This is a genomic window from Pseudomonas sp. EA_65y_Pfl2_P78 (assembly GCF_963970495.1).
In the GTDB taxonomy this organism is placed as follows: domain Bacteria; phylum Pseudomonadota; class Gammaproteobacteria; order Pseudomonadales; family Pseudomonadaceae; genus Aquipseudomonas; species Aquipseudomonas baetica_A.
The window spans coordinates 1-88,237 of sequence record NZ_CAXAON010000028.1; the positions used below are offsets into that span (position 1 = coordinate 1).

General features: G+C 59.3%; 71 protein-coding genes, 9 tRNA genes and 2 pseudogenes. 24 read left to right on the forward strand and 58 right to left on the reverse strand.

Annotation, left to right across the window (positions count from 1 at the left end):
- Both AACY02_RS19715 and AACY02_RS19720 read right to left on the reverse strand, forming a co-directional pair.
- Window positions 1-199 (reverse strand): helix-turn-helix domain-containing protein (locus AACY02_RS19715; RefSeq protein ID WP_339431018.1); only part of this gene is annotated, 199 nt, incomplete at its 3' end.
- A 192-nt stretch (window positions 200-391) separates the two neighbouring features.
- A complete protein-coding gene (locus AACY02_RS19720; protein ID WP_339433407.1) occupies window positions 392-760 on the reverse strand; it encodes an SPOR domain-containing protein in 369 nt (122 codons plus the stop codon).
- 250 nt (window positions 761-1,010) lie between these two features.
- Here AACY02_RS19720 and csrA point away from each other — a divergent pair, with 250 nt between their 5' ends.
- Complete coding sequence (gene csrA / locus AACY02_RS19725; RefSeq protein ID WP_003179932.1) at window positions 1,011-1,205, forward strand: carbon storage regulator CsrA; 195 nt, start codon at window positions 1,011-1,013, stop codon at window positions 1,203-1,205.
- Window positions 1,206-1,431: 226 nt separating this feature from the next.
- On the opposite strand, the gene AACY02_RS19730 is transcribed toward csrA, so the two are convergent.
- Together AACY02_RS19730 and AACY02_RS19735 are read right to left on the reverse strand one after the other, a co-directional pair.
- Window positions 1,432-1,887 carry a DUF2214 family protein gene (locus tag AACY02_RS19730; protein ID WP_339433408.1) on the reverse strand — a complete coding sequence of 152 codons (456 nt, stop codon included), beginning with the start codon at window positions 1,885-1,887 and terminating at the stop codon, window positions 1,432-1,434.
- A gap of 546 nt (window positions 1,888-2,433) precedes the next feature.
- Window positions 2,434-2,510: transfer RNA gene (locus AACY02_RS19735), tRNA-Val, on the reverse strand.
- Window positions 2,511-2,693: 183 nt separating this feature from the next.
- Here AACY02_RS19735 and AACY02_RS19740 point away from each other — a divergent pair.
- A complete protein-coding gene (locus tag AACY02_RS19740) occupies window positions 2,694-3,977 on the forward strand; it encodes an NAD(P)/FAD-dependent oxidoreductase (protein ID WP_339433409.1) in 1,284 nt (427 codons plus the stop codon).
- 46 nt (window positions 3,978-4,023) lie between these two features.
- Here AACY02_RS19740 and AACY02_RS19745 read toward each other — a convergent pair whose 3' ends face one another.
- From AACY02_RS19745 to leuC, 25 genes are all read right to left on the reverse strand, one after another.
- Window positions 4,024-4,995, reverse strand: coding sequence for an XdhC family protein (locus AACY02_RS19745; protein WP_339433410.1), 972 nt, complete (start codon window positions 4,993-4,995; stop codon window positions 4,024-4,026).
- Window position 4,996: 1 nt separating this feature from the next.
- Window positions 4,997-6,232 (reverse strand): c-type cytochrome, encoded by a 1,236-nt coding sequence (locus tag AACY02_RS19750; protein WP_339433411.1) that lies wholly within the window; start codon window positions 6,230-6,232, stop codon window positions 4,997-4,999.
- 2 nt (window positions 6,233-6,234) lie between these two features.
- Window positions 6,235-6,774, reverse strand: coding sequence for a (2Fe-2S)-binding protein (locus AACY02_RS19755; protein WP_339433412.1), 540 nt, complete (start codon window positions 6,772-6,774; stop codon window positions 6,235-6,237).
- Window positions 6,767-9,598, reverse strand: coding sequence for a xanthine dehydrogenase family protein molybdopterin-binding subunit (locus tag AACY02_RS19760; protein WP_339433413.1), 2,832 nt, complete (start codon window positions 9,596-9,598; stop codon window positions 6,767-6,769). Before AACY02_RS19760 ends, AACY02_RS19755 begins: the two co-directional genes overlap by 8 nt.
- 334 nt (window positions 9,599-9,932) lie before the next feature.
- A complete protein-coding gene (locus AACY02_RS19765; RefSeq protein WP_339433414.1) occupies window positions 9,933-10,901 on the reverse strand; it encodes a DMT family transporter in 969 nt (322 codons plus the stop codon).
- Window positions 10,898-11,470: a TetR/AcrR family transcriptional regulator gene (locus AACY02_RS19770; protein WP_339433415.1), complete on the reverse strand. Its 573-nt coding sequence runs from the start codon at window positions 11,468-11,470 to the stop codon at window positions 10,898-10,900. Before AACY02_RS19770 ends, AACY02_RS19765 begins: the two co-directional genes overlap by 4 nt.
- 521 nt (window positions 11,471-11,991) lie before the next feature.
- Window positions 11,992-12,068: transfer RNA gene (locus AACY02_RS19775), tRNA-Asp, on the reverse strand.
- Window positions 12,069-12,162: 94 nt separating this feature from the next.
- Window positions 12,163-12,239, reverse strand: a tRNA-Asp gene (locus tag AACY02_RS19780).
- A 56-nt stretch (window positions 12,240-12,295) separates the two neighbouring features.
- Window positions 12,296-12,371 (reverse strand) — tRNA-Val (locus tag AACY02_RS19785).
- Between the two features lie 176 nt (window positions 12,372-12,547).
- Window positions 12,548-13,324, reverse strand: a complete 777-nt coding sequence (locus AACY02_RS19790; RefSeq protein WP_339433416.1) for an SDR family oxidoreductase — start codon at window positions 13,322-13,324, stop codon at window positions 12,548-12,550.
- The gene (locus AACY02_RS19795; protein WP_339433417.1) at window positions 13,321-14,532 is read right to left on the reverse strand and encodes an O-succinylhomoserine sulfhydrylase; all 1,212 of its coding nucleotides are present in this window, start codon (window positions 14,530-14,532) and stop codon (window positions 13,321-13,323) included. The genes AACY02_RS19790 and AACY02_RS19795 overlap by 4 nt, the downstream gene beginning before the upstream one ends.
- Window positions 14,533-14,612: 80 nt before the next feature.
- On the reverse strand, window positions 14,613-16,118 hold the full coding sequence (purF, locus tag AACY02_RS19800; RefSeq protein WP_339433418.1) for an amidophosphoribosyltransferase: 1,506 nt from the start codon (window positions 16,116-16,118) through the stop codon (window positions 14,613-14,615).
- 41 nt (window positions 16,119-16,159) lie between these two features.
- A complete protein-coding gene (locus AACY02_RS19805; protein WP_039771589.1) occupies window positions 16,160-16,720 on the reverse strand; it encodes a CvpA family protein in 561 nt (186 codons plus the stop codon).
- 98 nt (window positions 16,721-16,818) lie between these two features.
- Complete coding sequence (locus AACY02_RS19810; protein ID WP_339433419.1) at window positions 16,819-17,466, reverse strand: SPOR domain-containing protein; 648 nt, start codon at window positions 17,464-17,466, stop codon at window positions 16,819-16,821.
- The gene (gene folC / locus AACY02_RS19815; RefSeq protein WP_339433420.1) at window positions 17,450-18,757 is read right to left on the reverse strand and encodes a bifunctional tetrahydrofolate synthase/dihydrofolate synthase; all 1,308 of its coding nucleotides are present in this window, start codon (window positions 18,755-18,757) and stop codon (window positions 17,450-17,452) included. Before folC ends, AACY02_RS19810 begins: the two co-directional genes overlap by 17 nt.
- Window positions 18,754-19,674: an acetyl-CoA carboxylase, carboxyltransferase subunit beta gene (gene accD / locus AACY02_RS19820; protein ID WP_339433421.1), complete on the reverse strand. Its 921-nt coding sequence runs from the start codon at window positions 19,672-19,674 to the stop codon at window positions 18,754-18,756. The genes folC and accD overlap by 4 nt, the downstream gene beginning before the upstream one ends.
- Before the next feature lie 200 nt (window positions 19,675-19,874).
- Entirely contained in the window at window positions 19,875-20,501 is a 627-nt protein-coding gene (locus tag AACY02_RS19825; RefSeq protein WP_339433422.1) for a phosphoribosylanthranilate isomerase, read from the reverse strand.
- A gap of 64 nt (window positions 20,502-20,565) precedes the next feature.
- Entirely contained in the window at window positions 20,566-21,390 is an 825-nt protein-coding gene (truA, locus tag AACY02_RS19830) for a tRNA pseudouridine(38-40) synthase TruA (protein WP_339433468.1), read from the reverse strand.
- A 272-nt stretch (window positions 21,391-21,662) separates the two neighbouring features.
- Complete coding sequence (locus AACY02_RS19835; protein ID WP_339433423.1) at window positions 21,663-24,302, reverse strand: FimV/HubP family polar landmark protein; 2,640 nt, start codon at window positions 24,300-24,302, stop codon at window positions 21,663-21,665.
- A 208-nt stretch (window positions 24,303-24,510) separates the two neighbouring features.
- On the reverse strand, window positions 24,511-25,521 hold the full coding sequence (locus AACY02_RS19840; protein WP_339433424.1) for an aspartate-semialdehyde dehydrogenase: 1,011 nt from the start codon (window positions 25,519-25,521) through the stop codon (window positions 24,511-24,513).
- A gap of 239 nt (window positions 25,522-25,760) precedes the next feature.
- Window positions 25,761-26,873, reverse strand: coding sequence for an aspartate-semialdehyde dehydrogenase (gene asd, locus AACY02_RS19845; protein WP_339433425.1), 1,113 nt, complete (start codon window positions 26,871-26,873; stop codon window positions 25,761-25,763).
- Between the two features lie 66 nt (window positions 26,874-26,939).
- Window positions 26,940-28,022: a 3-isopropylmalate dehydrogenase gene (leuB, locus tag AACY02_RS19850; RefSeq protein ID WP_064588354.1), complete on the reverse strand. Its 1,083-nt coding sequence runs from the start codon at window positions 28,020-28,022 to the stop codon at window positions 26,940-26,942.
- A gap of 54 nt (window positions 28,023-28,076) precedes the next feature.
- Complete coding sequence (locus tag AACY02_RS19855) at window positions 28,077-28,844, reverse strand: class I SAM-dependent methyltransferase (protein WP_339433426.1); 768 nt, start codon at window positions 28,842-28,844, stop codon at window positions 28,077-28,079.
- A gap of 155 nt (window positions 28,845-28,999) precedes the next feature.
- Window positions 29,000-29,644, reverse strand: a complete 645-nt coding sequence (gene leuD, locus AACY02_RS19860) for a 3-isopropylmalate dehydratase small subunit (RefSeq protein WP_339433427.1) — start codon at window positions 29,642-29,644, stop codon at window positions 29,000-29,002.
- Window positions 29,645-29,654: 10 nt separating this feature from the next.
- Window positions 29,655-31,073 (reverse strand): 3-isopropylmalate dehydratase large subunit, encoded by a 1,419-nt coding sequence (gene leuC / locus AACY02_RS19865; protein WP_339433428.1) that lies wholly within the window; start codon window positions 31,071-31,073, stop codon window positions 29,655-29,657.
- A 141-nt stretch (window positions 31,074-31,214) separates the two neighbouring features.
- On the opposite strand from leuC, the gene AACY02_RS19870 reads away from it, so the two are divergent.
- The 3 genes and pseudogenes from AACY02_RS19870 to AACY02_RS19880 form a co-directional block, all read left to right on the forward strand.
- A complete protein-coding gene (locus AACY02_RS19870; protein WP_339433429.1) occupies window positions 31,215-32,105 on the forward strand; it encodes a LysR family transcriptional regulator in 891 nt (296 codons plus the stop codon).
- A 68-nt stretch (window positions 32,106-32,173) separates the two neighbouring features.
- Complete coding sequence (locus AACY02_RS19875) at window positions 32,174-35,452, forward strand: PAS domain S-box protein (protein ID WP_339433430.1); 3,279 nt, start codon at window positions 32,174-32,176, stop codon at window positions 35,450-35,452.
- Between the two features lie 94 nt (window positions 35,453-35,546).
- Window positions 35,547-35,873: pseudogene (locus AACY02_RS19880) on the forward strand (Hsp70 family protein); the annotation flags it as partial.
- A gap of 86 nt (window positions 35,874-35,959) precedes the next feature.
- Here the strand turns inward: AACY02_RS19880 and AACY02_RS19885 are convergent.
- The 10 genes from AACY02_RS19885 to gltX form a co-directional block, all read right to left on the reverse strand.
- Window positions 35,960-36,406 (reverse strand): Hsp20 family protein, encoded by a 447-nt coding sequence (locus tag AACY02_RS19885; RefSeq protein ID WP_339433431.1) that lies wholly within the window; start codon window positions 36,404-36,406, stop codon window positions 35,960-35,962.
- 121 nt (window positions 36,407-36,527) lie between these two features.
- Window positions 36,528-37,487 carry a tRNA dihydrouridine synthase gene (locus tag AACY02_RS19890; protein ID WP_339433432.1) on the reverse strand — a complete coding sequence of 320 codons (960 nt, stop codon included), beginning with the start codon at window positions 37,485-37,487 and terminating at the stop codon, window positions 36,528-36,530.
- Window positions 37,488-37,641: 154 nt separating this feature from the next.
- Window positions 37,642-38,091: an acyl-CoA thioesterase gene (locus AACY02_RS19895; protein WP_339433433.1), complete on the reverse strand. Its 450-nt coding sequence runs from the start codon at window positions 38,089-38,091 to the stop codon at window positions 37,642-37,644.
- A 47-nt stretch (window positions 38,092-38,138) separates the two neighbouring features.
- Complete coding sequence (locus tag AACY02_RS19900; protein ID WP_339433434.1) at window positions 38,139-38,972, reverse strand: alpha/beta fold hydrolase; 834 nt, start codon at window positions 38,970-38,972, stop codon at window positions 38,139-38,141.
- Window positions 38,973-39,002: 30 nt separating this feature from the next.
- Complete coding sequence (locus AACY02_RS19905; protein ID WP_339433435.1) at window positions 39,003-39,542, reverse strand: TetR/AcrR family transcriptional regulator; 540 nt, start codon at window positions 39,540-39,542, stop codon at window positions 39,003-39,005.
- A 181-nt stretch (window positions 39,543-39,723) separates the two neighbouring features.
- Window positions 39,724-39,799 (reverse strand) — tRNA-Glu (locus AACY02_RS19910).
- An 80-nt stretch (window positions 39,800-39,879) separates the two neighbouring features.
- Window positions 39,880-39,955: transfer RNA gene (locus AACY02_RS19915), tRNA-Ala, on the reverse strand.
- Window positions 39,956-40,008: 53 nt separating this feature from the next.
- Window positions 40,009-40,084: transfer RNA gene (locus AACY02_RS19920), tRNA-Glu, on the reverse strand.
- A 79-nt stretch (window positions 40,085-40,163) separates the two neighbouring features.
- Window positions 40,164-40,239, reverse strand: a tRNA-Ala gene (locus tag AACY02_RS19925).
- A gap of 201 nt (window positions 40,240-40,440) precedes the next feature.
- Window positions 40,441-41,922, reverse strand: coding sequence for a glutamate--tRNA ligase (gene gltX, locus AACY02_RS19930; RefSeq protein ID WP_339433436.1), 1,482 nt, complete (start codon window positions 41,920-41,922; stop codon window positions 40,441-40,443).
- 230 nt (window positions 41,923-42,152) lie between these two features.
- Here gltX and AACY02_RS19935 point away from each other — a divergent pair, with 230 nt between their 5' ends.
- On the forward strand, window positions 42,153-43,202 hold the full coding sequence (locus AACY02_RS19935; protein ID WP_339433437.1) for an HlyD family secretion protein: 1,050 nt from the start codon (window positions 42,153-42,155) through the stop codon (window positions 43,200-43,202).
- Window positions 43,203-43,251: 49 nt separating this feature from the next.
- Window positions 43,252-44,742: an MDR family MFS transporter gene (locus tag AACY02_RS19940; RefSeq protein ID WP_339433469.1), complete on the forward strand. Its 1,491-nt coding sequence runs from the start codon at window positions 43,252-43,254 to the stop codon at window positions 44,740-44,742.
- Between the two features lie 119 nt (window positions 44,743-44,861).
- Here the strand turns inward: AACY02_RS19940 and uvrB are convergent, their stop codons facing one another.
- Window positions 44,862-46,877 (reverse strand): excinuclease ABC subunit UvrB, encoded by a 2,016-nt coding sequence (gene uvrB, locus AACY02_RS19945; RefSeq protein WP_339433438.1) that lies wholly within the window; start codon window positions 46,875-46,877, stop codon window positions 44,862-44,864.
- 337 nt (window positions 46,878-47,214) lie between these two features.
- On the opposite strand from uvrB, the gene AACY02_RS19950 reads away from it, so the two are divergent.
- Together AACY02_RS19950 and AACY02_RS19955 are read left to right on the forward strand one after the other, a co-directional pair.
- A complete protein-coding gene (locus tag AACY02_RS19950) occupies window positions 47,215-48,411 on the forward strand; it encodes an amino acid aminotransferase (RefSeq protein ID WP_339433439.1) in 1,197 nt (398 codons plus the stop codon).
- A gap of 131 nt (window positions 48,412-48,542) precedes the next feature.
- On the forward strand, window positions 48,543-48,743 hold the full coding sequence (locus AACY02_RS19955; RefSeq protein WP_339433440.1) for a hypothetical protein: 201 nt from the start codon (window positions 48,543-48,545) through the stop codon (window positions 48,741-48,743).
- On the opposite strand, the gene AACY02_RS19960 is transcribed toward AACY02_RS19955, so the two are convergent.
- Window positions 48,740-48,970, reverse strand: a complete 231-nt coding sequence (locus tag AACY02_RS19960; protein ID WP_339433441.1) for a hypothetical protein — start codon at window positions 48,968-48,970, stop codon at window positions 48,740-48,742. The genes AACY02_RS19955 and AACY02_RS19960 overlap by 4 nt on opposite strands.
- A 228-nt stretch (window positions 48,971-49,198) precedes the next feature.
- Here AACY02_RS19960 and AACY02_RS19965 point away from each other — a divergent pair.
- Window positions 49,199-49,274: transfer RNA gene (locus AACY02_RS19965), tRNA-Asn, on the forward strand.
- A 123-nt stretch (window positions 49,275-49,397) separates the two neighbouring features.
- Here AACY02_RS19965 and AACY02_RS19970 read toward each other — a convergent pair.
- Complete coding sequence (locus AACY02_RS19970) at window positions 49,398-50,924, reverse strand: nucleobase:cation symporter-2 family protein (RefSeq protein WP_339433442.1); 1,527 nt, start codon at window positions 50,922-50,924, stop codon at window positions 49,398-49,400.
- A gap of 255 nt (window positions 50,925-51,179) precedes the next feature.
- Here AACY02_RS19970 and AACY02_RS19975 point away from each other — a divergent pair, with 255 nt between their 5' ends.
- The gene (locus AACY02_RS19975; RefSeq protein WP_221732919.1) at window positions 51,180-51,464 is read left to right on the forward strand and encodes a BrnT family toxin; all 285 of its coding nucleotides are present in this window, start codon (window positions 51,180-51,182) and stop codon (window positions 51,462-51,464) included.
- 3 nt (window positions 51,465-51,467) lie between these two features.
- The gene (locus AACY02_RS19980) at window positions 51,468-51,800 is read left to right on the forward strand and encodes a BrnA antitoxin family protein (protein WP_221732920.1); all 333 of its coding nucleotides are present in this window, start codon (window positions 51,468-51,470) and stop codon (window positions 51,798-51,800) included.
- Window positions 51,801-51,803: 3 nt separating this feature from the next.
- Here the strand turns inward: AACY02_RS19980 and AACY02_RS19985 are convergent, their stop codons facing one another.
- From AACY02_RS19985 to AACY02_RS19995, 3 genes are all read right to left on the reverse strand, one after another.
- The gene (locus AACY02_RS19985; protein ID WP_339433443.1) at window positions 51,804-52,631 is read right to left on the reverse strand and encodes an arylamine N-acetyltransferase family protein; all 828 of its coding nucleotides are present in this window, start codon (window positions 52,629-52,631) and stop codon (window positions 51,804-51,806) included.
- A gap of 124 nt (window positions 52,632-52,755) precedes the next feature.
- Entirely contained in the window at window positions 52,756-54,198 is a 1,443-nt protein-coding gene (locus AACY02_RS19990) for a mechanosensitive ion channel family protein (RefSeq protein ID WP_339433444.1), read from the reverse strand.
- Between the two features lie 155 nt (window positions 54,199-54,353).
- Window positions 54,354-55,220, reverse strand: coding sequence for a pirin family protein (locus AACY02_RS19995; RefSeq protein WP_339433445.1), 867 nt, complete (start codon window positions 55,218-55,220; stop codon window positions 54,354-54,356).
- Between the two features lie 250 nt (window positions 55,221-55,470).
- On the opposite strand from AACY02_RS19995, the gene dkgB reads away from it, so the two are divergent.
- A complete protein-coding gene (gene dkgB / locus AACY02_RS20000; protein WP_339433446.1) occupies window positions 55,471-56,274 on the forward strand; it encodes a 2,5-didehydrogluconate reductase DkgB in 804 nt (267 codons plus the stop codon).
- Between the two features lie 5 nt (window positions 56,275-56,279).
- Here dkgB and AACY02_RS20005 read toward each other — a convergent pair whose 3' ends face one another.
- From AACY02_RS20005 to AACY02_RS20035, 7 genes are all read right to left on the reverse strand, one after another.
- Entirely contained in the window at window positions 56,280-59,498 is a 3,219-nt protein-coding gene (locus AACY02_RS20005; protein WP_339433447.1) for a transporter substrate-binding domain-containing protein, read from the reverse strand.
- A gap of 10 nt (window positions 59,499-59,508) precedes the next feature.
- Window positions 59,509-60,135, reverse strand: a complete 627-nt coding sequence (locus AACY02_RS20010; protein WP_339433448.1) for a response regulator transcription factor — start codon at window positions 60,133-60,135, stop codon at window positions 59,509-59,511.
- Window positions 60,136-60,270: 135 nt separating this feature from the next.
- On the reverse strand, window positions 60,271-60,711 hold the full coding sequence (locus AACY02_RS20015; RefSeq protein WP_339433449.1) for a chemotaxis protein CheY: 441 nt from the start codon (window positions 60,709-60,711) through the stop codon (window positions 60,271-60,273).
- 191 nt (window positions 60,712-60,902) lie between these two features.
- On the reverse strand, window positions 60,903-61,619 hold the full coding sequence (locus AACY02_RS20020; protein ID WP_123533034.1) for an MgtC/SapB family protein: 717 nt from the start codon (window positions 61,617-61,619) through the stop codon (window positions 60,903-60,905).
- 67 nt (window positions 61,620-61,686) lie between these two features.
- Window positions 61,687-64,386 carry a magnesium-translocating P-type ATPase gene (mgtA, locus tag AACY02_RS20025; RefSeq protein ID WP_339433450.1) on the reverse strand — a complete coding sequence of 900 codons (2,700 nt, stop codon included), beginning with the start codon at window positions 64,384-64,386 and terminating at the stop codon, window positions 61,687-61,689.
- Window positions 64,387-64,959: 573 nt separating this feature from the next.
- Entirely contained in the window at window positions 64,960-66,294 is a 1,335-nt protein-coding gene (locus AACY02_RS20030) for a lysine N(6)-hydroxylase/L-ornithine N(5)-oxygenase family protein (RefSeq protein ID WP_339433451.1), read from the reverse strand.
- A 135-nt stretch (window positions 66,295-66,429) separates the two neighbouring features.
- Entirely contained in the window at window positions 66,430-66,912 is a 483-nt protein-coding gene (locus tag AACY02_RS20035) for a sigma-70 family RNA polymerase sigma factor (protein ID WP_339433452.1), read from the reverse strand.
- Between the two features lie 323 nt (window positions 66,913-67,235).
- Between AACY02_RS20035 and AACY02_RS20040 the strand changes: the two genes are divergently transcribed.
- The 3 genes from AACY02_RS20040 to AACY02_RS20050 are packed head-to-tail and all read left to right on the forward strand — an operon-like array spanning window position 67,236 to window position 71,778.
- On the forward strand, window positions 67,236-68,405 hold the full coding sequence (locus AACY02_RS20040; RefSeq protein WP_339433453.1) for an efflux RND transporter periplasmic adaptor subunit: 1,170 nt from the start codon (window positions 67,236-67,238) through the stop codon (window positions 68,403-68,405).
- The gene (locus tag AACY02_RS20045) at window positions 68,406-70,379 is read left to right on the forward strand and encodes a MacB family efflux pump subunit (protein WP_339433454.1); all 1,974 of its coding nucleotides are present in this window, start codon (window positions 68,406-68,408) and stop codon (window positions 70,377-70,379) included. It begins immediately after the preceding gene.
- 7 nt (window positions 70,380-70,386) lie between these two features.
- Entirely contained in the window at window positions 70,387-71,778 is a 1,392-nt protein-coding gene (locus AACY02_RS20050; RefSeq protein WP_339433455.1) for an efflux transporter outer membrane subunit, read from the forward strand.
- A gap of 42 nt (window positions 71,779-71,820) precedes the next feature.
- On the opposite strand, the gene pvdP is transcribed toward AACY02_RS20050, so the two are convergent.
- Window positions 71,821-73,440, reverse strand: coding sequence for a pyoverdine maturation tyrosinase PvdP (gene pvdP, locus AACY02_RS20055; RefSeq protein ID WP_339433456.1), 1,620 nt, complete (start codon window positions 73,438-73,440; stop codon window positions 71,821-71,823).
- 186 nt (window positions 73,441-73,626) lie between these two features.
- Between pvdP and pvdM the strand changes: the two genes are divergently transcribed.
- The 5 genes from pvdM (at window position 73,627) to AACY02_RS20080 (ending at window position 81,602) form a co-directional block, all read left to right on the forward strand.
- On the forward strand, window positions 73,627-74,997 hold the full coding sequence (pvdM, locus tag AACY02_RS20060) for a pyoverdine-tailoring dipeptidase-like protein PvdM (protein ID WP_339433457.1): 1,371 nt from the start codon (window positions 73,627-73,629) through the stop codon (window positions 74,995-74,997).
- The gene (pvdN, locus tag AACY02_RS20065) at window positions 74,994-76,274 is read left to right on the forward strand and encodes a pyoverdine-tailoring periplasmic protein PvdN (protein WP_339433458.1); all 1,281 of its coding nucleotides are present in this window, start codon (window positions 74,994-74,996) and stop codon (window positions 76,272-76,274) included. The genes pvdM and pvdN overlap by 4 nt, the downstream gene beginning before the upstream one ends.
- A gap of 42 nt (window positions 76,275-76,316) precedes the next feature.
- On the forward strand, window positions 76,317-77,225 hold the full coding sequence (gene pvdO / locus AACY02_RS20070; RefSeq protein ID WP_339433459.1) for a dihydropyoverdine dehydrogenase: 909 nt from the start codon (window positions 76,317-76,319) through the stop codon (window positions 77,223-77,225).
- Between the two features lie 147 nt (window positions 77,226-77,372).
- Complete coding sequence (locus AACY02_RS20075; RefSeq protein ID WP_339433460.1) at window positions 77,373-79,022, forward strand: cyclic peptide export ABC transporter; 1,650 nt, start codon at window positions 77,373-77,375, stop codon at window positions 79,020-79,022.
- A 117-nt stretch (window positions 79,023-79,139) separates the two neighbouring features.
- Window positions 79,140-81,602, forward strand: a complete 2,463-nt coding sequence (locus AACY02_RS20080; RefSeq protein WP_339433461.1) for a TonB-dependent siderophore receptor — start codon at window positions 79,140-79,142, stop codon at window positions 81,600-81,602.
- A 568-nt stretch (window positions 81,603-82,170) separates the two neighbouring features.
- On the opposite strand, the gene AACY02_RS20085 is transcribed toward AACY02_RS20080, so the two are convergent.
- Entirely contained in the window at window positions 82,171-82,836 is a 666-nt protein-coding gene (locus AACY02_RS20085; protein ID WP_339433462.1) for a ribonuclease T2, read from the reverse strand.
- Between the two features lie 165 nt (window positions 82,837-83,001).
- Here AACY02_RS20085 and AACY02_RS20090 point away from each other — a divergent pair, with 165 nt between their 5' ends.
- Together AACY02_RS20090 and AACY02_RS20095 are read left to right on the forward strand one after the other, a co-directional pair.
- Complete coding sequence (locus tag AACY02_RS20090) at window positions 83,002-83,484, forward strand: hypothetical protein (protein WP_339433463.1); 483 nt, start codon at window positions 83,002-83,004, stop codon at window positions 83,482-83,484.
- A gap of 76 nt (window positions 83,485-83,560) precedes the next feature.
- Complete coding sequence (locus AACY02_RS20095) at window positions 83,561-84,352, forward strand: transporter substrate-binding domain-containing protein (RefSeq protein WP_339433464.1); 792 nt, start codon at window positions 83,561-83,563, stop codon at window positions 84,350-84,352.
- 3 nt (window positions 84,353-84,355) lie between these two features.
- On the opposite strand, the gene AACY02_RS20100 is transcribed toward AACY02_RS20095, so the two are convergent.
- Window positions 84,356-84,565: a hypothetical protein gene (locus tag AACY02_RS20100; RefSeq protein ID WP_339433465.1), complete on the reverse strand. Its 210-nt coding sequence runs from the start codon at window positions 84,563-84,565 to the stop codon at window positions 84,356-84,358.
- Between the two features lie 133 nt (window positions 84,566-84,698).
- On the opposite strand from AACY02_RS20100, the gene pseH reads away from it, so the two are divergent.
- Window positions 84,699-85,250: a UDP-4-amino-4,6-dideoxy-N-acetyl-beta-L-altrosamine N-acetyltransferase gene (pseH, locus tag AACY02_RS20105; protein ID WP_339433466.1), complete on the forward strand. Its 552-nt coding sequence runs from the start codon at window positions 84,699-84,701 to the stop codon at window positions 85,248-85,250.
- A gap of 6 nt (window positions 85,251-85,256) precedes the next feature.
- On the opposite strand, the gene rimA is transcribed toward pseH, so the two are convergent.
- From rimA to AACY02_RS26090, 3 genes and pseudogenes are all read right to left on the reverse strand, one after another.
- On the reverse strand, window positions 85,257-86,036 hold the full coding sequence (rimA, locus tag AACY02_RS20110) for a S6 modification regulatory phosphodiesterase RimA (protein ID WP_339433467.1): 780 nt from the start codon (window positions 86,034-86,036) through the stop codon (window positions 85,257-85,259).
- Between the two features lie 145 nt (window positions 86,037-86,181).
- Window positions 86,182-87,054: a methyl-accepting chemotaxis protein gene (locus AACY02_RS26085; RefSeq protein WP_409339157.1), complete on the reverse strand. Its 873-nt coding sequence runs from the start codon at window positions 87,052-87,054 to the stop codon at window positions 86,182-86,184.
- A pseudogene (locus AACY02_RS26090) lies at window positions 87,040-87,996 on the reverse strand (methyl-accepting chemotaxis protein); the annotation flags it as partial. The pseudogene AACY02_RS26090 and the gene AACY02_RS26085, both read right to left, overlap by 15 nt.
- Window positions 87,997-88,237: the final 241 nt, after the last annotated feature.

An 88,237-nucleotide genomic window follows, 5' to 3' on the forward strand; every position in this document is an offset into this window, starting at 1 on the left:
GGGTACGGATGGAGGCGCCTTGGCTCCAATCTTGTCGACCATGCTTGCGTAACCAAACCAACACCGTCGACCGGCCCTGGATCCCGTAGCGCCGTTGAGCCTCTTTATAACTCAACTCGCCTTTTTCGACTTGGTCGACAACCGACAATTTAAAAGTCAGCGTGTAATCGCGTTGACTACGTTTTGCGCCCGTATCCATTGCCCCCTCCTGATAAGAAGCCAGAAGGTGTAAACCTTATTCAGGACGAGACAATCACCACTGAAGAGCCCGAGGCAACTCAGCCGCAAAACCCGTCAGTGCAGGCACCGACGATTTCCCCAAGGTTGTCCTCTTACATGTCGACATCAGCCAGCTCGATCGCCCGCCAAGCAGCTCCGTCGAATGAATCGCTTAAGGCGTCAGAGGATGCTCAACCAACACTGACTCAACATTCTGCTTTTTGGCCTTCACCAAGGCAGCATCCACCAGCACCTTTCGCGCCTCTGCCTCGGCCTGGGAGTTGAAAGGGCCAATCAGAATTCGCGTTTTGCCGCTACCGTCCTTGATGACCGTCGGAACGAACGCGTGCTCGATCAACCAGCCGCTCAAATCGCTGACGGCCTGAGGCGTTTCACCGCGCACCTCAAGATCCCACTGCGGGGCAGAGGACACCGCAGGCGCTGTTGCGACTGCCACTTTGGGCTTCTGTGTGTCCACACTTTTGCCTTCACCACATCCAGCCAATGCCAGTGCCGCGACCATCCAGACCCATTTGCGCACAACGCTTTCCTCGAAAATCTCAAAGCGGTGATCTTAACACTCATAAATACTTCGCGAGCCCCGCAAAATGGGCACAAAACAACGAGATTGATGATTGCAGCCTCTGTATAGTTACGCCCTGGGAATTAATGCCACATCTGCGCGTCAGAAAGATGCACCCAAACCGTGAGACTTCGCACTAATCTATACGTACCACCGACCTCTGCACTGTCTGAATCAGGTGCCCTACAAAGCAATCAAGGAGAAGACCATGCTGATACTCACCCGCAAAGTCGGTGAAAGCATAAACATTGGTGATGACATTACGATCACCATCCTCGGCGTTAGCGGCCAACAGGTCCGCATCGGCATCAACGCCCCGAAAAACGTTGCGGTGCACCGTGAAGAAATTTACCAGCGCATCCAGGCTGGCCTGACCGCCCCGGACAAGCCACAAACGCCCTGAGCCGCTTTCGCAGTCAGTAGCCAGTTCGTTTGCCCCGTGTAATGACTGGCTAAAGATTCACGCGCCGTACTGCTATCCGCTCCCCACTCGCTGGGCACGGCGCCTGACACATAACTCCTCACTCCAGCTCCTTGCCGCCCCTATCCTCTGTTGCCGAGCGATACTACCTGCCATTCCCAAGGCTGGCTGTCGGACGTTTCCGATAGAGCGCAGAGAATTCGCCCGCCTAATCCAACGTCACGCCACGCGCCATACCTGCGGCCGCCACCACCATCAGCACCAACAACAACGCCTCGACATGACTGATTCGTGCGTACAGCTTTGCACGGCCAGTATCGAGCGCCGCACCTCGCACTAACGAGATCCGCCACTTGACCAACGTGATCATCGGCGAGAGCTCTATCAGCAAAATCAGCACAAACAGTGTCATTTTCAAATGGAAGAGCGGCTGATGCAGGTAGTAGTCAGTGCCCTTTTCATAGCCACCAAAGGCGCGCATCCCACCCGTCACCAGCAGAACCAAAGCAGAAATACCCCATAGATTGTCGGCGAGCAAAACGCGCCTGGCATCCCCTAAGCCTGCAACCAAGCGGCTAAACGCCGCTCCACGAGTCAGAACCGCCCAAAAACCCAACGCAAAAGCCAGTAAGTGAACAGCCGCTAGAAACCATTGAACCAGCATCGCCAGACTCCTTCTGTAAAGAGATGGAAATCGCCAGTCAGTAGTAGTCGAAAAATAAAGGACATGCTCGCGCAACATCGCCGGTCATGTATCGAGCGATTGAAACAAGGAGAGAGAACCCGAAAAAGCCAAATTACAGGCAAAAAAAATCCCAAGCAGCTGATGGAAGCTCGGGATTTAAAAATGCATAAACCGTGGTGGTGAACGCGGGACAAATGTTACTGAAACTCCCACCCTGCTACAAGGTATTTTTCATAACCGGTTGGTTAAATAAAATCGTAAGCTATTAAATATCCACACATTTTAAAAGACTGCTGGCGACAAAAGGCGATCCACTCAGCCAATCTCAAACTCGACATCACAAAAATCAGCCTGACCGGACACCCCTTCAGCACACTCCCCATGTGCGCCCGAGAAGGATTAAAGCCCCCCCTCTGGATGCGCCGAATTGGCGACTCAAGGCTGGGCCTTGCAAACCCCAGACAACAAAAAAGGGCCCACCTTTCGGTGAGCCCTTCTAGACCGCCCAGCAGAGCGGATTTTGTTTGGTAGGCGCGATTGGACTCGAACCAACGACCCCCACCATGTCAAGGTGGTGCTCTAACCAACTGAGCTACGTGCCTGCTGTGAGGCGGCATTCTACGGAATTCCGAAGGGGTGTCAACACCTTTTTTTCACCTAACCCTATGAATATGCAAAATATTTAATTTGCGGCCAATGAAGAAGATTTTCCGGTGGCTGGCGGAGGTTTTTCAACTCCGGTAGGATCGACGCACTCGTAAAATATATTAAACAGAGGCGACAGAATGGCGAACACCCTTTACCCAGAGTCTTATTACGCTGCGTCGGCCAATGCCGTACCGCCACGTCCAGCCTTGCAGGATGATGTGGAGACGGATGTCTGTGTAATCGGTGCCGGGTATACCGGGCTGTCCTCGGCCCTGTTCCTTCTGGAGAACGGTTTTCGCGTGACAGTGCTGGAGGCCGCCAAAGTCGGCTTCGGCGCTTCAGGACGCAATGGCGGGCAAATCGTTAACAGCTATAGCCGCGACATTGATGTGATCGAGCGTACTGTTGGCCCGAAACAGGCGCAGTTGCTCGGCGAGATGGCCTTCGAAGGCGGCCGGATCATTCGCGAGCGCGTGGCCAGGTACAACATCCAGTGCGACCTGAAGGACGGCGGCGTATTCGCCGCCCTTACGGCCAAGCAGATGGGTCATCTTGAATCGCAGAAGCGTCTATGGGAGCGCTTCGGGCACTCACAACTCGAACTACTCGATCAACGCCGCATCCACGAAGTCGTCGCGTGTGATCAGTACATTGGCGGCATGCTCGACATGAGCGGCGGCCACATTCATCCGTTGAACCTTGCGCTGGGCGAAGCGGCTGCCGTGGAGTCCCTTGGCGGCGTCATCTATGAACAGTCGCCAGCCGTGCGCATCGAACGCGGCGCCAATCCGGTCGTGCACACGCCGCAAGGCAAGGTCAGGGCCAAATTCATCATCGTTGCCGGCAATGCCTACCTCGGCAATCTGGTGCCGGAACTGGCAGCCAAATCGATGCCGTGCGGCACGCAAGTGATCACCACAGAACCGCTGGGTGAAGAACTGGCGAAAGCGCTATTGCCGCAGGACTACTGCGTCGAAGACTGTAACTACCTGCTCGATTACTACCGCCTGACTGGCGACAAACGCCTGATTTTCGGCGGCGGCGTGGTGTACGGCGCGCGGGATCCGTCGAACATCGAAGCAATCATCCGCCCGAAAATGCTCAAGGCTTTCCCGCAGCTCAAGGACGTGAAGATCGACTACGCCTGGACCGGCAACTTTCTGCTGACGCTGTCGCGTTTGCCGCAAGTTGGACGTCTGGGCGACAACATCTATTACTCGCAAGGTTGCAGCGGCCATGGCGTGACCTACACACATCTGGCAGGCAAGGTATTGGCAGAGGCACTGCGTGGTCAGGCTGAGCGTTTTGATGCGTTTGCCGACTTGCCGCACTACCCGTTCCCGGGTGGGCAAATGCTGCGTACGCCGTTTGCTGCGCTGGGTGCCTGGTATTACGGCTTGCGTGACAAATTCGGAATGTAAAAAAAGGGCCGCTGAACAGCGGCCCTTTTTATTGAACGCAAGGCGTTTAGAGGTGATCCCGAGCAATCCCGCTACGGATCCGCAAGATATCCGCCAACACCGCCAAAGCGATTTCCGCAGGTGTCTTGCTGCCCAGGTTCAGGCCGATCGGCGCGTGAATCCGCGCCAACTCGCCCTCCCCCAATCCGCCAATCCTGCGAAGGCGCTCAAAGCGTTTCTGCGACGTCTGCTGTGAACCCATCACGCCAATGTAAAAGGCCTCGGTGCGCACCGCCTCCATCATTGCCAGATCATCGATACGCGGATCATGCGTCAGCGCCACCACCGCCGTGTCGCGATGGCAGCCACCGTCGGCAATGAACACCGACGGCAATTGCCGACGAATCTCTACGCCACTGAGTACCACGCCTTCGAGCACCTCATCACGCGGATCGCAGAGAATCACTTCGAAACCCAAGCCAACCGCAAACTCGGCACACGCCTGCGCCACGCTGGAATACCCGGCAAGCAAAAGACGCTGAGCCGCACCAACGCGGATTCGTACCCGATCGATCTCACGCTCGATCCGCGCACCCTGTTCGCGATCTGCAAAAAGGCTGCGCGCACCACTGGCCAGATCGACTTCACGAATCAGCCGACGCTGACCAAGCAGCGCCGATTCCAGTTCACGCAGATGCGCCTGCACGTCACAGCCAGCGTCAAATTTCTCTACCAGCACATCGAGAATACCGCCACAGGGCAGACTGACCCGCGAACGCGGATCGTCGCCTTCGCCGTAACGCACGACGTTGACCGCATCGAAAAACGCACCCTCGGCGAGGCGCTCGAGAAAATCCTCCTCGACACAGCCGCCGGACAGCGACCCGATCCACTGCCCGCCGTCATTCACTGCCAGCAGCGAACCCGGCGCACGCGGCGCCGAGCCGTAGGTGGTCAACACGGTACAGAGCCAGATGCACTGCCCCGCTACCGACCACTCCAATGCACGCCGCACCACTTGCAGATCGAGATGCTGCATGTCAGTGCGCCTTGTGCTCGATGGGCGGCGGGTCAGCTTGCAGCTTCTGAACCTCGCTTACCGCCAACTCTCCGGACTGGCCGCCCCACCCTTGACGCAGGTAGTTGAGAAGATCGGTCAGTTGCTCAGGACTGAGCTTGTCGGCAAAACCCGGCATTGGCTGCATGTGTTCGAACCCGGAGAATTTCTGCTCGCCGATACCGTCCTCGATGACCCGCAACAGATTGCGTGGATCTTCCAGACGCAGCGTGGTGTTGCCGCGCATGGCAACAGCGATGTGCGGCTTGCCTTCACCACCCGCCGCGTGACAACCGGCGCAGACATTCAAATATTCCTGACGGCCCCGTTGGGCACTCGCGCCGAGCTTGTCGACCGGCACGGCGACGAGCTCTTTGGCTGCCGGCGGTTGATCGCCGAGCAGGAAGGTCGCCATGGCAGCCAGATCGGTATCGTTCAAGCCCTGAGTGCTGTTGTGGAACACCGGGAACATCTCGTTGAACATCGTGCCCTGCGCGCTCATGCCATGCTTGAGGAATGTGCTCAGGTCCTGATGATTCCAGCCGCGAGCGGCCAGATCAGTGGCCAGCAGGCTCGGCGCCAGATAGCCATTGAGGATGCCACCAGTGAGACGCTTGTCCATTTGCATTGCGCCCGACAGCCCGCGTGGCGTATGGCACTCGCCGCAGTGGCCGAGGACGTCGACCATGTACTGGCCACGCTTCCAGGCGTCGCTTTTGCCGTCGGCAGATTCCAGCTTCACGTCTTTGCCGTACATCATGTTCCAGCCCATCAGGCCCAGACGCACGTTGAACGGAAAGCTCAGGCTGGTGACCGGCGCTGCCCGCTCGATCGGCTCAACGGTTTTGAGGTACGCATGAATCGCATCCGAATCTTCGCGCGGCATCAGGTGATACGAGGTGTACGGCATCGCCGGATACAGGTTTGCGCCGTCACGACGCTTGCCCTCGGTCAACGCAGCGTAGAACTCGTCATCACTGTACAAACCGATGCCATGCTCTTTGCTCGGGGTGATGTTGGTGCCGTAGATCGTGCCGAACGGCGAGACGATTGGCAGCCCGCCGGCAAATGGCGCGCCACCCGGTGCAGTGTGGCAAGCCATGCAGTCGGCGGCGCGGGCGAGGTATTGGCCGCGCTTGACCTGATCATCGGCGTGGACAAACAACACTGGCGCAGCCAGCCCGACCGCCAGGGTCAGGCGGGTCAGTAATAGCTTCATGCTTAACCCTCCTTGACCAGGCCGAGATCGGTCAGCACGTTGCGGGTCGCGTTGTAATAACGCACGTACCCGGTGCAACGGCATATGTGATGACCGAGGCTGTCCTCGATGACTTGTTCGAGTTTGCTTTGGACGATTGGCTGGCGTTGCAGCTTTTCCACCAACACGGTCGCGGCGTTGACGAAGCCCGGCGCGCAGTAGCTGCACTGGAAGGCGAACTCATCAACAAAGCGCTGCTGGATCGGATTCAGCTCGGTGACCTGCCCGCTCTCGTCACGCTTGGCGTGCGATTCGATGGTGCGGACTTTCTTGCCTTCGAAGTAATGCGCGCCGGTAATGCAGGTGCGCACTTCTTCGCTGGTGCCGTCCGGGTTATCGACGATCACCACGCAAGCGTGGCAAATACCCTGGCCGCAGCCCAGACGCGAGCCAGTCAGGTTTTTGTATTCGTGCAGGTAGTCGATCATCGGCAGGTCATCAGGGATGTCCACCGGGCCGACGGATTGACCATTGAGGGTCAGTTGAAGCGGACGGTTAGCCATTGAGGGCCTCCTTGATGCGCGCAGCAGTGATAGGCAGATCGCGAACACGTTTACCGATGGCGTGCGCCACGGCATTGCCAATGGCGCCGACCACCGGAATCATCACCACTTCAGCGATACCTTTGGACGGATCGCTGGGTGACAGCGGTGGCAGAATCTCTGCCGTCTGCTTCCACACCGCGACATGCCGGGCCATTGGCAGGCGATAACGGTTGAAGTTCCAGTCACCCTCCCCCGGCCCGCCCTCGTACAGCGGCATCTCTTCCATCAGCGCATGACCAATACCCATGGCGACCCCACCTTCGAGCTGCCCCTTGACCAGTTCTTCAACCAACACCCGACCGCATTCGACCCAAGAATGATGGTTGAGCACTTCGACTTGCGCCGAGCCTTTGTTGACCTTCAACTCGACCAGGGTGGCGACCGGGCTGTAGTAAGTCACCGCCGCGTTGTTCAACTGAACAACCGGGTAGTTGATGTTCTGGCGATCCAACAGGTGGAAACCCGCCGTGTTCATCAGCGCTTTCTTCGCCTTCGGCGCACCATCGCCGTACTTCACCGCCAGACCGTCAAGCGGCAAACGCTCGCGCACGCCGTCGATGCTGTATTCGGCCTCGGCCCAACTCCAGCGGTTGAACGCATGAACAGTGGCGCCGGTCACCAGACCGCGCTCATGAGCGTGCTTGGCCAACTCTTCGAAACTCAACGGCTGCATGCCGTTGGCCGTGAGTTTGCCGTCGACCCAATGCGCGTCTTCACGACGCACGACGTAAGGGTTGGCTTGACCGCCGTAAGGCCCCTGACGCCAGATTTCCATGGCCGCCGGCCACAAACCGTTGTTGAACAGCACGCGCGCTGCCTCACGGGTTGCGTGGCTGAAGTAGTAAGCCGAGTTGGTCGCCGAGGAAGCCGAAGCCAGCTTGCCGACCCAACGCGGGTTGCGCAGCAGATTGTCCTGCTCGGCCTGGCTCATGATGTAAGGGTTGCCGCTGGTAATCAGCTGCATTTCCTTCCATTCGGTTTCGCCGGTCTTCACTTCATGGGCAGGGCTACCGAGGAAATCAGCGACGACCAGGGCTTGCGAAGTCGACATGCCGGTGCCGATTTCAATGCCGATATGACGCAGGGTGATGCGCCCCTCGGCAGTGAATTCGATACTGGCCATCGGTGCTTCGGAGCCGGTGCCGAAGTCTTTCTGACAAATGGCGAAACCGACGCCGTACCAGTTGTCCGGATCATCTGCTTCGCGCTGCTTCTTGATGGCGTCGCGGTTTTTCCAGACTTCGTGCACTGCGGCCTTGTCGAGAATCTCGTGCAGGCGCAGAGCACCGGCCGGGATCGCGCCCTGAGTGTTCTTCATACCCGAACGCAACGCGTTCTTGCGGCGCAAATCGATCGCATCGACGCCGAGCCGATTGGCAATTTCGTCAACCATCATTTCGGTCGACGCCATGCTTTGCAGCGTGCCGTAACCGCGCATCGAGCCCGCCTCAACAGCGCGTGAGTGATAAGCGGTGACCTGCAGATCGTTCTGCGGCATGTAATAGATCGACTGCGCCGCCGTGGCGCCAACTGCCGCAACCGAGGGGCTGTAGTTGACCCGCCCGCCACCGTCGACACTCATTTCGGCGCGGAAAATCTTGAAGGTGTAATCGTTCTTGTCCACGGCCAATTGGTAGCGGATGTCGAACGGGTGGCGCTTGATGCCGCTCTGGAATTGCTCGTAGCGATCGTTGGCCAGGCGCACCGGCACACCGGCACCGTAAAGCGCAGCGAGTGCTGCGTAGTAAACGAAGATGTTGTGGTCTTTGGAACCGTAACCGACGGTGTAACCGGGGTGCATGTTCAGGTTCGCCAGACCGAAGCGCGAGGGCGCGATCATTTTCGCGGTCTCGGTCGCAGCTTCCAGTGGGCACTGGGTCGCCACCACGAAGTGCAGCGTCTTGGTGGCCGGGTCGTACCAACCGTTCCCGTTGTCCGGCTCCATGGCGGCAGGTTCGATCGATGGGGTCTTGTAACGCTCGTCGAACACCAGCCAGTTATCCGGCGGCGTATCGATCTCTTTCTTCATGCGGTCGGCGTAGAACAAACCGCGCTCGGTCAGGTTGCCGTGCAGGTTCGGCTGGGAATTCCACACCGGACGACGGTTTTTCAGCATCGGGAACAGGATCGAGTCCTTGAGGCTGGCGAATTCATCTTCATCTGCCGACGTCGGGCCACCCACACGTACGTAGCGGAAGCTGCCGTAGGGGTCGCCTTCGTAGTAAGGCACCTTGGCGCCGTAACGAATCGCTTTGTCATTGAATTTGAGCTTGTTCTTGGCCTGACGAAAACGCTCGAAGTCGTTCCAGATCAGGATAGCGACCGGGTGGCCGATGAACATCGGCACCTTGCCCTCAGGCAAAAGTGGATCTGGCGCGTGCTCTTCCGGGAAAACGATACCGTCCTTGTCCAGATCGGCAGCGGTGACGATGCGGTCAGGCTGCAAATCGGCGCCCAGCCACGACAGGTCGTAACCGTTATAGATATGGTCAGCCTTGATGGTTTTGAGCAGCATGGCGTGGCCTTGCTGCTCAGGCCAACCCGGCATGTCCCTGGAGCGGATGTCGCGAGCAAACACCTTGCTGCCGCAGACCTTGGACAGGGCGTCGTTACGCTGGCGCGCCTTGCCGTTGTTGCCGAGCCACTTTTCGGACGGCACGGTGACGCTGTTTTCCATCAAGGCAGCCAGCGCCTGACTGCTGAGCGGCGTGAGCGTAACGCTCACTCCCGCCACCAGCCCACCCTGAAGGAACGAGCGCCGGGATATTTCACGGTTGGACATGGATCATCCTCTGGGCGGTTATGAGTCCACCCTTCTGGTTATCTACTGGGAATCTCGAGTCTTGCAGAAGCCCTTTCTGGCGAGGCCAAGAGCCGTGTTGACAGTGCAAAGCTGACCGAAAGGTTAACTTTAAAGGTTTCTGCGGCTGCGGCAAACAAGCAGTTACAAAAATCTGACTAAAGAATCAGAATTACTGCAACCTTGCGCCGCAGCAAGTCACTGGACAAAACGCTGTCCAGCTTCTGCAGGAGTGAGCCTGCTGTCTGCGTCCGCCCAGTACAAATCAATCCAAAGCAGGTACCTGAAATGCCCCGTACCGACACATTCACATTAGTCAAAGGCCAGTTTTTAAACGATGCATCTCGCTATGTGCTCTTCTGCGATAAAAGGCGTGAATAGCCCACACCACCCCAACGAATAGCAACCCTGTCCCAAGCGCTTCCATAGGAGAGGGCCAGCGCTGGTTGATGAGCAAACCCATCGCAGTTGCATAAATAGTCCCACTGGCGATCAATTGCCCGCTCAGCGCCAGAGGTAGGCGCCGGGTTGCGATTGACCATGCCCAGGCACCTGCAAGGGTGGCTCCCACGCCCTGAATTAATCCACAGACTATTAGCGCCTGAGTACCTGCCAACCCGCCCGAATGGCTAGCGAAGTGGGACAACTTCAAGTAAAGCCCAGCCGGGATGAAAGCCAGCATTTCGACGCTGCACATGAAGATCAGCATGGCGGACCACAACATGGGCGACATACTTGGGCGTCGAGCCAAAGCACTTTCATTTATCAGGCCAAAACCCGTCCAGAATCCGATTGCAAGCAACGATGCCAGGAGTCCAAACATTATCGAGGTTGTCGGTAGCACCACCGTGGCGCTACCAAAATCAAACACGCTCAAGTTGACCAGACTGATGCCTAAAGCCGCCACCAACAACGGCCCGGAAATGGCGCGCCAAGGCACGCTGGAGCTGCGCATGTTGCCGGCAATCGCAAGTACGATAGGCACTGACCCCATCATCACCGGAGGGATCACCGGCCCGGCTGCCAAGACCGCAGTAGTAATCAGAAAGAAGTAACCGATGTATCCCAGGAAGCCCAACAGTGCGGCGCAAGCCCAGTCGCCCAGCCTCAACTGCCGCACTTCGTCACGGTAAACAAACAGCACTAACAGACTACCCAATCCGGCAAAGGCATAGCTCACCACAGCCAGATCAAAAAGACTGTAATCGCCGACAAGCCCTGGAAAGATGTAAAGCAGCGACCAAGAAAAAGTGGCAGCAATGGCCGCTAACAAGCCAAGGGTCATACGCTTTGCTCCTGCCCAGCCTGCTTGCGGATCCAGCAATGAGCCATTTGCCGCGCAGTGTCGAATACCTGCGCGTCCTGGCCCATGGCGCCGGTGACAAAACTACCCTCCAGCAAGATAAACAACCCCTCAGCAACTACGTGAGGGTCGCTCAGACCGGCACTCACGGCCAATGCAGTAAGGTTTTCGCGCACCCCTTGCTTATGCCTGCTTACAGCCAAATGCACTGGGTGGCTAAATTGTGGGAATTCAGCCGCACTGTTGACGAACAGACATCCGCGCCCGCTATCTTTCAAAAGAAAGCGTTGATACAGATCGAAAAAAGCGAGCATTCCACTGACAGGGTCAGGTTGTCTTGCCAAAGTGCGCGCGACCTCTTCGCGCCAGCGCAGATCACGCTTCTCGAGGCAAGCCACGATCAGCGCATCCTTTGAGGGGAAATGGCTGTAGAGCGTCATCTTGGTAACACCCGCCATCGCGGCGATGGCCATCACACCAGTAATGTATATACCTTCCGACAGAAACAGCTTCAGCGCTGAGTCAATCAATCGCTCACGGGTATTGTCCAATTTCAGGCACTCCGGCATCGGGACGGAGTTGACTATACTGACCGGTAAGCTGGAGACACATCCAGATACGACCTTAATCATGGCCGTCACGACACAGACCGCAGCATGCCAACGCAGCAGTAAATCGCAAGATTTGGTCTGTCCTGAATTTCGCTACGCTGTATAAGCGCTCAAAGGCCTCGCGTGGTTATACGGACGCCCACTTTGCGGCAGCGACTCAGTGATTTCATTTGCACGCTGCGAATACTGGAGTTCGGAAGGTGAGCTGGCCGCGCGCTTACAGCCTGCTCACGATGGTAATGTGCATCTTCCGAAGATATTGGCTGCACTGGCGCTATCGCCAGCAGGCTCCCACAGGGATTTGTGCTCAATATCGGTCGACTGAAAGAAGTCAAACGGGAAAGGTCAAATTTCAGACACAAAAAACCCCGGTCTTTCGACCAGGGTTTTTGCTATCGCTTCCGAATCAGCCAACGGCTTTTTCGGTGCTTCAAGGCGTTCAGTGGTCCTTGAAACAGATATGGCGCAGCGGACGGGACTCGAACCCGCGACCCCCGGCGTGACAGGCCGGTATTCTAACCGACTGAACTACCGCTGCGTATCGCTTTGAGCTTGCGCTCAAGTAACTCGTTTTGACTGAAAGCTTCGGTGCTTTGCAATCGCGAACCAGACAATGCCTGACTCGTAAAATATGGCGCAGCGGACGGGACTCGAACCCGCGACCCCCGGCGTGACAGGCCGGTATTCTAACCGACTGAACTACCGCTGCGCGTCGGTGCAGGCACTTTCAGCCTACGCTCTTGCTTACGCAAGTCTCTCGGGGAGTGGTGGGTGATGACGGGATCGAACCGCCGACATTCTGCTTGTAAGGCAGACGCTCTCCCAGCTGAGCTAATCACCCGTTTGCATCTCCGAGGCCGCGAAATTTACGCAGGTAGTGAACCTAAGTCAATAGCAGGATTGAAGTTTTTTTCAAAAACAGCTTTCAGCGATAAGTGTCGAGCAACAAGCAAAAGCAAGAACACATACACCAGGCGCCTCACTGCCGTGCTTTGACTTACAGCTTGAAGCTGGCTTTCACTGCGCGTAAATCATCTTCTTGGTCATACCGCCATCGACCACGAACTCCTGCCCGGTGACAAATCCGGCATTGCGCGACAGCAGCCACGCCACCATCGCCGCCACATCCTCGACCGTCCCTACCCTGCCCGCCGGATGTTGGGCATGATCGGTATCGGCCAGCGGTTCGGCGCGACGCGCGCAAGGATCGCGCGCATCGATCCAGCCCGGACTGACTGCATTGACGCGAATCTCTGGCCCGAGGCTGATAGCCAGCGCATGCGTCAACGCCAACAGACCGCCCTTGCTCGCCGCATATGCCTCGGTATCCGGCTCGGACTGCCCGGCACGGGTCGACGCCAGATTGACGATCGAGCCGTTGTGCGCTCGCAGATAAGGAGCACAATGCTTGGCCAGCAACATCGGCCCACTGAGATTCACCGCCAGCACCCTATTCCAGTAAGCCAGATCCAGGCTTTCCAGGGTGATGTTGTGCGGATCAGCGACCGCCGCATTGCACACCAGCGCATCGAGACGCCCAAACTGCCCCAACACCTCAGCCACGCCCAGCGCGACCTGGCTTTCCTGCGCCACGTCCATGGCGATGAACCAGGCGTTCTCGCCCAGCACTTTCGCCACTTTCGACCCACGCGACCGATCAAGATCCGTCAGCACGACCTGCCAGCCTTCGCTGATCAGCCAGGCAGCGATGCCCAGGCCGATTCCTCGCGCGGCACCCGTGACCAGCGCAACACGGCCATGGGTCCCCGCTTTCAGAGTGGACAACTCGATCACAACGCCGCCAGACCGCGCGCCAGGTCGGCTTGCAGGTCGACCACGTCTTCCAGCCCTACGGCGATGCGGATGAGACTGTCGCGGATGCCTGCTGCTTCACGCTCCTGCGGCGCGAGTCGGCCGTGAGAGGTGGTGCTCGGGTGCGTGATGGTGGTTTTGCTGTCGCCGAGGTTGGCGGTAATCGAGATCAACCGGGTTGCATCAATAAAACGCCAGGCGCCCTCTTTGCCACCCTTGACCTCGAAACTCACCACGGCACCGAACCCCTTCTGCTGGCGCTGGGCCAACTCGTGCTGCGGATGGCTCTTGAGACCGGCGTAATGGACTTTTTCGATGCCCTCCTGCTGCTCCAGCCATTCAGCCAGTTGTTGCGCGTTGGCACAGTGGGCCTTCATCCGCAGGTTCAGGGTTTCCAGACCTTTGAGGAAGATCCACGCGTTGAACGGGCTCAGGGTTGGCCCGGCGGTACGCAGGAAACCGACGACCTCTTTCATCTGCTCGCTACGACCAGCCACCACGCCGCCCATGCAACGGCCCTGGCCGTCGATGAATTTGGTCGCCGAGTGCACGACGATGTCCGCACCGAGCTTCAATGGCTGCTGCAACGCAGGCGTGCAGAAGCAGTTATCGACCACCAGCATAGCGCCCTTGGCGTGAGCGATTTGCGCCAGCGCGGTGATATCCACCAACTCAGCCAGCGGATTGGAGGGCGACTCGACGAACAGTAATTTGGTATTGGGCTTGATCGCCGCCTCCCAAGCCGAAAGTTCGGCCAAGGGTACGTAATCGACTTCAACGCCGAAACGCTTGAAGTACTTCTCGAACAGGCTGATGGTCGAACCGAACACACTGCGCGATACCAGAACATGATCGCCGGCACTGCACAGACTCATCACCACCGCCATGATCGCGGCCATACCCGTGGCGGTCGCAACAGCCTGCTCGGCGCTTTCCAGCGCCGCAATGCGCTCTTCAAACGCGCGCACCGTGGGGTTGGTGTAACGCGAGTAGACGTTGCCCGGCACTTCACCAGCAAACCGCGCAGCCGCGTCGGCAGCGGTGCGGAACACGTAGCTGGACGTAAAAAACATCGGATCACCGTGCTCACCTTCCGGCGTACGGTGCTGACCGGCACGTACGGCCAGGGTATCGAACGCTACGCCTTCGAGGTCGCTATCAAGCCGACCGGCATCCCATTCCTGACTCATGCTGTCACTCCTTGCCCTGCGCTGAATAAATGGAAGTCTTTTGCCAGATACAAAACCGGCCCCTCAGGGCCGGTAGAAACTCAGTTGTTGTACAGATCGATGATCGCACTGACCGCTTGGGTCTTGACCTTCGAGGCATCGTTGCGTGCCTGTTCGATCTTGTCCAGATAAGCCTCGTCGACGTCGCCAGTGACGTACTTGCCGTCGAACACCGCGCAATCGAAGTTTTCGATCTTGATCTTGCCGCCGCCGACCGCTTCGATCAAGTCAGGCAAGTCCTGATAGATCAGCCAGTCAGCACCGATCAGATCAGCCACATCCTGAGTCGAACGGTTGTGAGCGATCAATTCATGAGCACTTGGCATGTCGATGCCGTACACGTTCGGGAATCGCACTGCTGGAGCGGCCGAGCAGAAGTAGACGTTTTTCGCGCCGGCTTCGCGGGCCATCTGGATGATCTGCTTGCAAGTGGTGCCACGAACAATCGAGTCGTCGACCAGCATCACGTTCTTGCCGCGGAATTCCAGCTCAATGGCATTGAGCTTCTGGCGTACCGACTTCTTGCGGGCAGCCTGACCCGGCATGATGAAAGTACGACCGATGTAACGGTTCTTGACGAAACCTTCGCGGAACTTCACGCCCAGATGGTTAGCCAGCTCAAGCGCTGCAGTGCGACTGGTGTCGGGGATCGGGATAACCACATCGATGTCGTGCTCTGGACGCTCGCGCAGGATCTTCTCGGCGAGCTTCTCACCCATGCGCAGACGGGCCTTGTAAACCGACACACCATCAATGATCGAGTCCGGACGCGCCAGGTAGACGTGTTCGAAGATGCACGGAGTCAGGGACGGGTTGGTCGCGCACTGACGGGTGTGCAGCTTGCCGTCTTCAGTGATGTAGACCGCTTCGCCCGGTGCCAGATCGCGAATCAGAGTGAATCCGAGCACGTCCAGGGAAACGCTTTCCGAGGCGATCATGTATTCGACGCCTTCGTCGGTGTGACGCTGGCCGAATACGATCGGGCGAATACCATGCGGGTCACGGAAACCGACAATGCCGTAACCGGTCACCATCGCCACGACGGCGTAACCGCCAACGCAACGGTTGTGCACGTCGGTGACAGCGGCAAACACGTCTTCTTCGGTCGGCTGAAGCTTGCCGCGCTGGGCCAGCTCGTGAGCGAAAACGTTCAACAGCACTTCCGAGTCGGAACTGGTGTTGACGTGACGCAGATCGGATTCGTAGATCTCTTTGGCCAACTGCTCAACGTTGGTCAGGTTGCCGTTATGCGCCAAGGTGATGCCGTAAGGCGAGTTGACGTAAAACGGCTGAGCTTCGGCCGAAGTCGAGCTGCCCGCAGTCGGGTAGCGAACATGACCGATACCCATATGGCCGACCAGGCGCTGCATGTGACGCTGATGAAACACGTCACGCACCAGACCATTATCCTTGCGCAAGAACAACCGGCCATCATGGCTGGTCACGATACCGGCAGCGTCCTGGCCGCGGTGCTGGAGCACGGTTAGCGCGTCATACAGCGCCTGATTGACGTTCGACTTACCGACGATACCGACGATGCCACACATGCGACGCAACCCCTACTTTATGGATCTGAACTGAACAACACTCACTGCGGCGTTTTGGCCGACGGCAAGAGCTGCTCCTTGAACGGAATATCAGCGGGTACGCTGATTCCGCTGGCAAGCCACTGACTGCTCCACCCGAGAATCAGGTTTTTGGACCAGTCGGCGACCAATAGAAACTTTGGCACGAGCTGTGATTCTTTCCACCACCCGTCCTGCTGTACCGGCCCCAGGCTCAACAGCCCGACCGCCACGACCACCAGCAACACGCCACGCGCAGCGCCGAAGGCCATGCCGAGGAATCGATCGGTCCCGGATAACCCGGTGACGCGAACCAACTCGCCGATAAGATAATTGATCATTGCGCCCACGATGAGTGTGGCGACAAACATGATGGCACAGCCCGCGATCACGCGGGCCGATGGGGTTTCGATGTATCCGGCGAGGTACTCGGACAGTGAGCCACCGAACATCCAGGCGACAGCTCCTGCGATGATCCAGGTCACCAGCGATAATGCTTCCTTGACGAAGCCGCGGCTCAAACTGATCAAAGCGGAGATGGCGATGATTGCAACGATCGCCCAGTCAACCCAGGTAAATGGCACAGTGCAGCCTACAGACGGATAAGGCGGCGCATTTTAGCAGAGCGCATGGCTGTCGGTAAGCTGCGATTGTCAGTGCTTTTCAATCAGCGTGATAGTTTTTAACCGCGCTCAGGCTGGAAGCGCACGACAAAACCCTTGAGGTTCTGCTGGCGACTCAACAAATCACGCAGACGATCGGCTTCAGCGCGCTCGATCAGAGGCCCGACGAACACCCGATTCTTGCCATCGGCAGAACGGATGTAGGCGTTGTACCCTTGGCTGCGCAGGGTTTTCTGCAGGCTTTCGGCATTGGCACGGCTCGACAGGCTAGCCAGTTGCACCGACCAGCTCACCGACAGACCATTGGCATCGACACGACTCTGCGTGGTGTCAGGCTTGGTCGGCGCTGCAGCAATAGGCTGAGAAGGCGCAGGAATCGGCTTGGCCACGGGTGCCGGAGTCGGCTTGGCGACTGGCACCGAAGCCACAGGTGCCGGTGAAATCGGCGCAGAAGGCGCCGCTTGTTCGGCGACCTCTTCATCACTTGGCACAGGCTCTTGCGGCAAGTCTTGCGGCTCAGGCACGGCAACCGGCTCCAACTGCACTGGCGGCACGGTAGGCGCTTGCGGAGCAGCCGGCGCATCAACCGTGACCTGGCGCTGCTCATCCTGACGGGAAAACAGCATCGGCAGGAAAATCACCGCCAGCGCCACCAACACCAGAGCGCCGACCATGCGCTGTTTGTACGCTTTATCCAGCAAAGCCATTTGCCGCTTCCTCCGTGGAGCGCCGGGCCAGCCATTCAAGGGCCTCGGCGACACAATAAAATGATCCGAACAACAGAATCTCGTCGTCGCTTGTGGCCACAGCGCACTGCCCTTCCAGAGCGGCGGCGACACTATCGTATGACGTGACGGATGCGCCAAGGTTCTGCAATGCCGCATGTAATTCATTCACCGGGCGAGCACGTGGCGAATCGAGCGGCGCCACAGCCCAGTGCTCGACACTAGCATTCAATTCGCCGACAACACCCTCCAGATCCTTGTCCGCCAGCAAGCCGAATACCGCCAGACGTTTGCCAACCGGAGGCCGCGAAGCCAGGCGACGAGCCAGATACTCGGCCGCATGCGGATTGTGACCGACATCCAGCAACAGGTTCAGGCGCTTGCCGTTCCACTCGAACGGACGGCGATCCAGACGCCCAACCACACGCGTCGCCTGCAAGGCCGCCGCGATCTGCGGCGCATTCCACGGCAAACCGAGCAATAAATAAGCCTGCAACGCCAGCGCGGCGTTTTCCATCGGCAGATCGAGCAGTGGCAGATCGTGCAACTCGACAACACAGCCCTGCGCGCCAGTCCCGCGCCACTGCCAGTACCGATCAGTGATGCCCAGGTCGAAGTCACGCCCACGCAGGAAGAACGGGCACGCCAGTTCGCGAGCCTTGTCGAGTAGCGGTTGCGGAGGATTGAGGTCGCCACACAAGGCCGGCTTGCCCTGGCGGAAGATACCGGCCTTCTCGAAGGCCACAGACTCGCGTGTATCACCCAGATAGTCGGCGTGATCAACACCAATGCTGGTCACCAGTGCGATATCGGCGTCCACCACATTGACCGTATCCAGACGCCCGCCCAGACCGACTTCAAGCACCACAGCGTCAAGCCCGGCCTGCTGAAACAGCCAGAACGCCGCGAGGGTGCCCATTTCGAAGTAAGTCAGGGAAGTGTCGCCGCGCCCAGCCTCTACGGCAGCAAAAGCCTGGCACAACTGCGACTCAGTGGCTTCGACGCCATTGAGTTGCACCCGCTCGTTATAACGCAGCAGGTGCGGAGAATTGTAGACACCAACGCTCAGGCCCTGCGCCCGCAGCAAAGAAGCCACAAAAGCGCAGGTTGAACCCTTGCCGTTAGTGCCGGTAACCGTAATCACCCTGGGCGCCGGCTGGCCCAGCCCCATGCGGGACGCTACCTGTTGCGAACGCTCCAGCCCCATGTCGATGGCCGAGGGATGCAACTGCTCAAGGTAGGCGAGCCACTCGCCAAGGGTGCGCTCGGTCATAGGTTGGCAGGTACCGGCGGAACCACGATTGGCTCGATTGGCGCTGCGACGAACACCGGCGTCGGCTTGCCGGTCATTTGTGCCAGCAGGTTACCCAGACGTGGGCGCAGTTCCTGACGGTGGATGATCATGTCGATTGCACCGTGTTCCAGCAAGAACTCGCTACGCTGGAAGCCTTCCGGCAGTTTTTCGCGCACGGTCTGCTCGATAACGCGCGGGCCGGCGAAACCGATCAGGGCCTTCGGTTCGCCAACGATCACGTCGCCTAGCATGGCCAGACTGGCTGAAACGCCGCCGTAGACCGGATCGGTCAGCACGGAGATGAACGGGATGCCCTCTTCACGCAGACGCGCCAGCACAGCGGAAGTCTTGGCCATCTGCATCAGCGAGATCAGCGCTTCCTGCATACGCGCACCACCGGAGGCGGCGAAGCAGATCATCGGGCAACGATTTTCCAGCGCGTAGTTGGCAGCACGCACGAAACGCTCACCGACGATGGCGCCCATGGAACCGCCCATGAAGCTGAATTCAAACGCCGAAACCACCACCGGCATACCCAGCAGGGTGCCGCTTACGGAAATCAGTGCGTCTTTTTCACCGGTCTGCTTTTGAGCAGCGGTCAGGCGATCCTTGTACTTCTTGCCGTCGCGGAATTTAAGACGGTCAACCGGCTCCAGATCGGCGCCCAGTTCATTGCGACCTTCGGCATCGAGGAAGATGTCGATGCGCGCCCGTGCGCCGATGCGCATGTGGTGGTTGCACTTGGGGCAAACGTCCAGGGTCTTTTCCAGCTCCGGACGGTACAGCACAGCCTCGCAGGACGGGCATTTGTGCCACAGACCTTCAGGCACCGAGCTCTTCTTGACCTCCGAGCGCATGATCGAAGGGATCAGTTTGTCTACTAACCAGTTGCTCATGCTTTCTTTCTCCAGTACCGGCGGCCCGAACGCTCTGGTTCGCAGCCCCGCGTATGCCCTTCAGCTAAATTCATGTGTGTGGCGATGATTGGTGGGGCGCCGGGCCAGCAAAACTGACCTTCGTACAACCCAAAAACCCTCAGCCTCGCCTGCTTTGTGCAAGTGCATTGATGGACGGCGGCAGACTGCCAGCCGTCACATCAATATGGCGCTTTGCGTACAGCGTTGATGAACGCCCGAATCTTTGCATGATCCTTGATGCCTTTGCTCGCTTCTACCCCACCGCTGACGTCCACCGCGTAAGGCCGAACCCGCGCCACGGCGTCTGCAATGTTCTCGGGGGTCAGCCCGCCCGCCAGAATCAGCGGCTTGCTCAACCCCCGAGGAATCAATGACCAGTCGAACGCCTCGCCGGTTCCACCGGGCACCCCCTCGACATAGGTGTCGAGCAGCACGCCGCTGGCGGTCGGATAGGCGTTGCAGGCGCCAGCAATGTCGTCACCGGCCTTGACCCGCAATGCCTTGATGTAAGGACGATGCCAGCTTTCGCACTCATGCGCCGGTTCATCACCATGGAACTGCAACAGATCCAGCGGCACGGCATCGAGGATTTCCCCCAGCTCGCAGCGACTGGCGTTGACGAACAGGCCCACCGTGGTCACAAATGGCGGCAATGACTTGATGATCGCCCGCGCCTGCTGCACGGTCACCGCGCGCGGGCTCTTGGCGTAGAACACGAATCCGATCGCATCCGCCCCGGCCTCAACAGCAGCCAACGCGTCTTCCATGCGGGTAATCCCGCAAATCTTGCTGCGAACGGCTGACATGTCGATAAAAACTCCGAGGCAAATCCGGGAAAGTCCCGGATGGTAACAAAAGCGTTCGAGGGCGTCAGCCGTCAAGTTCCGAGAAACCCGTCAGGAAGTGTGGCCCGATAAAACGCTCGGGCAACGGGAACTCATCGTGGTACTCGACCTGCACCAGATACAGACCATACGGATGCGCCGTCACACCACCGGAACGACGTTCGCGGCTTTCCAGCACTTCCTTCATCCATTCAACCGGGCGCTCGCCCGCGCCGATGGTCATCAGCACGCCAGCGATGTTGCGCACCATGTGGTGCAGGAAAGCATTGGCGCGGATATCGAGCACGATCATCTTGCCGTGACGGGTCACGCGCAGGTGATGCATCTTCTTGATTGGCGACTTGGCCTGGCACTGACCGGCACGAAACGCGCTGAAATCATGGGTGCCGATCAGGTATTGCGCGGCCTCGGCCATGCGTTCGACATCCAGCGGACGGTGATTCCAGGTGATTTCTTCGTTGAGATGCGCCGGACGGATCTGATCGTTGTAGATCACATAGCGATAACGCCGGGCGATGGCTTTGAACCGCGCATGAAAGTGCGCCGGCATCACCTTGGCCCAACTGACACTGATGTCGTGGGGCAGGTTAATGTTGGCGCCCATCACCCAGGCTTTGAGCGAGCGATCGACTTGAGTGTCGAAATGCACCACCTGTCCACAGGCATGTACGCCCGCGTCGGTACGCCCGGCGCACTGTAGCGAAACCGGCGAGTTGGCGACTTTCGACAAAGCTTTTTCGAGGGCTTCCTGCACTGTAGCCACACCGGTGGACTGACGCTGCCAGCCACTGTAGCGCGAGCCTTTGTATTCAACGCCCAGCGCGATGCGGTAAAAGCCGTCGGGCGCCATTTCGGCGACCGGGTTATCTATGTTTGCCAAGGTGGGACAGCCTGCTGTTTTTGCAAAGGCGGGCATTATAAGGCTGTGAACCGGGGATGCCAGTGAGTTCTCTGCCGACCGGCCCAGCCTCTTCGCAAGCAAGCCCGCACACCATTGAAATGCATTCCAACGCTGGGAGCAGGCTCGCTCGCGAAGACGGCCAATCAAGCACCGCCGAATCCAACCCAAACAAAAACGGCAGCCTCAATGGGCTGCCGCTTTGTTTACCGCTAATGGCTGAATCAAACCAGGTTCGACAGCATTTCCCTGGCTTCGCCGCGCTGCTTCTCGTCACCCTCGGTCAACACCTCGTTGAGAATGTCACGGGCGCCGTCGCTGTCGCCCATATCGATGTAGGCCTGGGCCAGATCAAGCTTGGTCGCCGCCTCGTCGGTGCCGGCGAGGAAATCGAAATCGTCTTCGCCCAGATCCCCACCCAGCGCCGCATCAGCTTCGGTGAACGTTGGCTCGGCAATGCTCTGCGACAGACGATCCAGCTCGGCATTGACGTCATCGAGTTCGGCAGCGAACGCATCCGGTTCAGCGGCTGGATTGCTATCCATCTCGTCAGACAGCGACAGATCGAAATCGGCTGGCAGCTCCAGATCATCCTGCGGCACGTCAGCAACGACCGGCGGCTCGACCGGCGGCAGGTCCTTCACTCCTTCATCAAGATCCAGCAGGAAGTCGTCATCGGCCAATGCGGCCGTGGACGGGGCTGGCTCGGCACCAAGATCCAGATCCAGATCGAAATCCGACAGGTCATCCAGGTTCTCTTTGATGTCGGTCTGCTGTTGCAGCACCGATTCAAAACTCAGGTCGTCGTCTGACGGGAATTCGTCGAGTTCAACGGGCGCTTGCGGCTCAACGACGGGTGCAGGCTCCACCGGGGTAATGTTGTCGAGGTCATCCAGACTCAGGTCAAACGTGCTGTCCAGATCATCTTCCACAGATGCCGGTGCGGGCTCTTGCGGCTCATCCAGCAGCAAGTCCTTGACGTATTGTGCATCCAGTTCGGCGGCGACAGCGGCAGCCGCCAGACCAGCCGTAACCGCTACCGCCATGGCCGGGAAGCGACTTTTCAGTTCTTCGACCTTGGCGAAGTTGTCGCCATTGGCCACCAATTGACGCTCCTGCCCCACGAACGCATCGCGGTCGCCCTGCTGACCGTAGACTTCCATCAACTTCAGACGCAGGTCACTGCGCTGCGGCTCGAGGCTGACGCCCTCTTCCAGCAACGCAGCAGCCTGGTTCAGGCGACCGGCACTGATGTGCGACTGCGCCTTGTCCAACACATCGTCAGAACGCTCGGCTGCCGGCGCAACCAGTGGCGCGGCAATAGGTTCGGCCATCACGATAGGCGCCACTACTGGCGCTGGAGTTGGCGCTGGAGCCGGCGTATTGAGTTTGACGCTCGCAGCAGGCACTTCCAGACCTTCGAAGCTGCTTTCCGGCAGATCCTGCTCGGCGGAGAAGTCTTGTTCATCGGCCAGAGCGCGGGCCATGCGCACATGCTTATCGGCTTCTTGCTGGGCTTTGCGGCGACGGGCCAACAACAGCAGCAAGAGCAGCAGAACGACGGCACCACCACCAACCAGGCCCAGCAGGACCGGATTGGTCAGCAGTTCGTTGAATGTCTTCTCGTCATCGACAGCCGGTTTCGGCTCGACAATTGGAGTCTCAGCCGGCGTATCAACCGGCGGCGCAATAGCCGATTCCGGGGTCGGAGAGGCCGATGCAGCTTCTGCAGGCGTAGCAGCCAACTCGGCGGTGATGGCCGGCACCGGTGCAACAGCAGGATTCACGGCTGGCGCAGCGCCAGGCCCTTCGGCCTGCATTTTCGCCAGTTGATTGTTCTTCAGCTCGATCAGGCGTTGCAGCTTGTCCAGTTGGCTTTGCAGATCGGCCATGCGGCTTTTCAGTTCCTCATTGTCACGACGAGTCGTGTCGAGGCTTTCCTGAGTGACCGCAAGCTTATCGCTCAAGGCCTTGGCATCGCCTGCCGGGCCTTTACCGCGCGCCTTCGCGCTTTCGGCCGAAACCAGGCTCAGCTTGTCTTCGGCATTCGGCGCAATACCGGTATTGGCGCGACCACGCTTGGTCGCATCAAGCTGTTGCTGGCCGGTGCCAGGCTTGGCCACATAGCGACGCCCCTGACGCCAGGCTTCGTTCTGCGCTGCAACTTCAGCGATGGCCCTGGACTGCGGCAGCGCAGTGCTTTGCACCGAGTCCGGCAAGCGCAGCACCTGACCGGTTTTCAGCAGGTTGATGTTGCCGCCAATGAACGCGTCCGGGTTAAGCGCCTGAATCGCCAGCATGGTCTGCTGCACCGAACCACCGTTGCGCGCCTTTGCCGCGATTTCCCACAAGGTATCGCGTGGCGTCGTGGTGTACTGGGCAGGATGCGTTGCGCCAGTGGTCGGCGCGGTGATGGTTTGCGACGGCGCCGGTTGCGCGGCGGCGTCAGCGGTCTGCGGCGAGAACTTCGACGGATCGAGCAACACGCTGTAATCGCGCAGCAGACGGCCATTGGGCCACATCACCTGCACGAGGAATTTGACCATCGGCTCCGACAACGGCTTGCTCGACGTCACGCGCAGTACGCTTTTGCCGCTGGCGTTGAGCACCGGGGTGAAGGTCAGATCGTTTAGAAAGGCCTGACGATCGACGCCGGCCTTGGCGAAATCTTCAGGGGAAGCCAGGCTCGGCACCACTTCGGCCGCGGTGAGATCCTTGACGTCGAGCAACTCGATCTCGGCCATCAGCGGCTGGTTCAGGGTCGACTTCAGGGTCAGTTCCCCGAGCCCGAGGGCATGCGCCATACCGGAGGACAGCGCCGAGGCGGCCGCTATTGCTAACACCAGTTTGCGAACTTGAACCATAGCCTCATCCTTTGTTTGAACGTTCCTCGGCCAGCGAGAAGATGTTGATTGCCGCTGCCGTAAGGCATTGCGCGCGACGACGACAGATGCCGCGCGCGATCATTTCATTGATGCCCCGGAAGGTCCCGGAGGGTGACACGTCGTCAAGCGCTTCGGGCAAGCATAGCGCTCACCTAGAATCGGTCGACAAATTGTTGCCAAGTATCTTTTACAGCAGGTCTTTTATCAACAATTCAGCCACCTGCACAGCGTTAAGGGCTGCACCTTTGCGTACGTTATCTGACGTCAGCCACAGATTAAGTTCCGCCGGGTCGTCGACACCACTGCGCACGCGACCGACATAGACAACGTCCTGCCCTACCGCATCACCGACTGCTGTCGGGTAATCACCGGCTTCAACCAGCTCGATTCCCGGCGCATCTTCGAGTGCAGCGTTGATTTTTTCCAGGTCGACAGCCTTTGCTGACTGCAAGGTCACGCTAAGGCTATCGCCAAAAAACACCGGGGCTTGAACGCAAGTTGCGGAAATCTTTAATAAAGGCTGGGCCAGCACCTGACGCAACTCGCGCACCAGACGTTTTTCCAGCAGCGTATGGCCCGCTGCGTCAGGCGTGCCGACCTGAGCCAGCAGATTGAACGCCATCTGCCGGTCAAAGAACGTGGGCTCCAGCGGACGCATGTTCAGCAGTTCGGCAGTCTGTCGCGCCAACTCGCTGACCGCTTCGCGCCCCTGGGCGGAAACGGCCAGATTGGCGGTGACATTCACGTATTGCAGGTCGATCAGATCACGCAGCGGCGCCAGCACCACGGCGAGCGTGGTAGCCGACGGACTCGGGCTGCTGACCTGAAACGGCGCTTTCAAACCGGCAAGCACATCGGCGTTGGCTTCCGGCACCACTTGCGGCGCTTGCTCGGCCGACAAGGCGCCGGACAGGTCGATCAGCGAGCAACCGGCGGCATGGGCGCGAGCGGCGTAGCTCAGGGTGATGGCCGGGCCGGCGGCGAAGAACACCAGTTTGACCTTGCTGAAATCGAACTCATCGACTTCGCGCACGCGCACATTCTTGTTACGGAACAGCACAGAGCTGCCGGCAGACTCGCTGCTGGCCAGCAGGTGCAGGTTGCCGACCGGGAAGTCGCGCTCTTCGAGAATCTGTACGAGGGTTTCGCCGACAGTACCGGTGGCGCCGATCACGGCAATATCTAGGGTCTGGGTCATGGTGCGGCCTCTGGCGAAACGGGGGGAGCGGCACTTTACCGGGTGACCGCCATGCAGGCAATTTCTGCGGGATTTGTGGTGGCCGTCCGGACGCCTTCGCGAGCAAGCCCCCACACACTTGAAATGCATTCCCATGTGGGGCTTGCTCGCGAAAAGGCCGGCACAGTCACCCGAAAAAATTCAGGCATAAAAAACCCGCACCTCTCACAAGGGGCGGGCTCTTTCATGGCTTCAAGCGATCAACGCTCCAGCAGGATCCGCAGCATGCGACGCAGCGGTTCAGCCGCGCCCCACAGCAGTTGGTCGCCGACGGTGAAGGCGCCGAGGAACTGCGAACCCATGTTCAATTTGCGCAGACGACCGACCGGAACATTCAGGGTGCCAGTGACCTTGGTCGGGCTCAGCTCCTGCATGCTGATCTCGCGCTGGTTTGGTACCAGTTTGACCCAAGGGTTGTGCTGACTGATCAACCCTTCGATGTCGGCGATCGGCACATCTTTGTTCAGCTTGATGGTCAGTGCCTGGCTGTGGCAACGCATGGCGCCGATGCGCACGCAGATGCCATCGACCGGAATCGGGCTCTTGAAGCGACCCAGAATCTTGTTGGTCTCGGCCTGGGCCTTCCATTCTTCACGGCTCTGGCCGTTCGGCAGTTCCTTGTCGATCCACGGGATCAGGCTGCCGGCCAGCGGTACGCCGAAGTTCTCGGTCGGGTACGCGTCGCTGCGCATGGCTTCGGCCACACGACGGTCGATGTCGAGAATCGCGCTCGCCGGGTCGGCCAGTTGATCGGCGACAGCGGCGTGGGTCGCGCCCATCTGCTTGATCAGCTCACGCATGTTCTGCGCACCGGCACCAGAAGCGGCCTGATAGGTCATGGCGCTCATCCACTCGACCAGACCCGCCTCAAACAGACCGCCCAGCCCCATGAGCATCAGGCTGACGGTGCAGTTGCCGCCGACGTAGTTCTTGGTGCCTGCATCCAGTTGCTGGTCGATGACCTTGCGGTTGACCGGATCGAGAATGATGACCGCGTCATCGTTCATGCGCAGGCTGGAAGCCGCGTCGATCCAGTAGCCCTGCCAGCCGGCTTCGCGCAGCTTCGGGAACACTTCGCTGGTGTAGTCGCCGCCCTGGCAGGTCAGAATCACGTCGAGGGTCTTCAGCTCATCAATGCTGTAAGCATCCTTGAGCGGAGCAATGTCCTTGCCCACAGACGGGCCTTGGCCACCGACATTGGACGTGGTGAAAAACACCGGCTCGATTAGATCGAAATCCTGCTCTTCCAGCATCCGCTGCATGAGCACGGAACCGACCATCCCGCGCCAACCGATCAGACCTACACGTTTCATCGCAACTACACCTTTTTGAAAAGTGGGCCGCTGCTTTGTATTGAATTTCGCAGCGGGCCCGAGAGATTACAGATTCCGCAGCGCGGCGACTACTGCGTCACCCATTTCCTGCGTACCGACTTTGGTGCAACCGGCCGAATAGATGTCACCGGTGCGAAGACCTTGATCCAGCACCACGCTGACGGCTTTTTCGATGGCATCGGCCGCGTCGTGCAGATTGAAGCTGTAACGCAGCATCATCGATACCGACAGAATGGTCGCCAAGGGGTTGGCGATGCCTTTGCCTGCGATGTCCGGCGCCGAGCCGTGGCAAGGCTCGTACATGCCCTTGTTGTTGGAGTCCAGCGAAGCGGACGGCAACATGCCGATGGAGCCGGTGAGCATCGACGCTTCGTCGGACAGAATGTCGCCAAACAGGTTGTCGGTCACGATCACGTCGAACTGCTTCGGTGCGCGCACCAGTTGCATGGCGGCGTTGTCGACGTACATGTGGCTCAGCTCGACCTCTGGGTAATCCTTGGCCACCTGCTCGACCACTTCACGCCACAGTTGGCTGGACGCCAGCACGTTGGCCTTGTCCACCGAGCACAGCTTCTTGCCGCGCACCATGGCCATGTCGAAACCGACACGGGCGATGCGGCGGATTTCGCTTTCGCTGTACGGCAGGGTGTCGTAGGCCTGACGCTCGCCGTTTTCAAGCGTGCGGGTGCCACGAGGCGCGCCGAAGTAGATGCCGCCGGTCAGCTCACGGACGATCAGGATGTCCAGACCGGCAACGATTTCCGGCTTCAGGCTCGACGCGTCGGCCAACTGCGGGTAGAGAATCGCCGGACGCAGGTTGCCGAACAGGCCCAGTTGCGCACGGATTTTCAGCAGGCCGCGCTCAGGGCGGATGTCGCGCTCGATGGTGTCCCATTTCGGGCCGCCCACGGCGCCCAGCAGCACGGCGTCGGCAGCACGGGCACGGTCGAGGGTTTCGTCGGCCAGCGGCACGCCGTGTTTGTCGATGGCGGCGCCACCGATCACGTCATGGCTCAGCTCGAAACCCAGGCTGTACTTGTCGTTGGCAAGCGTAAGAACCTTGACCGCTTCGGCCATGATTTCCGGACCAATACCATCACCTGGGAGAATCAGAATCTGCTTGCTCATGCTTTCCTCGTGTCTTCAATCGGTGCGCCATTACCGGCACGCCCGGATAAATTCTTATCGCTCGGCCATCAGCACGATGACATCTGTACTGAACGAACCATCGGCCGCAATCTCGAAATAGTCGCGCACTTCGTTACCCATCGACTGCTGCAACTGACGGATCGCCGCGCGCATCACTTCGGGTGTACGCATGCGCTCCACCCAACTGCTGTACTCCAGCCGCAAACGCTGCCGCGTGGTGCTGCGGGTATGCAGCCCGGCTTCGCTGACATGCCGCAACCACTCGCCGGCGCAATAATCGCGCACATGACTGGTGTCGCGCAGCACTTCGACGCTTTGCAGGTAAGTGTCGAACAACGGGCTACCCGGCGACAACACATCAACGAACGCCGCCACGCCGCCGGGCTTGAGCACCCGACGCACTTCGCGCAGAGCCACACCCAGATCGCTCCAGTGATGCGCCGAATAACGGCTGAACACAAAGTCGAACTCGCCATCGGCAAACGGCAATCGCTCGGCGGCGCCGTTGACGGTGGCAATGTTACTCAGGCCGCGATCAACGGCAGCGGCTGCGACCACGTCGAGCATTTGCTGCGACAGATCGTAAGCGACCACGTCCTTGACCCGCGGTGCGACGTGAAAACTCACATGACCGGCGCCACACCCCAAGTCCAGTACTCGGGCTTCGCCCTGCCCGACCAGTTCAGCCTGTAGCAGCGCAAATTCGGTGCCTTGCGCGTGAACGGCGCTGCTCAGGTAGGCGGCGGCCTGCTCACCGAATTGCTTTTGTACGACCTGAGTGTGCTGGGCAGTGCTGGTCATGGGGACTTCCTTTTGGTTTTAGCCTTGTATTGCCTGGACTGCCGCCTTCGGGAGCAAGCCCCCTCCCACCCTGGATTTGTGGCCTATACAACAACCCTGTGGGAGGGGGCTTGCTCCCGAAGAGGCTGGCCCTGACTGCATCAATCTCGAATCAATCACGCGTCGCGAAACAACCACGGCTGGCTGACCCGATGCTTGGCCTCAAACGTCGCAATCGCATCGCCGTCCTGCAAGGTCAGACCGATATCGTCCAGACCGTTCAACAGGCAGTGCTTGCGGAACGCATCGATTTCAAAGTTGTAAACCTTTCCATCCGGACGGGTCACGGTTTGCGCGTGCAGATCGACCTGCAATTGATAACCCGGCTCGGCCTCGACCTGTTTGAACAGTTCGTCGACTTCAGCGTCACTCAAGATGATCGGCAGCAAACCGTTCTTGAAGCTGTTGTTGAAGAAGATGTCGGCGTAACTCGGCGCGATGATGCTGCGAAAACCGTATTCTTCCAGCGCCCACGGCGCGTGCTCACGGCTGGAGCCGCAACCGAAGTTCTCGCGGGCCAGCAACACGCTGGCGCCTTGATAACGCTCGGCGTTGAGGACGAATTCCTTGTTCAGAGGGCGCTTGGAGTTGTCCTGATACGGTTGACCCACATCCAGGTAACGCCACTCGTCGAACAGGTTAGGGCCGAAACCGGTGCGTTTGATCGATTTCAAGAACTGCTTCGGAATGATCTGGTCGGTGTCGACGTTGGCACGATCCAAAGGCGCGACAAGACCTGTGTGCTGGGTGAAGGCTTTCATGCTGCGCTCCTTAAATCAATTCACGAACGTCGATGAAACGACCGTTCACCGCCGCCGCTGCGGCCATGGCCGGGCTGACGAGGTGGGTACGGCCACCGGCGCCTTGACGGCCCTCGAAGTTACGGTTGGACGTCGAGGCGCAATGTTCGCCGGACTCCAATCGGTCCGGGTTCATTGCCAGGCACATCGAGCAACCCGGCTCACGCCATTCAAAACCGGCGTCGAGGAAAATCTTGTCCAGACCTTCGGATTCAGCTTGCGCCTTCACCAGACCCGAGCCCGGCACCACAATCGCTTGCTTGATGGTCGAAGCGACTTTACGGCCCTTGGCGATGACTGCCGCAGCGCGCAAATCCTCGATCCGCGAGTTGGTGCAGGAACCAATGAACACGCGATCCAGTTGAATGTCGGTGATCGCCTGATTGGCGGTCAAGCCCATGTATTTCAAGGCGCGGACGATCGAGTCGCGCTTGACCAGATCCATCTCTTTGGCCGGGTCAGGGACGTTCTGATCAACGGCCAGGACCATTTCCGGCGAAGTGCCCCAACTGACTTGCGGCTTGATCTGCGCAGCGTCGAGTTCAACCACAGTGTCGAACCTGGCATCGACGTCGGAAACCAGATCCTTCCAGGCCTCGACCGCCATGTCCCACTGCGCGCCTTTCGGTGCGAATGGACGACCTTTCACGTAATCGACCGTTTTTTGATCCGCGGCCACCAGACCCACGCGGGCGCCGGCTTCGATGGACATGTTGCAGATGGTCATGCGGCCTTCGACGGACAAGTCGCGGATCGCGCTGCCGGCAAATTCGATGGCATGGCCGTTACCGCCGGCGGTGCCGATCTTGCCGATCACGGCAAGGACGATGTCCTTGGCGGTCACGCCGAACGGCAATTGGCCTTCAACGCGCACCAGCATGTTTTTCATTTTCTTGGCGACCAGGCACTGGGTGGCGAGCACGTGCTCGACCTCGGAAGTGCCGATGCCGTGAGCCAATGCGCCAAATGCACCATGGGTCGAGGTGTGCGAGTCACCACACACAACCGTCATGCCCGGCAAGGTCGCGCCCTGCTCCGGGCTGATCACATGGACGATGCCCTGGCGGACGTCATTCATCTTGAACTCGACGATGCCGTACTCATCACAGTTGTCATCGAGGGTCTGAACCTGCAAACGCGAGACCTGGTCGGCGATGGCTTCGATGCCGCCCTTGCGCTCCGGAGTCGTCGGTACGTTGTGGTCCGGGGTGGCGATATTGGCATCGATACGCCATGGCTTGCGCCCGGCCAGACGCAGGCCTTCAAAGGCTTGCGGCGAGGTCACTTCGTGAATGATGTGACGATCGATGTAAATCAGCGCCGAGCCATCGTCGCGCTGCTTGACCAAATGCGAATCCCAGAGCTTGTCGTAGAGCGTTTTGCCGGCCATCAGACGGTTCCTCATCAGCTTGTTTCTATGCCTTGGGCTTATCAATAACCCTTTGGCTTGTGAGGCCGATCCTATGGGGTTACATTAAATAACTCAAATTCATATTTTTTATGCTTTGGATAACCAACTGGAATACAACCAATGGATCTGGCCAACCTCAACGCTTTTATCGCGATTGCCGAGACTGGCAGCTTCTCCGGCGCCGGTGAACGCCTGCACCTGACACAACCGGCCATCAGCAAACGCATTGCCGGGCTGGAACAGCAATTGAAGGTGCGCCTGTTCGATCGACTGGGCCGTGAAGTCGGCCTGACCGAGGCCGGTCGCGCCCTGCTGCCACGGGCTTATCAGATCCTCAACGTGCTGGACGACACCCGCCGCGCCCTGACCAACCTGACCGGCGAAGTCAGCGGCCGCCTGACCCTGGCCACCAGTCACCACATTGGCCTGCACCGCCTGCCCCCCTTATTAAGAGAGTTCACCCGCCGCTACCCACAGGTCGCGCTGGATATTCAGTTCCTCGATTCGGAAGTGGCCTACGAGGAAATTCTCCATGGACGTGCAGAACTGGCGGTCATCACCCTGGCGCCGGAGCCCCATTCGTTGGTCAAAGCCACACCTGTCTGGGACGATCCGCTGGATTTTGTCGTCGCTCCGGAACACTCGCTGATCAGTAATGGCCCCGTCAGCCTTGAGGACATCGCCCGTCATCCGGCCGTATTCCCCGGCGGAAATACCTTCACACACCATATTGTGCAGCGCTTATTCGAGGCCCAAGGGCTGGCGCCGAACATCGCCATGAGCACCAACTATCTGGAAACCATCAAGATGATGGTTTCCATCGGCCTTGCCTGGAGCGTTTTGCCGCGCACCATGCTCGATGAGCAGGTGGCAAGCATCGCATTGCCGGGCATACAGCTCAGCCGCCAGCTAGGCTATATCGTGCACACCGAACGGACGCTATCGAATGCGGCAAGAGCATTTATGGCCTTATTGGACGCACAAATCGATCTGCCAGGGACTCTGGGCTAACTTGTGCTACTCCTATAGAGCCGCTGTCCCTGTGCCTAACGCCACCATCCGCTCAAGGCCTGTTAACGATGCCGAAGTCTGTTGACCGAATTCCGCCGATGCCGCGCATTCAAGCCATTGACCCGCGTTACTCCGAGCAGAGCTGGGAGAGCGCGCCGCAATTACTGGCCGCGCTCAATGGCGCAAGGCTCGGCGCCTGGTACTGGGACATCGAACGCGGGCAGATCAGCTGGTCGCGGGGGACGCAGGCGTTGTTCGGTTTCGATCCGCGCAAGCCACTGCCGGAAGACCTCGAATACCTTGACCTGTTGCCACCGGAAGACCGGGCAAAAACCGTTCGCGCCTTCCACGCAGTGATCGCCGGAGCGCCGCTGGAACAGGCGATGCATCACCGCATCCGCTGGCCCGATGGCAGCCTGCATTGGCTGGAGGTCAGCGGAAGTCTGCTCCCGGACAAAAACGGCCGCCCCCGAATGATCGGGGTGATTCGCGAAATCACCCACCAACGGCAACGCGAACAGGCCCTGAGCAGCTCGGAAAAACGTTTCGCCACGCTGTTTCACCTGTGTCCGAACATGGTTTTACTGACCCGCCAGGAAGACGGCCTGATCAGCGAAGCCAACCAGTATTTCGAAAGCCTGTTCGGCTGGCCGGTGCAGAGCGCGATTGGCCGCACCACGCTGGAACTGGGCCTGTGGGTGCATCCGGAGGAACGGGCCGAACTGGTGAAGAAAACCAAGGCCAAGGGCGAACTGATCAGCATGGAAGTGCAGTTTCGCGCCAGCAATGGTCAGGTTCATGACGGCATTCTCAGCGCGCAGAAAGTCGAACTCGAAGGCCAGCCGTATCTGCTGAGCACCTTCCTCGACACCACCGAACGCAAAGCCGCCGAACACGCGCTGAAGGACAGCCAGGAACGCCTCGACCTGGCGCTGGACTCGGCACAACTCGGCACCTGGGACTGGCACATCCCCAGCGGCATGCTCTACGGCTCGGCACGAGCCGCGCAATTGCACGGCCTGGAGCCGAAACCGTTTCATGAATCGTTCGACGAGTTTTTCGAAGGCGTGCCCGGCGAAGAACGCGACAGCATGCGCGATGCCTACCGCAGCCTGCGCGAAGGCCCGGCGGGCAATTATCAGCTGACTTATCGCGTACAGCTCCCGGACGGGAGTTCACGCTACCTGGAAAGCCGCGCCCGCCTCTATCGCGACGAAAACGGCGCCCCGCTGCGCATGGCCGGCACGTTGCTGGACATCACCGACCAGGTCGAGCGCGAGCAACGACTGGTCGCGTCGGAAGAGAAATTCGCCACGCTGTTTCAGGTCAGCCCCGATCCGATCTGCGTTACGCGCCAGGACAGCGGCGAGTTCATCGAGATCAATTCAAGTTTCAGCCAAACATTCGGCTGGAGCGCCGTTGATATCATTGGCCACACCGCCGAAGAAATCGGCCTGTGGGATGCCTCGGCGAAAAGCCTGCAACGTATCGAACGGGTGATCCGCGAACAAGGCCTGAGCAATGTGGCGATCATCGTCCAGCACAAGGATGGCCAATCGCTGACCTGCGTGATTTCCAGTCGCCAGATCAGCGTTGGCAATCAACCGTGCATCGTCACCACGCTGCGCGACATCACCCAGCAGCAACGTTCGGAAGCGGCGCTCAAAGCCAGCGAAGAGAAGTTTGCCAAGGCATTTCACTCCAGCCCCGACGCGATCACCATTACCGAGCGCGATACCGGGCGCTATCTGGAGGTCAACGACGGTTTCTGTCGCCTCACCGGTTATCGCGCCGATGAAGTCGTGGGCAAAACCGCCTATCAGGTGGGCATCTGGGCCGAAGAAAAACAGCGCTCGGCGTTGCTTGCCGAATTACAGATAAAGGGCCGCGTGCATCACCAGGAAATGCTCGGGCGCAACAAGCGCGGGGAATTGCTGACGGTAGAAGTCTCGGTCGAACCGATCACCCTGAATGAAACAGCGTGCCTGCTGCTCACCGCTCGGGACGTCAGCCTGCTGAAAAACGCTGAAGCACAAATCCGCCACCTGGCTTACCACGATCCGCTGACCAACCTGCCCAATCGTGCCCTGCTGATGGATCGCCTGAGCCAGCAGATCGCCCTGCTCAAACGCCATAATTTGCGTGGCGCATTGCTGTTTCTCGATCTGGATCACTTCAAGCACATCAACGATTCGCTCGGCCACCCGGTCGGCGACACGGTACTGAAAATCATCACCGCCCGCCTTGAAGCGAGCGTACGCATGGAAGACACGGTCGCCCGTCTGGGCGGCGATGAGTTCGTGGTATTGCTCAGCGGTTTGGAAGGCTCGCGCAATGAAGTCAGCACGCAAGTGCGCGAACTGGCCGACACGCTCCGTGAACTGCTATCGGAGCCCATGTTTCTCGACGGTCAGCGCTTGCAGGTCACGCCAAGCATTGGCGTGGCGCTGATTCCGGACCACGGCTCGACCCCGACCGACCTGCTCAAGCGCGCCGACATTGCCCTGTACCGGGCCAAGGATTCCGGGCGCAACACCACGCAGATGTATCACCACACCATGCAGAAAGCCGCCAGCGAACGACTGCGCATGGAGACCGACTTGCGCCTGGCCTTGTCTCGCGGCGAATTCAACGTGCATTTTCAGCCGCAGATCGACGCTCGGGACAACCGCATCATCGGCGCCGAAGCACTGGTACGCTGGAATCACCCGGCTCTCGGCGCACAGTCGCCCGCCGAGTTCATCAAAGTGCTGGAGGATAGCGGCCTGATTCTGGAAGTCGGGACGTGGATCCTCGACGAAGCCTGCGAGGCATTCAAAACGTTGATCGCCCTGAAACTGGTTGATCCGCTTAACTTCAGTCTGTGCGTCAACATCAGCCCCCGGCAGTTCCGGCAGAACGACTTCGTCGAGCGCATTGAACACAGCATGACCAGCCACAGCCTGCCCTGCTCGCTGCTGAAACTGGAAATCACCGAAGGCATCGTCATCCAGAACCTGGAAGACACCATCAACAAAATGCGCCGCTTGAAAAAACTCGGCGTGAGCTTCGCCATGGACGATTTCGGCACCGGTTACTCGTCGCTGACTTACCTCAAGCGTTTACCGGTGGATACGCTGAAAATTGACCAGTCGTTCATCCGCGATGCGACCACCGACCCAAACGACGCCGAGATCATCCGCGCCATCGTCGCCATGGCCCGCAGCCTGCAATTGGAAGTGATTGCCGAAGGCGTGGAAACCCCGGAACAATTGGCCTTTCTGCAAGGCCTGGGCTGTCACTTGTATCAGGGTTATTTACACAGTCGACCATTGCCGCTGGAAGAACTGAAAAAGCTGCTGTCCTGATGTTCGCAGACGCGCAGCTTGCAACAGAATGGCAATTGCCAGTGCTGACAGCAACCTGTAGGGTCGCGGTTTTTGCGCCGTTTCGAGATCTGTCATGCAGGATGCAACCCTCCCCCGCCCGGCCCTGCTGGGCATCGACCTTGGCACCACCAACAGCTTGATCGCCGTCTGGCAGGACGGTCAGGCCCGGTTGATTCCCAACGCCTTGGGTGATGTGCTGACGCCCTCGGTGGTCAGCCTCGATGAAGACGACACGATTCTGGTGGGCAAAGCCGCCCGCGCGCGCCTGACCACGCACCCTGATCGCACCGCCGCAGCATTCAAACGTTTCATGGGCAGCGATAAACAAGTCCAGCTCGGTGTTCGTCAGTTCAGCCCGGAAGAGTTGTCGGCGCTGGTACTCGGCTCACTCAAGCAGGACGCATGCGCACAAAAAAGGCCCCGACGTATCGGGGCCTTCGTTCAACGACTCAGCGCCTGTTCAGACAATGTGTGTGCGCAAGTGAATCAGTGCTGCAGAGCCGGCTTTTGCGTCCCGTTGATCGGGATGCGCTTGGCCTTCGCCTCTTCCGGAATCACCCGCAGCAGGTCGATGCTCAGCAGACCGTTACTCAGATCGGCAGCCTTGATCTCGATGTGATCGGCCAGGCGGAAGGACAGTTTGAAAGCACGCTGGGCAATGCCCTGATGCAGAAAGGTCACGCCTTCGTTGGCGTCACGTTTGCCGCCGCTGACGGTCAGCACACCCTTCTCGACCTGCAGTTCCAGGTCTTCTTCCTGGAAACCGGCTGCCGCTACGACGATGCGGTATTGGTCATCACCGTGTTTTTCCACGTTGTAAGGTGGATAGGTGCTGCCTGGCTCGTTGCGCAGGGCGGTTTCGAACAGGTCGTTGAAACGGTCGAAGCCTACCGAGGAACGGAACAGCGGTGCGAGGGAAAATGCAGTGCTCATGGTTCAAATCTCCTGAAAACAATCAGCAAGGTTTTATGTCTGCGCGACCCGAATTCGGCATCGCGTACCCCTTAGATAGGGACCACTGATTTGATTTCAAGAGATTATTTTCAGATTTTTTTCAGGCCACTTCAGCGACCGGCAGACCCAGCAAGCGCGAGACATGATCCGGTTCCGTCTCACGGCGCAGGACGGTGAACAGCTCAGTGGCTTCGGGATAATTGCGTGTCAGCATGGCCAGCCATTGCTTCAGACGGCCTGGGGATTGGCGCGCAGTCATCTGCGCTTTGGCTTGCAGCCAGAAATCCTGAATCAATGGCATCAGCTCGGCCCAGGTCATCTCGACCACTTCCTCACCAGCACGTGCAGCGGCGATCTGCCTGGCCAGATCCGGGCGCGAAACCAGGCCGCGACCGAGCATGATGTCTTCCACGCCGCTGATTTCACGGCAACGGCGCCAGTCTTCGACGCTCCAGATATCGCCGTTGGCGAATACCGGCACCTTGACCACGTCCTGCACGCGAGGAATCCACTCCCAATGCGCCGGCGGTTTGTAGCCATCCATTTTGGTTCGGGCGTGAACCACGATGTGTTCGGCGCCGCCTTCAGCCAACGCCGTGGCGCAGACCAGCGAGCCGTCCGGGCTGTCGAAGCCCAGACGCATTTTTGCGGTGACAGGGATGTGCGCAGGCACGGCGCGACGCACGTGCTCGACGATCTGGTTGAGCAGCTCAGGCTCCTTGAGCAGCACCGCCCCACCACGGGATTTGTTGACAGTCTTGGCCGGACAACCGAAGTTGAGGTCGATCACTTCGGAGCCGAGTTCGCAGGCCAGTGCAGCGTTCTCCGCCAGGCACACCGGGTCGGAACCCAACAACTGGACGCGCAAAGGCACTCCGGACGCCGTGCGCGCACCGTTGAGCAGCTCCGGGCCGAACTTGTGGAAATAGGCCGGGGTGAGCAACTGATCGTTGACCCGAATGAATTCGGTCACGCACCAGTCGATACCGCCAACGCGGGTCAGCACGTCACGAAGGATGTCGTCGACCAACCCCTCCATGGGCGCCAGAGCAATTTGCATGGAAAAAACACTACTCAGAGGAAAAACGTGCGGCAGTTTACTGGATTACGAGAAAAACCGCAGATCCCTTGTGGGAGCGGGCTTGCTCGCGAAGGCAGTGTGTCAGTCGATAAACGTGCTGGCTGACACGACGCCTTCGCGAGCAAGCCCACATTTAGATTTTCGCTAACTCTGACGACTGGATCGCCGGGCCATACCCCTCGATGAACTCCGCCGGCATGCGCTTGGGTTTGCCGGTGGACAGTTCGATGCAGACGAACGTGGTTTGGGCGCGCAACAGAGTGGTGTTGTCGCTCGGGCGGATCAGCTGGAAATGCCGGGTCATTTTCAGGCGCTGATCCCAATCGACAATCCAGGTCGCCAATTGCAGTTCGTCGCCCTCATAGGCGGCTGCCAGATAATCGATCTCGTGACGCACCACCGCCATCGCCCGGTCGAGCCGCCGATACTCGACCAGATCCAGCCCCAGACGCTGCGAGTGGCGCCAGGCGCAGCGTTCGAGCCAAGTCACGTAGACCGCGTTGTTTGCGTGGCCCAGCCCGTCGATGTCCTCGGCGCCTACTTGCAGATCAATGGTAAACGGCGTTGCTCGATCCCAGCCCATGCCCCACTCCCGGTCAGATGATTCAACCGGGGCAGTGTAACGGATGCTCAGGCCGATTGCCGTGCCTGAAGGCTGCGGCCGGCCAACAGTGATAACACGCCATCAATCACCCGAGGGTCGGCCAGCACGCGCTGATGACCACCGCTTTCGAGGCGCAGAAGACGACTGTCAAACCAGGCTTCGTGGATCCATTGAGACTCTTTGACCGAGACAAAATTGTCATCTTCGGCATGCACGATCAGACCGGGCATATCCAACTGATAATGGGCGACATCCAGCGTGGCGGCGCGCATGCCGACATCCTGCTCGACCTGGCGGATAAATGCCGAACGCGCTCTGGGCGGCATGCCGACATAACGGGCGAACCCGCGCAGCACACCCAGGATTCGGGCGGGAGCAGCGATGCTGACAAGGGTTTCGGTGCGCAAGCCCAACTGCACGGCAAGCATCGCACTGGCGCCCCCCATGGAATGGCCAATAACGGCTTGCAGTGGCGGCAGCTCGGCAGCCGCTTCGAGCATGGCGCGAGCGAACAGCACGACATTGGCTTCACGCCCTGGCGATCTGCCGTGAGCCGGGCCATCGAGTGCGACGACCGTGTAACCGGCTTCGACCAGCGCAGTGATCAGCGCGGCGAATTGGGTTGGCCGCCCTTCCCAGCCATGCATCAGCAAAACGGTCGGGCCTTGGCCCCAGCGCAGGGCTGACAGACCGAAGCGCAACGTGATGCGTTCGGAATTGGCCAGCAGCGGCAACTCCCAATCCCGCAGGGGCAGCGACCGCGGCGTCATGAACGCCAGGCGCATTTTGCTCGCCACGCGTTTCGGTGCAATCCAGCCCAAGGTGCCATTAACGCCACGAACCCACTTCAACGTGTTCATCGCTCTCTCCTCAGGCGTGTTGCCTTCAGGTCAACGCACCGCCGACTTGGCGGCGCGCAGCAATCGATCGGATAAATCTCCCGGGCCGAGCGCTCTTGCGAGTGCCAGCCCACCCACCATCAAGGCCACGTCGGCCAGGGCTTTGTCAGTGTCCTCAGGGCTGGACGCCAACTGCGCAATCATCAATTCCAGGTGTTCGTTGAGCGCGATGCGGAACGACTCCGGCAAACGCCCCAGCTCACCGATCGAGGCCGGGATCGGACAGGCTGCATCGCTGGAGTCGCGGTGCTTGCGCGACAGGTAAAACGTAGCGACCAGTGCGCGACGTTCTTCACCGGTCAGCTCGGTGTCCATGTCGGCAATCAAGTCGCGGCGGCGACCGAGCAATTGCTTGAACGCCTCCAGCATCATCGCGTCCTTGCTTTCGAAGTGCGCATAGAAGCCGCCGACGGTCAGCCCGGCTGCGCCCATCACTTCGCCTACGCTTGGGTCCGCCGGGCCGCGCTGGATCAGCGCGGCACTGGCAGCCTTGAGGATGCGTTCGCGGGTCTGAGCTTTTTTATCGTTCATCGTTGCCTCCGAATATTACGACTAGAATATTATTCTCATAATAATATTCTGCAAGTCGAGGATATGACCGCTGGTCTGAAGCACAGTGTAAGGAAAAAGGAGAATTGGCCAAACGCCAGACAAACAAAAGGGCCATTCAATAATTGAATGACCCTTATAAATCCCGCAGAGCGGGTAATCGTGGCGTCCCCTAGGGGACTCGAACCCCTGTTACCGCCGTGAAAGGGCGGTGTCCTAGGCCACTAGACGAAGGGGACACAAACCCTTCTATACAACTGATCAGTGCTGAGAGCTGATCGACTCAAGGTCGGTGTGGCCAGACCATGAGCTGTAAAATTGGTGGAGCTAAGCGGGATCGAACCGCTGACCTCCTGCATGCCATGCAGGCGCTCTCCCAGCTGAGCTATAGCCCCGGATTTTTCGCCTCGCGGCGGAGCGATCTTTTGCAACATCGCTTCTGTAAAACTGGCGTCCCCTAGGGGACTCGAACCCCTGTTACCGCCGTGAAAGGGCGGTGTCCTAGGCCACTAGACGAAGGGGACGCAAACCCTTCTATACAACTGATCAACGCTGAGTGTTGATCGCTTCGGAGCCGGTGTGGCCAGGCTTCGAAGTGTAAATTGGTGGAGCTAGACGGGATCGAACCGTCGACCTCTTGCATGCCATGCAAGCGCTCTCCCAGCTGAGCTATAGCCCCTCATCGTTGATGTCATCGCTGAGGACGGGGCGAATCTTAATGGCGCATCGGAGGGCTGTCAAACTTATTTTTAAAATATTTCAAAGTTTTTTGCCGACATAACAACCACTTACCGCCCTCACCCCGTATATCTGGGGAAAACGCCGAAGGCCGGCATCAAACGATCCCGGCCTTCGGCGACTCCAGCAGCGTCAAACGCAATCAGGCGATAGCGCCCAACAGCTTTTCCCACTCTTTGTTTTCTTTCTTAGACACGCCGCCCAGCAGGTCAATCGCCTGACGCAGACGGAAACGGGTCAGGTCCGGCCCGAGGATTTCCATCGCGTCGAGCACCGACACCGAACTCGCTTGCCCGGTGATGGCCGCGAACATCAGCGGCATCGCGTCACGCAGTTTCAGCTCAAGGGATTCGACCACCGCCTGAATCGTCGCGGTGATGTTGTCCTTCTCCCACTGTCGCAGGCTTTCGAGCTTCCACAGGATCAACTGCATCAATTGGCGAACCTGATCGCCCGAGAGCTTTTTCGATTCGAACAGCTTGGCATCCGGATTGACGCCGCCGGCGAAGAAGAACCCGCCCAGCGGTGCAACCTGACTGAAGGTTTCAACACGGCCCTGGACGTGCGGCGCGATCTTCATCATGTATTCGGCGTTGAACGCCCACTTCTGCACGCGCGCGGCGAACTCTTCCACCGGCAGGTCACGCAACCACTGGCCGTTGAGCCACGACAGTTTCTCGATGTCGAAGATCGGTCCGCCGAGGGACACGCGCTTGAGGTCGAAGTTGTCGACCATTTCCTGCAGCGAGAACTTCTCGCGCTCGTCCGGCATCGACCAGCCCATGCGGCCCAGGTAGTTGAGCATCGCTTCCGGCATGAAGCCCATGCGCTCGTAGAACGTCACCGAGGTCGGATTCTTGCGCTTGGACAGTTTGCTCTTGTCCGGGTTACGCAGCAGCGGCATGTAGCACAACTCCGGTTGCTCCCAGCCGAAGTACTCGTACAGCAGAATCAGTTTCGGCGCCGATGGCAGCCACTCTTCGCCGCGCAATACGTGAGTGATGCCCATCAGGTGATCGTCGACTACGTTGGCAAGGAAGTACGTCGGCAGGCCGTCGGTCTTCATCAGCACTTGCATGTCCATGCGATCCCACGGGATCTCGACGTCGCCACGCAGCATGTCCGGCACCACGCAAACACCTTCGCTCGGCACTTTCATGCGGATGACGTGGGGTTCGCCAGCGGCCAGGCGGGCCGCGACTTCTTCCTTGGACAGCAGCAGTGCGCGGCCGTCGTAGCGTGGGGTTTCGCCGCGAGCCATTTGCTCGGCGCGCATCTGATCCAGCTCTTCAGCGGTACAGAAGCACGGGAACGCATGCCCCATGTCGACCAGTTGCTGGCAGTACTTTTGGTAGATGTCGCCGCGTTCGCTCTGGCGATACGGACCGTGCGGACCGCCGACGTCCGGGCCTTCGCTCCAGTCGATACCCAGCCAGCGCAGGGCGTCGAAGATCTGCTGTTCGGACTCGCGGGTCGAACGCAACTGGTCGGTGTCTTCGATGCGCAGGATGAACTCACCGCCATGCTGCTTGGCAAAGCAGTAGTTGAACAATGCGATGTAAGCGGTACCTACGTGGGGGTCCCCGGTAGGCGATGGCGCGATGCGAGTGCGGACGGTGGTCATGGCATGTCTCGAAAAGAATGAAAAGCAAAGAACAATCAAGCCGCGAATGGTAACAGGCGACACCCGCCCCGCTCCAGCGGGCAGGGCATTTAAGCCAAGTTTGCGTCTGGAATGCTCGTAAGCCGCGGTGAATGGCCGAATATCAGCCGATGGCATTTACCGTTTATCGGCTTCGTGCCAGATTCGCCTCCTGATAACTTTCCTTACAATTCCTCGACTACAGTTTGCCCATGCCTGCCCAACTCAAGCGTCGCCTGCTGATTTTACTGCTGTTGGTCCTATTGATCGCCGGGGGCTTCTTCGCCCACTGGTTTTTCAAGGGGCGCTTTTATGAAAGCACCGATAACGCCTATGTCCAGGGCGAGATAACCCGCGTGTCGAGTCAGTTGAGCGCGCGCATCGATCAAGTGCTGGTGCAGGACAACCAGCATGTGGAAAAAGGCCAATTGCTGGTGCGCCTCGAAAGAGAAGACTTCCGCCTGGCCGTGGATCGGGCCAACGCCGCCCTCGCCACCCGCGAAGCCGAGCGACTGCAAGCCCAGAGCAAGCTGACTCAGCAGGCCAGCCTGATCGCCTCGAGCGATGCACAGGTGGCAGCCTCCCAGGCAACCCTGGGCCGCTCGCAGATCGACCTGTCCCGGGCGCAAACCCTGCGCAAACCCGGCTATGTCTCCGAAGAGCGTGTGACCACCCTTTCCGCCGACACCCACATCGCCCGCTCGCAAGTGGCCAAGGCACAGGCCGATGCACAAAGCCAGCGCCAGCAAGTCAACGCACTGACCGCCGAAATCAAACGCCTCGACGCTCAGATCGCCAACGCCCGCGCCGATCTCGCTCAGGCCGAACTCAATCTGACCCGCAGCGACATTCATGCCCCGATCAGTGGCCTGGTCGGCCAGCGCGCGGCGCGTAACGGCCAGATTGTGCAGGCCGGCGCTTATCTGCTGTCGATCGTCCCGGACGAAGACATCTGGGTGCAGGCCAACTTCAAGGAGACTCAGATCGGCCACATGCAGCCCGGACAAAAAGCCGAGCTGACCTTCGACGCCTACAGCGACACGCCGATCGAGGCGCGGGTCGACAGCCTGTTCGCCGCTTCCGGTGCGCAGTTCAGCCTGCTGCCGCCGGACAATGCCACCGGCAACTTCACCAAAGTCGTGCAACGGATCCCGGTGAAACTGACCTTCAAGGCCGATAATCCGCTGCACGGCAAGATCCGTCCGGGCATGTCCGTCACCGCTACCGTGAACATCAAAGACGCCCCGGACAATGGCCGGTGATTCACTGATCCGTCCGGTCGGCGAACCGACCCGGCGGGACTGGATCGCGGTGATGAGCGTGATGCTCGGCGCCTTTATGGCGGTGCTCGACATCCAGATCACCAACTCCTCGCTCAAGGATATTCAGGGCGCACTGTCGGCGACACTGGAAGAAGGTTCGTGGATTTCCACCTCGTATCTGGTCGCGGAAATCATCATGATCCCGCTGACCGCGTGGCTGGTGCAGTTGCTCTCGGCGCGGCGCCTGGCGGTGTGGGTGTCGCTGGGTTTTCTGGCGTCTTCGTTGTTGTGCTCGATGGCCTGGAGCCTGGAGAGCATGATCGTTTTTCGCGCCATGCAAGGCTTCACCGGTGGCGCGCTGATCCCGCTGGCCTTCACCCTGACGCTGATAAAGCTTCCCGAACACCATCGCGCCAAAGGCATGGCCATGTTCGCCATGACCGCCACTTTTGCACCGTCCATAGGCCCCACGCTCGGCGGCTGGCTCACGGAAAATTGGGGTTGGGAATACATCTTCTACATCAACATTCCGCCGGGGCTGATCATGATCGCCGGGCTGATGTACGGGCTGGAGAAGAAAGAAGCGCACTGGGAACTGCTGAAAAGCACCGACTACACCGGCATTCTCACCCTGGGCGTCGGCCTCGGTTGCTTGCAGGTATTTCTTGAAGAAGGCCATCGCAAGGACTGGCTCGAATCAAACCTGATCGTGACCCTGGGCAGCATCGCGCTGCTGAGTCTGATCACCTTCGTCATCGTGCAGATTTCCAAACCCAATCCGCTGATCAACCTGGGTATCCTGCGCAACCGCAACTTTGGCCTGTCGAGCATTTCCAGCCTTGGCATGGGTGTCGGACTGTATGGCTCGATCTATCTGCTGCCCTTGTATCTGGCGCAGATCCAGAATTACAACGCCCTGCAGATCGGCGAAGTGATCATGTGGATGGGCGTGCCACAGTTGTTTCTGATTCCGCTGGTGCCGAAGCTGATGAAGTTTGTCTCGCCGAAGTGGCTGTGCACGTTGGGGTTCGGACTGTTCGGCCTAGCGAGTTTTTCTTCGGGAGTGCTCAACCCGGACTTTGCCGGGCCGCAGTTCAATCAAATCCAGATCATTCGGGCGCTGGGCCAGCCGCTGATCATGGTGACCATTTCGCTGATCGCCACGGCTTATATCCTGCCGCAGGATGCCGGTTCTGCGTCGAGCCTGTTCAACATTCTGCGCAACCTGGGTGGCGCCATTGGCATTGCCCTGCTCGCGACGCTATTGGATGCGCGAACCAAGACCTACTTCGATTACTTGCGCGAAGCGGTGGTGCCGACCAATCCACAGGTAGCGCAGCGGCTGGCATCGATGGCGGATCGGTTTGGCAGTGATACAGCGGCGCTGGGCAAGTTGAGTGAGATTGTCCATCAACAGGCAGCGATCATGGCCTATAACGATGCGTTTCATTTTGTCGGGATTGCGCTGGGGATCAGTATGCTGGCGATTTTACTGACCAAAAAATTGCCGCAAGGCCTGAAGGCTGGGGAGGCTCACTGATTGTCAGGGTGTCTGAAGCGCCCCCCCCCCCTTCGCGAGCAAGCCCACAGGACTTATGTGAACAACACAGATCCAGTGTGGGAGCGGGCTTGCTCGCGAAGGGGCCCTAAAACCACCCATCAAACAGCCAAAAGCCGCTCGCGCAGTTTGGCAATCTCATCACGCATCTGCGCCGCCGCTTCAAACTCCAGATCCCGCGCCAACTGATACATCTTCTCTTCCAGCGCACGAATACGTTTGGTGATCTCGCTTGGTGAACGCAATTGGGCTTCGTACTTGGCGTTCTCCTCGGCGGCCTTGGCCATGCCCTTGCGCTTCTTGCTGCGTGAGCCTGGCACGGTGGCGCCTTCCATGATGTCAGCAACATCCTTGAACACACCTTTCGGGGTGATACCGTTTTCCAGGTTGAACGCGATTTGCTTGTCGCGACGTCGCTCGGTTTCGCCAATCGCCCGCTCCATCGAACCGGTCATGCGATCGGCATAGAGAATCGCCCGGCCATTGAGGTTACGCGCGGCGCGGCCGATGGTCTGGATCAGCGACCGCTCGGAACGCAGGAAGCCTTCCTTGTCGGCATCAAGAATCGCCACCAGCGACACTTCCGGCATGTCCAGGCCTTCACGCAGCAGGTTGATCCCGACCAGTACATCAAAAGTGCCGAGACGCAGATCGCGGATGATCTCGACCCGTTCGACCGTGTCGATATCCGAGTGCAGATAGCGCACGCGCACGCCGTGGTCGGCGAGGTAATCAGTAAGGTCTTCGGCCATGCGCTTGGTCAGCGTGGTCACCAGCACCCGCTCCTCCACCGCCACGCGCTTGGTGATTTCCGAGAGTAGATCATCGACCTGAGTAAGTGCCGGGCGCACCTCCACTTGCGGGTCGACCAACCCGGTCGGACGCACCACTTGCTCCACTACCCGCCCCGCATGTTCGGCTTCGTAGTTACCCGGCGTGGCCGAGACGAAAATCGTCTGCGGACTGACCCCTTCCCACTCGTCGAAACGCATTGGTCGGTTGTCCAGCGCTGATGGCAAACGGAAACCGTATTCCACCAGGGTCTCTTTACGCGAACGGTCGCCCTTATACATCGCGCCGACCTGCGGCACGCTGACGTGTGATTCATCGATCACCAGCAAGGCATCGGCCGGCAAGTAATCGTAGAGGGTCGGCGGCGCCGCACCCGCCGGACGCCCGGACAAATAGCGCGAATAGTTTTCGATGCCATTGCAGTAGCCCAACTCGAGGATCATCTCCAAATCGAAACGGGTACGCTGCTCCAGACGCTGAGCCTCCACCAATTTGTTGTTACTGCGCAGGTATTCCAGACGCTCCTGCAACTCAACTTTGATGTGCTCGATGGCGTCGAGCAAAGTCTCGCGCGGCGTTACATAGTGGCTCTTCGGGTAGAAGGTGAAGCGCGGCATCTTGCGGATGACTTCGCCGGTCAGCGGGTCGAACGCGCAAATGCTCTCGACCTCGTCGTCGAACAGTTCGATGCGGATCGCTTCCAGATCCGATTCCGCCGGGTAGATGTCGATCACGTCGCCGCGCACGCGGAAGGTCGCGCGGGCAAAATCCATGTCATTGCGAGTGTATTGCAGGTCAGCCAGACGCCGTAGCAGCGCGCGCTGATCGAGTTTGTCGCCGCGATCGACGTGCAGCACCATCTTCAAATAAGTTTCCGGGCTGCCCAGACCGTAGATGCACGACACCGTGGTGACGATGATCGCGTCCTTGCGCTCCAGCAGCGCTTTGGTCGCGGACAGCCGCATCTGCTCGATGTGGTCGTTGATCGACGCATCCTTCTCGATGAAGGTATCGGACGACGGCACATAGGCTTCGGGCTGGTAGTAGTCGTAGTACGAAACGAAGTATTCGACGGCGTTGTTCGGGAAGAACGCCTTGAACTCACCGTACAACTGCGCTGCGAGGGTTTTGTTCGGCGCCAGCACCAGCGTCGGGCGCTGTATCTGCGAGATGACATTGGCGATGCTGAAGGTCTTGCCCGAGCCGGTCACACCGAGCAGCGTCTGGTGCGCCAGCCCGGCTTCGATGCCCTCCACCAATTGGCGGATGGCTTCTGGCTGATCGCCGGCGGGCTCGAAGCGGGTGACTAGCTGGAATTCGGACATAAACACCTCTGGGATCGCGGCATTCCGAACAAAGCGGAGCACCACGGGGACGAGCGCAAACGACCGATGTCGCGCAAGAAAAAACCTGGATTTTGCTCAATGTGGTGGCGATTGCCTCACCTTTCAAGGCAAACGTCCTACATCGGGTAGAGACTCTGACACGACCATTAGACTAACGGTCGAGAAATAATCGGAAAAACTTACCTCAAAAGCCAATTCGCCTGTCGCCATTGCTCGGTGATGGCCTCTATACTAGCTCCCCGTTTGTGCACCGCTCTAGTGCATTCGGCTGGAGCGCGACACGTCCCTCCACTCTCCATTCAGAGCCGCCGTAATAATGAGCCTGTTCTCTGCTGTCGAAATGGCACCCCGCGATCCAATCCTGGGCCTCAACGAAGCATTCAACGCCGATACCCGAACCACCAAGGTCAACCTGGGCGTTGGTGTTTACTGCAACGAAGAGGGGCGAATTCCACTTCTGCGCGCCGTGATCGAAGCTGAAACCGTTCGCGCAGCTCAACACGCTTCGCGCGGTTACCTGCCGATCGATGGCATCGCTGCCTACGACCAGGCCGTGCAAAAGCTGCTGTTTGGCAACGACTCGCCGCTGATCGGCGCCGGTCGCGTCATCACCACTCAAGCCGTCGGCGGGACTGGCGCACTGAAAATCGGTGCTGACTTCCTCAAGCAACTGCTGCCGAACGCAGTCGTGGCGATCAGTGACCCAAGCTGGGAAAACCACCGCGCGCTGTTCGAAACCGCCGGTTTTGCGGTGCAAAACTACCGTTACTACGACGCTGCCACCCACGATGTGAACCGTGCCGGCATGCTCGAAGACCTCAACGCCCTGCCGAACGGCTCTATCGTTGTGCTGCACGCTTGCTGCCACAACCCGACCGGTGTCGACCTGACTCCGGCGGACTGGAACAACGTGCTGGACGTGGTCAAAGCCAAAGGTCACGTGCCGTTCCTCGACATGGCTTACCAGGGTTTCGGTGACGGTATCGACGAAGACGCCGCTGCCGTGCGTCTGTTCGCTGAATCCGGTCTGACGTTCTTTGTGTCGAGCTCGTTCTCCAAGTCGTTCTCCCTGTACGGCGAGCGCGTTGGCGCCCTGTCGATCATCAGCGAGTCGAAAGAAGAAAGCGCGCGCGTGCTGTCGCAGGTCAAGCGCGTCATCCGCACCAACTACTCCAACCCGCCAACTCACGGTGCAAGCATCGTGGCTGCCGTGCTGAACAGCCCGCAGCTGCGCGCTCAGTGGGAAACCGAACTGGCTGAAATGCGTCTGCGCATTCGCGGCATGCGTGAGCAAATGGTCGACCTGCTGGCGCAAAAAGCGCCACAGCGTGACTTCAGCTTCGTCGGTCGCCAACGCGGCATGTTCTCCTACTCCGGCCTGACCACCGAACAGGTTCACCGCCTGCGCAACGAGTTTGGCATCTACGCCCTGGACACTGGCCGCATCTGCGTGGCGGCATTGAACCAGAGCAACATCAAGGCTGTAACGGATGCGATTGTTCAGGTCATCTGATTTCGCAGCGTGATGAAAAACGGGAAGCCTTAGGGCTTCCCGTTTTTTATTGCCCCGGAATAATCCCGATACCCTCTAGACTGCACACAATTAAGTTTTGTGTACATCCGAGTTTTCTGAAGAGAACCCACATGAAAAACGACAACCTGCGCGCTGACCGTGACGATCTGGATGACTTCATTCCACGCCAGCCGGCCAAACGCGGCAATAACCTGGTCCTGCAAGTCGCAGCCGGCGTATTCCTCGGTGGCCTGGCGCTATGGCTGGTGCAACTGGCGGCCACTGCGGCTTACACCACACTGATGCTCGGTACCCTGACTTTCGGCAGTTAAGCCAGTTCAGTCGCTCGCTGACTGGCAGCATCGTCATAGGCGACATACAGCGATTCGGCGATTTGGCTTTTGATCGCCTTGGTGCTTTCCAGGCCGAGGACAAAACCCTCAGCCTTACCACCGGCACGGTTCAACGCTTCAGCGTTGCTGGCTTGAGTGATCGCGTCGAAGAGTTTTTCGGCGTGTGGACCGACGCCTTTGGGCAGGCTGATTTGCGCAATGCTCATGCGAACACCTCACTTGTGCGGAATTTGAAACTCGAGTGATTCATGGCGCGTACCTTTTCGGCGAATGGCCGGCAGCGCGTGATATCACTTCCGGGCGGCCATGGTAGACCTCCGGCGCTGTTCTGGTAACCGCCAATCGCGGATAAACCACCGTCCGTCCCGGTGAATCACTTATTTTGCTAATCGATGCTTGACTTCTCTTTTTGAATCAGTAACATACGCACCAATTCCGCAATAGCTCAGTTGGTAGAGCAAATGACTGTTAATCATTGGGTCCCTGGTTCGAGTCCAGGTTGTGGAGCCAAATAGCAAAGCCCCTGAATCGAAAGATTCAGGGGCTTTTTTGTGGCCGCTCGAAAATATCTTTTTCCCTTGAAACGAAAAGGCCGATCGGTCTCCAGATCGGCCTTATGCATTCAGTCAGCGGTCAGACATGCTCACTGCTTTTCGCCTGTACCTTCGGCGCACCTTGGCCATGGTCATGCTCCGCATCAGGCTCGATCACTGGCACTTCCTTGCCATCGCAGTCATGCAGTTTGCCGTCGCTGAAGTAATCGCCTTCACGCAGCGCCGCCAGATCACGATAGCGCAGGGTGCGCTCTTCCGCCGCCGCAAACACCGATTGCTGGTCCGAGTTGCCGGTGGTGAAGTGGTTGAACGCCAGGTTGAGCACGATCGCCATGATCGCCGACGAGCTGATGCCCGAGTGGAAAATGGTCGCGAACCAGCTCGGGAAGTGATCGTAGAAGTTCGGCGCGGCAATCGGAATCATGCCGAAACCGATTGAGGTGGCCACAATGATCAGATTGACGTTGTTGCGGTAATCCACCTTCGACAGGGTGCGAATACCGCTCGCCGCGACGGTGCCGAACAGCACGATACCTGCGCCGCCGAGCACCGATGTCGGCACTGCCGCAATCACCCGCCCCATGAACGGCAACAGGCCGAGGATCACCAGGAAGACGCCGCCGGTGGCCACCACATAACGGCTTTTGATGCCTGTCACCGCCACCAGCCCGACGTTCTGGGCGAAGGCGCTTTGCGTGAAGGAGCCGAAGATCGGCGCAAACATGCTCGACAACATGTCCGCACGCAGACCGTTGCCCAGACGCTTGGAGTCGACCTTGGTGCCGATGATCTCACCGACCGCGAGGATGTCTGCCGACGTCTCTACCAGCGTCACCATGACCACGATGCACATCGACAGGATCGCGGCGAAGTGGAACGTCGGCATGCCGAAGTGGAATGGCGTCGGGAAGCCGAACATCGGGCCTTGAGTGACGCTGGAGAAGTCCGCCATGCCAAGCAATACCGCCAGTACCGTGCCAATCACCATGGCCAACAGGATCGACAGACGCGAGATCGTGGAGCTGCCCACCTTGCTCAACAGCAACACCAGCACCAGCGTAACCGCCGCCAGCCCGATGTTTTGCATGCTGCCGAAGTCCGGCGCGTGGCTGTTGCCGCCCATGGCCCAGCGTGCGGCCACCGGCATCAGCGTCAGGCCGATAGTGGTGATCACAATGCCGGTCACCAAGGGAGGAAAGAACTTGGTAATTCGCGAGAACACCGGAGTGATCAGCAGGCCGATCAAGGATGCGGCAATCACAGCGCCAAGTACCGACTGGAAGCCACCCTCCCCGCCACTGCTGACGATCGCGACCATGGTCGCAACGCCGGAGAACGACACACCTTGTACCAGCGGCAACTGACAGCCAAAGAACGGCAGACCCAGGGTTTGCAGCAGTGTTGCCAGCCCCCCCGCAAACAACGAAGCAGCGATCAGCAAACCAATGTCTGCCGGCGAAAGCCCGGCTGCCTGACCGATGATCAGTGGCACCGCAACGATACCGCCGTACATGGTCAGAACATGTTGCAGGCCGTAAGCCATATTCGCGCCGACCCCGAGATTTTCATCCTCGGGCCGTTGGTGTGAAACATGGGGCGTTTTCATGGTGGGGGGGTCCCTGGTTTTTGTTATGCGCACACTGTATTCAATAGTCGTGACAAATGTCCATAGAGTTGTATACAACTTACCAGTCACATAATGGATAGGTAGCCACCCAACCTTCTATCCCGCTGCTCGCATCCCCCCACAAATCCGGCAACACATCCCCGTCTGACCTTGCGTCATCACCCACTAGGCTGAAGTGCTCATGGCGACCGACGGTGTGGTCGCGCCCTTTTTTATACATATAAAGTATGCATAATGAAGTCATTCGACATTCAGTACGACAAAAGCAAGAACGCGGCCAACAAACTCAAGCACAAAGGTGTCAGCCTCGCCGAGACCGAACCGGTCTTTCACGACGAATGCGCACTGACGATTGAGGACAACGACCATGCAGAGCCACGCTGGATCACCCTGGGCCTCGACGGTAAGGGACGTTTGCTGGTCGTTGCGTACAGTTACCGCGAAGCCAATGTCATTCGAATTATTTCTGCGCGTGTCGCCACCCCAAGCGAGCGTCGCCAATATTCTTTAGAGGCTTGATCGATGAAAGACGAATTTGACTTCTCTCAAGGCAAACGCGGCGCCGTGGCGTCCACCAAGGGTAAAACCCGCATCACCATCATGCTCGACGACGCGGTCATCGAGGCCGCTCGCACCGTGGCGGAAAACGAGGGGTTTGGGTATCAGACGGTGATCAATAACACCCTGCGCCACGCCTTGCTCAATGGCACAGAGAGTCAGGGCCCGGCCGAGTCAGGCCACTGCGGGCAGTTCAAGAAAGGTATTACTGCCGCCGACCTCAAGAGTCTTGAGAAAAAGCTGTCGGCGGCCGTCGGGGAGATACGCCGGGTACTGGAGCCAGAGGCGAAGCCCTAGGCTTCAGGCGGGGACAATCATCCGCCCCAGCGCGTGGCTCAGGCGCGGTTGTTGAGGCAGGCGAAGATCGAATTCCTGCTGCAACAACTCGATCAACTCATCAACATCCGTCACCTCCCGCCGTTCACTGGCGGAGCCCATGCGATGGATCGCGAAACTACCGTTGTTCAGCGTCTTGCGCCAGCCGTTACCCGTGCGCGCGACCATAAGGCGTTGGCAGAACGGCGATTCCGGGTGGGTCGAGACGTACCAGTTGCCTATGGTGTAATCGATGTCTTCCTGGCGTTGCAGGTCAAACAGGTACATGGGGCGCCATTCACCTGCAACGTTGGCGCGCAGCATGTAGCCATCGGCACGGTTTTCGATGCGATACGGTTCGTGTGGCGTGGTTTGTTCGGCCTCTGTGTCGAGCATCAACGGTGCAGTTGGCACCATGCCACCGAAGCCGACATCGGTGATGTAGCGCACGCCATCCAACGTCACCAGACTCAGACGGTGCGTACGTGCGGTCCAAGTACCTTCAGGCTGATTCATCACCACTCGCCCACTGATGGCCCGGGCATCGAAGCCCAATTCAAGCAACAGGGCAAAAAACAGGTGATTGAGTTCGTAGCAGTAACCGCCACGGCCATCGTGCAGGACTTTCTGCTCTACAGAGGCAAGGTCGATCAACACCGGTTCACCGCCGATCGTCGACAGGTTCTCGAAGACAAACGCGCCCGTGTGGAGCAACTGCAATTGACGCAGGGTCTCAAGCGTCGGTGCGGGTGGAGCATCGAAGCCGAGACGTCTCAGGTAACCTTTCAGATTTGTCAGGCGTGGTTCGCTCATTGCCCAGTCCTTTTGCATATGGCTGCGGATCGCTCCGCCGATGGCTGACTAAAATAACCCAAAAGATGCCGAGGCGATCCTTGAGACACAAATACCGCAGGCAATCGCACCAGTGCCAAGCCACTCAGGCGCGATGACGCAACCATTGCAAAAAGCCTTTTTTCGGCACGATGACCGGCGCGTCCTCGGTCAGGGATTGCGCTTTGTACAGACGGTAATCGAGCAGGGTTTGCATCGCGTCGCTGATGTCGTGGCGGGCATCCAGGCACGGTTTCAGGTAAGTCTTCTCGATGCGGTACAACGCGCAAAAGGTCTTGGCGGTAAATGTGGCGGGCACCGACGAATCGGAAAGAATGCCGGCCTCGCCGATCACTTCGCCCGGCCCCATGCGTGCGGACTCGAACGGTGCGCCATGGCGGGTCAGCGCCACAGTGACCACGCCGGATTCAATGATGTACAGGTGATCGCTGACCTCCCCGGCGCCCAGAATCTGCTCGCCGGCGCGGAAGGATTGCAGGGTCATGTTCTGGCTGAAGGTGTCTTTCTCTTCCTGACGCAACGTCGAGAAAATCGGTGAGCTGTCGAGCAACGCCCGCGGCCGCGAGAGATTGCCCGGCACGACAGGCTCGGCCCTCGACAGCAGATTGACCCCGGATGCCTGCAAGTGCCGATACGCCAGGTCGAACAGTTGATTGCGCACCACACGTTTCTCGCCCATCGACGCGACGAAACCATTGATTTCGTACTCTGCCCCATCGCTGCCAGCGTTTTTGAGCGCCACACTCGGCGCTGGGGTGTCCAGAAGCTGACGACAGCCCTGCATCGCGCGCTCCAGCGCATCGATCACCGTGCTCGGTCGCGCGTGCGGGCTGACTTGCACACTGACGGCCACGCCGAACATGTTGCTCGGCCGGCTGAAGTTGATGATCTTGGCCTTGGCCGCCAGCGAGTTGGGAATCACCGCCATGTTGCCCTGGCTGGTTTGCAGGCGGGTGGCACGCCAGTCGATGTCGGTGACCCGACCTTCGGTGCCGTCGATGGAGATCCAGTCATCGAGTTGATACGGCTTGGTGGTGTTGAGGACGATCCCGGAAAACACATCGCTCAACGTGCTCTGCAAGGCCAGACCGACGATGATTGCCAAAGCGCCAGACGTCGCCAGCACACCTTTGACCGGCAGATCCAGCACGTAGGCCAACGCCGCAATGATCGCGATCAGAAAGATCACGGCACCCAACAAGTCCTGTAGCAAACGCCCAGTGTGCCCGACCCTCTGCATCATCACCGCGCCGATCAACACCGTCAGGGTGCGTGCGCCGAACAGCCACCAGGCAATCTGCAACCCGGTCGCCGACAAGTGCAGCGGCACATTGTCCGCCCAGGGTGCAGGCTCCAGCGGGTTGAGACCTTCGTTGAAGAGCAGCGCACTGAACACACTGAAAATCAGCACCCGCACCAGCAATTTCCACTCACTGCCACGGGCGCTGATCAGACGCCACAGCCCGAGGTCGAGCAGGATCAGGATCAACGCGCAAAACAAAGGGTGTTCGGTCAGCAGAGACAGCATCAAACAACTCCGACGGGGGGCCAATCGCGAGAAGATCGCACAGATTGGGGACAGTGTAGGAGTCATTGACTTCAGAAAATGAGCACGACTTCACTGACAACAAGAAAACCTGTGGGAACAAGCTTGCTCCCACAAAGTTTTTGGCGATTAAGGCGTCAAGCGTGCATTCGACCAAACCGTCCGGACTGGAAATCGGCAAAGGCCTGATGAATTTCCTGCTCGGTGTTCATCACGAACGGGCCATGGCCGACGATCGGTTCGTCGATCGGCTCGCCGCTGAGCAGCAACACCACCGCGTCCTGGCTGGCTTCGAGGGTCAGTTGATGGCCGTGGCGCTCGAACAGCACCAACTGCCCTTCGCACGCAGTTTGCAGACCGTTGACCTGCACCGAACCTTTCAACACCACCAATGCGGTGTTACGGCCCTCGTGCAGATCGAGCGTCAGCAACTTGCCGGCGTTCAGACGCAAGTCCCACACATCGATTGGCGTGAAGGTGCGCGACGGGCCTTGATGGCCTTCGAACTCACCGGCGATCAGGCGCAGGCTGCCGGCGTTGTCCTTGAGCGCGATGTTCGGGATCTCGCTATCGAGAATCGTCTGGTAACCCGGCGCGGCCATTTTGTCTTTGGCCGGCAGGTTGACCCACAACTGGACCATCTCCAGATTGCCGCCGGTTTTGGCGAAATTCTCGGAGTGGAATTCCTCATGCAAAATCCCGGAAGCAGCCGTCATCCATTGCACATCGCCGGGGCCGATGGTGCCGCCGCTGCCGGTTGAGTCGCGGTGCTGCACTTCGCCGTCGTAAACAATGGTCACGGTTTCAAAACCGCGATGAGGATGCTGGCCGACGCCGCGTCGCTCGGTGGTCGGGGTGAATTCGGCGGGACCGGCATGATCGAGCAGCAGGAACGGGCTGATGTGTTTGCCCATGCTGTCGTAGGAAAACAATGTGCGAACCGGAAAACCATCGCCGACCCAATGGCCCCGAGGGCTGGTGTAGATACCGATGATGTTTTTCATGGAGGGCTCCAATAGGGTGAGTGAGGCGATGGATTAAGCTTAAATCCATGACTATTAATGCACTAGACGGCAAAAATCGGCCTCTGCGTTCTATCTCCTGAACGATGCGCTGGCGAAAGGCCCAGACAACACAAACATCCGAAAAGATTCATGCCCTGAGGTCAAAGGTGCTTTGTCCCATCCACGGTTTTTCCTGTGGATGCAGGCGCGGATACTCCTGTCCATTCCCACTGCAACCCTGGAGTCCTTCATGTCTGTTCCCGCTTTCGGTCTTGGTACGTTTCGCCTGCAAGGCCAGGTGGTCATTGATTCGGTGAGTACCGCCCTTGAACTCGGCTACCGGGTGATCGACACCGCGCAGATCTACGAAAACGAAGCCGACGTCGGCCAAGCCATCGCTGCCAGCGGCATCGCCCGCGAAGACCTGTTCATCACCAGCAAGATCTGGGTCGCCAACTTTGCCAAGGATCGCTTGATCGACAGCCTCAAGGAAAGCCTGCAAAAACTGCAGACCGATTACCTCGACCTGACGCTGATCCACTGGCCTTCGCCGGACGATCAAGTACCGGTCGAGGTGTTCATGGGCGAACTGCTTGAAGCCAAGCGTTTGGGCCTGACCCGGCAGATCGGCATTTCCAACTTCACCATCGACCTGATGAAACAAGCGATTGCTACCGTCGGCGCCGAGAACATCGCAACCAACCAGATCGAGCTGCATCCCTACCTGCAAAACCGCAAAGTGGCCGCGTTCGCCAACAGCCAGGGCATTCACATCACGTCGTACATGACCCTCGCTTACGGCGAAGTGCTCAAGGATCCCGTGATTCAACAGATTGCCGAACGCCTGCACGCCACCCCGGCGCAAGTCACGCTAGCCTGGGCCATGCAATCGGGGTATGCGGTGATCCCGTCATCGACCAAACGCGCCAACCTGCAAAGCAACCTCGGCGCAGCCACACTGACCTTGAGCGACGCCGACATGGCGCAAATCGCCACGCTGGATCGCGGCCATCGCCTGACCAGCCCCAAAGGCCTTGCGCCCGACTGGGATTAATCGGCTCAGGCCTGAAGACGTTGCGCGAGGCCGTGCATGGCCGCGCGCAACGCATTGATCGCCACGATAATGACGACGGCTTCGGCCTCTCGACAAGCCTGCTCAAGATCAGCGCACGCCGACACTACCCGCTCCGCGCCCACCATCTGTGCTCCGCCCTTGATGTGATGGGCCAGTTCGCGCAGCCCAGCGTGGTCGTCCCTGGCGTTCAAATCGTCCAGTCGTTGCAGGTCGTGATGCAGACTGTTCAACACTTCGTCACGCAGGCGCGCGATCAACGCGAGATCATCGCCGGCCATTTGCTCCAGTGTGCTCAAGTCGATTTCTGTCAGGGCAATATGCTCGGTCGAATCGACATCGCTCGCGCATTGGCTCGCGCCATTCAGGGCCTGCTGCAGATCGTGCAAACGGATCGGTTTGAACAGACATTCGTCCATGCCGGCTTCAAGACAGCGAACCTTCTCCTCGACCTGCGCGTTGGCGGTGAAACCCAGAATCAGGCAAGGGGCACGGCCGCTCGCGGCTTCTTCGTCACGGATTGATCGTGCCAGTTCATAGCCGTTGCGCCGGGGCATGTTGCAGTCGGTGATCACCACATCGAACGGCTGTGCCCGCCAACACTCCAGCGCTTGATGGCCGTCCTTGGTGTCGACCGTGACATGCCCCAGCTCACTCAACTGCCAGCCGAGTAACAATCGGTTCACCGGATGATCGTCCACCACTAGAACGCTCAGGGCGTGTACCGGCGCGCCCAGGATTTGAGCGGTCGCCGGGTTCTGCGCGAGCGCGACCAGCAGCGGCAACTCAAGGCTGACTTCAACTTGCGTTCCGTGGCCGGGTTCGCTGTCCAGCCGTAACGCGCCGCCCATCATTTCGCAGAGGCTGCGACTGATCACCAGGCCCAGCCCGGAACCGCTGCGCACCGATTGCGCGTTATTGCTGGCCTGAACGAACGGACTGAACAGCCGTTGCCGATCCTGTGCGCGGATACCGATTCCGCTGTCTTCGATGACCACTCTCACTGCCAGTCGCTCAGCCGATGTTGCGGTCACCGCAAGCCACAGACGCACCTCGCCCTCCTCGGTGAACTTGATCGCGTTGCTCAGCAGATTCGACAGCACTTGCTTGAAGCGCGTCGGGTCAATCAACACATCGACGTCACTGCCGGCATCTAGCTCGATCTGCCACAGCAAGCGCTTCTGGCGCGCCAGCCCTTCAAAAACCCGGCATACCGACACCACCAGTTCACGCAGATTGGCCCGTTCGGGGGCCAGGGACAAATGCCCGTTTTCAATACGTGCAATGTCGAGAATGTCGCCGATCAGGGCCAGCAATTGTTGCCCGGCGTTGGAGGCCACCTGAATCGCCAAGCGATCAGTCACGCCTTCATCGGCCCTTTTCAGCGCCAGTTCGAGCATGCCGATCAACGCATTCATCGGTGTGCGGATCTCGTGGCTCATGGTCGCCAGAAAAGTGGTCTTGGCCCGATTGGCGTCGTCCGCAACGTCCTTGGCTTCCTGCAATTGCTGCAACCATTGCTGACGCTGGCGGATTTGCCTGCGCTGAAAACCGATCCAGACCAATGCCAGTAACAGCAGGCTCGCCGCCGCGACAAATCCCAGGACAATCATGCGGCGATGACGCAGCCAATAGCTATCCTCCACCACCACATCGTGCCCCCAGCGCTCGACCAGTTCGTCCATCTGCTGCGGGGCGATGCTCAGCAGTGCCTTGTTCAGGATCGAATGCAGTATTGGCGCCTGCGGCGAAGTGGCCAGCGCGATACGGGCGGGTTGATCACCCACGGTACCGGTAATGCGCAGACGCGAGCGGTACTGGCGGGCAATCAGATAACGCGCCACCAGCAACGAGCTGACCGTCGCGTCCACTTGGCCTTTGGCGATCAGCGCCATACCTTCGGCGGGACTTTTGACTTCGACCAGGTGAATCGCGGGTACGCGCCCCAGCAGATAAGCGCGCAATGGGTGACCACGATAAATCGCCATGCGCTTGCCCGCCAAGTCGTCGAGATTGCGAGGGCTCTGCGCAGTGGCCGCACTGACCAGCACAAAGGGATTGTTCAGATAGGCCCGGGTGAACTGCAGTTCGGTTTCACGCTCACTGCTGGGTGTCACCACGGGCAACACGTCAAGCGCCTCGGTCTTCAGTTGCTCGATCTGCCGGTCCAGCGAGCCCCCGCGCACGATCTCGAAATGCAGCCCGCTACGCTGGCTGATCAAGTTCAGCAATTGCGCCGAAAGCCCACTGAAACGGCCATCTGCATCAAAGAACGTCAGCGGGGCGAAATCTTCGATGCCGCCGACTCGCACCACAGGGTGTTGGCCCAGCCATTGCTGCTCTGCGGTACTGAGTTGCACCTGCGTCTGTTCGGCCATCTCGGCGAGACCCGCGCTCCAACGCTGTTCTATGCGCAGACGATGCTCCATGGGAATGCTCGCCAACGCCTTGTCGACGAGGCGTCTGAGGCGCACATCGGTTCGCAACAGCGCAAAGCCGAACGGATTGGCATCGAGCCCCGACGGCCCAGCCAATTGCAAGTCGTTGCGATAATTGGTGTTGATCAAGTAGTTGGCACTGATGAAGTCGCCCAGATAAACGTCATCTGCGCCAAACGCCACTGCACCGAGGGCATCCATCGCCGAAGGGTAGCGCTGCACGAGCGCTTCGGGATAAAACGCCTGCACGTTCGCCAGCGGCAGATAGTCTTCGACCATGGCGACACGCTTGCCGGCCAGGTTCACCGGCAAGGTTTCACCGAGCCGGGTCACCAGCATCGGCTGGTCGTCAGCATAGGCCCGAGACAGAATGATTTTCGGGTCAGCGACCTCAAAACTGTTGGAGGTGCCCAACAGATCGACATCACCGCGTTTGAGCGCATCCATCACAGCATTGCGGTTGGCATAGCGCCGGACCTCGATGCCGATGCCGAGCAGTTGCGCCAGCAGATCGGCGTAATCGGCCGTGAGTCCTTCCAGCTCATGTTGATTGCGGGTTATCTCGAACGGCGGATAATCAGGCCCGGAAACGCCCATGCGCAACACCGCGTGCTGACGCAGCCATTGCCGATCCTGCTCGTCCAGAGGAAGCTGGACCCTTTCCAGAGCGGTGCGGGTCAGCACCTCCAGCAACTGTGGCGGTTCACTCGCCCAACTGGTGGCCACAAGGCTCAGCCACAACCAGAAAATCCGTAATACCGGCCTCATGACCGGGCGCTCAGAGCAAATGATTGCGCTTGGCGAAATCGCGCAAGTGCACCGCCGAGCTGACCCCGAGCTTCTTCATCAGACGGGTTTTGTAGGTACTGACGGTCTTGTGACTCAGGTGCATGTCCTCGGCAATCGTCTTGTTGGCTCTGCCCTGCCCCAGTTGTACAAAAATGCTCAACTCCCGGTCGGAGAGTTGATCGACCATCTGCTTTTCCGTGGTTTGCACGGCGTTCAGTGCGCTGACATTGTCCGGCAGCGCGGAAAAATAGGTGTAGCCCGACATCACCGCCTGAATGGCTTTATGCAGTTGTTGCAACTGATTGGTCTTGGTCACGTAGGCCATCGCCCCCGCACGCAGACAACGTTCCTGGTAAAACAAGGGATCGTGGGAACTGAAGACCAGAATTCGGCAGTCAAGGTCGCTGGCCTTGATTCGCGCCAGTACATCCAACCCGTCAAGCACCGGCAAACGCAGGTCTAGCACGACCAGTCGGGGTTTGTGCTCACGGATCAATGGCAGCACCTCGTTGCCACTGGACGCCTCGTGGATCTGCTTGAAACCCTCGGTTTGCAGCACGATTCGGATGGCGGCGCGCACCACCGGATGATCGTCGACGATCAGCGCAGACTTCATACCCACTCCCAGTGCAAAATCTGGCGATAGGACCACCGGCATGGGCTCATCCAGACTCAGTGGTTGCGCAGCGACTGTTGCACGGAACGGAAAGCGAATCACCTGTCAGACCTGACAGTTGCGGCAAACGTATTTTTATGCGTGGGCTCGACTTCGCACAAACTGATCCTGGTTCCAGGCTGACGATTGATGCTCGGTGGATGCCTCGACCCGCGACATCAAGTGCCTGATCGCTTGCGCATTGGGTAACGCCGCGTGACTGACTTGCACGTTTTCCTGGGCGCACCCCGAAGCCAACTGCAGCGGCGCCGAAGGATCGTTGTATATCAACGCGTGACGGACCTGCGGGTTTTCCAGCAAAAAACCCGGCAGGTCCAGTGAGCCGGCCGTCAGCTCGGCATTGATGACGACCACATCAAACGGTTCACAGCCGTACTCCACAAGGGTCAGCAACTCGACAAGGCTCTGCACAGGGGCAACACGGTAGTAATCGAGGCCATTGAACAGACGTTCGACGTTCATCCGGTGAAAATGCTGCGAGTCGGCGATCAGGATGCGCAGGGTTTTATTGATCATGCTTGATCTCCTGGTGGTGACGGTTTCTGAAGGCGGCAAGCCTACGCAAGCCTTGAGACGCTATCTGTAAGAATTTTCCTAAAAAACCGCTCATTTTTCCGAGCTCTGCACCACGCTGCGCTGTTGCAGCCACCTCAAGAAATCGGCCCCGGCCATCGGCCGTGGATGCCTAGGTAGGATATTTCCCAGCGCTAATCGGTTGTACTCGGACTCCAGAACGCCTGCACCACCAGCGTCGACGTCGAGATCCGCGCCACCAGTGCGTCCAGCTCGTCACCATCGACCGAGGTGGTTGCCAGCGTCGCCTCGATCTCGATTTCATCGGCGCCAAAGGCATGCACGTCGACATCGCTGGCCGGGTAGTTACTGCGTTCAAGCTCCGCTTCGAGCAAGGCAAATACGGCTTTTTGCTGCGAGCGTCGGGCGATGACGTAGACGATGTTGGTGACTTCGGCCGAGACCACATCCAGCGGCTGACGGTTGATGTTGTTGACGATCGGCCGCAGCAAGGTGTTGGCCGCAAGGATGAACAGCGTGCCGAGCACCGCTTCGGCGAGCAGGTCGGCACCCGCGCAGGCGCCGACCGCAGCCGATGTCCACAGGGTCGCGGCGGTGTTCAGGCCACGCACGTTGCCTTCTTCGCGCATGATCACCCCGGCACCGAGAAAACCGATGCCGGAGACCACGTAGGCAACCACGCGCACCGCGCCTTCAGCGCCGGCAAGACGGTTGGCCATGTCGACGAAAATTGCCGCGCCAACGGCGACCAGCACATTGGTGCGCAGGCCGGCGGTGCGTTGCCGGTACTGGCGCTCGAAGCCGATCAGGCCTCCGAGAATGAAAGCCGCGCTGAGGCTGACGAGAGTGTCGAGCAGCGAGGTGAGATTGAGGTTGTTGATGGCTTGCATGATGAAGTCCTCCTTGAGAACGCATCCCTCCTGTGGGAGCAAGCCCGCTCCCACAGGTACGGTGGTGTTACTGCCAGCCGAACCGGCGGATGTAGAAGCCTTTGACCGCTTGGGTCAGGGCCATGTACGCCAGCAAAATCACCGGCAGGAACACGAAGTACAGCGATGGCAGCGCCTGCAGTTTGAAGTAATGCGCCAACGGCCCCATCGGCAGGAAGATGCCGACCGCCATGATGATCCCGGTCATCACCAGCAGCGGCATGGCGGCACGGCTTTGCAGGAACGGAATCTTCGGCGTGCGGATCATGTGCACGATCAGCGTCTGGGTCAGCAGCCCGACCACGAACCAGCCGGACTGGAACAGCGTCTGGTGATCGGGGGTGTTGGCATCGAACACGTACCACATCAAGGCGAACGTGGTGATGTCAAAGATCGAACTGATCGGGCCGAAGAACAGCATGAAACGCCCGACGTCGCCCGGCTGCCAGCGTTGTGGTTTTTTCAGCATTTCGTCATCGACGTTGTCGAACGGGATGGCGATCTGCGAAATGTCGTAGAGCAGGTTCTGCACCAGCAGATGCATCGGCAGCATCGGCAGAAACGGAATGAATGCACTGGCGACCAACACCGAGAAGACGTTGCCGAAGTTCGAACTGGCGGTCATTTTGATGTACTTGAGCATGTTGGCGAAGGTTCGGCGCCCTTCAAGCACGCCCTCCTCCAGCACCATCAGACTCTTTTCCAGGAGGATGATGTCCGCCGCTTCTTTGGCGATGTCCACCGCGCTGTCCACCGAGATACCGATGTCAGCGGTGCGCAGTGCCGGCGCATCGTTGATGCCATCGCCCATGAACCCGACCACATGCCCATTGCCTTTGAGGGTGCGCACGATGCGCTCCTTGTGCGATGGCGTCAGCTTGGCGAAGACATTGGTGGTTTCCACGGCCACCGCCAGTTCGGCATCGCTCATGCGCTCGACGTCGTTGCCCAGCAACAGGCCCTGTTGCGCCAGGCCGACTTCGCGGCAGATTTTTGCGGTCACCAACTCGTTGTCGCCGGTCAGCACCTTCACGGCGATGCCATGTTCGGCCAAGGCTTTGAGCGCTGGCGCGGTGCTTTCTTTCGGTGGATCGAGGAACGCCACGTAGCCGATCAGCGTCAGCTGCGCCTCATCGGCCAGGCTGTAAGTGTCGCGACCTTCAGGCATCGATCGGGCTGCCACCGCTACCACGCGCATGCCCTCAGCGTTGAATGCTGCGGTGATCTGACGAATCCGGGTCAGCAATTCATCGCTCAAGGCTTCATCGACGTCGGCGTGGCGCACACGAGTGCACACCGCCAGCACTTCTTCCACCGCGCCTTTGCAGATCAACTGATGCGCCTGACCACGCCCTTCGACCACCACTGACATGCGCCGACGGTCGAAGTCGAATGGGATCTCATCGACCTTGCGAAACGCCGTGCCGACCTTGAGTTCACGGTGGACTTCGACGTGTTCCAGCACCGCCACATCCAACAGGTTTTTCAGGCCGGTCTGGTAATAGCTGTTGAGATAAGCCATTTCCAGCACGTCGTCCGAGTCTTCACCCCAGACGTCGACGTGGCGCGCCAGAAAGATCTTGTCTTGGGTCAGGGTGCCGGTCTTGTCGGTGCACAGCACGTCCATGGCGCCGAAGTTCTGGATCGCATCGAGGCGTTTGACGATGACTTTTTTGCGCGACAGGAATACCGCGCCTTTGGCCAACGTCGAGGTGACGATCATTGGCAGCATTTCCGGGGTCAGGCCCACGGCAATCGATAGCGCGAACAGCAGCGCTTGCGTCCAGTCACCCTTGGTGAAACCGTTGATGAACAACACCAGCGGCGCCATCACGAACATGAAGCGGATCAACAGCCAACTGACTTTGTTGACGCCTTGCTGGAACGAGGTAACGGCCCGATCCGTCGCGCCCACGCGTTGCGCCAGCGCACCGAAATACGTGCTGTTACCCGTGGTGAGAATCACCGCCACCGCCGTGCCCGAGACCACGTTGGTGCCCATGAACAAAATGTTGTCCAGCTCCAGCGGGTTGCGCGTGTCGCGATCCGCCTGACGTGGGAATTTCTCCACTGGCATCGACTCGCCGGTCATCGCCGCCTGACTGACAAACAGGTCTTTGGCGCTGAGCACGCGGCAATCGGCAGGAATCATGTCACCGGCCGACAACACGATCAGATCGCCGGGCACCAGTTGTTTGATCGGCACTTCAGTGCGTGGCTCATCACGGCGCATGACGGTGGCGGTGTTGCTGACCATCGCCTTGAGCGCATCAGCCGCCTGGTTGGATTTGCTTTCCTGCCAGAAGCGCAACAGCGTCGACAGCACCACCATGGAGAAAATCACCACGGCGGCTTGCAGATCTTCGGTCAGCCACGAGATCAACGCCAGCAGTGTCAGCAGCAGGTTGAACGGGTTTTTGTAGCAGTGCCACAGATGGGTCCACCATGGCAGCGGTTGCTCGTGTTCGACTTCGTTGAAACCGTACTGCGCACGCAGCGCATCGACTTCCAAGTCGGTGAGGCCGTCGCAATGGGTGCCCAGTGAAGACAGCAATGCACCACTGTCGCAATGGGCAGCATCGACCAGCGTGTTGGCCAGAGTGGGGGGGACTTCACGGCTGACCGTGGTGTCGGTGATCGATTCCAGCAACGCCAGACGACGGAAGTGCCGGGCGAAGTGGCGGGTCCGCAGAAAGCCTGCGAAAAATTCCTTGAGCGTAAGTTTCATGGCTGTTGCCCCTATGGTCAGCCGGGAAACCGTCAAGCAGGTACGGCCGCGCCTGTGCCGCCGGAAAAACCGGCACGGCAAGGCTTGGCGCGCCGGTCAGAAAAGACAGGCGTGTCGATAGGGCTGCGATGACGACGATGAGTCGAAATCACGCTCTTTCAGTGTCGATGAGAAGGAACGTCCAGACATGACCCAGGACGGGCCATGCACGGGATGCCGCTGCTCGCTTTTACGGCGAGACAACGGCACAAAAGAGGCGCGTTATCTTGCCGAGAATCTGCCGGTTATCGAGACCGGCCGACAACTGTCACTCGAACAAGTACCCACTGTGGGTCTCCGCTATTGATGAAAACGCGCGAAGCTTACGCCCCGATATCTGGAGAGTAAACCGGCAAAAGGAGGTGTATCGGGGAATTACAGGGCTCTTCAGGAAGGGTTCAGGATTCAGAATTTGTGTTGCTTCAAATGGCCCCTTCGCGAGCAAGCCCGCTTCCACATTTTCTCCTGCGTACACAGAAAAACAGTGTGGGAGCGGGCTTGCTCGCGAAGGCGATGAATCAGTCGCAGCAGAATCTAGCTGGCAGTCGCCAACAACAGATCCGCCATCGAACGATGCCCACGATGCTTGCCATGCTCATACAACGAGCCGGCAATTTCATCGGCACGAATCGGCAGCACCGACAGCAGTGTGTCGCTCAAACCATGGCTGGCCTGGCAAAAACCCTGCATGTAGATGCCTGCCTTGCAGCGCTCATCGGTGATCACTTTGTAGTGGCGATCGACCTCGAACTCGCCCAGGTATTCTTCCAGCGGCGCCAGCAGTTTGCGGTGCATCTGCCGCTCGTAACCGGTGGCCAGCACCACGGCGTCGTAAAGGCGCACGGTTACCTCACCGGTGGCGTTGTTGCGCACGGTCAGCTCGATACCGTTTTCGGTGGCGGTGGCGTTTTCGACGGTGGTCAGGGTGCGGAAGGCATGGCGGGCAATCCCGGACACCTTCTGACGATAGAAGATGCCGTAGATGCGCTCGATCAAATCGATGTCGACCACCGAGTAGTTGGTGTTGTGGTACTCGTTGACCAGACGCTCACGCTCGGCGTTGTTTTGCTGGAACACCAGGTCAGTGAACTCCGGCGCGAACACTTCGTTGACGAACGGGCTGTCGTCGGCTGGCTTGAGGGCCGAGCCGCGCAGGATCATGTCGACCTGCACCGACGGGAACGAATCGTTCAGATCAATGAAGGCTTCCGCCGCGCTCTGCCCGCCACCGATGATCGCAATGCTCATCGGCTGATTGCTCACGCACGGCTGCCTGGCCATCTGTGACAAGTATTGCGAGTGGTGGAACACGCGGCTGTCGCCCTTGAGCGCCTTGAACGCCTCGGGAATACGCGGCGTGCCGCCGGCACTGACCACCACCGAACGGGTGGTCCGCGCATGTTGCTGACCTTGACTGTCGCGGGAAATCACGCGCAGCGCTTCGACCTGATGGTTGTGCAGTACAGGCTCAATGGTCAGCACTTCTTCGCCATAACGGCTCTGCTCGGTGAACTGCCCGGCGACCCAGCGCAGGTAGTCGTTGTACTCCATGCGGCACGGGTAGAAGGTGCCGAGGTTGATGAAGTCCACAAGGCGGCCGTGATACTTGAGGTAATTGACGAACGAGTACGGGCTGGTCGGATTGCGCAGGGTTACCAGATCCTTGAGGAAGGAAATCTGCAGCTCGCTCTGAGTCGACAGGGTATTGCCGTGCCAGCTGTAGTTGGCCTGCTTGTCGAGGAACAGCACATCCAGCTCGCCCTGGCTCGGGCCGCGCTCTTGCAGAGCGATGGCCAGCGCCAGGTTCGAAGGGCCGAAACCGACGCCGATCAGGTCGTGAACGATGGGCGATGCAATTGCCTGTGTCATTTCCAGTGTCCTCTGGATGAACCCCTCAACAGTGGGGAAAGGAAAGCCTAAGTGACCTGACCGGCCTTGAGCAGGACGGCAGGTCGTCTGTTGAGTAGGAACGAGAACAGTGAAATAAAATTTAACGACGACGGCTCAATGGGCATCCCATTGTTTGATCCGCAGACGGCAATGTTTCATCGCATTGACGATGTGCTTTTCCACCAGGGCCTTGGAAAGGCCGAGCTGTGCGGCGATTTCCGGGTGCGACAGGCCGTCGATCTTGCGCAATAGAAAACTGTCGCGGCAGGCGGGCGACAGTTCAGCCAGCGCACGCTGGAGCATTTCCAGACGCTGGCCGTGATCGAGGGTGCCATGGGGGGAAGGCGTGAAATAGCGCTCTTCGTTGTCGAGCACTTCCAGCGGCTCGACCTGGCGCAGCGCGTTGCGTCGATGATCATCGATGACCAGATTCAACGCCGTACGATAAAGGAAGGCCCGGGGTTGCTCGATGGGTGTGTCGCTGGAACGCTCCAGCACCCGCAGATAAGCGTCATGCACCACATCCTCGGCAACCTGACGGTTGCCCAGCTTGGCGTTCAGGAAACACACCAGCTCGCGATAGTAGTTTTCCAACATGACTCCCGGCCGCAAAAGGTGCGGTTTGTGTCCATGAGCACACTGATCGATCACCCCGCGATGAGCGGTAGCAAGATAGTGGCAACGTAAGGTGCGTAATTTATAGTAATTCTCATATAGATTTAAAGTAGCGTTTGTCTTTGCCCGATAAATAGTCCTGTTCTATAGCTGTTACTGGGTGTGTCCGCGCTTAAATTCCCCTGCACTTTCCTCGTTTACAGGACAGCTCCCCGTGTCTGTCGCGCCCTGCGACGGCGTTCAGCGCTGCCCGAATCCGTGTGCCAGCCGAACGACGGGCCGATTTCCACTGGCCGGAACCCTGCATGAAACGTCCCCGCCCCGCCCGACGCGCCCTGCTCGTAGTCCTTTGTCTGATCCCCGTTGTCGCTTACGCCGCGTGGCAGATCATGCCGCCAGGTCGGGATAGATTCGCCACCGTGCAAGTCACACGCGGCGACATCGAAAGCAGCGTCACCGCACTCGGCACCCTGCAACCACGCCGCTATGTGGATGTGGGCGCGCAGGCTTCGGGCCAGATACAGAAGATCCACGTAGAAGTCGGCGACGTGGTCAAGGAAGGCCAGTTGCTGGTGGAGATCGACCCGTCGACGCAGAAGGCCAAGCTCGATGCCGGGCGCTTCTCCGTCGAGAATCTAAAGGCGCAATTGCAGGAACAACGCGCCCAGCATGAACTGGCGCAACAGAAGTACCAGCGCCAGCAAAATCTTGCCGCCGGCGGTGCGACCCGCGAAGAAGACGTGCAGACCGCCCGCGCCGAGCTGAAAGCCACGCAGGCCCGCATCGACATGTTCCAGGCGCAGATCCGTCAGGCCGAAGCCAGCCTGCGCAGCGATCAGGCCGAACTCGGCTACACCCGCATTTATGCGCCAATGGCCGGTACCGTGGTCGCTCTCGATGCGCGCGAAGGCCAGACCCTCAATGCCCAGCAACAGACACCATTGATCCTGCGCATCGCCAAGCTCTCGCCAATGACAGTGTGGGCCGAGGTGTCCGAAGCCGACATCGGTCATGTCAAACCGGGCATGAGCGCGTACTTCACCACCCTCAGCGGCGGCCACCGGCGCTGGAGCAGCACTGTGCGGCAGATTCTGCCGGTGCCACCCAAACCGCTGGATCAGACCAGCCAGGGCGGCGGCAGCCCGGCCAGCAGCAAAAGCGGCAGCGCCCGCGTCGTGCTGTACACCGTGCTGCTCGACGTCGACAACACCGACAACGCCTTGATGGCCGAGATGACCACCCAAGTATTCTTCGTCGCCAATCAAGCCAAAGATGTCCTCACTGCACCGGTCGCAGCATTGCAAGGCAGCGACACGGCCAACCTGCAGACCGCTCAGGTAGTCGCCGCCAACGGCAACATTGAATCTCGCGAGGTGCGCACTGGCATCAGCGACCGGCTCAAGGTGCAGATTCTCGATGGTTTGAGCGAAGGTGATCACTTGCTGATCGGCCCCGCTGTCGGCAGCGGAGACTGAATGCAAACGCCTCTGATTGACCTGAAGGACATCCGCAAATCCTACGGCGGCGGCGACGCGCCTGAAGTCCATGTGTTGCGCGGCATCAACCTGTCGATCCAGGCCGGCGAGTTCGTGGCGATCATCGGCGCTTCCGGCTCCGGCAAATCGACGCTGATGAACATCCTCGGCTGTCTGGACAGGCCAACGTCAGGTGAGTATCGCTTCGCCGCAGAACATGTTGCCGGCCTGAACAGCGATGAGTTGGCCTGGCTGCGCCGCGAGGCCTTCGGATTCGTGTTTCAGGGCTACCATTTGATTCCGTCCGGCTCGGCTCAGGAAAACGTCGAGATGCCGGCCATCTACGCCGGCACGCCGGCCGCCGAACGCCATGCCCGCGCCGCCGCCCTGCTTGATCGTCTCGGCCTCGCTTCACACCTGGGCAACCGCCCCCATCAACTCTCCGGCGGCCAGCAGCAGCGGGTCTCGATCGCCCGCGCCTTGATGAACGGCGGCCACATCATTCTCGCCGACGAACCCACCGGGGCCCTCGACAGCCACAGCGGCAAAGAGGTCATGGCGCTGCTCGACGAGTTGGCGAGCCTGGGTCATGTGGTGATCCTCATCACTCACGATCGCGAAGTGGCGGCGCGGGCCAAACGCATCATCGAAATCCGCGACGGTCTGATCATCAGCGACAGCGCCCGAGACAATCCCGAGGCACAGACCACGGCCAACCCCGGCGCCTTGCAGGCGGTGGATTTGCGCAAGCGTCTGGCCGAGGGTGCCGAGGCCACCGGCGCCTGGAAAGGTGAGCTGGTGGACGCCTTGCACGCGGCATGGCGGGTGATGTGGATCAACCGCTTCCGCACCGCCCTGACCCTGCTCGGGATCATCATTGGCGTGGCGTCAGTGGTGGTAATGCTGGCGGTAGGCGAAGGCAGCAAGCGCCAGGTCATGGCGCAAATGGGCGCATTCGGCTCTAACATCATTTATCTGAGCGGCTCCGCGCCCAATCCGCGCACGCCGCCGGGAATCGTCACCCTCGACGACGTCCATGCACTGGCGAGCCTGCCGCAAGTGCAGCGAATCATGCCCGTCAATGGCGCCGAGGCCGGCGTACGTTACGGCAACGTCGACCATATGAGTTATGTCGGCGGTAACGACACAAACTTCCCGGCAATCTTCAACTGGCCCGTGGTGCAAGGCAGTTATTTCACCGACGCCGACGAAGCGAGCGCAGCGGCCGTTGCAGTGATCGGCCACAAGGTCCGCAGTAAATTGCTCAAGGGTGTGAGCAACCCCATCGGCCAATACATCCTGATCGAGAACGTGCCCTTCCAGGTGGTCGGCGTGCTGGCGGAAAAAGGTGCCAGCTCCGGCGACTCCGACAGCGACGACCTCATCGCCGTGCCCTATTCGGCGGCCAGCGTGCGCCTGTTCGGCACCCGCGATCCCGAATACGTGGCCATCGCTGCCACCGACGCCCGCCGGGTCAAGGAAGCCGAACAGGCCATCGAGCAACTGATGCTGCGCCTGCACAACGGCAAGAAAGATTTCGAACTGACCAACAACGCCGCGATGATCCAGGCCGAGGCGCGCACGCAGAACACACTGTCACTGATGCTCGGTTCGATTGCCGCGATCTCGCTGCTGGTGGGCGGTATCGGCGTGATGAACATCATGCTCATGACTGTGCGCGAACGCACTCGCGAGATCGGTATCCGCATGGCCACCGGCGCCAGGCAGCGTGACATCCTGCGCCAGTTCCTCACCGAGGCGGTGATGCTCTCGGTGGTCGGCGGCATCGCCGGCATCGCCTTGGCGCTGATCGTCGGCGGCGTGCTGGTGCTCAGCGAAGTCGCCGTGGCGTTTTCCTTGACCGCGGTGCTTGGCGCCTTCGCTTGCGCCCTGATCACCGGTGTTGTCTTCGGCTTCATGCCGGCCCGCAAAGCTGCCCGGCTCGACCCGGTCACAGCCCTTACCAGTGAATGATCGATCTATGAAACCGCGCCTCAGTTTGTTGACCGTGTGCCTGATCCTCTGCGCCTGCGCCAATCCCGTCCAGCGCCCGGACAGCGGCCTGCTGCCACCGGCGACGTGGCAATCGCCACAAGCCGCCAGCGCCGCCCGCAACAATGCACAGTGGTGGACGCAGTTCGGCAGCCCGGAACTCGACAGCCTGATCGAACAGGCACGCGCCGGCAGCTTCGACCTCGCGGCGGCCGTTGCCCGGGTGCGTCAGGCGCAGGCCGACACGGTGATCGCCGGTGGCTCATTGCTGCCAGAAGTCAAAGCCGGGCTCAACGCCAATCGGCAAACACTGCTGCGCGGTAACGGCTATAGCCAACTGGACGCCAACAGCAGCAACAAGGCCGTGGACTACTTCGATACAAATCTGAGTGCCACTTACGAAATCGACTTCTGGGGCGGCAAACGCGCGTCCCGCGACAGTGCGCAATTCACCCTGCAGGCCAGTGAATTCGATCGTGCGACCGTGGAGCTGACACTGCTCAGCGGCGTTGCCAATACCTATGCAAAAACCCTGTCGCTGCGCGAGCAAAGCCGCATCGCCGAGCTGAATCTGGCCAACGCGCAAAGCGTGCTGAAACGGGTGCAGACGCGCTTTGACTCAGGCTCGGCCACCGCGCTGGAACTGGCGCAGCAGAAGAGCCAGGTCGCCGCGCAACAATGGCAACTGCCGCGCGTGCAACAGGAGGCCCAGGAAGCACTGATCAGCCTGGCCGCCCTGCTCGGCCAACCGGTGCAGCAACTGTCGCCGAAAGAATCCTTCGATCACCTGCACTGGCCGGACATTGCTGCTGGGGTTCCCAGCGAGCTGCTCAGCCGTCGTCCGGACATCGCTCGCGCCGAAGCGCAACTGGCTGGCGCCGAGGCCGACGTCAAAGTCGCCCGCGCGGCCATGCTGCCGGCGCTGACCCTGACGGCTCAGCTCGGCTCAGGCGCCAACCAGTTCGACGACCTGTTCCGCAGCCCGTTCTATAACCTCACCGCCGGATTGGTCGCGCCCGTTTTCAATAACGGCCGTCTCGGCGCTGAACGCGACAAGGCCACGGCACGCCAGCAAGAACTGCTGGAGAACTATCGTGGCGCGATCATCAATGGCTTCGCTGATGTGGAGAAAGCCCTCAACAGCATTCGGCGCCTTGATGAGCAGCGGTTGTGGCAGAACGAAGAATTAAGCCAGGCGCAGACCGCCTTCAACATCGCCCAAAGCCGCTATCAGGCCGGCGCCGAAGACTTGCTGACGGTACTGGAAACCCAGCGCACGTTGTATGCGGCGCAGGATCAGAACGTACAACTGCGGCTGTCGCGGGTGCAGGCGAGCATTGCGTTATACAAGGCACTTGGGGGTGGGTGGCAGGCGCTGTAATTTCGCTGCCTGCCTGCTCGCGAAATAACCATGACGCAGCCCTCAAGCCGGGCTGGTTTTAGGCTTCAGATTGCGCGCATACCATGGTCGTTGCGGCACGCGACGGAACAGGCCGGCGAGCTTGTCCTCGTCGGTGATGAAGGTGATGCGCAGCGCCAGTTTCATGGTTTCCGGGTCCATTTCGACGGTTTTTCCCCTCTGCAATCCCGGCGTGGTGCTGCAACCATGGGTGATCGGCCCCAGCCACGGATCATCGACCTCGACCCAGCGCCCCGGTGCGAACCAGTGCACGCCGTTGACTTGCAGGCGCGTGACTTCACCCGGATGGAAACGCTCGTGAGCGCGAAACCAGTCTTCGATCCGGTCATCAATCCAGCCATGAAAATGCCAAAACACTGGATTGACGTGGGACGAGAACGGATCGCCAAGAAAGTCGTTTTCGGCGTTGTACCAGCGTGCGGCGAAGTCCGCAGGATCGCGGGCAAACGGCACCGGTTGACCATTGGACGGATCGCGCGGCACCGAAGCCCAACGCATGTGCAGCCAGTCATGCAGGCCCAACTCGACTTCCGAGCCAAACTGCCCCAGCGTGAGTGTTGCCAGATACGCCGGATCACGGTACTGCGACTCCCAGACCTGGAAATTGCTTTCGTAAGTTTCGGCGGTCTTGATGTCGCTAACCCATTGACTGAACTCGTCATCGCCTGTGGCCGTCCACGTCGGTGGCAAAGCCGTGCCGTCATGATTATCGAAGTAACGGGCAAAACCGATGCGGTCGCGGATCAACTCCGGCTGCGGCAGCGGGAAGTATTCCCAGGAGGGCAGATCCTGCATCGATCGCGCCGTCCCGAGCATGTGCCGGTGCATGAAGAAAAAGTCCACGCCCGAACCGTTGCGATCCTTGCGCGGGCCACGGGCATCACGCTCCTTGTCACGCGGGCCGGGTTGCCAGCCAATGCCGCGCAACGCCTCGCGCTTGTCTTCGGGAAGCTTGTGCCACTTGTCCCGGGTTGCATGCCACAACTGGTGGAACAGGCGATGTTCAGGAGAGATCAGCCAGGCCAGCAACGTCGCGTTCAACGGTGTGCGCTCGCGCGATTCGGGAAACAGGCGCTTGACCGCCACGAAGCGGTTGTCCTGCGCTGGCAGGCTCAACGCCCGATCAAGTCGCAGCGCTTTGCCGCTGAGGGTGCCACTGCCAGCATTGCCGAAGTCGGCCCAGACTTCATCGAGGATCATTTCCAGCTCATAGCTGATCTGGCCATCAGCGCCGATCAGCCGCCAACTCAACTTCGCGGCATCGGCCCCGACGAGATCACCAAGAATTCGGTAACAAGGCCTGTCGCCAGAGCGCAAGCGTTCGGGCGTATCGAGAAAGCCGCACACGCCTCGGCCCTTCTGGCCAATGTCCAGAAACACTTGCAGCCCCTTCAGCGGCAAGCCTTCAAGACCTGCGTCACGACCTTCGAAACGGATGTCCCAAACCCCGCGCAACGCATTCGCCAAGCGTTGCCCGGCCCTGTCGGCGACGTCGAATGATGCTTCGCCAGGCGTGATCGTCGGGTCCGGCTTCGTCCATTCACGATGCCCAAAATAAACCGCCGGCACGGCAGCGCCCGTCAGCGCCAGGCCCGCCATGAACCATCGTCGAGAAATCTTCATTGCCCTACCTGTGTCAGCCATGAAGCAGGCTTTATCCAAGCTAGAACGTTTGTTGCTGCGGCAAATTTAAGGCGCCGCTTTTGCCAGAGGTTCACGCGCCTAAATTTCCCTGCCGACTACTCGTTCTTCCCAGATAGCAAAGGCCCCCGCGCCTGCACCTCGATGGCGAACCTGACTGAGATGGCAATGACAAAACCACGTTCGAAAAAGGCTCTATTGATCGGCCTGCCACTGGCCCTGGCAATCAGCACCGGCGCAGGCTTTGCCGTTTGGCAACTCGGGTTCAAGGACGACCTCGGCTACCCGGTCAAAGTCATGAAACAGGCCGATGAGCTGCACGAACGCATGCTCTCCTTCGACAGCCATGTCAGCCTGACGCAAAATTTCGGCACCGACGGCCACGAAGCCGACAAGGACGGTGACGGCCAGTTCGATCTGGCCAAGGCCAACCGTGGACGTCTGTCGGGCGCTGCGCTGACCATCTTCGGCTGGCCGGAAATGTGGAACGGTCCGAATGCGCCTCACAAACCGACGCCCGGCTTCGTCGAAGAGGCGCGCAACCAGCAGGAGATCCGCTTCAAGATCATTTCCGGCATGGTCCGTGACTATCCCAATCAGGTCGCCATCGCCTACACCCCGGACGATTTCCGGCGCCTGCACGGCGAAGGCAAGTTCGTGATTTTCATCAGCATGCTCAACGCCTATCCACTGGGCCACGACCTGAGCCTGCTGGACATGTGGACGGCACGCGGCATGCGCATGTTCGGCTTCAGCTACATCGGCAACAACGACTGGGCCGATTCGTCGCGTCCGCTGCCGTTCCTCAATGACTCGCCGGACGCCCTCGATGGCCTCTCGGATCTGGGCAGGCAAGCGGTCAAGCGCCTGAACGATCTGGGTGTGATCATCGACGTATCGCAGATGTCGACCAAGGCCCTTGAGCAAGTCGCGCAACTGAGCCGCACGCCACTGGTGGCTTCGCATTCGGCGCCGCGAGCGATGGTCGATATTCCGCGCAACCTCAGCGACAAGGAAATGCAGTTGATCAAGAACAGCGGCGGCGTCGTCCAGATCGTCGCGTTCTCGCAGTACCTGCGTCCGCTGACTCTGGAAACCCAGAACAAACTCAACGAAATGCGCAAGGCGTTCGACCTGCCGCCATTGCCGAATCTGGCCATGGCGCTGATGCCCGGCGATCCGATCATTGCCGCGTGGTCCGAGCAGAAGTTCGGCCAGTACGCCGGCCGCCTCTACGGGATCCTCGAACAAGAGCCGAAAGCCAGCCTCAAGGATCTGGGGGACGCCATTGATTACGCGGTGCGCAAGATTGGCATCGATCACGTCGGCATCAGCTCCGACTTCAATGAAGGCGGCGGCGTCAAAGGTTTCGAGAACGTGGCAGAGATCCGCAACGTCACCGCCGAACTGATCTCGCGCGGTTATTCCGAAGCCGACATCGCCAAGCTCTGGGGAGGCAATTTCCTGCGGGTCTGGGATCAGGTCGAAAAAGCCGCGAAACCTTCGCTGGCCACCGCGCAGGAAACCGCCAAGCCATGAGCAATCGCCGTGACTTTCTGAAGCAGGCGGGAATTCTCGCCGCGGCGTTGCCACTGGGGGCGAGCCTGCCGAGTGTCGCCAGCGCCTCAGCAGCCGCGCCGTTGCCACGCAACAAGTGGGCGCAGTTGCAGCAACTGTTCGATCAGGATCCGGATTACCTGCACTTCTCCAATTTTTTGGTCACCTCGCACCCCAAACCCGTGCGCGACGCCATCGAAATGCACCGCTCCGCCCTCGACAAGAACCCTGGCCTGGCGATGGACTGGGATCTGGGTGTGATCGAACAGCGCGAAGAAAACGTGCGGATCTGGGCGGGTCGTTACCTGCAAGTCAACGCGAAGCAGATCGCGCTGACGGGCAGCACCACCGAAGGCTTGGCGACGATTTACGGCGGCGTACATGTGCGCGCCGATCAGGAAATCCTCACCACCGTCCACGAGCATTACGCGACTCACACCATCCTCGCTTTGCGCACCGAACGCGACGGCACGCGGGTGCGCAAAATCCCTCTGTTCAAAGATGTGCACCGCACCAGCAAAGCTGAAATCCTGGCCGCCATCGACAGCGCCATTCGCCCCGAAACCCGCGTGCTGGGGATGTGCTGGGTGCATTCGGGCAGCGGCCTGAAACTGCCGATCGGCGAGATCGGCGCCCTCGTCGACAAACACAACCGTGGGCGCAGTGACGCTAACCGAATCATTTATGTGGTGGATGGCGTTCACGGTTTTGGCGTGGACGACCTGAGTTTCACGCAGATGAACTGCGATTTTTTTATCGCCGGCACCCACAAATGGATGTTCGGCCCGCGCGGCACCGGCCTCATTTGCAGCCGCTTCGAAGAGGTCAGGTACATCACACCGATCATTCCAACGTTCTCCGAAGCGACAACGTTTTCCACCACCATGACCCCCGGTGGCTATCACGCGTTCGAACACCGTTGGGCGCTGGACGAAGCGTTCAAGTTGCACCTGCAATTGGGCAAGGCAGAGGTCGAGGCGCGCATTCACGCGCTTAACAGCTACCTGAAAAAACGCCTGCAACAACGCCCGTCAATTGAACTCGTCACGCCATTGAGCCCTGAGCTGTCCGCCGGCTTCACGTTCTTCCGGGTCAAGGACGAGGACAGCGACAAGATCGCTGCGCACCTGATGAGCAATCGTGTGGTGGCCGATGCCGTCAACCGCGATGTCGGCCCGGTCATCCGCACCGCTCCGGGGCTGCTCAACGACGAAGCCCAGATCGACCGACTGCTGGCCGTGCTCGACCAAGCTCTTTGATCCCGCGCGATCCCTTTTTTTCCTTTTAGCGAGCCCCCTCCAATGAACAGTGAACTGCGTCGTTTTTCCTTGAAGGCCCTGCCGGCACTGATGCTCACCGCCCTCGCCATCAGCCTGCTGCCAGGCGCCGCCCACGCCGCCACGCCACCTGCGCCGGGCAAGGTGTTCAAGGACTGCAAGGACTGCCCGGAAATGGTCGTACTGCCCACCGGCACGTTCACCATGGGCACTCCGGATGACGAAGTCGGCCGCGAACCTGACGAAGGCCCGATGCACCCGGTGACGTTTGCCAACCCGCTGGCGATCAGCCGCTTTCAGATTTTGAAGGGCCAGTGGAACGCCTACCTCACCGACACCGGTTACAACATGCCCGACGGTGACACCCGCCCCGGTCGCGCCTGCAAGGCTGGCGTTCCCGACTATCAGGGCAGCGACCCAAAAAAGCAGTACACCGACAAGCATCCGGCGGTGTGCATGGACTTCCCTGAAGTCGAGGCGTACGTGGCGTGGCTGTCGAAGAAAACCGGCAAGCCATATCGACTGGTCAGCGAATCCCTGCGTGAATACGCCGCCCGCTCCGGCAGCAGCGGCCCCTTCCCCTTCCCGTTCGATGAAGGCAAGGAATACAGCATCGCCAAACACGCCAACACCTACGGCGCCGCCGATGGCTACAACTTCACTGCGCCGGCCGGCAGCTTCCCGGCCAACGCCTTCGGCGTCTACGACATGCACGGCAACATCTATGAATGGACAGCCGATTGCTACAACGAAAACTACATCGGTGCGCCCAGCGATGGCAGTGCCTGGTCGAGCGGCAAATGCGAAGTGCGCCGCATACGCGGCAACGACTGGGGTGAGGCGCCAGTGTTCTCGCGCTCCGGCAATCGCAACGCGACCTACACCGACACGCGCGGCGACTGGATCGGCTTTCGCGTCGCCCGCGATCTGTAGCGCTATCGCCCGGCTAAATTAGCCGTCCTGCCAGTCGTTTTACAGGTGGGCGCCAACCGACACGGCGCGCCACCGCCCTCTACGTCATCCAGGCGAAGCCCGCGAGTCAATGCCGGCCTTCGCCGCTCTCTCAAGCAGGGAACCTCCATGAGCAATCCAACACGCGGGGTGATCAATGAATTGTTCGCCCTGCTCAAACCCTTTCGGCTGATCGTCACCGGCGCGATCCTGCTCGGCATGGTCGGTGGTCTGAGCGTCACCGCGTTACTGGCAACCATCAACAGCGTGCTGCACAGCGAAGGCGACCTGAGCAACACCATGGTCGCGGTCTTCGCCGGCCTGTGTCTGCTAGCCCTGACCACCTCGATTTTTTCCGACATTGGCACCAACTATGTCGGCCAACACATCATCGCCAAACTGCGCAAGGAACTGGGCGAGAAAGTCCTCTCGGCGCCGATCGAGCAGATCGAGCGCTACCGCAGCCATCGCCTGATTCCGGTGTTGACCCACGACGTCGATACCATCAGCGACTTCGCGTTCGCATTCGCCCCGCTGGCGATTTCGATGACCGTGACCCTCGGGTGCATGGGTTATCTGGCGATGCTGTCGTGGCCGATGTTTCTGCTGACGGTGGTCGCCATTCTGATCGGCACGGTCGTTCAGTACATTGCTCGCGGGCGTGGCATGCAGGGTTTCATGAAGGCCCGCGACTACGAAGACGAACTGCAGAAGCACTACCACGCGCTCGCCGAGGGCGCCAAGGAACTGCGCATCCACCGTCCGCGCCGGCACCGCATGTTTGTCTCGGGCATTGAAGGCACGGCGGACAAGATCTGCGACATTCAGGTGCGATCGGTGAACATATTCGTGATCGCCAAGACGCTCGGTTCGATGCTGTTCTTCGTCGTGATCGGTCTTGCGCTGGGCCTGCAATCGCTGTGGCCGAGCGCCGACAAAGCGGTCATGAGCGGCTTTGTACTGGTGCTGCTGTATATGAAAGGCCCGCTCGAACACATCATTGCCGCGCTGCCGATTGTCAGTCGCGCGCAGATCGCGTTCCGCCGTATCGCCGAGTTGTCCGAGCAGTTTTCCTCACCCGAACCGCACCTGCTGCTCAACGATCAAGGCCATAAAAAGACAACGGTGCAGAGCCTGGAGCTGACCGACGTCTCGTACAGTTTTCCGACCGTACAAGGCACGATCCCATTCCGTCTCGGGCCGGTGAACCTGAAGATCGAACAGGGTGACATCCTCTTCATCGTGGGCGAGAACGGCTGCGGCAAAACCACCCTGATCAAACTGCTGCTGGGCCTGTACGCGCCGCAGCAAGGTGAAATCCGCCTCAACGAGCAGATCATCGACGCCACCACCCGTGACGATTACCGTCAACTGTTCACCACGATTTTCGCCGACTACTACCTGTTCGACGACGTGGTGCAGGGCGACACGCACATTCCGCAAGATGCCAACAAATATCTGGAGCGTCTGGAAATCGCGCACAAGGTCAGCGTGCGCGACGGTTCGTTCACGACCACCGACCTCTCGACCGGCCAACGCAAGCGTCTGGCCCTGATCAACGCGTGGCTGGAAGAACGGCCGGTACTGGTGTTCGACGAGTGGGCCGCCGACCAGGACCCGACCTTCCGCCGCATCTTCTATACCGAACTGCTGCCTGACCTCAAGCGTCTGGGCAAAACCATCATCGTCATTTCCCACGACGATCGTTACTTCGATGTCGCCGATCAACTGGTGCGCATGAACGCCGGCAAAGTGGTCACCGAGCTTCAACCCGCCTGATTGTGAAAAATTTGTAAAAAAAGTGCGTTGAGTCTTTCCGGTTTTCGGAAGGCTCAACGTCTTACTTACAGTTAATAGAAATAGTTCTCAGTCAACACTTTGAAGAGTAGAAGAACAATGCCCGCACCGCACGGACTCCACCCGCTCGCCAAGGCTCTGCTGATCCGCCGCTCCTTAGGTTCCACGTTGCCAGCGCTGTGCGCCATGGCTCTGACCCTGCCATTGGCAGGCCAGGCCCAGGCCGCCGCCGTGGCGATCAATATTCCTGCTCAGTCGCTGGGGAGCGCTTTGCAGGAATTCGGCCGCCAGACCAACCTCCAGGTGCTGTACAGCCCGGATGAAGTGAGTGGCCTGCGCAGCACCGCCGTCAACGGCAACCTGGAACCAACGGCCGCGATCGCCCAGTTGCTCAATGGCACCGACATCGCCTACAGCGTGCAGGGCAACAACGTCGCATTGCGCGCCCGCAACGCCAACGGCGCCAGCCTGGATCTGGCACCGACCAACATTTCCGCCTCCGCGGAATCAGCCTGGGGTCCGGTTGCCGGGATCGTCGCCAAGCGCAGCGCCTCGGGTTCGAAAACCGATACGGCGATCAAGGAAATTCCGCAGACCATCAACGTCGTGACTCAAGACGAAATCAAGATGCGCGGTTCGAAGTCGGTGACCGAAGCCCTGCTCTACACACCAGGCATGACCGGCGGCGGTTTTGCAGACCGGGTGAAGATTTTCGACGAGCCAACCTCCCGTGGCTTTTCCCCTACCCCGCTGTACCTCGATGGCCTGCACATGCCTTATGGCGGCGGCAGCACCGGCGGTTCGCTGCAGATCGACCCGTACACCCTGGAGCGCGTCGAAGTGCTCAAGGGCCCTGCGTCGGTGCTTTACGGCCAGAACCAGCCTGGCGGTATCGTCAACATGGTCAGCAAGCGTCCGACCGCCACTGCGCTGCACGAAGTGAAGATCGGTGGCGGCAGCTATGACCGTAAATACGGTGCCTTCGACTTCGGCGGCCCGATTGACGATCAGGGCGAGTTCCTCTATCGCCTGACCGGCGTGTTCAACGACAGCAACTCGGCCATCGACTATGCCAGCCAGAACCGCATGTTGCTGGCGCCAAGCCTGACCTGGCTACCGAACGACCGCACCACCATCACTGTCTTCGGCCAGTACCAGAAAGACCACGACGTACCGGAAGCCCAGGGTTTACCTGCGTTCGGCACGGTCAAGAGCACCTCGAACGGGCGTATCAGCCGCAGCCGGTTCATTGGCGAGCCGGACGTGAACAAGTACCACCGCGAGCAGTTCGTCCTCGGTTACGAAATCGCCCACGAACTCAACGACGTCTGGACCCTGAAACAGAACGCTCGTTACGCCGACGTCAACGACCAGTACGTGGCGCCGCTGCACGGTTATTCGTTCCCGACCAACCCGGTCACCGGCCTTAACGACAATAGCTACCAGAACCGTTACGCGGTGGACTGGTCGCAGCACAACAAGGTTTACGGCATCGATAACATCGCCCAGGCCAAGTTCAAGACTGCCGATATCGACCACACCGTGCTGTTGGGCGTGGACTACTACCACTTCAACTCGCAGTTCCTTGGCCTCTATGACCGCACCGCCCCGGGTATCGACCTGTACAACCCGGTATATGGCAGCCAGATCAATTTCCGCCAGCCGTACAAATGGGACAACACCATCACGCAGACCGGCCTGTACGCTCAGGATCAACTGCGCTGGAACCAGTGGTTCCTGACACTCGGCGGTCGTTATGACTTCGCTGAAACGGATAACAAGCAACCACTGACTCGCGGCCACACCAACCAGAAGGACGAGAAGTTCACCGGTCGTGCCGGCCTTGGTTATGAGTTTGAGAACGGCATCACGCCATACGTGAGCTACGCCGAATCGTTCCTGCCGCAAACCGGTACTGACATGGGCGGCGGCGCATTCGAACCCACCACCGGCAAGCAGTACGAAGTCGGTATCAAGTACGAGCCGACGTCCATCGATGGCTTCATCCAGGTTTCGGCCTACCAGATCGACCAGGACAACATGCTCACCTCGGACCTCAACAATCCGGGTTTCAGCACCCAGAGCGGGACCGTGCGCTCGCGTGGTGTCGAGTTGGAAGGCAAGGTCAATGTCACCCGCAACCTGCGCGTAATGGCTGCGGTGTCACGTAACCAGACCAAGTGGGAGAAAGACAACGACGGTCGTGAAGGTCGCACCCTGGCGATGCGTCCACCACTGACCGCGTCCGCTTGGGTCAACTACGACTTCGACAACTCCACTGCCCTGGCCGGTTTCGGTATGGGTCTGGGTGCACGCTACGTGCGCAGCAGCTACGGTTCGGACTACGAGTCGGACTCGTTCCAGATCCCGTCCTACACCGTGTATGACGCCATGGTCTCCTATGACCTGGAAAAATCGCCGCTGCACATCAAAGGCGTGAAGCTGCAAGCCAACCTGCAGAACCTCACCGACGAGAAGTACGTTGCCGCGTGCAACAGCACCCTCGACTGCTACTACGGCGAAGGCCGTACCATGACCGCCGACGTGACCTACAACTGGTAATACGTTCAGCACTCACTAAAGCGCCGACATCTGTCGGCGTTTTTCTTGCTTGATTGAGCGAGGCGGCCGTTGGGCCGACCATGCTCTTGTAGCCTTTGTGAATATCCGTTTTTTGGGTGTTGCGGCTGGCGGTTCCGCTCTTACAGCGGGTCACTTTTTCCGGACGTACTTCATCTCGCCAAGACTCAGTGTTCCCTCGCTACGGTGGGCTCCAAGTCAAAGGCCAACGCAGATCAAAAGATCGCACCCTTCGGCAGCCTCTACAGGGAATGGGGGCACCCGCCAGAGACTGGTCGGCTGGCAGGCCACCATCGCCAACAGGCTGGCGCCTACAGTTTTAATTTGCGTACACACAACGAGCGTTAGCTCGCGTACAGCGCTTGACCTCAAAGGCCCGTCGGCAGGCTTCGTTCCGGGATTGATCCGGGGGTGGGAGCGCAGCGGCCGTTCGACGAAGTCGAACACATCGAGAGCAGGTGCAGCGAAGGGCTGCCCCCTAAGAAGCCATTACCTTCAAGCAAAAAAGGCGCCCATTCAGGCGCCGTTCCTTGAACAATTGCCGATCACATCACCGCGACGGCGGAACCCGAATATCCCCTGCCCGGCACTGAGTTTTCACACCCTTGCCACAGGCGCCAGGCTGCAGGTCTTTACCCATGCACACGCGTACCTCCGACAATTCCGGGCCGCTGCAAATCACCGCGATGCCATCCGCCGCAATCCCCGGGTTAGCCTTGCGGAACAAGTCGGAAATCTCCTGCGCCTCAAAGTAATAGGACGTACTGAACGGTTGCAGCTCTTGCGGGATTTTCACCGCGCCCACCGCTTTATCCGCCGCATCCAGATAGCCCATCGCGCCGAGACCACTGCACGTGCCATGTTTCGACCATTCGTGATCAAGCAATTTGCGGGTCGGGAACAGCGTCATGCCCTTGCTGCTCTGCTCTGCCGACAGCGTAGCCATCGGCGGGCAGAATTCTGGCCAGCCGCCCTTGGCGTATTGCGGCCACAGACCATGCAGCACGAAACCGTAACCTTTGCCGGAACACTGCACGTCGTCCTTGTGTGTAAGGCAAAACGTCGGCGACCAGGACAACGACAGCAGGTAGTAATCAAACACCCCCGCCACTGATTCCGCCTGCACCTTGCTGGCCTGGGATTGACGCGCCGAACTCAGGCCGATACTACCGGCCGTCAGCGCAATCACCGCCAAAATTGTAAACAGCTTTTTCATACACCCGCTCCTTGGGACGCTTGCGTCCGTGGTTTTCGATCCTGACCCGACTGGGTCAGCCATGATTTCGACACGCTTGTGTTGCAAGCGCATGACGCAAGGCAACGCTGTACTCCGTTGAAAGGTCTACGATTAATAAGCAGACATCAAACACAGGGATCCGAAATGAGTAAAGCAGACGAACTCGCCGCGAAGCTCAAGCAAACCCGGCACACCCCCGCGGACGACATTACCTGCGCGGAACTGGAGATCGATTGCTGGCCGGCGCAGGTCTATGACCTGTACCACCGCATCGAGGCGTGGTTGCAGCCAGTGACCGAAGTCGGCCTGAAGATTCGACGCAACCCTACCCACGTTTGCGAAAGTTCGCCCGACGGTCAAACCCATGATTACGCCATCGACCAATTGATGATCGAGGCCAACCACCACAGCCTCACGTTTGATCCCATCGCACGCTTTACCGGGGATGGTTGCGGTCGTGTGCAGATTACCCTGCCAGGCAAAGACACTTCCCTGCTGCGCACCGTCGATGAGCACCACGAAAGCCATTGGTGGTTGCAGTCGATGGAAACCGGGCAGCAACTGGATGCGATTGCACTGACGGAAAACAACCTGTTGCAGGTGGTGCAGGAGGGATTAGGCTTGTAAGTGCATCGTACCGATAGGGATCAGCGCCAAGAACGTGGTTAACTTCTCGCTCCGATCCCTTGGAAGCTCGACAGCCATGAGAACAACCACAATCCTGCTCGGTACCCTGCTGGCCCTGCCCCTGACCTTCAGCGCTCAGGCTTCAGAACAATCGTCACATCTGGACACCCTCCAGCAACAAGGCCAACTGCGCGTCTGCACCACCGGCGACTACAAGCCCTACACTTTCAAGCGCGACGACGGCGAATTCGAAGGCATCGACATCAGCATGGCGCGCTCGCTGGCCGAAAGCCTCGGCGTCAAAGTCCAATGGGTGCAGACCACTTGGAAAACCCTGATGCCCGACATGCAGGCCGGTAAGTGCGACATCGGCATGGGCGGGATTTCGGTGACCCTGGAACGGCAGAAAAAGGCCTATTTCAGCAACACCCTTGACGTCGACGGCAAGATCCCGCTGGTGCGTTGCGCCGATCAAGCCAAGTACCAGACCCTCGAACAGATCAACCAGCCCAACGTAAGACTGGTCGAGCCTGCCGGCGGCACCAACGAAGCCTTCGTTCATGCCTTCCTGCCCAAGGCACAACTGGCCCTGCACGACAACGTGACGATCTTTGAGCAACTGCTCGACAACAAGGCCGACGTAATGATCACCGATGCCTCGGAAGCGCGTTATCAGCAGAAGCTCAAACCCGGCTTGTGTGCGGTCAACCCGCACCAATTCATGCAGTACGGGGAAAAAGCCTACCTGCTGCCGCGCGATGACATCAGCTGGAAACTGTACGTCGATCAGTGGCTGCATCTGAGCAAGGTCACTGGCCAATATCAGAAAGTGCTGAGTGAATGGATTGCCGTAACACCTGAGCAGTAATCCTCAGTCGTCATGCAACAGGCCGGAGCTGTATTGGTTGAAGCTGTTAGCCATATTGCTCCCGCCAAACTTCAAGGTGTTGGCATTGCGCCCCTGCGGCGACTGACAGTCGCTGGAGAAACAACTTGTCGTGGTCAACCCTCCCGCCCCCGAACACGCACTCAACACCGACACAGTCGCAATCAACAACACTTTGACGACGTTCAGACTCATGGCACGATTCCCCTCGGGATGGAAAGCAACGATCTTGTGTCAGCATCCTAGGCCCGCGCCGTACCCGGCAACATGAAACTTTCGTGATCGACAGCGCCAGTTCAGAATCACAGCGCCAGACAAGGACATCTGCATGCAATTTCTTCCCTTGACCGAAGCCAGCCCCGACCTCCAGGCCCACGTCCGCCACCTGCGCAATCAGCAAGACGTGCGCAAGTACATGTACACCTCCCACGAAATCACCGAACAGGAACATGCCAACTGGCTGGCCTCCTTGCAGGCCAACCCACGGCAGCAGGTTTTTGTAGTGATCAAGGATCAACAAGCGGCCGGGGTTGTTTCGTTGAATGCGATCAATGCAATGCACAAAACCGCCGATTGGGCGTTTTATCTGGATGTCAGATTGCAGGGTAAAGGACTGGGCAGTGTTGTTGAGTTCTGGATGCTGGATTACGCCTTTGACGTCGCGGGGCTGGAAAAGCTGAATTGCGAAGTGCTGGCGATGAATTCGGCGGTGGTCAAAATGCACCAGAAGTTCGGGTTCGAAGTGGAAGGCGTACGGCGACAGAACGTGGTGAAAGATGGAGTGCGGGTTGACGTCGTGCTATTGGGGATTACCAAGGCTGAGTGGCTACACAAACGCTCGGCGCTGGCCCCCGTTATCGAGCGGATCAGTGCGAGCTGAAGACGCTCAGCGCTTGAGCCACGCCCCCTTTGGAATCTGCGCCAGTGACTTGAAAGCAGGTTTGGCGAACCAGAAACCCTGCATCAGATAAATGCCGCAATCAGCGAGAAAGTCTCTTTCCTGCGCCTCTTCTATGCCCTCGGCGATCACCTCGACGCCCAACTCTCTACACATGTTCACAACGTTACGCACGATGGTCTGGCGAACTCGGTCAAGGTGGATATCCCGGATCAACGCCATATCCAGCTTGATCAAGTCCGGCTGAAAGTCCGCCAATAAGTTAAGACCGGAATAGCCTGCGCCAAAGTCGTCGATCGCCGTCTTGAAACCAAACTCACGGTACTCACGCAAGATGTTCGTCAGATGGCTGTTCTTTTCAACGTGCTCGCCCTCAACCGCCTCGAAGATCAAGCGATCCAGCGGGAACCCGTGAGCGCGCGCCGCTTCAAGCGTGCTGCGAATGCACAATTCCGGACGGTAAACGGCATTCGGCAAAAAGTTGATCGACAGGTACTCGGTCATACCTAACTGAGCCGCCGTGGAAATAGCCCGAACACGACACAGTTGATCGAATCGATAACGATTTTGATCGTCTACCTGCTCCAGAACTGACAACGCCCCCTCACCATTCACGCCGCGAACCAAGGCTTCATGGGCAAAGGTTGTTTGATCGCGCAGATCCACAATGGGCTGAAACGCAAAGGCGAAATCCAGATCCGGCGCGCCTTGGTTTTTGCAGCCCTGGCAGCCTCCGGGTGAGGCGGATGTTTTTGGAAAGTCGGTCATGACGCCCCCTGATAATGGGTTGCAACCGTCCGTGGTGATAAATAAAGAAACAGCGCTTGAGCCGGGTTATCTGCCAACCCAAGCATCACTTTAGCCCAACGGCGCCTGAATATTTGAAGGTGCCGTGGACTGATCGTTCGCATAATCAGGTGCGGAAATGCGCAGTCATTCGCTGCAAGTCCTGCCCCAGCGACGCCAGCTCAATCGTCGCTGCCGCACTCTCTTCGCTGGCAACCGCCGACTGGTCGGCCACATCACGCACGCTGACGATGCTGCGATTAATCTCGTCGGCCACGGCACTTTGCTGCTCGGCAGCGGCCGAGATCTGCAGGCTCATTTCCTGAATCGTACCGATGGACTGATTGATCTCGGTAATCGCCAACTCGGCTTTTTGCGCCAACACCACCGTATCGAGGGTGCGCTCGCGGCTGGAGGCCATCAGCGTAGAGGCCGCTTGCGTGCCTTGTTGCAGGGTAATGATCAGTGCCTCGATTTCCTTGGTCGAGTCCTGTGTGCGCTGGGCCAGCGAGCGTACTTCGTCTGCTACCACGGCGAATCCACGTCCTTGCTCACCCGCCCGCGCTGCTTCGATAGCGGCATTCAACGCCAGCAAATTGGTCTGTTCGGCGACGGCCTTGATCACATCGATCACTTTACCGATCTGCTCACTGTCCTGAGACAGCACGTTCATCGCACCGCCCAACGCTTCAATGGCCACAGCGAGCTCACTGATCTGCACCGTCGCCTGTTTCACCACCGTACTGCCGTGGCGCGCCTGTTGATCGGCCAACGTCGCGGCCGCGGACGCATCGGTGGTGTTGCGCGCGACCTCCTGCACCGTCGAGGCCATTTCGTGCATCGCCGTGGCGACTTGATCGACTTCACTTTTTTGCTGACGAACACCCGCGCTGGTCTGCTCGCTCATCGCCGAAAGTTTTTCCGCCGAGGTCGAAATATGCGTGACACCATTGCCGATGCCTTGCACCAACGTGTTCAGGTTCTGCGCCATGTCTTGCATCGCGTTTTGCAGATCGCCCAACTCATCCTTGCGATTTGATTTGGCCTGTACCGTCAGATCGCCCTTGGCAATTCGTCGAGCCAGATCAACCGTCAATGCCAGCGGCGCAGTGATCTGGCGCGAGATAACCACCGAAGCGAACAACCCGACCAACAGCGCCAACAGGGTCAACACCGCCATCTGAATAAACGCTGAGCGCTGATCTTCAAGCGCCAGGCGCTGCTGGGTATCCATCAGACCGTTCATGATGCTGTCCATCGCCTTGCTTTCCTGATCGACCTGCTGACGCATGCTCTGCTTCTGCGCAAACAGCCCGGCCACTTCCACCAAGACGTCGCGATAACGACGCATCCCGGCGTACGCTTCTTCAACCTGGCTCGACAGGGTCGCCGGCAAACGGGTACGCGCTTCAGTGATATCGCTCAGGAACGTGTCGGTCGTCGCCATAAGCACATTTTTGTTCACCTCATTCGGCACCGCGATGTAGCGACGCAACATCAGGCGAAACAGGGTCATGCCGTTGCGCAAGTCAGCCACCGTACGTAACTCCCGAACGCGCTCGCTATCGGCTGACGCCAGAGCGCTGGTTGTGGTGCTTTCAAGCATCCCGGCAAACGTGTCTGCGTACTTGTCGGACAGCGCACTCAGCGGTTTCAAGGCATCCGTCGTCGACTTGTCGGCATCGATCAGCCGCTTCACCTTTTCATCATAGGCAAGGATAGACGCTTGCAAAGCCTTCAAGGCTTGTTGGTTTTCGGCACGCGTCAACGTTTCCAGTGCCCTGCCCACCAAGCCCTGCAAGACATTGAGCTGAGCGTGATAAGAATCAACGAAAGCAGCGTCAGCCGCAGCTTCGTACTGTTTTTCGGACAATCGCATATTTTGCGTAGCGTCATTCAACGTGCCAATCAGGCGCGTCGTACTCAAGCGATCAACCAGCACGTTGTTGCTGTTATAGCCAATGAAAGCAACGGCCAAAACAGCCAGCAAAAGAATGCCGAAACCGGTTCCCAGCTTGCGGGAAACCTTGATGTCACCCAGGAAATTCGATGCTACCGGCGTTTTTCAAGGTTGTTGTCGCGTCGCCGTCTAACTATGCCGCTCTTTTCTCGGTCTGCTGCTGCCGATCCGGGTTCAACATCACAGTGCCCATCGGCTCCCAGTTTCTTGTCTGTCCAGACCA

Bases quoted from the DNA above. Each gene is read 5' to 3' on its own strand.
- csrA (WP_003179932.1), top strand. From the start codon at position 1,011: ATGCTGATACTCACCCGCAAAGTCGGTGAAAGCATAAACATTGGTGAT.
- AACY02_RS19730 (WP_339433408.1), bottom strand. From the start codon at position 1,887: ATGCTGGTTCAATGGTTTCTAGCGGCTGTTCACTTACTGGCTTTTGCG.
- AACY02_RS19740 (WP_339433409.1), top strand. From the start codon at position 2,694: ATGGCGAACACCCTTTACCCAGAGTCTTATTACGCTGCGTCGGCCAAT.
- AACY02_RS19745 (WP_339433410.1), bottom strand. From the start codon at position 4,995: ATGCAGCATCTCGATCTGCAAGTGGTGCGGCGTGCATTGGAGTGGTCG.
- AACY02_RS19750 (WP_339433411.1), bottom strand. From the start codon at position 6,232: ATGAAGCTATTACTGACCCGCCTGACCCTGGCGGTCGGGCTGGCTGCG.
- AACY02_RS19755 (WP_339433412.1), bottom strand. From the start codon at position 6,774: ATGGCTAACCGTCCGCTTCAACTGACCCTCAATGGTCAATCCGTCGGC.
- AACY02_RS19760 (WP_339433413.1), bottom strand. From the start codon at position 9,598: ATGTCCAACCGTGAAATATCCCGGCGCTCGTTCCTTCAGGGTGGGCTG.
- AACY02_RS19765 (WP_339433414.1), bottom strand. From the start codon at position 10,901: ATGACCCTTGGCTTGTTAGCGGCCATTGCTGCCACTTTTTCTTGGTCG.
- AACY02_RS19795 (WP_339433417.1), bottom strand. From the start codon at position 14,532: ATGAGTCAGGAATGGGATGCCGGTCGGCTTGATAGCGACCTCGAAGGC.
- purF (WP_339433418.1), bottom strand. From the start codon at position 16,118: ATGTGTGGCATCGTCGGTATCGTCGGTAAGTCGAACGTCAATCAGGCG.
- AACY02_RS19810 (WP_339433419.1), bottom strand. From the start codon at position 17,466: ATGGCTTTGCTGGATAAAGCGTACAAACAGCGCATGGTCGGCGCTCTG.
- folC (WP_339433420.1), bottom strand. From the start codon at position 18,757: ATGACCGAGCGCACCCTTGGCGAGTGGCTCGCCTACCTTGAGCAGTTG.
- accD (WP_339433421.1), bottom strand. From the start codon at position 19,674: ATGAGCAACTGGTTAGTAGACAAACTGATCCCTTCGATCATGCGCTCG.
- AACY02_RS19825 (WP_339433422.1), bottom strand. From the start codon at position 20,501: ATGTCAGCCGTTCGCAGCAAGATTTGCGGGATTACCCGCATGGAAGAC.
- truA (WP_339433468.1), bottom strand. From the start codon at position 21,390: ATGGCGCCCGACGGCTTTTACCGCATCGCGCTGGGCGTTGAATACAAA.
- AACY02_RS19835 (WP_339433423.1), bottom strand. From the start codon at position 24,302: ATGGTTCAAGTTCGCAAACTGGTGTTAGCAATAGCGGCCGCCTCGGCG.
- AACY02_RS19840 (WP_339433424.1), bottom strand. From the start codon at position 25,521: ATGACCCAGACCCTAGATATTGCCGTGATCGGCGCCACCGGTACTGTC.
- asd (WP_339433425.1), bottom strand. From the start codon at position 26,873: ATGAAACGTGTAGGTCTGATCGGTTGGCGCGGGATGGTCGGTTCCGTG.
- leuB (WP_064588354.1), bottom strand. From the start codon at position 28,022: ATGAGCAAGCAGATTCTGATTCTCCCAGGTGATGGTATTGGTCCGGAA.
- AACY02_RS19855 (WP_339433426.1), bottom strand. From the start codon at position 28,844: ATGACCAGCACTGCCCAGCACACTCAGGTCGTACAAAAGCAATTCGGT.
- leuD (WP_339433427.1), bottom strand. From the start codon at position 29,644: ATGAAAGCCTTCACCCAGCACACAGGTCTTGTCGCGCCTTTGGATCGT.
- leuC (WP_339433428.1), bottom strand. From the start codon at position 31,073: ATGGCCGGCAAAACGCTCTACGACAAGCTCTGGGATTCGCATTTGGTC.
- AACY02_RS19870 (WP_339433429.1), top strand. From the start codon at position 31,215: ATGGATCTGGCCAACCTCAACGCTTTTATCGCGATTGCCGAGACTGGC.
- AACY02_RS19875 (WP_339433430.1), top strand. From the start codon at position 32,174: ATGCCGAAGTCTGTTGACCGAATTCCGCCGATGCCGCGCATTCAAGCC.
- AACY02_RS19885 (WP_339433431.1), bottom strand. From the start codon at position 36,406: ATGAGCACTGCATTTTCCCTCGCACCGCTGTTCCGTTCCTCGGTAGGC.
- AACY02_RS19890 (WP_339433432.1), bottom strand. From the start codon at position 37,487: ATGCAAATTGCTCTGGCGCCCATGGAGGGGTTGGTCGACGACATCCTT.
- AACY02_RS19895 (WP_339433433.1), bottom strand. From the start codon at position 38,091: ATGGGCTGGGATCGAGCAACGCCGTTTACCATTGATCTGCAAGTAGGC.
- AACY02_RS19900 (WP_339433434.1), bottom strand. From the start codon at position 38,972: ATGAACACGTTGAAGTGGGTTCGTGGCGTTAATGGCACCTTGGGCTGG.
- AACY02_RS19905 (WP_339433435.1), bottom strand. From the start codon at position 39,542: ATGAACGATAAAAAAGCTCAGACCCGCGAACGCATCCTCAAGGCTGCC.
- gltX (WP_339433436.1), bottom strand. From the start codon at position 41,922: ATGACCACCGTCCGCACTCGCATCGCGCCATCGCCTACCGGGGACCCC.
- AACY02_RS19935 (WP_339433437.1), top strand. From the start codon at position 42,153: ATGCCTGCCCAACTCAAGCGTCGCCTGCTGATTTTACTGCTGTTGGTC.
- uvrB (WP_339433438.1), bottom strand. From the start codon at position 46,877: ATGTCCGAATTCCAGCTAGTCACCCGCTTCGAGCCCGCCGGCGATCAG.
- AACY02_RS19950 (WP_339433439.1), top strand. From the start codon at position 47,215: ATGAGCCTGTTCTCTGCTGTCGAAATGGCACCCCGCGATCCAATCCTG.
- AACY02_RS19955 (WP_339433440.1), top strand. From the start codon at position 48,543: ATGAAAAACGACAACCTGCGCGCTGACCGTGACGATCTGGATGACTTC.
- AACY02_RS19960 (WP_339433441.1), bottom strand. From the start codon at position 48,970: ATGAGCATTGCGCAAATCAGCCTGCCCAAAGGCGTCGGTCCACACGCC.
- AACY02_RS19970 (WP_339433442.1), bottom strand. From the start codon at position 50,924: ATGAAAACGCCCCATGTTTCACACCAACGGCCCGAGGATGAAAATCTC.
- AACY02_RS19975 (WP_221732919.1), top strand. From the start codon at position 51,180: ATGAAGTCATTCGACATTCAGTACGACAAAAGCAAGAACGCGGCCAAC.
- AACY02_RS19980 (WP_221732920.1), top strand. From the start codon at position 51,468: ATGAAAGACGAATTTGACTTCTCTCAAGGCAAACGCGGCGCCGTGGCG.
- AACY02_RS19985 (WP_339433443.1), bottom strand. From the start codon at position 52,631: ATGAGCGAACCACGCCTGACAAATCTGAAAGGTTACCTGAGACGTCTC.
- AACY02_RS19990 (WP_339433444.1), bottom strand. From the start codon at position 54,198: ATGCTGTCTCTGCTGACCGAACACCCTTTGTTTTGCGCGTTGATCCTG.
- AACY02_RS19995 (WP_339433445.1), bottom strand. From the start codon at position 55,220: ATGAAAAACATCATCGGTATCTACACCAGCCCTCGGGGCCATTGGGTC.
- dkgB (WP_339433446.1), top strand. From the start codon at position 55,471: ATGTCTGTTCCCGCTTTCGGTCTTGGTACGTTTCGCCTGCAAGGCCAG.
- AACY02_RS20005 (WP_339433447.1), bottom strand. From the start codon at position 59,498: ATGAGGCCGGTATTACGGATTTTCTGGTTGTGGCTGAGCCTTGTGGCC.
- AACY02_RS20010 (WP_339433448.1), bottom strand. From the start codon at position 60,135: ATGAAGTCTGCGCTGATCGTCGACGATCATCCGGTGGTGCGCGCCGCC.
- AACY02_RS20015 (WP_339433449.1), bottom strand. From the start codon at position 60,711: ATGATCAATAAAACCCTGCGCATCCTGATCGCCGACTCGCAGCATTTT.
- AACY02_RS20020 (WP_123533034.1), bottom strand. From the start codon at position 61,619: ATGCAAGCCATCAACAACCTCAATCTCACCTCGCTGCTCGACACTCTC.
- mgtA (WP_339433450.1), bottom strand. From the start codon at position 64,386: ATGAAACTTACGCTCAAGGAATTTTTCGCAGGCTTTCTGCGGACCCGC.
- AACY02_RS20030 (WP_339433451.1), bottom strand. From the start codon at position 66,294: ATGACACAGGCAATTGCATCGCCCATCGTTCACGACCTGATCGGCGTC.
- AACY02_RS20035 (WP_339433452.1), bottom strand. From the start codon at position 66,912: ATGTTGGAAAACTACTATCGCGAGCTGGTGTGTTTCCTGAACGCCAAG.
- AACY02_RS20040 (WP_339433453.1), top strand. From the start codon at position 67,236: ATGAAACGTCCCCGCCCCGCCCGACGCGCCCTGCTCGTAGTCCTTTGT.
- AACY02_RS20045 (WP_339433454.1), top strand. From the start codon at position 68,406: ATGCAAACGCCTCTGATTGACCTGAAGGACATCCGCAAATCCTACGGC.
- AACY02_RS20050 (WP_339433455.1), top strand. From the start codon at position 70,387: ATGAAACCGCGCCTCAGTTTGTTGACCGTGTGCCTGATCCTCTGCGCC.
- pvdP (WP_339433456.1), bottom strand. From the start codon at position 73,440: ATGAAGATTTCTCGACGATGGTTCATGGCGGGCCTGGCGCTGACGGGC.
- pvdM (WP_339433457.1), top strand. From the start codon at position 73,627: ATGACAAAACCACGTTCGAAAAAGGCTCTATTGATCGGCCTGCCACTG.
- pvdN (WP_339433458.1), top strand. From the start codon at position 74,994: ATGAGCAATCGCCGTGACTTTCTGAAGCAGGCGGGAATTCTCGCCGCG.
- pvdO (WP_339433459.1), top strand. From the start codon at position 76,317: ATGAACAGTGAACTGCGTCGTTTTTCCTTGAAGGCCCTGCCGGCACTG.
- AACY02_RS20075 (WP_339433460.1), top strand. From the start codon at position 77,373: ATGAGCAATCCAACACGCGGGGTGATCAATGAATTGTTCGCCCTGCTC.
- AACY02_RS20080 (WP_339433461.1), top strand. From the start codon at position 79,140: ATGCCCGCACCGCACGGACTCCACCCGCTCGCCAAGGCTCTGCTGATC.
- AACY02_RS20085 (WP_339433462.1), bottom strand. From the start codon at position 82,836: ATGAAAAAGCTGTTTACAATTTTGGCGGTGATTGCGCTGACGGCCGGT.
- AACY02_RS20090 (WP_339433463.1), top strand. From the start codon at position 83,002: ATGAGTAAAGCAGACGAACTCGCCGCGAAGCTCAAGCAAACCCGGCAC.
- AACY02_RS20095 (WP_339433464.1), top strand. From the start codon at position 83,561: ATGAGAACAACCACAATCCTGCTCGGTACCCTGCTGGCCCTGCCCCTG.
- AACY02_RS20100 (WP_339433465.1), bottom strand. From the start codon at position 84,565: ATGAGTCTGAACGTCGTCAAAGTGTTGTTGATTGCGACTGTGTCGGTG.
- pseH (WP_339433466.1), top strand. From the start codon at position 84,699: ATGCAATTTCTTCCCTTGACCGAAGCCAGCCCCGACCTCCAGGCCCAC.
- rimA (WP_339433467.1), bottom strand. From the start codon at position 86,036: ATGACCGACTTTCCAAAAACATCCGCCTCACCCGGAGGCTGCCAGGGC.
- AACY02_RS26085 (WP_409339157.1), bottom strand. From the start codon at position 87,054: ATGCAAGACATGGCGCAGAACCTGAACACGTTGGTGCAAGGCATCGGC.